This window comes from Micromonospora sp. NPDC049497 (assembly GCF_044465805.1).
Classification (GTDB): domain Bacteria; phylum Actinomycetota; class Actinomycetes; order Mycobacteriales; family Micromonosporaceae; genus Micromonospora.
Genome location: NZ_JBITMC010000014.1, coordinates 1 through 114,605 on the forward strand (window position 1 = coordinate 1; position 114,605 = coordinate 114,605).

Sequence of the window (114,605 nt, forward strand, 5' to 3'; positions counted from 1 at the left end):
TGGCTTATCAAGCACCCTGTTGAGTTCTCAAAGAACAACCACACACCATCCGGCATCCCACTCACGCAGAACCCATCCGGGGCATTTCGTCCGTCTCACACCCGCCGCTCTCGCGCCGGGCACTTTTACTACGTTACCCGGCGGTTTTCGCTGTGTCAAACCGTTGTTTCGCGGTTTGTCATGCTTCCAACCCTTTTCCGGGCACCACGAAGATAATGGCTTGCGCCGCTTCCCTCGTGGCTTTCGGCAGGCCGGCCGCTCGCGGTGTCCCGCTCGCTCGCCCGGTGCCCTGCCGGTCGACAACCTTACCCGGTCGGTCTCGCCTCACCAAATCCGCCTCGCGGCGAGTTCGGGGCACCGCCCGTACCGGCTCTGACAGGTGACAACCCGTCCGACCCGGAGGTCATTCCCGCGCTCCGGCCTTCAGGTCTTTCGCCTGTTTCGTCCGTTCCGCGCTGACAGAGAGAAAGTTACGCGCCCGGCGGAGTGATCGTCAAATCCGCCGGGCGCGTCCCGCGTCACACTGTCGTCGTACGGCTATCTCGCAGCTCAACGCCCGCGAAGGAGCGCTTGCCGCGGCGCAGGACCAGGTACCGGCCGTGCAGCAGGTCCTCCGGCGTCAGCTGCGCGTCGACCTCGGACACCCGGGTGTTGTTGACGTAGGCGCCACCCTCCGCGATGACCCGCCGGGCCTCCTTGAGGCTGGGCACCAGACCGGACTCGCGCAGCAGCCCGGCCACGTCGGGCAGCTCGGTGAGGTGGACCAGGCCGGCCTCGGTCAGCGCGGCGCGCAGGGTGGTCGGTGTCAGCTCCTCCAGGGAGCCGCGGCCGAAGAGCGCCTGGCTCGCCGCGACGACCTGCGCCATCTCCCGCTCACCGTGCACCAGCGTGGTCAGTTCCTCGGCGAGCGCGCGCTGGGCCGCACGGGCCGCCGGTCGCTCCGCCGTCTCCTTCTCCAGCGCCTCCAGCTCCTCGCGGGAGCGGAAGCTGAAGCACCGCAGGTAGCGCCCGACGTCGCGGTCGTCGACGTTGACCCAGAACTGGTAGAAGGCGTACGGGCTGGTCATCTCCGGGTCGAGCCAGATGGCGCCGCCCTCGGTCTTGCCGAACTTCGTCCCGTCGGACTTGGTGACCAGCGGCGTGGTGAACGCCTGGACCGGGCCCGCGCCGCGCCGGCGCACGTAGTCGACGCCGGCGGTGATGTTGCCCCACTGGTCCGAGCCGCCGAACTGGAGCTGGCAGCCGTGCCGGCGGTGCAGCTCGAAGAAGTCGTGGGCCTGGAGCAGCTGGTAGCTGAACTCGGTGAAGCTGATGCCGCTCTCCAGCCGGGCCTTCACCACCTCGCGGGCCAGCATCTTGTTGACCGGGAAGTGCTTGCCGACGTCGCGGAGGAACTCGATGACGGACATCTCGCCGGTCCAGTCGAGGTTGTTGACCAGCTGCGCGGCGTTGGCGCCCTCGTACGAGACGAAGGGGGCGAGCTGGTCACGGATCCGGGCGACCCAGCTCTCGACCACCTCCGGCGGGTTCAGGGTCCGCTCGGCGCTCTCCTTCGGGTCACCGATCTGGCCGGTCGCGCCACCGACGAGCAGCAACGGCCGGTGACCGGTGAGCTGGAGGCGGCGGGCCGTGGTGACCTGCATGAGGTGGCCGACGTGCAGGCTGGGCGCCGTCGGGTCGAAACCCACATAGAAGGCCGCCGCCCCGCCGTCGAGCAGCTCGCGCAGCTCGTCGAGGCCGGTGGAGTCCTGGATCAGGCCTCGCCACTGCAGGTCATCGGTCAGGGAGTCCCGCCGGGGCGGCGGGAGGCTGCTGTCGGTCACGGTCACCGATTCTCCCCCATGACCGGCGGCCGACCGTACCGGGTTTACCACTCCGGTCCCCCGCTACGCTGGCGGCGCCGTGATCGAGGAGGGGTTGACCGTGGAGATGCCGAACATGACGGGTGGTTTCGTGGCCCTGCTCGGCCTGGAGTTCGACGAGGTGAGCGGCGACCGCGTCGTCATCCGTTGGCGGGTCCGCCCGGATCTGCACCAGCCCTTCGGCATCCAGCACGGCGGCGTGTACTGCTCGGTGGTAGAGACGGCGGCCAGCGTCGGCGGGTCGCTCTGGCTGGGTGACCGCGGCCAGGTGGTCGGCGTGTCGAACCAGACCGACTTCCTGCGCGCGGTCCGCGAGGGCCAACTGACCGCCGTGGGCACGCCGGTGCACCGGGGCCGCAGCCAGCAGCTGTGGCAGGTCGAGATCACCGACGACACCGACCGCCTGGTGGCGCGCGGGCAGGTCCGGCTCCAGAACCTCTCCGCTTCCTGACGTCGCCGGGCCCGCGCCGCCGCCGTCGGGCACGGTCGGGGGCTGCGGGCCGTACGCGGGGCTGATCGGCGTTCGCCTTATCTGACCCGTTCTGCGCCGATATGGTCGCGTCGATGACGCCGCCCGCCGCGCCGCCCAGGTGAGGAGACTCCTCGCCGGGACGCTCGGCATCCTCTCCGCCGTCGGCGGCTTCGTGGACATCGGTGACCTGGTGGCGGCGAGCCAGGCGGGGGCGCGCTTCGGCATGGCGCATGCCTGGGTGCTGCTGCTGGGCGTGGTCGGGATCTGCGCGTACGCGGAGATGGCCGGACGGATCGCGGCGGTGAGCGGCCGGGCGGTGTTCGACCTGGTCCGGGAGCGCCTCGGGGCGCGGGTGGCGCTCGTCAACCTGATGGCGTCGTACCTGGTCACGGTCCTCACCCTGGCCGCCGAACTGGGTGGGGTGGCGCTGGCCCTGCGGCTGGCCACCGGGGTGCCGTACCTGGTGTGGGTGCCGGCGGCCGGGCTCGCCGTCTGGCTGGTGCTGTGGCGGATGCGGTTCCAGCTGATGGAGCGCGTGTTCGGACTGGCCGGGCTGGCGCTGGTGGTCTTCGCGGTGGCGCTGTTCTGGCTGCCGACGGACTGGGCGGCGTTGGGGCGCGGCGCGCTGCACCCGGGTGCGGCCGGCGAGGGGTGGGGCGCGTACTGGTTCGTGGCGGTGGCGCTCTTCGCCTCGACGGTCAGCCCGTACGAGGTGTTCTTCTTCTCCTCCGGCGGCGTGGAGGAGCGGTGGAGCGCGGCCGACCTGGCCGACGCCCGCTCGGGCGTGCTGATCGGGTTCCCGGTCGGCGGGTTCCTCGCGCTGTCGTTGATCGCCACGGCGACCGTGGTGCTGCACCCGGCCGGGGTGTCGGTCACGTCGCTGGACCAGGTGGCGGCCCCGGTGGTGCTCGCGTTCGGCGCGGCGGGGCTGGCGGTGGTGGCGGTGGGGTTCTTCGCGGTCACCTTCGGCGCCGCGCTGGAGACCGGGCTGTCCGCGGCGTACGCGGCGGCGCAGTACTTCGGGTGGCAGTGGGGCAAGCGGGTCCGGCCCCGGGAGGCGGCCCGCTTCCACACCGTGCTGCTGGTCAGCGTGCTGCTCGGGGTGCTCGTCCTGTTCACCAGGGTCGACCCGGTGACGCTGACCGAGTACATGCTGGTGGTCAGTGCGGTGGCGCTGCCGCTGACGTACCTGCCGATCCTGGTGGTGGCGAACGACCGCACCTACCTGGGCGACCGGGTCAACGGCCGCTGGCTCAACCTGCTCGGCGCGGTGTTCCTGGCGGTGGTCCTCGCCGCGTCGCTGGCCGCGGTGCCGCTGGCGATCGCCGCGGGGTGGGGCCGGTGAGGATCCAGCTCGTGCAGCACCTGCTGGACCGGCAGATGGTGGACTCCACCGGGCGGCCGGTCGGCAAGGTCGACGACGTGGAGTTCGCGGTCGGCGAGGACGGGGCGGCGTACGTGCACACGCTGCTCAGCGGGCCGGGTGTGCTCGGCGCGCGGGTCGGCGGCCGGGTCGGCCGCATGCTGGTGCTGGCCGCGGAGCGCTTCGTCACCGACCGGCCGATGGCCCCGGCGCGGATCCCGTTCCGGCTGGTGGAGCGGGTGGACAGCGCGGTGTGGCTGCGCGTACGGGCCGAGGACCTGCCCGGCTCACCGGTGGAGGAGTGGCTGCGCCGGCACCTGATCGAGCGGATACCGGGGGCGGGCCGTGCGAGCGGGTGAGCTGGTGGGACGGACGGCGTACGACCATCGGGGCCGGCGGCTCGGGCGGGTGGTGGACGTGGTGGTGCGCGGCGCGGTGCCGGACGGGCCGCTGCGGCTGACCGACCTGGTCGTCACCGCGCACTGGTACGGGCGGCTCGCCGGCCGGTTGATCGGGCCGGAGCGGCACCCGAGGGGGCCGTGGGCGATCCGGGCGGTGGCCCGGCTGCTCGGCCGCAGCACGGTGCAGGTGCCGGTGCACCGGGTGCGGTTGGACCCGCCGGTGCCCGGCTTCCCGGGCGGCGGGGCCGGCTGAGCGTCAGCTGCGGGCTTCGTCCAGCACCGGCGCGGCGTCCGGCTCCTCGTCCTCGGCGGTGTTCTCCCGGTGCAGCCGGACCTCGGTGATCGCGTGGTGGTCGATGCGGGTCACCGCCAGCGTCCACCGGTCGACGGTGACGCTCTCCCCCGCTGCCGTGGGTATGTGGCCCAGGCAGGCGAGGACCAGACCGGCGATGGTGGTGTAGTCGCCGCTGGGGCGGCCCGGCAGCTCCACGCCGAGGTCGATCAGGTCGTGTACCGGGAAGGTGCCGGGCAGCACCGTCGTGCCGTCCGGCTCGTGCCGCACCGAGTGCACGTCCCGGTCGGTCTCGTCGTAGATCTCCCCGACGATCTCCTCCAGGATGTCCTCCAGCGTGACGATCCCGTCGACCGCGCCGCGCTCGTCGACCACCAGGGCGATGTGCTGCCGCTCGGCCTTGAACTGGCGCAGCGCCTCCACGACCGGCAGCGAGTCGGGCAGCAGCATCGGCGGGCGGGCGCACTCGTCGACCGGCCGGTCGTCCGGCACGCCGACGAGGTCGCGCAGGTGGATCACGCCGATCGCGTCGTCCAGGCCGCCGTGGCGGACCACCGGCGCCCGGGAGTGCCCGGTGGCCGCGAGGACGAGCCGGGCGGCCTCGGCGGTGGTGCCGCTGTCGAGCGTGAAGACCTGGAGGCGGGGCACGAGGACAGCCTTGAGCTGCCGGTCGGCGATCTCCACCGCGCCGGCGATGATCGTCCGCTGCTCCTTGGTGAAGCCGTGGTTGCCCGCGACGATGTCGCGCAGCTCGTCCGGGCCGATCTCGTCGGGCTCGTGCTTCGGGTTCAGACCGACGAGCCGGACGACCAGGTCGCTGGTGGCCCCGAGGGCCCACACGGCCGGTCGGGTGAGGGTGGCCAGCACGTCCAGCGGCCGGGCCACGAGCAGGGCCCAGCGCTCGGCGGCCTGCATGGCGATCCGCTTGGGGGCCAGCTCGCCGAAGACCAGGGTGACGAACGTCAGTACGAGGGTGACCAGCACGATGGCGACCGTCTCGGCCGCGCCGCCGAACACGTCCAGCAGCGGCACCAGCGGCCGGGCCAGCGACACCGCGGCGGCGGCCGAGGCGAGGAAACCGGCCAGGGTGATGCCGATCTGGATCGTGGCGAGGAACCGGTTCGGGTCCTTCGCGAGCCGGGCCAGCACCCGGCCGGCGCGGCTGGTCCGTTCCAGCCGTTGGATCTGGCTGTCCCGCAGCGACACCAGGGCCATCTCGCTGCCCGCGAAGACCGCGTTGAGGATGACCAGGACTCCGACCAGGGCCAGTTGGCTCCAGTAGCTCTGCAACCCGGTTCTCCCTCACACGGACCGCGCCGCCGGGCGCTCCGGTGGCGCCGCCGGGCGGAGAGCCCGCCGGCGTACGCGCCATTGTGCCCACCGGTCGCGGTGCCGAACCCTCCCGGCGGGGTGACGCCGACGCGTCAGGCGGCGGCCGGCAGGTCCAGGACGTACGCGTCGCCCTCGGGGCGGAACCCGAGCCGGTGGTAGTAGGGGGCGACCATGCCGGGCGGGCTGACCACCCGACGGAAGCCCCGGTCGGTGAACAGCCGGCTGCTCCGGTAGACGAACTCGCCGGGGGTGAAGTCCCGGAACCGCCGGGTCACGTAGTCCAGGTCGACCTGCGCCACCCCGCCCGGCTCGGCGTGCGAGAGCACCACCCCGACCACCTCGTCGGCCTTCATGACCACGAACGCCGAGCGGTCCCCCGCCGGCTCCCACCTGAAGCCGGGGTTGAACCGCGCGATGTCGGCGGCGTGCACCCGCAGGGTGTGGGCCAGGAACTGGTCGTCGACGCCGACCTCCACCACCTGGTACGTCGCCTCGTCGTGGCGGGTGGCGAGCATCTTCCGCAGGTACCAGACGTTGATCACGGCGAGCACCACGTTCAGCCCGACCATCGGCCAGACCTCCACGGCGGCGTTGTAGCCGATGAGAATGAGGCAGCCGATCAGGTTGAGGGCGCGCAGCCGGAGGATGCGCGTCTGCAGCAGCGACCAGACCAGCAGCGCGGAGCCGGCCCAGCCGGTCAGTTCCAGCCAGTTCACCGGAGGGACAGTAGTCCCTGCCCAGGTCAGGCCGCCAATTCGAGGACCCACTCCGCGACGTCGTGACCCCGGCCCGGCGCGAAGCCGTGGTCCTCGCCGCGGACGACGAAACCGCACTTGCGCAGGACCGCCAGCGAGCCGTGGTTGTCCTTGGCCGCGCGGGCGTGCACCGGACGCTGCGGCAGCTCCCGCAGCAGCGCGCCGAGCGCCCGGGTCGCGTACCCCCGGCCCCAGTGCGCCCGGTCGATCCAGTAGCTGACCTCGGTGCGCTCACCCACCGGGAAGGCGAGCACGTAACCCACCACCGTGCCGTCGACGGTGACGGTCCAGGACCTGTTCGCCGGGCCGGTGCGGACCCGGTGCCAGTGCGCCGCGAACTCCGCCGGATCGTCCGGGTCGTCGGCGGTGAACGCCGCCATCCGCACCGCCTCCGGGTCCCGCTGGTACGAGTAGAAGTGCGGCAGGTCCTCGTCGCGCACCTCACGCAGGCGCAGGTCGGCGGTCACGGCACCGAGGATAGGGCCCGCCCCCGACATCCGGGACCTCTGGCCCGCTCCGGGTCCCGTCCGGCCCTGCCGGGGCCGGTCCACGCCTTGCTACCAACAAAGGGGGCGAGGTCGCCCCGGCGGTAGCGGAGGAGGCCGGCACCATGACGACGTACGTCTACGACTTCATCGAGGGCGATCGGAGCAGGGCGGACCTGCTCGGCGGCAAGGGCGCGAACCTGGCCGAGATGACCCGGCTGGGCCTGCCCGTGCCCCCCGGCTTCACGATCAGCACCGACGCCTGCCGGGCGTACCTCGCCGACGGTCGGCCACCGGTGGGGCTCTTCGACGAGGTCAACGACCACCTGCGGGAGATCGAGGTACGCCTCGACCGGCGCCTCGGCGACCCGCACGACCCGCTGCTGCTGGCGGTGCGCTCCGGCGGGCGGTTCTCGATGCCCGGGATGATGGAGACGATCCTGGACATCGGCCTGAACGACGCCACGGTCGCCGGACTGGCCGCGCACAGCGGCGACGAGCGCTTCGCGTGGGACTCCTACCGGCGGCTGATCCAGATGTTCGGCCGGACCGTGTACGGCGTCGGAGCCGAGGAGTTCGAGCGGGAGCTGGAGACCGTACGCGCGGCGGCGGGCCCCGACGGCCCGGACGCGGCGGCGCTGCGGGCGCTGGTCGAGACGTACAAGAAGGTGTTCGCCGCGCAGGTCGGGCACGACTTCCCGCAGGCCCCGCACGAGCAGCTCTACCTCGCGATCCGGGCGGTCTTCGAGTCCTGGAACGCGGAGCGGGCGGTCCTCTACCGCCGCCGTGAGCACATCCCCGGCGACCTGGGCACCGCGGTCAACGTGATGGCGATGGTGTTCGGCAACCTCGGGCCGGACTCCGGCACCGGGGTGGCGTTCACCCGCGACCCGGCCACCGGCGCGACCGGCGTGTACGGCGACTACCTCGCCGACGCGCAGGGCGAGGACGTGGTCGCCGGCATCCGCAACACCGTGCCGCTGGCCGAGCTGGAGCGGATCGACCCGGCCAGCTTCCGGGAGCTGACCCGGATCATGGGTGTGCTGGAGCGGCACTACCGGGACCTGTGCGACGTCGAGTTCACCGTCGAACGCGGCCGGCTGTGGATGCTCCAGACCCGGGTCGGCAAGCGCACCCCGGCGGCGGCGTTCACGATCGCCGCGCAGCTCGTCGACGAGGGGCTGATCACCCTCGACGAGGCGCTGCACCGGGTCGACGGGGCGCAGCTCGCCCAACTGATGTTCCCCGCCTTCGACCTGGCGGCCGCACCGCCGCCGCTGGCCACCGGGGTGGGCGCCTCGCCGGGCGCCGCCGTGGGGCGGATCGTCTTCGACTCGGCCGCCGCGGTGGCCGCCGACGGGCCGGTGATCCTGGTCCGCCGGGAAACCAACCCCGACGACCTGCCCGGCATGATCGCCGCGGAGGGTGTCCTCACCTCCCGGGGCGGCAAGACCTCCCACGCCGCCGTGGTGGCGCGCGGCATGGGGCGCACCTGCGTGTGCGGGGCCGAGGCGCTGCGCATCGACCCGGAGCGGGGCGAGGTCACCGTCGGCGACCGGGTGCTCCGGGCCGGCGACGTGGTCTCCATCGACGGCACGACCGGGCGGATCTACCCGGGCGCGGTGCCGGTGGCGCCGTCCCCGGTGGCCCGGTACCTCGCCGGCGAGCTGACCCCGGAGACCGACCGGCTGGTCGCCGCCGTGGACCGGCTGCTCACCCACGCCGACGCCGTACGCCGGCTGGGCGTCCGCGCCAACGCCGACACCCCGGCCGACGCCCGCCGGGCCCGGGAGTTCGGCGCCGCCGGGATCGGGCTGTGCCGCACCGAGCACATGTTCCTCGGCGAGCGCCGGGAGCTGGTGGAGCGGCTGATCCTCGCCGACGACCCGGCCGAGCTGACCGCCGCCCTGGACGCGCTGCTGCCGCTGCAGCGGGAGGACTTCGTGGAGATCCTCGCGGCGATGGACGGCCTGCCGGTGACGATCCGGCTGATCGACCCGCCGCTGCACGAGTTCCTGCCCCCGCTGCACGAGCTGACCGCGCGGGTGGCCCGCGCCGAGGCGCTCGGCGAGGACCCCGGACGGGACGCGGCCCTGCTGGCGGCCGTGCGCCGGTTGCACGAGGCCAACCCGATGCTCGGCCTGCGCGGCGTACGGCTCGGCCTCGTCGTGCCCGGCCTGTTCGCGATGCAGGTGCGGGCCGTCGCCGAGGCCGCCGCGCGGCGGGTCCGTGACGGCGGCGACCCGCGACCGGAGATCATGGTGCCCCTGGTCGGGGACGTCCGCGAGCTGCACGCGGTGCGCGTCGAGGCCGAGGCGGTGCTGGCCCGGGTGCCGGGCGTCCCGCCGATCCCGGTCGGCACGATGATCGAGACCCCGCGCGCGGCGCTGACCGCCGGCGAGATCGCCCGCGAGGCGCACTTCTTCTCCTTCGGCACCAACGACCTGACCCAGACCACCTGGGCGTTCTCCCGCGACGACGTGGAGGGCTCGTTCTTCGCCACCTACCTGGAGCGCGGCATCTTCGGCGTCTCCCCGTTCGAGACCATCGACGCCACCGGCGTCGGCCGGCTGGTCCGGCTGGCCGTGACCGAGGGACGCGCCACCCGGCCCGACCTGACCGTCGGCGTCTGCGGGGAGCACGGCGGGGACCCGGAGTCGGTGGCCTTCTTCGCCGACGCCGGCCTCGACTACGTCTCCTGCTCGCCGTACCGGGTGCCGGTCGCCCGGCTGGCCGCCGGGCGGGCCGCCGCCCGGCCCACCGGTGTCGTCTCCGACTCCCGTTAGGAGGTACCCGCCATGACCGCCATCCTCAATCCCACCGGTCCGGCGCCGTTCGCCCCGCCGGTCCGCCCGGTAGCCGCCCCGGCGGAGCGCCCGGCACCCGGCGTACCCCTGGTCGGTCCGGTCCTGGAACTGCCGGGTGAGCCGACGGCGGCGCTGGTGCCGGTCACCCACGCCGGCCGCCCGGTCGGGGCGTTCGTCCTGGCCGGCGGTCGGGTCCGGTACCGGCCGGTGTTCGACCCGGACCAGTTGCTCGCCGCCGCGGCCGGCGTGCTCGGGCTCGGCCTGCTCGCGGCCGGCGCGGCGGCGCTCGGCCGCCGCCGTCCACCGGCCATCGGCTCGGTCCAGATGGGCCCCGGCGGCTGGGTCAGCCTCAAGGGCCTGCCGCTGCCCGCCCCCCGCGCGCCCCGCCCGTGGTGGGCCCGCGCGCTGGGCGCCCGCCGCCTGGTCGTGCAGCGCTGAGCACCGCGACGGCAGTTTCACGGAAAGAGTGGCTGTTCCCGGCGGAATGGCCACTCTTTCCGTGAAAGTGCGCGACGGGGGCGCGGGGTTGGCGCGGGTGGGGCCGTGGCGGGGAGCGACAATGACGGCATGGCGATCGGGGTACGGCGCACGCGGGCCAATCCGGCCCGCACGGGCGGTGGGGCGGGGGCGGCCGGCTCGGCGGCCCTGGGCGCGCTGGCCGTGGGGGCGCTGGCCGGCGGTGCGGTCGCCCTGGGGGTGCTGGCGATCGGCCGGCTGGCCATCCGCCACGCGGTGATCCGGGAACTGCGCATCGGTCGTCTCGAGGTCGACGAGCTGGTGGTCCGCTCCCGCCCCGGATGACGGACAGCCGCCCGCAGGAGGCGACCCGCGTGCCGCCGCCGGTCACCCGGCCGTCCGCACCGGACGGTCAGCCGGCGGACGGCACCGTCGTCGGATAGCCGTACAGGTCGAGCAGGCGGCCCCGGGCGGCGTGCAGCCGGTCCACCACGACACTCATGAACCGGGTGGTGAGCTGCCGACCGAGCGCGTCGTCGGACTCCATCAGGCGGCGAACCCCGGCGGCGGTGAACTCCACCGCCGTGCTGCGCTGCGCCGCGACGGCACCGAACTGCCACCGGTACGGCGGGAAGAGCCAGGACCAGCCGAGCACCCCGCCCGGACCGATCATCTCGATCTCCACGTCGCCCCGGCCCGGCACCGCGAAGTCCAGCGCCACCTGCCCCTGCCGTACCAGCCAGAACCGCTCCGCCGGCTGGTCGGCACGGAACAGCCGGTGCCCGGGGTGCCACACCACCGGTCGGGCGTACCCGGCCAGGCGGGGCAGCCACGGTTCGGGCACCCCGTCCAGGAACGGGTGCGCGCGCAACACGTCGAGGGTGGTCATGGCGGCTCCTCCCGGTGGGCACGTCCCGCTCCATCCGACCGCCTCCGGCGGTTTTCCGGCAGGGCCGTTGGTCCCGCAACGTGCGGGCGCTCCGCCCCTGCCCGCCGGCGCCCGACCGGGCGAGGCTGGACTGGGACGGTGTGCCGGGGTGGCACGCCGCGGACGGGACGGAGGATCACCGGTGGGACGACCGGGTCAACTGGCGGCGGCGTACCGGACGACGGCCGGGACCACCACCGGAGCACCGGGGGCGCCGACCGGCCTGACCTCGGCGGAGGCCGCCGCCCGCCTGGGGTCGGACGGACCGAACGCGACGGTCGCGCCGCCCCGCCGGCACCTCGGCTCCCGGGTCCTGCGGCAGCTCACCGACCCGCTCGTCGCCCTGCTGCTGGCCGCCGCCGTGGTGACCACGGCGCTGCGGGACTACCCGGACACGGCCGTGATCCTGCTGGTCGTGCTCGTCAACACCGCCATCGGCGTCGTGCAGGAGGTCCGCGCCGACCGGGCGATCGCCGCGCTGGACCGGCTCGCCGCGCCCACCGCCCGCGTGGTGCGGGACGGGCACGACGTCGTCCTGCCCGCCGCCGAACTGGTCCGGGGCGACCTGGTCCGGATCGAGGCCGGCGACGTGGTGCCCGCGGACCTGCTGCTCACCGACACCGCCCGGCTGGCCGTCGACGAGTCGGCGCTGACCGGTGAGTCGGTGCCGGTGCGGCGGTCCACCGGCGAGGAGGCCGACGCCGGAACCGTGGTGACCACCGGGCGGGCCACCGGGACGGTCGTCCGGACCGGCGCGGCGAGCGCGCTGGGCCGGATCACCGCCCTGGTGACGGCGACCCGCCCCGCCGCCACCCCGCTGCAACGCCGCCTGACCGGCCTCGGCCGGATGCTCGGCCTGGCCGCCGTGGTGCTCTCCGGCCTGGTGTTCCTGATCGGGGTGCTGAGCGGGCGAGCGGTGGTGGACATGGCGGTCACCGCCGTCAGCCTGGTGGTGGCGGCCGTACCGGAGTCCCTGCCGGCGGTGGTCACGCTCGCCCTGGCGCTCGGGGCCCGCCGGATGGCCCGGGCCCGGGCCATCCCGCGCCGGCTGCACGCGGTGGAGACGCTGGGTTCGGTCACCGTGATCGCCTCGGACAAGACCGGGACGCTCACCGAGGGACGCATGGCGGTGCAGGCCGCGGTCACCGGCGGCGGCTCCCGGTACGCGGTCACCGGTACCGGCTACGCCCCGCACGGCGCCGTGCACCACGGCGGGGAGCGGGTGGACGTACCGGACGACCTGCGCCGGCTGGCCCGCGCGGGCCTGCTCTGCAACGACGCGACACTCGCGCCACCGACCGACGAACGACCCGAGTGGACGGCGGTCGGGGACCCTCTGGAGGCGGCCCTGGTCGCCTTCGCCGCCCGGTGCGGCCTCGACCCCGAGAACGCCCGCGCCGCCTGGCCCCGGATCGCCGAGCACCCGTTCGACGCCGACCTGCGCCGGATGACCACCGTGCACCGCTCCTGCGACCGCCGGTACCTGGTGGTGTGCAAGGGCGCGCCGGAGGCCGTCCTGGTTCCGCCCCTGGTCGACGCGACCGCCGGGGAGGTCGCGGAGCTGACCGCCGCCGCGCACCGGCTCGCCGCCGAGGGGCTGCGCGTCCTCGCCGTCGCCTCCGCCGTCCTGGACGCCCCACCGGCCGATCCCGCCCAGCCCGCCGGCCTGCGCCCGGTCGGCCTGGTCGCCGTCGGCGACCCGCTGCGCGCGGGCGCCACCGACATCGCCGACAGCTTCGACGCCGCCGGGGTCCGGCTGGTGCTGATCACCGGCGACCACCCCGCCACGGCCGCCGCGATCGGCGGCCGCCTCGGCCTGTGGTCGCCGGGCGACCCGGTCGTACGCGGCGACGACGGTGACCCGGCACGCGCGCACCCGGACACGCGGGTCTTCGCCCGGACGCAACCGGACCAGAAGCTCGACATCATCGCCGGGCTCCAGGCCCGGGGGCACGTGGTGGCGATGACCGGGGACGGGGTGAACGACGCGCCCGCACTGCGCCGCGCCGACATCGGTGTGGCGATGGGCGGCGGCACCGAGGTCGCCCGGCAGGCCGCCGACCTGGTGCTGGTCGACGACGACCTGTCCACGGTGGCCGCCGCCATCGGCGAGGGCCGCCGGATCTACGACAACATCCGTCGGTTCCTGCGGTACGCCCTGGCCGGTGGGACCGCCGAGATCGCCGTGATGCTCCTCGGGCCGCTGTTCGGCCTGGCCGTACCGCTGCTGCCGGCGCAGATCCTCTGGGTCAACCTGCTCACGCACGGGGTGCCGGGGGTGGCGCTGGGCGCCGAACCGGCCGAGCCGGGCACGTTGCGCCGGGCCCCGCGCTCCCCCTCGGAGTCGGTGCTCGGGGCCGGCCTCGGCCGGGACGTGCTGCTCACCGGCGGGCTCATCGCCGCCGTCGTGCTCGGTGCCGGGGTGGTCGCCATGTCCGCGGACCGGCCCTGGCAGTCGGTGGTCTTCGTGGTGCTCGGCCTGTCCCAGCTGGGCGTGGCGCTCGCGGTTCGCGCGCCGCGTGCCCGGGGCGCCCGGTACCGCAACCTCGCGCTGCCGGTGGCGGTGGCGGTCTCGGCGCTGCTCCAGGTCGCCGGAGTGCTGCTCGCGCCCCTGCGGGAGCTGCTCGGCACCGACCCGCTCACCCCCACGGAGCTGCTCGCCTGCGCCGCCGCCAGCGTCCTGCCGGGCCTGGTGCTGCGCCTGGCCAGCGGGTTCACCAGAGGACGTGTGGCGCGGGCGGCGGTTCGGGACCAACGGCCCACCGACCGGGTCGGCCGGCCCTGACCGGCGGGCGCTCGACGGAGCAGGCTGTGGGTGGACGAAGGAGGTTCTCATGACCATCGACACCGGTGCCCCCGTCGTGGTGGGCGTGGACGGTTCCGCCGCCGCACTGGACGCGGTCCGGGTGGCGGCCCGCGAGGCGGCGTACCGGCAGCGTCCGCTGCGGGTCGTGCACGCGTTCATCTGGCCGCTCACCGGCGCGCCGCTGACTCCGGTGCCCGGCGCGCCGGCCGACGCCGGCCTGCGCAACCAGGCCGAGCGGTACGTCGCCGAGGCCGTCGCCGAGGCGACCAAGGTCTCCCCCGAGGTGGCGGTCACCGGCGCGGTCGTCGACGGCGCCGCGACCCCGGTGCTGGTCACGGAGTCCCGGGAAGCCGCGCTGGTGGTGCTCGGCAGCCGTGGCCTGGGCGGCTTCGCCGGCCTGCTGATCGGCTCGGTCACCCTGCGGGTCTCCGCCCGCGCGGCGTGCCCGGTGCTGGTGGTACGCGGCGAGGCGCGTGCCGACGGGCCGGTGGTGGTCGGCGTCGACGGCTCCGAACTGTCCACCGAGGCCGTCGCGTTCGCCTTCGAGGAGGCGGCCCGGCGGGGTGCGCCGCTGGTCGCGGTGCACGCCTGGCTCTACCCGACGCCGGTGGGTCCCGGCGACATCCTGCCCCTGGTCTACGACCTGAACGATTTCGGCGAGCAGGAGGAGCGGGCGCTGGCCGAGTCGGTCACCGGCTTCGCCGAGCGCTACCCGGACGTGCCCGTGCGGCACCGGCTGGTGCGCGGCACCCCCGCCCGGGTGCTGGTCGAGGAGTCGGAGAAGGCACAGCTGGTGGTCGTCGGCGCGTCCGGTGTGGGCGCGCTGGGCGGGCTGCTGCTCGGCTCGGTCAGCCACGCGGTGCTGCACCACGCGCACTGCCCGCTGGCCATCGTGCGCCACCACCGGCGGACCGAACGGTCCTGACCCGGCCAGGTCCACCGTCGCGCCGGCCGAGGCCGGCGCGACGGCGTGTCCGTCCGGTGTTCCGGGCGGTGGTGTGTCGGGTAAAAGCCGGTGGGTCGGCGTGGCCGCACAGACAATGACCTGATCGACCCGGAGGGATCTCTGATGAATCGACCCGTCGTGGTGGGACTGGACGGATCACCGTCGAGCCTGGTGGCGGCCGAGCACGCCGCGCGGGCCGCCGTGCAGCGCTCGGCGCCCCTGCACCTGGTGCACGGCTACCTGCACCCGCTCGGCTACGGCGTGCCCCTCAACCCGTACGACGTGGGGATTCCGGCTCCCTCGGAGTCGGCACAGGAGATGCTGACCCGGACCGCGACGGAGCTGGCCGGGAGCTGGCCCGGCCTGGAGGTGGAGGTACGGCAGGTGGCCGGCGGGCCGGGCGCGACGCTCGTGGAGGAGTCCCGTCGGGCGGACCTCGTCGTGGTCGGCAGCCGGGGCCTGGGCGGGTTCGCGGGCCTGCTGCTCGGCTCGGTCGGTACGCAGGTCAGCGCGCACGCGCACTGCCCGGTGCTGGTGGTGCGCCCCACGGAGGAGCCGGTTCCGGTCGACGGTCCGGTGCTGGTCGGGGTGGACGGCTCGGAGTCCGCGGACCTGGCCGTCGGGTACGCCGCCGACGAGGCCACCCGACGTGCCGCCACCCTGGTTCTGGCGCACGTACGGGACCCGGACGCGAGCGCGCCGGAGGGCGGGCCGAAAGCGGGGGCGGGCGGGGACGCCCTGCTGGACGCTGCCGCCGCAGCGCTGCGGGCCGCCCGTCCCGACCTCGTCGTCGAGGAGCGGGTGCTGCGGTCGGCCCGGCCGGAGCAGGCGCTGGTCGAGGCGAGCGGGGACGCCGCACTGGTCGTGGTGGGTTCCCGGGGCCGCGGTGGGTTCACGGGGTTGCTGCTGGGCTCGGTCAGCCAGGCGCTCGTCCAGCACGCCCGGTGCCCGGTGCTGGTCGCCCGCCCGCACGGCCACGAAGCCTGACGCCGCGCCCGCGCCGCGGGGTGCACGCCAGGGCGATGGGCGCCAGGGCGATGCCACTCGAACAGGGAAATAGTGGCCTCCCGGGACGGGGAGGCCACTGTTTCCGTGAACGAGGGCGGTCGTGACGGGGTCGGGCGTCAGTGGTCGCGACCCTGGCCCAGGAGGTCCGCGAAGTCGGCGGTGAGGGCGAACGGGTCGGCCGGCCCGCTCGACGGCGGTCGCCGGTCCACCTGGTCGGCCAGCTCCGCGCCGCCCCGCAGGATGCGCCGGCGCAGCGCGTCGTCGGCCGCGCCACCGGACCAGTCCTCCGGCGCGGCGAAGACCGCGGTGGGTACGACCACCGCCCGCAGGTACGCGAACAGGGGCCGGACCGCGTGCTCCAGTGCCAGCGAGTGCCGGGCCGTGCCGCCGGTGGCGCCGATCAGCACCGGCCGGTCGACCAGTGCCCCGGCGTCGACCACGTCGAAGAAGGACTTGAAGAGCCCGTTGTACGAGGCGGTGAAGATCGGGGTGACGGCGATCAGACCGTCCGCCCCGGTCACCGTGTCGAGGGCCTGCCGCAGCGCGGGCGACGGAAAGCCGGTGAGCAGGTTGTTGACGATGTCGTGGGCGTGTTCCCGCAGGTCGACCGACCGGACCTCGACGGTGGCGCCCCGCCGGGCCAACTCGTCGCGGGAGGCCGCGGCGAGCTGGTCGGCGAGCAGGCGCGTGGAGGACGGCTGGGACAGCCCGGCCGAGACCACGGCGAGGGTACGGCGGCTCATCGACCCGCCTCGCTCCCCGCGCCGGCGAGGTCACCGGTGACGGCGTCGTCGCCGGACCGGGCGGCGACCTCGGCGGCGGCGACCAGGGAGGCGTGGGTCGGTGCGGCCGGCACGTGGGCCGGGCGCAGCGACTCGAACTCCTTGCGCAGCACCGGGACGACCTCCTCACCCAGGATGTCGAGCTGCTCCAGCACCGTCTTCAGCGGCAGGCCGGCGTGGTCGACGAGGAACAGTTGGCGCTGGTAGTCACCGACGTAGTCGCGGAAGCCCAGAGTGCGGTCGATGACCTGCTGCGGGCTGCCCACGGTCAGCGGGGTCTGGGAGGTGAACTCCTCCAGCGACGGCCCGTGGCCGTAGACGGGGGCGTTGTCGAAGTACGGGCGGAACTCCCGCACCGCGTCCTGCGAGTTGCGCCGCATGAACACCTGTCCGCCGAGCCCGACGATGGCCTGGTCCGGGGTGCCGTGGCCGTAGTGGGCGAAGCGCTGCCGGTAGAGACCCACCATCCGCTGGGTGTGCTCCTTCGGCCAGAAGATGTGGTTGGCGAAGAAGCCGTCGCCGTAGTACGCGGCCTGCTCGGCGATCTCCGGACTGCGGATCGAGCCGTGCCAGACGAACGGCGGCACCCCGTCGAGCGGGCGCGGCGTCGAGGTGAAGGACTGCAACGGCGTACGGAAGCGGCCGGACCAGTCGACCACGTCCTCGCGCCACAGCCGGCGCAGCAGGTCGTAGTTCTCGATCGTCAGCGGGATGCCGTTGCGGATGTCCTGCCCGAACCAGGGGTACACCGGCCCGGTGTTGCCCCGGCCCATCATCAGGTCCACCCGGCCGTCGGCCAGGTGCTGGAGCATCGCGTAGTCCTCGGCGATCTTCACCGGGTCGTTGGTGGTGATCAGCGTGGTGGAGGTGGAGAGCAACAGCCGGGACGTCCGCGCGGCGATGTAGCCCAGCATGGTGGTGGGCGACGAGGGCACGAACGGCGGGTTGTGGTGCTCGCCGGTGGCGAAGACGTCGAGGCCGACCTCCTCGGCCTTGAGCGCGATGGCGACCATCGCCTTGATCCGCTCACGCTCGGTCGGCTCCCGCCCGGTGGTCGGGTCGACCGTGACGTCGCCGACGGTGAAGACTCCGAACTGCATGACCGACTCCTCTGTCGTCCGACCGGGACCGGTGCGGCTCCCGGACCCCTGCGACAACATATTTGACGAGTCAACTATTCCGGTCCGCGGGGCCCCGGTGGAGTCGCGCCGGGGCCCCGACGGACGCCTCACCCCAGCTGGACGTTCCGCCAGGCGGTCGACTCCAGCGGCGGGTCACCCAACTCGAACTCGGCCCAGTTGTTCCAGTACGCCACCGCGTCCACATCGCCCTGCTGCCGCAGCCACGTGACGTGCTCCTGGAGGGCCCGCGCCCGGCCCGCGCCGGTGGTGTCGGCCGTGATCCGGCTCATCCCGTACTCCGGCACCAGCAGCCGGATCCCCGGGTACGCGGCGCGTACCTTCCCGAACGCCGCGCCGAACATCCGGGACACCGGCCAGTACGCGGCGGTGTCCCGGGAGTAGCAGTCGACCCCGTAGTGGGTCATGCCCGGGTAGCCCCAGTCGGTCGCGTTGCCGCGCCCCTCGTCGAGCCAGTACCGGGTGACGATCGGACCGTGGCCGAGCACCCAGCGGCGGTTGCGGTGCGCGGCGACGATCTGCGCCAGTCGCGTCGCGGCGGCCCGGTACGCCACCGGCGTGACGTCACCCATCGGTTCGTGGTACCAGGTCAGGTAGATCGGCCGGCCCAGCCCGTCCAGCCACCCGGCCAACTGCTCGACGTCGTCCTTCCAGGACACGTGCATGACCGCCGACGGGGCGTCGACGAACTTGCCGGCGTTCAGCGGGGGCAGTTCCGGCAGGTTGTCGGCGTCGCCGCCGTCCGTGCCGAAGTCGCGCATGTAGCGCAGGCCGGGGTATTCGGCCACCACACGTTGGGTGCGCGCCCCCTTCTCGGCGCTCATCCCGACCAGCAGCGGCACGGTCAGCGTGGCCGTGGCGGTGCCGGTCCGGCCGGCGGTGTCGCGGGCCGTGGCGGTCAGCGTGACCGTGCCCCGGCCGGCCAGCACCGTCACCGTGAAGCGGGTCGGATCGGTGGCGTTCGGGGTGACGGTCACGCCGGGTGCGGTGCTGGTGAGCTGGACGGTGAGCGGCACGCTCAGGTCCACCCGGACCGGGGTGTCCCAGGTGACGCCGGTGGGGTCGCTCACTCGACCGGAGAGGGTCAGCAACCGCGAGTCGGGATGGTAGGCGTCCACCCGTACGGAGGTGGACTGCCCGGGTAGCAGGACGGTCTGGTCGGGGGTGACGGAACGGACGACGGGTGCGGCCATGGGTGCCTCCGGGGCGTGGTGGTCGGCGCTCCGGCCGCACGTCCTAGGGCAGCCAGGACGGCTCTGAACTGCGCTTTTACCATTCTGCGTCGCGTCGGGGGCAGCGCCACCGGTGGCGGCAGATGGCGCAAAACCTGCTACGTCCCCGCGCTCGGAGGGCACGGCCGGCCGGCCGCACGGACGGGCCGACCGGGGTCAGCCGCCGGCGACCGACGGGAGCACCTGGACCTCGGCGTCGGCCGGGACCGGGGTGTCCAGGCCACCGAGGTGCCGGCAGTCCTCCCCGTCGACGTAGACGTTGACGTACCGGCGCAGCTCGCCCCGTTCGTCCCGGATCCGCCGGCCGAGCCGGGGCCACTCGCCGGCCACCTCGTCGAGGACGGCACGCAGCGTGCCGGCCGCGGTGACCGTCAGCCGGCTCGCTCCCCCGGCCTCGCCGCGCAGCGGACCGGGCAGCAGCACGGTGACCATGTCAGACCGTCGCGGCGCGGACGGAGAGGACGTCCGGCAGGTGGGCGGCCACCAGCGACCAGGAGTCGCCCTCGTCGCGGCTGGCGTAGACCTCCCCGGAGCGGGTGCCGAAGTAGACGCCGCCGGGCTCGCCGTCGTCGGCGCACATCGCGTCCCGCAGGACGGCCGGGTAGAACGGCCCCTCCGGCAGGCCGGCGTCGACCGGCTCCCAACTGCCGCCCGCGTCGGCGGAGCGCCAGACGCGGCAGCGCTGGCCGGCCGGGAAGCGCTCGCTGTCGGCGGCCAGCGGGAAGGTGAAGACCGTGCCGGGCCGGCCCGGCAGCGACACGATCGGGAACCCGAAGTCGCTCGGCAGCCCCTCGGCGATCGAGGACCACGTGTGCCCGTCGTCGTCGGAGCGGTAGACGCCGTGGTGGTTCTGCGCGTAGAGCCGGTCGGGGTCGCCCGCGTCCCGGGCCACCTTGTGCACGCACTGCCCGAACTCGGGCCACTCGTCGGGCAGGAAGTAGGCCCGGATGCCGGTGTTGCCCGGCGCCCAGCTCGCGCCCGCGTCCGTCGAGTGGTAGACCCCACCGGTGGACATGGCCACCGCGACCCGGTCGGGGTGGCGGGGGTGCGGCAGCACCGTGTGCACCGCCTGGCCGCCGAAGCCCGCGCCCCACTGCTCGCGGTGCGGGTGGTCCCAGAGCGCGCGGACCAGCTCGTAGGTCACGCCGCCGTCGTCGGAGCGGAACAGCGCCGACGGCTGGGTGCCGGCCCACACGACGTCCGGCTGGTCCGGCCCGGCCGGGGTGAGCTGCCAGACCCGGCCGAGCGTCGCGCCGGTGTCGGCGGGGAAGGCGACCGGGGCGTGGTCGGGCTCGTGCCACGAGGCGCCGAGGTCGTCGGAGGTGGCGACGCTCGGCCCGAAGTGCGAGCTGTCGGTGCCGGCCAGCAGTCGCGGCGTGGCACGGCGGGTGTCCACGGCCACCGCGTACACCCCGGTCATCGGGAAGTGCGGCCCGGACACCTCCCAACCGCGTCGTCCGTCCGTGCTGGTGGCCAGGAAGAGCCCCTTGGCCGTCCCGATCGCGAGCAGTGTGGCCATCGACCGTCTCCGTCCCCTCGGCGAGTGCTGCCGTGATTATGGCCACACCCCCCGACAACGTCACCGACCCCGCGCCGCGCGGGGTCGGGGCGGCCGTGGCAGACATACGATGTCGGTTCCGGCCCGGACTCGCTTGGAGGACGACAATGGTCCGCACGTTCACTGCGGCGGTGCATCAGGAGGAAGACTGCTACGTGGCCCGCTGTCTGGAGCTTGAGGTCGCCAGCCAGGGGGGCACGGTCGACGAGGCCCTGGCGAACCTGCGGGAGGCCGTGGAGGCCTACCTGGAAGAGGTGGCCCAGCCCGCCATCGAGGCGACTCCTCTCGTCACGTCCTTCCAGGTGGGCCGGGCGGCGTGAGTCCGGCACTTGCTGACCTTCCGCTGCGGAAGGTGCTGGCAGCGCTGACCAAGGCCGGCTTCGTGCACGTCCGGACCAAGGGAAGCCATGCGGTCTACCGGAACTCGGCCGGACTGGTCGTGGTGGTTCCGCAGCACAGCACCATCAAGCGCGGAACGTTGGCCTCCATTCTTCGACAGGCCGACCTGACACCGGCCGAGTTCCTTCGACTGCTCACCTGAGTGCTCGTGACCATCCGGGAGCGCCTACCGGACGACCTAGACGGGTGTGTGACGCTGCTCCGCGCCGTACACGAGGCGGACCGGTACCCGTTGAACTGGCCCGACGACCCGCGCCGCTGGCTGACGCCTGACGGGATACGCGCGGCGTGGGTGGCCGAGGGTCCGCATGCTCGGATCGTGGGCCACGTCCTGGTGGTCGGCGGCGTGGCGGGTGCCGAGGTCGCCGTTAGCCGACTCTTCGTGGTATCCGAGTTCCGCCGCCAGGCGATCGGTCGACGGCTCATCGACCGCGCCCGGGAATGGGCACGATCGCACCGACTGCCCATCGTCCTGGAGGTTGTCGAGCGCATCGACGGCGCCGCGCCTGCGCTCTACGAGGCGGCAGGCTGGCAGCTAGTGCGGTGACCACAAAGGTTCACCGGGTTGGTGGGCGTCGGAAAGTGTCGTACGGGTGGTGTTGGGTTCGGTTCGTGCCTCGTCGTCGGGATCCTGCCGCGCCCCGGGTCGTGCATCGCACGGCCCGGGTGGCGGTGCGAGTGACGGCGGGGCAGCGTCAGCGGTGTTTCGGGCTGCTGCGCTCGGCGGGTGACGTGTGGGCGTGTGTGCTGGAGGTCAACGCGTGGCGTCGCCGCCGCCACGACGCGCCCCGGGTGGGCTATCAGGAGTTGTGCCGGGAGTTGTCGGGGTCGGGGCCGGGGACGTTCGGTGAGCTGGACTCGGTGGGTGCCCGGTCGGTGTTGCGCCGGTTCTCGGATGCCTGGTTCGCGGCGGCGAAACGCCGCACGACGGGTGACGTGTCGGCGCGGTTCCCGCGCCGGCGGCGGGGGTTGGTGCCGGTGCGCTGGTATCACGGCACGTTCACCCTCGACGGGCGTCGGGTGCGGATACCCACTGCCAAAGGCGGGCTGCCGTTGTGGGTGCGTCTGGCGCGGGAGGTGCCGTATCCGGTCGAGCAGGTCCGGTCGATCACGCTGCTGTGTGAGGGTGGCCGGCTGTTCCTGGACGTGACCGCGGAAGTCCCGATCGCGGCCTACCCGGCGGGTGACGGGCCGGATCCTGCCCGGGTGGCCGGGGTGGACCTCGGTGTGATTCACCCGTATGCGGTGGCCGGCCCGGACGGCGAGGGCCTGTTGGTGTCGGGGCGGGCGATCCGCGCCGAGCACCGCATGCACCTGGCCGACAGCAAAGGCCGCCACCGCGCCGTGGCCCGCCGGGCACCCAAGCCGGGGGAAAAGGGTTCGCGGCGCTGGCGGCAGTACCGCCGCCGCGCGCGCCAGGTCGAGGGTCGGCACCGGCGGCGGATCCGCCAAGCCCAGCACGAAGCCGCCCGCACGGTCGTGTCCTGGGCGGTGCGGCAGCGGATCGGTGTGCTGCACGTCGGTGACCCACGTGGGGTGTTGAACCTCGACGCGGGGCGGCGGCACAACCTGCGGCTGCGGCAGTGGCAGATCGGCCGGCTCCTGCAGGTCCTCACCGACAAGGCCACCCTGGCCGGCATCACCGTCCGCCTCGTCGACGAGCGCGGCACCTCCTCCACCTGCCCGGCCTGCCGACGGCGGGTGCCGAAACCCCGCGGGCGGACCCTGTCCTGCCCACACTGCGCTTTTTTCGGGCACCGCGACCTGGTCGCGGCCGCCAGCATCGCCACCCGCACCCCGGGCGGCGGACCCACCACCCCCACAGCCATGCCAGTGCTGCCCAGGGTGGTCACGCACCGTCGAGCCGGCCGGCACCTCCCCGGTGCCGGACAGTCCCGACGTGACCCCCGCCGCCCACCACAAGCGGCGCGAGGATCAGTTGGCCCGCGGAGGCCCGCCCCACCACCCGGCGGGGAGTCGCTCGCCCACCCGGCGAGGATCCACAACAACCACCGGACACCCGGTGAACGTTGGTGGACACCGCACTAGAGGGCACGGGCACCGCCACCTGGACCGGCCCGTCGGGTGAGCCGGTGGTCCTGCGCCGCTACCGCGGCCCCGACTGAACCCGACTCCGTGGAACGTGGCGTCGGTAGGCGCTGACCGTCGGGTGGCCGTCGATCCAGAACCTCCACGGCACGTCGTGCGCGCCGGTCACGCCGACCCGGGGCCCGGCGGCCACCGCGTCGTCCGGCACCGGCCCGAGCGCCGGTCGCAGCCGCACCGGCCCGTCGCCGAGCAGGTCCACGCCGTAGGCGGCCCGGTCGATGGCGAGGGCCGCGCAGAGCCGGGCGGGTCCGCGCGCGAGATCGACGTCCCGGCGTACGGCGGGTCGCCGTTCCCGGGCCACGTCGAGGCCGTCGACCACCTCGCCGGCGCGCAGCAGCACCGCCGACGCCTCGCCGTCCGGGCCGGTCACCACGTTCACGCACCAGTGCATCCCGTACGTGAAGTACACGTACGCGTGTCCGGACGGGCCGAACATCACCGCGTTGCGCGGGGTACGGCCGCGGTGGGCGTGTGAGGCGGGGTCGCCCGCGGTGCCCGCGTACGCCTCGACCTCGGTGATCCGCACGGTCACTCCCCCGGCGGAGAGCCGGCAGCCGAGCAGGCCGCGGGCCGCCGGCACGACCGGGCCGGCGAGCAGATCGGCCAGGGTCGCGAGGTCGGCGGGTCGCCGGTCGGAGTACGTCACCACGGTCACCGACCCTATCCGGCCGTGACGCGGGTCGCCCGGCACTACTGATAAGGCGAGGCTTACCTTAGAGTGGGTGCCCGTGACACCCCTGTCCTCCCTGCTCCCGGCCCTCGGGGCGGTGCCGTTCGTCCGCGAACTGGCCGCCCACGGGGATCGTCCCGCCGTCATCACCCGGGACGGGGAGACCACGTACGCCGAACTCGCCGACCGGGTCGCGCGGACCGCCGCCCGGCTGGGTACGGGGCGCCGGCTGGTCCTGGTGGTCGGCGCGAACACGCTCGACTCGCTGGTGGCGTACCTGGCGGCGCTGCACGCCGGCCACCCCGTCCTGCTGGTGCCGGGCGGGCACGACGCGGCGGTGGCCTCGCTGGTGGCGGCGTACGACCCGGACGTGGTCGTCGGCCCGGCCGACGGCGGCTGGCGGATCGTGCAGCGGCGGGCCGCCTCCGCCCACGACCTGCACCCGGACCTGGCGCTGCTGCTCAGCACGTCCGGCTCGACCGGCTCGCCGAAGCTGGTGCGGCTGTCGCACGCCAACCTCCAGGCCAACGCCGAGTCGATCGCCGGGTACCTGGGCATCCGGGACACCGACCGGGCGGCCACCACGCTGCCGCTGCACTACTGCTACGGCCTGTCGGTGGTCAACAGCCACCTCGCCCGGGGCGCGGCGCTGGTGCTGACCGACCTGTCGGTGGCCGACGGCTGCTTCTGGGAGCTGTTCCGGGCCACCCGGGCCACCACGTTCGCGGGCGTGCCGTACACCTTCGACCTGCTGGACCGGGTCGGCTTCGCCGGGATGGACCTGCCGCACCTGCGCTACGTCACCCAGGCCGGCGGCCGGCTCGCGCCGGAGCGGGTGGTGCGCTACGCCGAGCTGGGGCGGCGGGCCGGCTGGGACCTCTTCGTCATGTACGGCCAGACCGAGGCGACCGCGCGGATGGCGTACCTCCCTCCGGACCTGGCGCTCGACCGCCCGGCGGCGATCGGCGTGCCGGTGCCCGGCGGCGCCTTCCGGCTCGCGCCGGTCGCGGACCACGCGGACCCGGCGGTCGGTGAGCTGGTCTACGCCGGCCCGAACGTCATGCTGGGCTACGCCGAGTCCCCCGCCGACCTGGCGCTGGGCCGGACGATCGACGAGCTGCACACCGGCGACCTGGCCCGGCGCGGCGCGGACGGCCTGTGGGAGATCGTCGGCCGGCGCAGCCGGTTCGCCAAGATCCTCGGCCTGCGGATCGACCCGCAGCAGGTTGAGGCGCTGCTGGCCGCGCACGACGTCGCGGCGACCTGCGTGGGCGGCGACGACGAGCTCGTCGTCGCGGTGGCCGGTCCCGGCGACCCGCGCCGGATCCGCCGGCTCGTCGCCGACGAGGTGGGGCTGCCGCCGCGCGCGGTCCGCGTTCTGGCGCTGGCCGAGGTGCCCCGGCTGGCCAGCGGCAAACCGGACCTGGTCGCGCTGCGCGCGCTCGCGGACGCCGCCGACACTCCGGCCCCGACACCGGCGGCGTCGTCGTCCGGCGACCTCTGCCGGCTGTACGCGGAGGTGCTCGACCGCACCGACGTCACGCCCGACCTGAGCTTCGTCGACCTCGGCGGCGACTCCCTGTCGTACGTCGAGATGTCGGTGCGCCTGGAGCGGGAGCTGGGCCACCTGCCGGCGAACTGGCACACCCTGCCGATCGCGGCGCTGCGCGCCCCCGCCCGCAAGCCGGGCCGGCGGCGGTCGCTGGAGACCAGCGTCGCGCTGCGCGCCACGGCGATCCTGCTGATCGTCGGCTCGCACATCCCGCTGTTCACGATCACCGGCGGCGCGCACCTGCTGCTCGCGGTCGCCGGCTTCAACTTCGCGCGGTTCCAGCTGACCGGGGCGGACCGCCGGGACCGGCTGCGGCAGATCCGGTCCAGCGTGCTGCGGATCGTCCTGCCGACCGCGGCGTGGATCGGCGCGGTGATGCTGGTGAGCGACCAGTACCGGTGGAGCACCCTCCTGCTGCTGCACGGCGCGCTCCGGCCGGACGACGTACCGGACGGGTGGCACTTCTGGTTCATCGAGGCGGTGGTCTACCTGCTGATCGCGACGGCCGCCCTGCTCGGCCTGCGCCGGGTGGACCGGTGGGAGCGACGGCGACCCTTCGCCCTGCCCCTCGCCCTGACCGGGGTCGCGCTTCTCGGCCGGTACGACGTCTTCGGCCTGGACGCCCGCCACGACCTGCCGTCGGCGCTGGTCGCGGGTTGGCTGTTCACCCTCGGTTGGGCCGCCGCGCGGGCCGACGGCGTACGGCAGCGGCTGCTGGTCACCGTGGCCGCGGCGGCGACCGTGCCGGGCTTCTTCGGCCAGCCGGCGCGCGAGGCGCTGATCGTGGCCGGGTTCGCCCTGCTGGTGTGGCTGCCCACGGTGCCCAGCCTCGGTGTGGTGAACAAGGTGGCCGGGGTGCTCGCCGCCAGCTCGCTCTACATCTACCTGACCCACTGGCAGGTGTACCCGCACCTGCGGGACCTGCCGCTGGTGGCGCTGGCCGCCTCGGTGGCGCTGGGCATCGCGTACGCGGCCCTGGTCAACCGGGCCTGGCGCTGGGCGAGCCTGCTCACCACCGGCCACGAGCGCCGGTCCGCCCGCACCACCGCCGACTGACGGCCGGCGCGCTCCCCCGGCCGATCACGCCGTGGGACGGCAGACTGACGGCAGGACCGACGGCGGGAGAGATGCCGATGGAGCGCGAGACGATGCGGGCGTACTGCCTGGCGAAGCCGGGCGCCTGGCTGGACCGACCGTGGGAGGGCGACGAGGTGGTGAAGGTCGGCAGCCGGATCTTCGCGTTCCTCGGCGGGGCCGGCACCGAGCCCCGGATCGGGGTGAAGTGCGGGCCGGACCGCACCGTCGCCGACGAGTGGATCCACCGGTTCCCCGCCGACGCGCGACCCTCGCCGTACATCGGCCGGTCCGGCTGGAACACCCTGCGCCTAAACGGCGACATCCCCAACGACGACCTGACCGAGGCCGTAGACGCCTCCTACGAGGCGGTAGTGGCCAAGCTGCCCAGGCGGGAACGCCCGCCGACGTGAGCAACTTCGGGGAAAGTGCTGCCTCAGGTGGCCGGGAGGGCGCATTTTCCCCGAAGTTGCGCACCGCAAGCCGGCGGCCCCGGCGGCCCCGGCGGGCTCAGCGGGGGACGACGTGTTCGGACGCCCACTCTCGCCAGCCGGCTAGCTTGTCCGCTGCCGCGGCCAACTGGTCGGAGACCGGGCCGGGGCCGGTGGAGCCGGGCGTGATCCGGGCGGCGAGGGCCGAGGAGACCGACAGGACGTCCCGGACGCTCGGGTCGAGGTGCTCGCTGACCGCGGTCAGGTCGTCGTCGGAGACCTCGTCGAGCGCGCAGTCCCGGGCCACGCACAGCGCCACCAGCTTGCCGGTGATCTCGTGCGCGTCGCGGAACGGCACGCCCTTGCGGACCAGCCAGTCGGCGACCTCGGTGGCCAGGGAGAAGCCGACCGGGGCGGCGGCGACCAGCCGGTCGACCCGTACGGTCATCGTGGAGATCATCCCCGCGAGGGCCGGCAGCAGCAGTTCCAGGGTGTCGACCGCGTCGAAGGCCGGCTCCTTGTCCTCCTGCATGTCACGGTCGTACGTCATCGGCAGGCCCTTGAGCATGGTCAGCACGCTCATCAGGCCGCCGACGAGCCGGCCGGACTTGCCCCGGGCCAGCTCGGCGATGTCCGCGTTCTTCTTCTGCGGCATGATCGACGAGCCGGTGGCGAAGGCGTCGTCCAGCTCGACCCAGCCGAACTCGTGCGACGTCCACAGCACCACCTCCTCGCCGAGGCGGGACAGGTGCACACCCACCAGCGCGGTGACGAAGAGGAACTCGGCGACGAAGTCCCGGTCGGCGACCGCGTCCATCGAGTTGGCGAAGGACGTCCGGAAGCCCAGCTCCTTGGAGACGGCCACCGGGTCCAGCGGCAGGCCGGAGCCGGCGAGGGCGCCGGCGCCGAGCGGGCTGATCGCCGTCCGGTGGTCCCAGTCGCGCAGCCGCTCCAGGTCACGCAGCAGCGGCTGCACGTGCGCGAGGAGCCAGTGCCCGAACGTGACCGGCTGGGCGTGCTGGAGGTGCGTCATGCCCGGCGCGGCCGTGCTCACGTGCCGCTCGGCCTGCTCCACCAGTGCCTCGGCCAGCTCCACCAGCCGACCCGCCACACCCCGGGCGTGGTCGCGCAGGTAGAGACGCAGGTCGGTGGCGACCTGGTCGTTGCGGGACCGGCCGGCGCGCAGCTTGCCGCCCAGGCTGCCGAGGCGCTCCAGCAGACCGCGCTCCAGGGCGGTGTGCACGTCCTCGTCGTCGATGGTCGGGCGGAACTGCCCGGAGGCGCAGGCCGCCTCCAGGTCGTCCAGCGCGGCCAGGATCCGACCCAGTTCCTCCGGGTCGAGCAGCCCGGCGCCGGCCAGGACCCGGGCGTGCGCCCGGGAGGCCGCGATGTCGTACGGGGCCAGCCGCCAGTCGAACTGCACGCTCACCGACAGGCGAGCCAGGGCCTCGGCGGGGCCGCCGGCGAACCGGCCGCCCCACAGGCTCGTACGGTTCGTGGCGGCACTGTTCTCGGTCAGGCTCTTGTCGTCCACGCCGCCCATTGTGGTGCCCACGATCAGGAACCACCCAACCGGGCGTGCCGGGCGGCGGCCATCCTGCTGGGCAGGCCCCACAGCTGCACGAAGCCCTTCGCCAGCGACTGGTCGAACGTGTCGCCCGTGTCGTAGGTGGCCATGCCGAAGTCGTACAGGCTGGCCTCGGAGCGCCGGCCGGTGACGGTGGCCCGGCCTCCGTGCAGGGTCATCCGCACCTCGCCGGACACGTGCTGCTGCGCGTCGGCGATGAAGGCGTCCAGCGAGTCCTTCAGCGGCGAGAACCACAGGCCGTCGTAGACCAGCTCGCCCCAGCGCTGGTCCACACTCTTCTTGAACCGGGCGAGGTCCCGCTCGACGGTGACCGCCTCCAGCTCCTGGTGGGCGGTGATGAGGGCGATCGCACCCGGCGCCTCGTACACCTCGCGGCTCTTGATGCCGACCAGGCGGTCCTCGACCATGTCGAGCCGGCCCACACCCTGCGCGCCCGCGCGCCGGTTCAGCTCCAGGATCGCCTGGTACGGGGTGACGGTCTCGCCGTCGATCGCCACCGGGTCGCCGGCGTCGAAGGTGATGACCACCTCGTCGGCGTCACGCTCCTGCGCCGGGTCCGACGTGTACGCGTACACGTCCTCGACCGGTGAGTTCCAGATGTCCTCCAGGAAGCCGGTCTCCACCGCACGGCCCCACAGGTTCTGGTCGATGGAGTACGGCGACTTCGCCGACACGTCGATCGGCAGCCCCTTCTCCTCGGCGAAGGCGATGGCCTTGTCCCGCGTCCAGGCGAAGTCCCGGGCCGGCGCCACGATCTTCAGGTCGGGGGCGAGCGCGCCCAGGCCGACCTCAAAGCGGACCTGGTCGTTGCCCTTGCCGGTGCAGCCGTGCGACACGATCGTGCCGCCGTGCTTGCGGGCCGCGGCGACCAGGTGCTTGACGATCAGCGGCCGGCTCAGCGCGGAGACCAACGGGTAGCGGTCCATGTAGAGAGCGTTGGCCCGGATCGCCGGCAGGCAGTACCCGGCGGCGAACTCGTCGCGCGCGTCGACCACCTCGGACTCCACGGCTCCGCAGTCCAGGGCGCGCTGCCGGATGGCGTTCAGGTCCTCGCCGCCCTGCCCGACGTCGACCGCCACCGCGATCACCTCGGCGCCGGTCCGTTCGGCCAGGTAGGGAATGGCGACGGAGGTGTCGAGACCCCCCGAGTACGCCAGGACGACCCGCTCGGTCACGGTGTGGTGCTCCCTTCGACGGTCTCTTCGCGGCGGGCCCACCCGGCGAGCTTGTCGCCGAGCGCGGCCCCGCCGTCGGCCTCGCGGGCCACGACGAGGATGGTGTCGTCGCCGGCGATGGTGCCGACGATCTCGGTGAGGCCCGCCCGGTCCAACGCGCTGGCCAGGTACTGGGCTGCGCCCGGCGGGGTACGCAACACCGCGATGTTGCCGCTGGAGTCGACCCCGTTGAGCAGTTCGCGCAGCAGCCGGACCAGCCGGGCCGGCGCGGTCTCGGCGTCCCGCAGCGGCCGGTGGCCGTCTTCGGGGATCACGTAGACGCCCCGGCCGTCGCCGGCGCGCGCGGTGACCGCGCCCAGTTCCTTCAGGTCCCGGGACAGGGTGGCCTGGGTGACCTGGATGCCGTCACCGGCGAGCAGGTCGGCCAGTTCGGGCTGCGAGTGGATTTCCTTGTCCCGGATCAGCTCGACGATGCGGGCGTGCCGGGCGGCGCGGGTCAGCGGGGCGGTCATGGGGTGGCCTCCAGGAGAAACGTCAGCAGCGCCTTCTGGGCGTGCAGCCGATTCTCCGCCTGGTCGAACACCGCGCTGCGCGGGCCGTCGAGCACCTCGTCGGTGATCTCCTCGCCCCGGTGCGCCGGCAGGCAGTGCAGCACGATCACCGTGGGCCGGGCGTGGGCGAGCAGCGCGTCGTTGACCTGGTACGGCAGGAACGGCGTGATCCGGTCCAGCCCGTCGTCCTCCTGGCCCATCGAGGTCCAGGTGTCGGTGGCGACCACGTCGACGCCGGCCACCGCCGCGACCGGGTCGGTCAGCACGCGTACCGACCCGCCGGTGGCGGCGGCGATCTTCTCCGCGCGGGCCACGATCTCCTCCTCCGGCGCGAAGCCGGCCGGACCGGCCACCCGGACGTGCATCCCGGCGGTCGCCCCGGCCAGCAGGTACGAGTGCGCCATGTTGTTCGCCGCGTCCCCCACGTACGCGAGGGTCCGCCCCCGCGTGCCGCCGCAGTGCTCGCGGACGGTGAGCAGGTCGGCCAGGAGCTGACACGGGTGGTAGGTGTCGGTGAGTGCGTTGACCACCGGCACGGTGGCGCCCTCGGCCACCTCGGCGATCCGGTCGTCGCCGTAGGTGCGCAGCACGATCGCCGCGACGTAGCGGGAGAGCACCCGGCCGGCGTCGGCGAGGGTCTCGCCCCGCCCGAAGTGGGTGACCTGGGTGTCCACCACGAGCGGGTGACCGCCCAGCTCGGCGATGCCGGCGTCGAAGGAGATCCGGGTACGCAGGCTCTGCTTGTCGAAGAGCACCGCCACCGACCGCGGCCCCGCCAGAGGCTTGTACGCGAACCGGTCGGCCTTCATCCGCGCGGCGAGGTCGAGCACGGCCGACTGCTCGGCGGGAGACAGGTCGTCGTCGGCCAGGAAGTGCCGGGTCACGCGCGGGCCTCCGTGCTGGTCGGGGTCATCGGGGCTGATGGGGCCGCGAGCGGGTCGACGGCCGGCGCGGCGGCGGGGACCGTCGCGTCGAGGGCGGCCGGGAGGGCCGCCAGGAAGGCGTCGGCCTGGGCGGCGGTGAGCACGAGCGGCGGGGCGAGCCGCAGCACGCCGGGCTGCACCGGGTTGACCAGGAAGCCGGCCTCCCGCAGCGCCTCGGCGGCCACCGCCGCGACCGGCGCGGTCAGCACCACGCCGAGCAGCAGGCCGGCGCCCCGCACCTCACCGACCAACGGGTGACCGAGCGCCTCGACGCCCCGGCGCAGCCGCTCGCCGACCCGCTTGACGTGGTCCAGCAGGCCCTCGTTGGCGATCGTCGCCACCACCGCGAGGGCGGCGGCGCAGCTGACCGGGTTGCCGCCGAAGGTGGTGCCGTGCGACCCGGGACCGAGCAGCTCGGCGGCCCGGCCGAAGGCCAGGGCGGCACCGATCGGCAGGCCACCGCCGAGCCCCTTGGCCAGGGTGACCACGTCCGGCTCGACGCCGTCGGCCTGGTGGGCGAACCAGTGCCCGGTACGACCGACGCCCGTCTGCACCTCGTCCAGCACCAGCAGCGCGCCGTGCCGGGCGGTGATCCGGCGGGCGGCGGCCAGGTAGCCGGGTGGCGGCACGACGACGCCGTTCTCCCCCTGGACCGGCTCCAGGATCACCATCGCCGTGGCGTCGGTGACCGCCGCCTCCAGGGCGGCCACGTCGCCGTAGTCGACGTGGGTCACCTCACCGGGCAGGGGGCGGAACGGGTCGGCCTTGGCCGGCTGCCCGGTCAGGGCGAGGGCACCCATGGTCCGGCCGTGGAAGCCGCCCCGGGCGGCGACCACGTGCGACCGGCCGGTGAGCCGGGACAGTTTGAAGGCCGCCTCGTTCGCCTCGGCGCCGGAGTTGGCGAGGAACACCCGGCCGGGGCGCCCGGCGAGGGCGAGCAGCAGCTCGGCCAGGGCCACCGGCGGCTCGGCGACGTACAGGTTGGAGACGTGCCCGAGGGTGGCGACCTGCTTCGACACGGCGGCCACCACGGCCGGGTGGGCGTGCCCGAGGGCGTTGACCGCGATGCCCCCGACCAGGTCGACGTACTCCCGGCCGGCCTCGTCGACCACGACGGCGCCGGAACCGGCGACCAGCGCCAGCGACGGGGTGCCGTAGTTGTCCATCATCGACTGCCGCCAGCGGTTCACGAGCGCACTCATGACGGGATCACCATCGTTCCGAAGCCTTCCGACGTGAACACTTCCAGCAGTGTGGAGTGGGCGACCCGGCCGTCCACGACGTGCGCGGCGGGCACACCCTGGCGCACCGCCCGCAGGCAGGCCTCCATCTTCGGCACCATTCCCGACTCCAGCGACGGCAGCAGCTTCGCCAGGTCGTCGGCGGTGATCTCGCTGACCAGGCTGGTGGTGTCGGGCCACTGGGCGTACAGGCCGGGGACGTCGGTGAGGACGACCAGCTTGCGCGCGCCCAGGGCGACCGCGAGAGCGGCCGCGGCGGTGTCGGCGTTGAGGTTGTGCAGCACCCCGTCGGTGTCCGGGGCCACGGTGGAGATCACCGGGATCCGGCCGGCGGCGATCAGGTCGGTCACCGCCGAGATGTCCACCGACTCCACGTCACCGACCTGACCCACGTCGACCGGTTCCCCGTCCACGTAAGCCGGCCGCCGCACCGCGGTGAACAGCCCGCCGTCCTCGCCGGAGAGGCCGACGGCGAACGGGCCGTGACTGTTGATCAGCCCGACCAGCTCCCGGCCGACCTGGCCGACGAGCACCATCCGGACCACGTCCATCGCCTCCGGGGTGGTGACCCGCAGACCGCCCCGGAACTCGCTGGGGATGCCGAGCCGGCCGAGCATCGCCGAGATCTGCGGGCCGCCGCCGTGCACCACGACGGGCTTCAGGCCCGCGTACCGCAGGAAGACCATGTCGGCGGCGAAGGCCCGCTGCAGCTCGGGGTCGACCATGGCGTTGCCGCCGTACTTGACCACGACTATCGAGCCGGAGAAGCGCTCCAGCCAGGGCAGCGCCTCGATCAGCGTGGCGGCCTTCGCCTGGGCGCGGGTGAGGTCGGTGGAGAGGTTCATGTCCGAGCCTGCCATTCGTTCGCGACTGCGGGACTCCGCTTCGCTGCGTTCCTCGCGCTCACGTCGAATACGCCGAGTTCTCGTGCACGTACGCGTGGGACAGGTCGTTGGTCCAGATCGTCGCGGCGGCCGCGCCGGCGTGCAGGTCGATGCGGATCGTGACGTCCCGGCCGGTCAGGTCGACCTTCGAACGGTCCTCGGCGGCGGCGCCGGACCGGCACACCCAGACCCCGTTCACCGCGACGTCCACGCCGTCCGGCTCGAACACGGCGGCGGTGGTGCCGACGGCGGCGAGGATGCGGCCCCAGTTGGGGTCGTTACCGAACAGCGCGGTCTTGACCAGGTTGTTGCGGGCCACCGACCGGCCCACCTCGACCGCGTCGTCCTCGCTCGCGGCGCCGAGCACCTCGATGGCGATCTGCTTGGTGGCGCCCTCGGCGTCGGCGATCAACTGCTGGGCCAGGTCGTGCGTGGCGGCGGTGACCGCGGCGGTCAGCTCCTCCTCGGTCGGTGCGATGCCACTCGCGCCGCTGGCCAGCAGCAGGACGGTGTCGTTGGTGGACATGCAGCCGTCGGAGTCGATCCGGTCGAAGGTGACCCGGCAGGCCGCCCGCAGCGCCGCGTCGAGGGTGTCCGGGCCCGCCACCGCGTCGGTGGTGAGCACGCAGAGCATCGTGGCCATCGCGGGGGCGAGCATGCCGGCGCCCTTGGCCATCCCGCCGACCGTCCAGCCGCTGCCCTGCGCGACGGCGGTCTTCGGCCGGGTGTCGGTGGTCATGATCGCCTGGGCGGCCGGCATCCCGCCGTCGCGGGACAGTCCCCGGACGGCGGTGCGGACGCCGGACAGCAGCGCCGGCATCGGCAGCCGCTCACCGATCAGGCCGGTGGAGCAGACCGCCACCTCGCCCGCGCCGAGCAGCAGGCGGGCGCTGGCCGAGCTGAGCGCGGCGGCGGTGTGCTCGGCGGTGGCGTGGGTGTCCTGGAAGCCGGCCGGGCCGGTGCAGGCGTTGGCGCCGCCGGAGTTGAGCACCACGGCCCGGACGACGCCGCCCCGGACGACCTGCTGGGTCCAGAGCACCGGTGCGGCCTTGACGCGGTTGGCGGTGAACACGCCGGCGACACCGGCGTCGGGCCCGTCGTTGACGACGAGGGCGACGTCGGCGTTGCCGCTGGCCTTGAGCCCGGCGGCCACGCCGGCCGCCCGGAAGCCCCGGGGAGCGGTGACGCTCACGGTGCCGGCCTTTCGTTCGCGACTGCGGGGCTGTGGTGCGCCGCGCTCACGGCGCCACGCCCCAGATGGACAGGCCCGTCGTCTCCGGCAGGCCGAGCATGAGGTTGGCGTTCTGCACGGCCTGGCCGGCGGCGCCCTTGCCGAGGTTGTCCAGTGCGCTGAGCACGATCATCCGGCGGGAGTCGACGTCGACCGTGGCCTGCAGGTGGCAGGAGTTGGAGCCGAGGGTGGCGGCGGTGTGCGGCCAGGCGCCCTCGGGGAGGACGTGCACGAACGGCGTGTCCGCGTACGCCTCGGCGAGCACCGCCCGGGGGTCGACGCCGCGCGCCGGGACGGCGGTGACCGTGGCGAGGATGCCGCGCGGCATCGGCGCGAGCAGCGGGGTGAACGACAGGCCGGTCGCGCCGGTGGCCTGCTTGATCTCGGGCACGTGCTGGTGGGTGCCGACCCGGTAGGGCGACAGGTCCCCCATGACCTCGCTGCCGAGCAGGTGCGGCTTGGCGGCCCGGCCGGCGCCGGAGGTGCCGGAGGCGGCGACGACCACCACGTCGGCGGGGTCGGCGGCGCCCGCGGCGACCAGCGGGGCGAGCGCCAGGGAGATGGCGGCGGCGTAGCAGCCGGTGTTCGCCACCCGGGTCGACGTGGCGATCAGCTCCCGCTGGCCGGGCAGCTCCGGCAGGCCGTAGGTCCACTGCCCGGCGTGCGTGCCACCGTAGTAGTGGGCCCAGTCCCACGGGCTGGCCAGCCGGTGGTCCGCGCCGAGGTCGACGATCCGGACCTCCGGCGGAAGCTGGGCGGCGAGGGCCGCCGACTCACCGTGCGGCAGGGCGAGGAAGACCAGGTCCGCGTCGCCCAGGGTCGCCGCGTCCGTCTCGCCGAGCACCAGGTCCAGGCCCGTGAGCTGCGGGTGTACGGCGTCCAGGCGGTGACCGGCCTGGCTGTGCGCGGTGGCGGCGACCAGGTCGAACTCCGGGTGCCCGGCGACCAGGCGGATCAGCTCGCCCCCGGCGTAGCCGCTCGCTCCGGCGACCGCGACTCGGATTCCCATACTCACCTCCGCATGACTATGCAGCAGAGGCTAACAGCTCAGTGCATGGTCATGCAATGTATTGCATGGAGATGAGGTGTGGTGGCGGCCACCCGCCTTTCCCCGAGAAGGCCGGGCCCGTGCCGCAGGACGCGGCACGGGCCCGGAACGGACAGCGGGGCCGATCAGAGGCGGCCCTCCTCGACCGCCCGCGTCACCCACGGGATGACCTCGTCGAGCATCTCGTCCAGGCCGGTGGTGGCGGTGAAGCCAAGCACCTCGCGGGCCTTCGTCACGTCCGGCACCCGCTTCTGGACGTCGTACCGGAACGGCTCGTCGGACACGTGGCGGAACGGCACGTCCGGTCCCTTGATCTTGCGCCAGATCAGTCCGGCCAGGTCGAGGACGCTGGTCGACTCGGCCGTGGAGAGGTTGAAGTCCTCGTTGCGCGCCGCCGGGTGCTCGATCGCGGTGGCGATGCCCCGGGCCAGGTCGCCCCCGTAGGTGTAGTGCCGCACCTGGCTGCCGTCACCGAGGACGTGCAGCGGGTCCTGCCCCTTGACGATCTTCTGCACCAGGTCGGGCACGACGTGCGACATGGCCAGCTTCACGTTGCCGGAGAGCACCTCGGCCTGACCGAGCGCCCGCCCCTCGCCCACGCCGACGCAGTTGAACGGCCGCACGATCGTGTACGGCAGCGCGTACTGCTCCCAGGCCGCCCGCGCGTAGTACTCCACCGCCAGCTTCTGGAAGCCGTACGAGGACAGCGGCGGCGGGATGCGCCGTTCGTCGCCCTCCCGGCTCGGCCACTGCTCGGTCGACTCGTAGACCATCGAGGACGACAGGTAGGTGACCTTCGCCAGCCGCCCGTCGCGGTGCGCCCGGATCGCCGCGTCGCAGGTCGACGCCATGATCCGCTCGTTGGTGGCGAGCAGGTCGTAGGCGTACGCGTGGAAGTAGGAGATGCCGCCGATCATCGCCGCGCCGGCGACCAGGTGGTCGCAGCCGTCCAGCAGCTCGGTCAGCAGGTCCGCGTCCCGGGCGTCGCCCTCGACGAACCGGTAGCGGGGGTGGTCGTCGTAGCTGTGGCTCACCGGCCCGTACTTCGAGAAGTTGTCGATGCCGACCACCTCGTGGCCCCGGCCCAACAGCTCCTCGACGAGATAGCCGCCGATGAAGCCGGCCGAACCAGTAACCAGGACCTTCGCCACGTGCGCTCCTATGCGGTCTTCTCGAACTCGGTGCTGTCGCGGGGTTGGGCCGGCACGGCGGCGGGCCGTGCCGGCGTGGCCAGTTTCCCGGCGCTCAGCCGTCGACCGTAGGCGAAGAAGTACCAGCGCAGGTAGCCGGGGAGGAACCGGCCCAGGTCGAAGTGCGACTCGCCGAGCGGCCGGTCCAGCCAGATGGTCGGGATCTCGGCGACCGGCAACCGCAGGCGGGTGGCCTTGGCGGTCAGTTCCAGGCCGATCTCGAAACCGGTCCGCGACTCGATCCCCACCTGGCGGACGAAGGCCGTGTCGTACGCCTTGAAGCTGTTGGTGGCGTCCCGCGTGCCGACCCGGGCGAGGGTGTAGAGGCTGCGGCCCGCCCAGCGCGACATCATCCGCTTCAACCGGGGCCCGCCGACCTGCTGGCCGCCCGGCATGTACCGGGACGCGGCGGCGACCACCACGCCCCGGTCGACCAGCCGGGCCAGCTCGTCGATCTGCCGCGGATCGTCGCAACCGTCGGCCATGGTGACCACCGCGACCGGGGCCGTGGCCGCGTCGATGCCGAAGCGGATCGCGTTCGCCGGACCGCGCCCGTACGTGTTGAGCACCGCCCGGACGCGCGGATCGGTACGGGCGACCTGCTCGACGTACGGGACCGTGGTGTCCTCCGGCATGTCGTGCACGATGAGGACCTCGGCGGGCAGCAGCAGCTCCCGGAGCATGCGCTCCAGACAGCGCAGGATCGCCTCGCCCTCGTTGTAGACCGGCACGATCACCGAGACCCGGGGCTTCACACCCGCACCCCCGTCCCGGTCAGGCCCCACATGTCGATCACCGGTTTGTCGGTGTCGAGGCGCGCGTACTGCTCGTGCGGGGCCGCGATGACCAGCAGGTCGGCCCGCTCCAGCACCTCGTCGAGGTCGACGAGGCGCTCGTCGGCCACGTACGGGTCGGTGCAGAGGGTCTCCCGGGTCTTCAGGGCGAGGATCTTGCGCAGCTTGTAGGCCAGGCTCTCCCGCGGGTCGTCGCTGCCGCCCTTGAACGCCATGCCGAGGATGCCGACCGTCGACTCGGCCAGGTCGAACCGGTCCTCCAGCCGCGACACCAGGTACAGCGGGAGCCCCTCGTTGATGAGCATCGCGGAGTGGCCGAGCACGAAGTTGTTCCGGTTGAAGGCGGCCAGCTGCATGGTGTCCTTGAACAGGCACGGCCCGGCGGCGAAACCGGGCATCGGCAGGTCCGCCGCACGCGGGTAGTCGAACGCCACCGCGTGCCGGATCCGGGCGAAGTCCAGGCCGAAGTCGTTGGCCATCATCCAGAACTGGTTGGCGGTGGCGAACTTGATGTACCGCCAGGTGTTCGTGAACAGCTTCGCCAGCTCCGCCTCCTCCGGTTCGAGGGGCACGATCTGCTCGGTCAGGTGCCGGAACAGCTTCTCGGCCCGGGCCAGCGCGTCCGGCGTACGGGCGGCGACGATCTGCGGCAGCGTGAACAGCTCGGTCATCGCCCGTCCCTCGGCGATGCGCTCCGGGCAGAACGCCACGTCGGCGCGGATGCCCTTGCCGACCAGGAGCTTCTCGGTCAGGGCCGTGACGCCGGGGTAGACGGTGCTGCGCAGCACGATCAACTGCCCGTCGCGCAGGTGCTCCGCGCAGCGCTCCAACGCCCGGGGCACCGCGCCCAGGTCCGGGTTGAGGTGCTCGTCGACGGGCGTGCCGACGACCACGACCAGGTGCTCGGAGACGCCGACGCTGGCCGGGTCGGTGGTGGCCCGCAGCCGGCCGGCGGCGACCGCCTCGGCCAGCGGTCCGGCCGCGTCCGGCTCCGCGAACGGCAGCGTCGCCGCGTTCACCGTCGCCACGGCGTCGGCGTTGATGTCGTACAGCACGACGGAGAGCCCGCGCGAGGCGAAGGCGATGCCCAGCGGCAGGCCGACCCGGCCACAGCCACCGACGATGCAGACGTCCACCGTGGTGGGCGACTCGGGCGGTTCCTCGGACATCGGTGGACTCCCGTGGGGGTGGCGGGGGGTGCGATCCCGGCGTCAGCCGGAATCACAGCAGGCTAACCGCTCGGACGTGACTCATGGGTAACCGAACGATCCTTCGCCTCTGACCATTCGGCCGATCATCTACCGTCGGTGACGACTCCCTCACCGACGAACGTGAGGAAGGGCCCCTTCTTAACGCCTGGCGTTAAGAAGGGGCCCTTCCTTGCACGTCAGGCGCCGCGGAGCACCGCTCCGAAGCGCTCGGCGGCGCGGGCGACCGCCGCGTCGCGGGCGGCCACCGCCTCCTCCACCGTCAGCGTCCGGTCCGGGGCGCGGAAGGTGAGCTTGTACGCCAGCGACCGGCGGCCCGCCCCGAGCTGCTCGGAGGCGTACACGTCGAACAGCCGCACCGACTCCAGCAGCTCACCCGCACCCTCGACCAGCGCCTCCTGCACCTGCGCGGCCGGTACCGAGGCGTCCAGGACCAGCGCCACGTCGATCAGCGCGGGCGGGAACCCGGACACCGCCGGCCCGGGCGCCATCGGCGCCGCCGGCACCGCGTCCAGGTCCAGCTCCATGGCACACGTACGCCGGGGCAGCTCCAGCCCGGCGAGGACCGCCGGGTGCAGCTCGCCCGCGTACCCGACGACGGTGTCGTCCACCAGCAGCTGCGCGCACCGCCCCGGGTGCCAGGGCGCGTACTCGCCGGCCCGGACCGTGACCCGCTCGGCGGGGATCCCGGCGACCGCGAGGACCTCCCGGCCGGCCTGGACGGCGTCCGCCCAGCCGGCGGTGCGGCCCGCGCCCCACCAACCGGTCTGTTCGATCTCCCCGGCGAGGACCACGCCCACGTGCCGGGGCTGGTCGGGCAGCACCGCGTCGGCGGCCGCGAACTCCGCGTCCGACGGCCGGCGCTCCACGCCCATGTGCGGCGGGGTGCCGGCGCCGGAACGCGGGTGGAACACCGTGCCGATTTCGTACAGCGCCAGGTCCCGCAACCCCCGGCCGAGGTTGCGCCTGAGCGCCCCGAGCAGCGGGCCGAGCAGGCTGGTGCGCAGCAGCGGCTCCTCCTCGGACAGCGGGTTGGCCACCCGCACCGCCCGCCGCCGCGCGTCGTCGGCGGGCAGGCCGAGCCGGTCCGCCAGCTCCGTGGACACGAACGGCTGCGTGAGCACCTCGACGTACCCCTGGTCGGCGAGCGCCCGGGCCACGGCCCGCCGACGCCGCTGCTGCCAGGTCAGGCCCCGGCCGGCGGGCGCCACCGGCAGCACCGACGGCACGCGGTCGTACCCGTCGAAGCGGACCACCTCCTCGACCAGGTCGGCCGGGTCGGTGAGGTCGGGCCGCCAGCTCGGCGGGGTGACGGTGAGCGCGACGGCGCCACCGGCGGCGACACCGACCGTGCCCGGGTCCTCGCCGAGCCGGTCGGCGCCGGCGGCAACGGTGCAGCCGACCTGCTCGAGCAGGGCGACCACCCGGGCCGGCGGGTACTCCACCCCGACCCGGCGGGTGGGCAGGTCGGCCGGCAGGACGACCGGCGTACGCGGCCGGACGTGGTCGATGTCGAGGACCTCCTCGCCGGCGGCGCCGCCGCCGTGCGTGACCAGCAGCCCCACCGCGAGGTCCAGCGCGACCAGCGGCAGCGCGGGGTCGACGCCCCGCTCCCACCGCTTGGCGGCCTCGCTGAACAGCTTGTGCCGGCGGGCGGTCCGCCCGACCATCACCGGGTCCCAGTGCGCGGCCTCGAACAGCACGTTCACCGTGCTGTCGACGACCTCGCTGGTCTGCCCGCCCATCACGGCGGCGAGCGAGATCGGGCCGGTGTCGTCGCAGATCACCATGTCCTCGGCGGCGAGCGTGCGGGTCACACCGTCCAGGGTGGTCAGCTTCTCCCCCGCCTCGGCGCGCCGGACCACCAACGGGCCGGCGATCCGGTCGGCGTCGAAGGCGTGCATCGGCTGGCCGAGCGCGAGCATCACGTAGTTGGTGATGTCGACCGGCAGCGAGATGCTGCGGATGCCGGCGGTGGTGAGCCGGCGCGCCATCCAGTCCGGGGTGGGTGCGGCCGGGTCGACGCCGCGCACCATGCGGGCGGCGAACCGGTCGCAGCCGACGGTGTCCCGGACCTCGACCGGGTACGCGGGCCGCTCGGTGGCCCCGGGCGCCGGCGTGAGACCGGGATCCTGGAAACCCACCCCGAGGGCGTGGGCCAGCTCGCGGGCGATGCCCCGCACCGACATCTGATAGCCGCGGTCCGGGGTCACCTCGACCTCCACCACCACGTCGTCCAGCCCGACCAGCGGGCGCGCGTCGTCGCCCGGCTTGCCGGGGACCTGCTCCGGCAGCACGATGATGCCGGAGTGGTCGTCGCCGAGGCCCAGCTCCTTCGCCGAGCAGATCATGCCGTTGGAGTTGCGCCCGTACGTCTTGCGGGAACCGATGGCGAAGTTTCCGGGCAGGACACCGCCGGGGAGGATCACCACCACCCGGTCGCCGACGGCGAAGTTGCGCGCCCCGCAGACGATCTCCTGCGGCTCACCGGTGCCGTTGGCGGCGCCGACGTCGACCCGGCAGAACCGGATCGGCTTCTTGAAGCCGGTGAGCTCCTCGATCTCGCGGACCTCACCGACCACCAGCGACCCGGTGACCGTCTCACCCAGGTCCAAGATGGAATCGACCTCGATGCCGAGGTCGACCAGGGCCTGCTCCAGGTCGCCCGGGGCCAGGTCGGCGGGCAGGTCCACGTACTCCCGCAGCCAGCTGACAGAAACTCGCATGACTCAGACCACCGTCTCCGTAACTCGTACCCGCACGCCGCTCACGCCGTCCCGACCGCTCATGACCCGTGGCCGAACGCCCGGGTGAACCGGACGTCGCCCTCGACCATGTCCCGCATGTCGCCCACTCCGTGGCGGAACATGACGGTCCGGTCGATGCCCATGCCGAAGGCGAATCCGGAGTAGACGTCCGGGTCGATGCCGCAGGCCCGCAACACCCGCGGGTTGACCATGCCGCAGCCGCCCCACTCGACCCACTGCGGGCCCTTGCGGTGCTCCGGGAACCACACGTCGAACTCGGCCGACGGCTCGGTGAACGGGAAGTAGTGCGGCCGCCACCGCGTCTTCGCATCCGGCCCGAACATGGCCCGGGCGAAGTGGTCCAGTGTGCCCCGCAGGTGCGCCATCGTGATGCCCTTGTCGACGACCAGGCCCTCCACCTGGTGGAAGACCGGCGCGTGGGTGGCGTCCAGCTCGTCGGTGCGGTAGACCCGGCCGGGGCAGATCACGTAGATCGGCGGCTTCCGGCTCAGCATCGTCCGCGCCTGCACCGGCGAGGTGTGGGTCCGCAGCACCATCCCGGAGTTCTCCGGCGCGACGTGGAAGGTGTCCATCAGGCCGCGGGCCGGGTGGTCCGGCGGGATGTTCAGCGCGTCGAAGTTGGTCCACTCCAGCTCGACCTCGGGGCCCTCGGCCACCTCGTAGCCCATCCCGACGAAGAAGTCGCTGACCTGTTCCATCAGGGTGCTGACCGGGTGCCGGGCACCGGACGGGCGCCGGTCGTACGGCAACGTGACGTCCACCCGCTCCTCGGCCAGCATCCGCTCGGCCTGCTCGCGGTCGAGGATCTCGGCGCGGGCGGCGTAGGCGGCCTCGATCGCCCGGCGGGCCTCGTTGACCCGCTTGCCGGCGTCGGACTTCGCCGCCGGCGGCAGCGCGCCGATCTCCCGACGGGCCAGGGACACCGGCGAGCGGTCGCCGAGGTGCGCGGGGCGCAGCGCGGTCAGCGCGTCCGGATTACCGGCGGCCGCGAACGCCTTCTCGGCGTCGGTGACGGCGTCGGCCAGGGCGGCCGGGTCGAGCAGGGCGACCTGCTTCGGGTCGTACGGATCGTTGCGGTAGCTCATGGCGAACGGGCACTCCCTCACGGCGGCGCCGGCCCTCACGGGCGGCTAGGCGAGTCTACGGACGCGCGGCTGTGCCGCAGCCCGCCGGTGGGAGTTGTGCGGAAAGCAGGTCAGGCCCGCCGCCCGCCGACACCGGCGGGCTGGCTAAACGAACGCCGTGGCGCGTTCATGGGCGGACGTTCTCCCCTGCTGTCTGTCCCGCGCGACCGGTCGACGGTCGACGCTGTGCTCTCGCTGAAGCGTACAGGCAGACGGCGGCGGCCGCAGCCAGGTTCAGGCTCTCGGCGCGCCCGTACAGGGGCACCCGGACGCGGGCGTCGGCGGCGCCGGTGAGCTCCTCGGGCAGGCCGTGCGCCTCGGAGCCGAACAGCCACGCCGTGGGCGCGGCCAGGCGGCCGTCGTCGGCCAGGTCGTCCAGGTCGTCGTCGCCGTACCCGGTGGTGGCGAGGATCGACAGCCCCGCCTCGCGGAGCGCCTCGACCGCGTCGCGGGGGTCGGGCGCGCGGACCACGTCGAGGTGGAAGAGGCTGCCGGCCGACGCCCGCACGGCCTTGCCGTTGTACGGGTCGACGGCCTCCCCGGCGAACACCACCACCTGGGCTCCCGCGGCGTCGGCGGTGCGGAGCACGGTGCCGGCGTTGCCCGGGTCCCGGATGTCGGCGAGCACCGCCACCAGGCGGGGCGCGCCGGACAGGGCCCGTTCCAACGGCACGTCGACGTGCCGGCACACGGCCACCAGGCCCTGCGGTGCGACGGTCTCGGCGAGGGCGGCGACCGCCTCGTCGGTCACCTCGGAGACCGGCACGTCGGCGCCGGCCGCGCGGGCGGCCAGGTCGGCGTACCGGTCGAGGGCGGTCGGCGTACCGAACAGCTCCGTGACCACCCCCGCACGGGCCAGGGCCTCGCGGACCGCCTGCGGCCCCTCGGCCAGGAAGCGGCCGGTCGCCTCGCGGTCCCGGCGGCGCTGCAACCGGCGGGCGGCGACCACCCGGGGCGTACGCGGAGTGAAGGGCATGGGTTCCTCAGACGTGGGCGAGGCGCCCCTCGCAGGTGACGGGGGGCGCCTCGCGGGCGTTGCTGGCGGGGATCAGGCGGCCTGGGCCGCCGCGCCACCGGTGCCCTCGGCCGCGACCGCGGCCCGGGCCAGCTCGACGATCGCCGCGAAGGCGGCGGCGTCGTTGACGGCCATGTCGGCCAGGATCTTGCGGTCGACCTCGATACCGGCCAGGCGCAGGCCCTGGATCAGCCGGTTGTAGGTCATCCCGTTGGCCCGGGCGCCCGCGTTGATCCGCTGGATCCACAGCTGCCGGAAGTCGCCCTTGCGGTCACGACGGTCCCGGTACGCGTACTGCATCGAGTGCAGCACCTGCTCCTTGGCCTTGCGGTACAGGCGGGAGCGCTGACCGCGGTAGCCGCTCGCGGTCTCCAGCAGGGTACGACGCTTCTTCTGGGCGTTCACAGCCCGCTTGACGCGTGCCATCTCAACTCCTTCTTACGTAAAGGTGGCGCGCGTCAGCGGCCGAGCAGCTTCTTGATGCGCTTGACGTCGGCCTTGGCCAGCACGACCGTGCCGGTCAGGCGCCGGGTCTGGGTGGAGGGCTTCTTCTCCAGGTTGTGGCGAAGCCCGGCCTGCTGGGCAACGATCTTGCCCTTGCCGGTCACCTTGACCCGCTTGCCCATACCCGTGTGCGACTTCATCTTCGGCATGTGGAACGTCTCTCCCCTGTTACTCGCCGCCGGTGCCGGCGACGGTGCCGGTGTCACCGGCTGCTGCGGTCTCGCCGGCTGCCGCGGTCTCCCCGGCTTCCGGAGCGGCGGACTCGTCCGCGTTCCGGTCACGGGGTCCACCGCGGGACGCCGTCGCGGCGACCGCGGAGGCCTTGACGGCCCGGTGCGGCGCGAGAACCATGATCATGTTTCGGCCGTCCTGCTTCGGAGCGGCCTCGACGTATCCCAGCTCCGTGATCTCGGACTCGAGCCGGCGCAGGAGCCGGTAGCCCAGCTCCGGGCGGCTCTGCTCGCGACCGCGGAACATGATCGTCACCTTGACCTTGTCGCCGGCCTTGAGGAACCGCACCACGTGACCCTTCTTGGTCTCGTAGTCGTGCGGGTCGATCTTGGGCCGGAGCTTCATCTCCTTGATGACGGTCTGCTGCTGGTTACGCCGCGCTTCGCGCGCCTTCAGTGCGCTCTCGTACTTGAACTTGCCGAAGTCCATGAGCTTGCACACCGGCGGGCGCGCCATCGGCGCAACCTCGACCAGGTCCAGGTCGACGTCCGCGGCCAGCTGCAGGGCGCGCTCCAGCGGGACGATGCCCACCTGCTCACCCTCAGGGCCGACCAGTCGGACCTCACGTGCCCGGATCTGCTCGTTCACGCGTGGTTCGACGCTGATGGGGCCTCCTCGAGTCGGATCTGCTGCGTGGCCGACCCCGCGGTTCCCGGATGGGAACCGACCCGGAAAGCAGAGGGCCCCGGCGTATGCCAGGGCCCGCTCGACCGGTCGGCACGATCACATGATCGCGCATCCGGGACCGGGACGTGCCCGGAACCGGTGACCGGACCCGGCCACCGTGGCGGCGACTCGGGTGGGAGCGGGAGCTCCTCTTTCATGGCTGTCTGCTCGCGTGCGGAGACAGCCTGGTCGACTCCACGACATTACACCCTCGGCCGCCGGCGTCCCAACCCGGGCCCCTCCACCGGTCGAACCCGTCCCGGCGCACGGTCAGCGCCCGGTGGCACCCTCGGCGAGGCGGGCCTGGTGGGCCTGGTGCAGCCGGCGCAGCGCGCGCACCCCGTCGACCGCCAGCTCCTTGTCGGCGGCCTGGAGGGCCACCATCGGCAGCAGGTCGTCGTCGTGCAGCTCCAGGCTCGCCCAGGGCGCGCCCCGGTCGAAGCGGACGCTCCGGACGACCTCCCAGGGCAGGTCGTACGATCCGACGACGTTGCGCACCCGCACGCCGCGCGCGTCGGCCTCGACCCGGGGGCGGGTGAAGAGCAGGAAGCCCAGGGCGCCGAAGACGCCGAGACCGATCATGGCGAACTGGTCGCCGCGCTGGAAGGTGCCGTAGCCGTCACCCGTGGCGCCGCTCAGCGAGGTGGCCACCAGGCTGAACACCACCACCAACGCGATCGCGGCGGCCCAGCAGACCACCCGGATCCGGCGGGGACGGAGGCGGACCGACTCGGTTTCACTCACCCCACCAGTCTGCCACCCGCCGCCGGCGCACCCGCCGCCGCCACACGCGTGGTGCGGGCGCCGCGGCCGGCGACGAGCGCCGCGAGCAGCGTGAGCAGCGCGCCGGCGACCACCGGCAGGCGTACGCCGGCGCCACCCGGCAGCAGCGCGTCCAGCAGCAGCGCACCGCCGAGCTGGCCGGCGACCGCGACCAGGCCGGTACGCAGCACGCCGACCACCCGGACGCCCACCACCAGCGAGGCCACGATCCCGACCCCGAGCAGACCGCCGGTGTAGAGGTACCAGGCGTCGGGCCAGGTCGGGGCGGGCCCGGTGAAGGCACCGGCCAGGGCCGCGACGAGCAGGACGACCGGCGTACCGACGGCGAAGTTGACCGCGACCCCGGCGGCGGGCGAGCTGGCGGCGGAGACACGGCCGTTGAGTGCCGACTGGAGCGCGATCCCCACCCCGCCGGCGACCGTGAGCGCGACGAGCCCGAGCGCGAGGTCACCGACGGGCTGGCCGAGCTGGGCCAGCCCCACCGCGAGGACGCCGAGCAGCGCGCCGACCAGGCGTGGTCCGGTCAGCGCCAGCCGGCCCACCGGGGCGAGGCCGGCCCGGTCCACGGCCAACCCGCCCACACTGCTGCCGGCCACCCCGGCGATCGTGAAGAGGGCCACCCCGAGCACCGGCACGACGTACGCCCCGAGCAGGACGATCGTCGCCCCGCCCAACCCGCCCAGGTAGGCCCACCAGGGCAGCCGGGCGTGCCGTAACGCGGCCAGTCCGGCCCGTACCGACGGCAGGGCGAGCACGGCGAGCCCGATCAGCAGGCTCCCGCCGACGTTGTTGACGGCGGCGGCGATGGTGGGATCCCCGGCGCGCTCGCCCAGCTCGGCGTTGGCCGCGCCCTGCACCGCGGCGGCGGCACCGCCGAGCCCGACGAACAGCAGCGCCAGCCAGGCCGGCAGGAGCCGCCGGACCCGCTGCGGTGCACCGGTCGCCGACGGCGCCGGGTCAGCCGGCGAGGGCCGGGGTGCGGCCGGGGCGGGCGGCCGGCTCACAGCCGGCAGGCGTGGATGTTGGTGACCAGGATGGCCCGGGCTCCCAGCTCGTAGAGCTCGTCCATGATGCGGTGCACGTCGTCGCTGAGCACCATGGCCTGCACGGCCACCCAGCCCTCGCGGTGCAGCGGCGAGACCGTCGGCGACTCGATGCCCGGGGTCAACGAGCTGGCCCGGTCGAGCAGGCCGGCCGGGACGTCGTAGGCGAGCATCACGTAGCGGCGGGCGACGAGCACCCCGTGCAGGCGGCGCAGCAGCTGCTCGGCCTGCGGCCGGGTCGGTGCCCCGGTGCGCCGGACCAGCACGGCCGACGAGCGCAGCAGCGGATCACCGAAGACGACCAGGCCGGCCTGGCGCAGCGTGGTGCCCGTCTCCACCACGTCGGCGACGACGTCGGCGACGCCGAGCCGGATGGCGTTCTCCACCGCGCCGTCGAGACGGATCACGTCGGCCTTGACGTCCAGCTCGGCGAGGCGCCGCTCGACGAGGCCCGGGTACGCGGTGGCGATCCGGTGCCCGCCCAGCTCCTGCACCGAGGCGATGTCCTCGGGGCGGGCGGCGAAGCGGAAGGTGGCCCGGCCGAAGTCGAGGTCCACCACCTCCTCGGCCGGCGCGCCCGAGTCGATCAGCAGGTCCCGGCCGGTGATGCCGACGTCGAGGTCACCGGAACCGACGTAGGTGGCGATGTCCTTCGGACGCAGGTAGAAGAACTCGATGTCGTTGGGCTCGTCCCGGCAGACCAGGTCCTTCGGGTCGGTGCGCTGGCGGTAGCCCGCCTCGCGCAGCATCTGGGCGGCCTTCTCGGCGAGGGCGCCCTTGTTGGGTACGGCGACACGCAGCATGACGGAGTGCTCCTTAACGATCGGGGAGGATCAACGCGGGGGCGCACTCACAGATGTCGGTAGACGTCCTTCAGCTCCAGACCACTGGCGAGCATCAGCACCTGGACCTGGTAGAGCAGCTGGGAGATCTCCTCGGCGGTGCGCTCCGGCCCCTCGTGCTCGGCGGCCATCCACGACTCGGCCGCCTCCTCGACGACCTTCTTGCCGATGAAGTGCACCCCTTTCTCCAGGGCCGCGACCGTGCCCGAGCCCGGGGTGCCGGCGGCGGCCTTGGCCTGCAGCTCGGCGAACAACTCCTCGAACGTCTTCACCCGGTGATTCTCTCAACTGTCCCCCGGCCAGGGCAGCCCCGGGGTCCGGCGCGCGCGGTGGGTGCGGTCGGTGGGTGCGCGTGACGACCGCAGTCACGGAGGGCAACCGGACCGGCGTCGTCACTCGGAGCGACGTGGCGGCGGGAACACCTGCTCGTGCGGCACGCGACGCACGAGCCACGCGGCGGCAGGAGCGCCCACGACCCCGACCGCCCCACGGGCGCCGGGTCGCCGCGACCGGATCGGGCGCCGGGGATCAGCCGGCGAAGCCGACCCGCTGACCGATGCCGGCGAGCGTCCGGACCGCCAGGGCGGCGTCGAGCGCCGCGACCGTGGCGGCCCAGCCCTTGTCCTCGGCGGAGCCCGGCAGGCCGGCCCGGTCGCGGGCCTGCTCGATGGTCTCCACGGTGAGCACACCGTGGGCGACCGGCTTGCCCTCGTCGAGGGCGACCCGGGTGAGCCCGTCGGTCACCGAGCGGCAGACGTAGTCGAAGTGCGCCGTCGCGCCGCGTACCACCACACCGAGAGCGACGACCACGTCGCAGCGGCGGGCCAGGGCCTGGGCCACCACCGGCAGCTCCACCGAACCGGCCACCCGGGCGACGACCGCCCGCGCCCCGCACGCCTCGGCGGCGGCCACCGCCCGCTGCAGCATGTGGTCGGTCAGCTCGCCGTGCCACCGGGCGGCGACCACACCCACGGTCATCCCGGCCGCGTCCACCGCCTCCACGCCCGGTTCACCGAAACCCGCCATCCCTACGCTCCGATCTCGTCGCCGGCGACCGGGCGGCCCATCGGGGCCTCGGTCACCTCGTCCAACTCGTCCAACAGGTGCCCCATCCGGTCCCGCTTCGTCCGCAGGTAGCGCACGTTCTCCGGGTGCGGCCGGACGGGCAGCCCCTCCCGGCCGGTGATGGTCAGGCCGTACCCCTCCAGCCCGGCCCGCTTCGCCGGGTTGTTGGTGAGCAGCCGCATCGTGCGTACGCCGAGGTCGTAGAGGATCTGGGCGCCGGTGCCGTAGTCCCGCGCGTCGGCCGGCAGGCCCAGGTCGAGGTTGGCGTCCACGGTGTCCCGGCCGAGGTCCTGGAGCTGGTACGCCTGGAGCTTGTGCAGAAGGCCGATGCCCCGCCCCTCGTGACCACGCACGTAGAGCACCACGCCCCGGCCCTCCCGGGCGACCCGTTCCAGGGCGGCGTTCAGCTGCGGGCCGCAGTCGCAGCGCACCGAGCCGAACACGTCCCCGGTGAGGCACTCGGAGTGCACCCGGACCAGGACGTCGCGCCCGTCGCCGATGTCGCCCATGACCAGTGCCACGTGCTCGGCCGAGTCGTGCTCGCTGCGGTAGCCCAGCGCCCGGAACACCCCGTGCCGCGTGGGCATCCGGGCGTCCGCGACCAGCTCGACCTGCTTCTCGGTCCGCCGCCGGTACGCGACCAGGTCGGCGATCGTGACCAGGGTCAGTGCATGCTCGGCGCAGAACTTCTCCAGGTCCGGCAGCCGCATCATGGTGCCGTCGTCGTTGACCAGCTCACAGAGCACGCCGGCGGGGCGCAGCCCGGCCAGCCGGGTCAGGTCGACGGCGGCCTCGGTGTGGCCGGGCCGGCGCAGGACACCACCCTCGCGGGCCCGCAGCGGCACGACGTGGCCGGGGCGGGCCAGGTCGGCCGGGCCGGTCCCGGCGTCGGCGAGCAGCCGGATGGTGTGCGCGCGGTCGGCGGCGGAGATGCCGGTGGTGACGCCCTCGCGGGCGTCCACCGTGACCGTGTACGCGGTGCCGCGCTTGTCCTGGTTGGTGTGGTGCATCGGCGGCAGGTCCAACCGGTCGCACTCGCTCTCGGTGAGCGGTACGCAGACGTAGCCGGACGTGTACCGCACCATGAAGGCGAGCAGCTCCGGCGTCGCCAGTTCGGCGGCGAAGATCAGGTCGCCCTCGTTCTCCCGGTCCTCGTCGTCGACCACGACGACCGGTCGTCCGGCGGCGATGTCCGCCACCGCCTGCTCGATACTCGCGAACCTGGTCATGCGACGGCCTCCGAATAGGTCGACGGGATCGGTGCGGGTGCCGGTCGGGCGGCCCGCGAGGTGCGCCACCAGGCGGCGAGGCCGGCGACGCAGAGCGCGCCGTAGAACAGGTACATCGCCGCCGACGGGTAGAAGCCGCCCCGCAGCAGCAGCGGTACGCCGACCGCGTCCACGGCTATCCAGATCAGCCAGAAGTCCACCCAGCCGCGCGCCATGCCGTACGTGGCGAGGAGGCTTCCGGTGAGGATCCACGCGTCCGGCAGCGGCCCCCACGAGCCGAGGGCGGCCAGCACCGGGTACGCGGCGGCGGTGCCGACGACCGCGGCGAGCAGCAGGCCCGCCCGCTCCCGGGCGGTGGCCCAGCGCGGCGTGACGGCGGCGCCGTCGGCGTCCAGCCCCAGACGGCGGGTACGCGACCAGCGCCACCAGCCGTAGAGGCTGACGGCGAAGAAGAAGACCTGACGGCCGGCCTGCCCGTAGAGGTCGTGCGCCTGCGGGGTGGCGAAGACGCCGCCGAGGAAGACGGTGAGCAGCAGCGCGTTGCCGATCATGCCGACCGGCCAGGCCCAGACCACCCGACGCAGGCCGAGCAGCGCCGAGGCCAGCCCGAAACCGTTGCCGACGATCTCCCGGACCAGCACCGGCGAACCGGCGATCTCCACCTGCGCGTGCAGCAACCAGCCGAGGGGACCCATCAGGCCACCTGCCCCGTACCGCCGGCGCCGAGCAGCCGCTCGACGTACTTGGCGAGGACGTCGACCTCCAGGTTCACCGGGTCACCGACCTGTCGGGCGCCGAGGGTGGTCAGCTTCAGGGTGGTCGGGATCAGCCCGACGGCGAACCAGTCCGGGCCGACCTCGGCGACGGTCAGCGACACGCCGTCGACGGTGACCGAGCCCTTCTCCACCACGTACCGGGCCAGGGCGGCGGGCAGCCGGAAACGCACCGTCTCCCACTGCGCGGCCGGCTCCCGGGCGGTCACCTCGCCGACGCCGTCCACGTGCCCCTGCACGATGTGCCCGCCCAGCCGGCTGCCGAGGGCGGCGGCGCGCTCCAGGTTGACCGGGTCCCCCGGGCGCAGCGCGCCCAGGGCCGAGCGGCGCAGCGTCTCACCCATCACGTCGGCGGTGAAGACGCCGTCGGCGGCGTCGACCACCGTCAGGCAGACCCCGTTGACCGCGATGGAGTCGCCGTGCCGGGCGTCCGAGGTGACCAGCGGGCCACGGACCGCGACCAGCGCCGAGTCCCCCGCCGTCGGAGTGATCCGGACGACCTCGCCCAACTCCTCGACGATGCCGGTGAACATGTCAGGCCTCCCTCTTCCGGGGCAGCGCGGTGATCCGCAGGTCGGGGCCGACCTGCGTAACGTCGACGAAGTCCACGTCGATGGCCTCGGCGATGGTCGTCACACCCGCGTCGACCAGCGCGGTGGGACCGGCGCCGAGCAGGCGCGGCGCGACGTAGGCGACGATCTTGTCGACCAGGCCGGCGGCGAGGAACGCCCCGGCCAGCTTCGGGCCGCCCTCCAGCAGCACTGCGCGGATCCCGCGCCCGTGCAGCGCGGCGAGCAGCGCCGGCAGGTCGACCCGGCCGTCCGGGCCGGCACCGACCTCCGCGGCGGTGGCGATCCACGTCCGGGCGGCGCCGTCGCGGACCCGGGCGTCGGCGGGCGTACGACCGGCCGAGTCCACCACCACCCGCAGCGGCTGCCGGATGGCCAGCGAGCCGTCGCGCAGGTTCCGGGCGGTGAGCCGGGGGTCGTCGGCGAGCACCGTCCCCACCCCGGCGACGACCGCGTCGACGGTGCCGCGCAACGCGTGCACGTCCATCCGGGCCGCCTCGGAGGTGATCCACATGCTGGTGCCGTCGGCCGCCGCGGATCGGCCGTCGAGCGTCGCGGCGTACTTCCAGATGACGTACGGCCAGCCCCGGCGCATCGAGGTGAGCCACGCGACGTTGCCGGTCTCCGCCTCCGCCCGGCGTACGCCCAGGTCGACCTGGACCCCGGAGGCGCGCAACGTGGCGGCGCCCCCGGCCGCGACCGGGTTGGGGTCGGGCACGGCGATGACGACGCGGGCCACCCCGGCCTGGACCAGCGCGAGGCTGCAGGGGCCGGTGCGGCCCGTGTGGTCGCAGGGCTCCAGGGTGACCACGGCGGTGCCGCCGCGGGCCCGCTCGCCGGCCTGGGCGAGCGCGACGATCTCGGCGTGCGGCCCGCCGGCGTAGGCGTGGAAGCCCTCCCCGACGACCTGGCCGTCGGCGTCGAGCAGCACGCAGCCCACCACCGGGTTGGGGCTGGTCGTGCCGAGGCCGCGCGCGGCCAGTTCGACCGCACGGCGCATCGCCTCGTCCACGGAGACCCCGGCCATGCCCTGCCCTCTCACTCGGTCGGCGCGCGGGCGGCGACGGGAGCGGCGGCATGGGGCCGCGGGCGTGCGGCGGCGGAGGGCACGGGTACGGCAGAGCCGACCCGGGGGGCGGTCACGGCACGCCGAACCTCGGCGGCCGGGCACGCCCGTCCGTCCCGCGCGCTGTCTCCCATCCGGACTGTCTGGGAGCGGGCATGCCCGCACCCAACCGTCGGCCCCGGATTCTCACCAGGTCCACCGGGCGGCACGAGGCCGACCGGGTCGCGGGCTTACCACGGTCGGACCGTGGATCACCGCCGGTTCGGAATTTCACCGAGTCCCGCCAGCGCGTGGTGGGTACCCCGAAAGTCTTACACGCCCGACGGGGCGTGTCTCCCCACAGGCGAGCTACTTCACATGGCGGTGGTGCGGGTCACCCACGCTGCGGCGACGGTCCACCGCCACGTACGACCCGGGCTGGCTCTTGGCCACCGTCTTCATCTCCGAGGCGAGGTTCATGGCCTGGAGCGGGTTGGTGAGGCGTTTGCCGGCGTCGGAGACGGACACACCGATCGAGAGGGTGACCAGGTGGGCGCGGTGCAGGTTGCCCCGCCGGTCCTTCACCTCGACGTAACCCCGAGCCGCGTCGGACGGGTCGTAGAGGGCGTCAGCGGCCTTCTCGAAGTCGGCCGAGACCCTCGCGGTGAGCGGCAGCACCTGCGCCGGCGTGCAGACGAAGACGAAGTCGTCGCCGCCGACGTGGCCGAGGAAGGCAGGCGGGAGGCCGACCGAGATCACCGCCCGGTGCAGGCTGCGCGCCAGCGCGGTGATGAAGTCGTCGCCGCGGGAGAAGCCGTACACGTCGTTGACGCTCTTGAAGCGGTCGATGTCGATGTAGCCGACCGCGTAGTCCGACCCGCCACGGATCCGGTCGGCGATCTCCCGCCGGATGCGGCTGTTGCCCGGCAGGCCGGTCAGTGGGGAGACCTCACGGAACTCCTTGTTGCGGCGGAGCGTGGAACTGACCCGGGCCACCAGCTCGGCGGTGTCGAACGGTTTGACCAGGTAGTCGTCCGCACCGGCGCTGAGCCCGTGCACCTTGTCGACGGTCAGGCCCTTGGCGGTCAGCATGATCACCGGCAGGGCCGCGGTCATCGGGTCGGCCCGCAGCCGGCGGGTCAGCTCCAGACCGTCGATGCGGGGCATCATGAGGTCGACCACCGCCAGGTCCGGGCGTTGCCGCTCGATGACCTCCAGCGCCTCCTGGCCGTCGCCGGCGTGGACCACGTCGAACCCGTGCAACCGCAGGTTGAACTCCACGAAGCGGGCGATGTCCTCGTCGTCGTCGACGACGAGGATCAGGTCCCTGCGGTCGTCGGCCGGGTCCACGTCAGGCCCCGGCCACCGCGCGTTCGGCGAGGGAGCGGAGGCGGCGGACCGCTTCCGCCGGATCATCCGCGCCGTAGACGGCGGTGCCCGCCACGAACGCGTCCGCGCCGGCCTCGGCGGCCTGCTCGATGGTGTCGGCGGCGATCCCGCCGTCGACCTCGATGCGCAGCTCCAGGTGGCCGGCGTCGACGTGCCGGCGGGCCGCGCGGACCTTGTCGAGCAGGTGCGGCAGGAACCGCTGCCCGCCGAAGCCCGCCTTGATCGTCATGATCAGCAGCGTGTCGAAGCTCGGCAGCAGCTCCAGGTACGGCTCGATCGGCGTGTCCCGGTCGATCGCCAGCCCCGCCTTCGCACCCGCCGAACGGAGGTCCTTGGCCAGGGCCACCGGATCGTCGCAGGCCTCCGCGTGGAAGGTGACGTTGTACGCCCCCGCGTCGGCGTACCCGGGCGCCCAGCGCCGCGGGTCGGTGATCATCAGGTGCACGTCGAAGGGCAGCTCGGTGGCGGCCCGGAGGCTCTGCACCACGGGCAGCCCGATGGTCAGGTTCGGCACGAAGTGGTTGTCCATGACGTCGACGTGCAACCAGTCCGCGGCGTTCTCGACGGCACGGACCTCTCGGGCGAGGTGGGCGAAATCGGCGGCCAGGATGCTCGGCGCGACGATCGGCGGCGGTACGGTCACCGGGCCAGTGTACGAACGCGGCCACCCGCCGCCAGCGGCGCGGCACCAACCGGGACGCCCTGTGACCCAGCGGTGACCAGTGGTGCAGAATAGGCCGTTCCGGCCCGGCCAAACCGGACGAACAGCCATCGGTGACTGGCCGGACGACGGAAACGCGGCAACACTCCATCGGGGACGGTGACGTGGGTCGTACGACGTCGGCGGGCACCCCCGCCCGGCGACAGGTCGACCGGCCGTCAGCTCCCGGAAAGGGCGGATGATGCGACGGTTGCTGGGGCGTGTCCCCGAGGTGCTGACGGCGCTGGCGCTGGCGGGCGCGGGCGCGGCCCTGCTGGCCGGCTGCGTACGACCGGGCGGCTCGGACGGCGACCTCGTCGACGACTGGCCCGTGCTGTCGGCGCCACTGCCGTTCACACCGGCCTCCGGGGTCTGCATGCCCCGGATCACGTCCGTCGTGCAGGCGGCCACGTACGAGACGGTGGACTGCGCCCGCAACCACCTCGCCGAGGCGGTGCACGTCGGCACCTTCACCGGCGCCGCGGCCCGCCAGCGCGAGCGGCCGGAGCCCGGCTCCCCCGCGCTGCGTACCGCTCGCGCCGAGTGCGACCAGCGGGCGCGGGAGGTGCTCGGCGGCGACTGGCACTCCGCCCGGCTCACCCTGAACATCGCCCTGCCGACGGTCCCCGCCTGGCGGGGCGGCTCGCGCTGGTTCCGGTGCGACCTCAGCGAGACCGACAGCATCGACAACACACGGCCGATCAACCGCACCGGCAGCCTGCGGGGCGCGATGATCGGCGACTCGGGCCTGGTGCACGGCTGCTTCGACCCGAAGCTCATCGGTGACAACCTCAACTACATGGCCCCGGTGCTGTGCACCGAGCCGCACCGCGCCGAGTTCGTCGGCGTCTACGTCGAGCGCGACATGAGCTGGGACGAGTTCGTCAAGGCCGACCAGCAGGCGCACAAGCGGTGCATGGCGCTGATCGCCGCGTTCGCCGCCGTGCCCAACAACAGCGACCTGCCGTACCGGGCGGGGTCCATCTTCTACCCGCCGTCGCAGCGGGAGTGGGAGGAGGGCGACCGGGGCGTGCGCTGTTTCCTGTGGAGCGACGACCGCAAGCTGACCCGGTCCATGCGGGGCGCCGGCCCGCAGGGACTACCCGCCATCTGAGCACGGTGCCGTATGCTCCCGCACCGTGGCGCGCACCGGTCGACGGGCCGGCGCCGACCACCGGACGACGGGAGGTCGACGGCGATGCGACGGTGGCTCATCGGGGTCGCGCTCGGCGCCGTGGCGGCGGTGACGCTGACCGGCTGCGGTACGCCGCCGGCCGGCATCGACGGTGACCTGACCGACGACTGGACCACGATCGCCGCCCCCGCGGCATTCACCCCCGAGCCGGGCACCTGCCACTCCCACGTCCAGGAGGTCGGCTACCTCAGCTCGTACGGGCCGGTGGGCTGCGATCGTCCGCACCGCGTGGAGACCCTGCACGTCGGCACCCTCACCGGCGCCGCCGCGACGGGCGCCCAGCCGCCCGCCCCCGGGTCCGCCGGTACCCGCGCCGCGCACGCCACCTGCCACAAGGAGACGACGAAGGCGCTGGGCGCGGACTGGCGTACCGGCCGGGTCGGCGTCTCCGTGGTGTACCCCTCGCCCGCGGCCTGGACCGGGGGGTCCCGCTGGTTCCGCTGCGACGCCACCGAGGTGCGCGGTGTGGACGACCCGAGCGTGGTGCTGCGCACGGGCAGCCTGAAGGGCGCGCTGACCGGCGCCGCGCCGCTGCGTCACGGGTGCTTCGACCCGGTCATGAAGGGCGACGACGTCACCGAGATGAAGGCGGTCGCCTGCACGAGGAAGCACCGGGCCGAGTTCGTCGGCGTCTGGGTCGCCCCGGACACCAGCTACGCGGAGTTCGACAAGGCCGAACGCAAGGCACACGAGGCGTGCCTGGCCCTCGTCGCGTCGTACGCGAAGGTGCCGCGCGGCGACGTCGAGTTCCGCGCCGGGTCGATCTACTTCCAGCCGTACGAGCAGGACTGGCGCAACGGTGACCGAGGCGTGCAGTGCTTCCTCTGGGCCGACGACCGCACCCTGACCCGCTCGGTCAAGAACGCCGGCACCAAAGCCCTCCCCCGCACCTGACCCACCCCACCCACCCACCCACCCTGCGCCCCCGCCCCCCCGCTCCCCGCTCCCCGCGATCTTGCACTTTGTGCCGGGGCATAAGGGACAGGACACCCCATAGCGGGGGCCGAAAGTGCAAGATCGCGGGGGGCGGGGGGCGGGGAGCGGGGAGCGGGGAGCGAGGGGCGGGGGGCGGGGGCGGGGGCGGGGTGAGCGGGGTGGTCAGGTGCGGCGGAGGACCGCCAGGAACATGGCGTCGGTGCCGTGCCGGTGCGGCCAGAGCTGCACCGTCGGCCCGTCACCGAGGCCGGGCATTCCGGCGGGCAGCAGGGGCCGGGCGTCGACGAAGTCGACCGGCACGCCCGAGCGGCGGGCCGACTCGGTCACCGTCACGTGCGTCTCCACGGTGTGCGGGGAGCAGGTCACGTACGCCACCAGGCCGCCGGGGCGGACCGCCCGCAGCGCCGCGGCCAGCAGTTCCCGCTGCAACCGGGTCAGCGGCGGCAGATCCGACGGCTGGCGTCGCCAGCGCGACTCCGGTCGTCGGCGCAGCGAGCCCAGCCCGGTGCACGGCGCGTCGACCAGCACCCGGTCGAAATGCTCCTCGGGCAGCTCCGGGTCGGCGCCGACCGTCCGGCCGTCGACGTTGAGCACCGTGACCGGCAGGTCCCGGGTGGCCTGGGAGACCAGTCGGGCCCGGTGCTCGGACACCTCCACCGCCGTGAGCCGCGCCCCGCGCTGCGCCGCCAGGGCGCCGAGCAGGCCGGACTTTCCGCCCGGGCCGGCGCACAGGTCCAGCCAGCGGCCGTCCGGCCCGTCCAGCGGGGCCACCGCGAGAGCGTTGGCCACCAGCTGGGAACCCTCGTCCTGCACGTGCGCGCGCCCCTGGGCCAACGCCGGCAGGTCGCCGGGAGCGCCGCCGCCGAGATAGACCGCGTACGGGGAGAACGCGCCGGGTGCGCCGCCGACCTCGTCGGCCAACTCCACCGGGTCGGCGAGGCCGGGCCGGGCGCACAGGTGCACCGGTGGACGCTCGTTGTCCTCGATGAGCAGCCGGGCGGTCTCCGCCAGGTCGCCGCCGAGCGCCTCGGCGAAGGCCCGCACGATCCACTGCGGATGGCTGTACGCGAGGGCCAGGTGCCCGACCGGGTCGGTCTCCATCGGCGGGGCCAGCTTCGCCACCCACGCGTCGGAGTCCCGGCCGGCCACCTCGCGCATCACGGCGTTGGCGAACCCGGTCGCGCCCGGGCCCACCGACTTCACCAGGTCCACCGTGGACGACACCGCGGCGTGCGCCGGCACCCGGGTGTGCAGCAGCTGGTACGCCCCGATCCGCAGCGCGTCCCGGACCGGCGGGTCGATGCGCTGCACGTCCCGGCCGGCGGCGTCGGACAGGATCGCGTCCAGCGTGCCGAGGTGCCGCAGCGTGCCGTAGGTCAGCTCGGTGGCGAACGCGGCGTCCCGGCCGTAGAGTCCGGCGTCCCGCAGGATCGCCGGGAGCACCAGGTTGGCGTACGCGTCGTCCCGGTGCACGGCCGCGATCGCCTCGTACGCGACGTGGCGGGGCAGGTCCACGGCGGGCCGCACCGGCCGCCGGGCGCCGTCACGCCGGTCCGCGCCGCGCGGGCCGCCGCGCGCGCCGCCCGAGGGACGTCCGCGATCCGACGCGGCCTCGCCGCGCCCACCGGAACCGGAGAAGCCACGCCCACCCGAGCCGGAGAAGCCACGCCCACCCGAGCCGGAGGAACCGCGCCCGCCCTCGGCGGAGTGGCGCTCCTCCCGGTCCTGCGACGGCCCGGTCACGCGAGGTCCTCGCCAGCGGTGACCCGGGCGCCGCGCGCCCAGTCGGTCGCCGGCATGGCCCGCTTGCCGGCCGCGCGCACCTCGCCGAGGCGCACGGGGGTGGTGGCCGTGCCGACCAGCACCCGGGCCTTCTCCACCAGCAGCTCACCGGGCTTCAGCTCCGGGCCGTCCGGCACCGGGTCGACGGGGCCCAGCTTGACCCGCTCCCCCCGGAACGTCGTCCACGGGCCGGGCGCGGGGGTGCAGGCGCGGACCCGGCGGTCCACCGCGAAGGCCGGGTCGGTCCATCGGACCCGGGCGTCCTCGACGGTCAGCTTCGGCGCCAGGGACACACCGTCGGCGGGCTGCGGCTCGGCGCGGGCGGTGCCGGCCTCGATCGCGTCGAGGACGGCGACCAGCAGGCCGGCACCGGACTCGGCCAGCCGGTCCAGCAGGTCACCGGAGGTGTCGCCGGGGCGGATCTCGTCTGTCAGGGTGCCGAAGACCGGGCCGGTGTCCAGCCCCTCCTCCAGCTGGAAGACACTGGCGCCGGTCACCTCGTCGCCGTGCAGCACCGCGTGCTGCACCGGGGCGGCACCGCGCCAGGCCGGCAGCAGCGAGAAGTGCAAATTGATCCACCCGTGTCGGGGGATCTCCAGCGCGGCGGGCGGCACCAGGGCGCCGTACGCGACCACCGGCACGCAGTCCGGTGCCAGCTCCCGCAGGCGGGCCAGGAACTCCGGCTCCCGGGGCCGGGCCGGGGTGAGCACCTCGACCCCGTGCTCGTCGGCCCACGCACCGACCGGGGAGCGGGACAGGCCACGGCCACGGCCGGCCGGGGCGTCGGGGCGGGTCACCACGGCCAGCAGCTCGTGCCCGGAGGCGGCGACGGCGGCCAGGGCGGGGACGGCGACGGCCGGGGTGCCGGCGAAGATCACGCGCACCGCTTCACCGACCCAGACCGAAGGGACTGCTGGAGGCGTGCGGGTTGAGCTTGACCGTCGGCGGGGCGGCCGGGTCGTACCAGTCCGCCTGGCGGATCGCCTTCATCGCCTCCTTGCGGCCGGCCGGGTCGAGCCGGTCGACGAAGAGCACGCCGTCGAGGTGGTCCGTCTCGTGCTGCACGCAGCGCGCCATCAGGCCGGTGCCGACGATCTGCAGCGGGTCGCCGTAGCCGTTGTAGCCCTTGGCGATCACGTTCTGGCGGCGCTTGGTGTCGAAGTAGAGCCCGGGGATGGACAGGCACCCCTCGGGGCCGTCCTGCTCCTCGGAGTCGGGAAACTCCAGCACCGGGTTGACCAGGTGGCCGAGCACGTCGTCGACGTCGAAGGCGAACACGCGCAGGCCCACTCCGAGCTGCGGCGCCGCGAGACCGGCCCCGTTCTGCTCGCGCATCGTGTCGGTGAGGTCGGCGATGAGCCGGCGCAGCTCGGCGTCGAAGTCGACCACCGGATCGGCCGGCGTGCGCAGCACCGGATCCCCGAACAGACGGATGGGCTGGACGGTCACTCGGGGTGGCTCCTTCGTGGGCGGGACGAGCTGGGCCGTACCAGTCTACGGAGTGTGCCGGGCCGCTCCGGCCGGCGTACCACGATGGGGGGCCGCCGCCTCCGCGTCGATGGTCACCGGGAGGGTGTCGTAGCCGCGCAGAGTGAGACGGGTCCGGTGCCGGGGCGTGCCGGCCAGCGCCAGGCCGGGCAGCCGGCGCAGCAGCAGCGGGAAGGCGACCTGGGCCTCCAGCCGGGCCAGGCCGGCGCCGAGGCAGTAGTGCGGGCCGGCACCGAACGACAGCGGGTGGACCTGCGGTCGCCACGGGTCGAAACGCTCCGGCTCGGGGTAGCGCCGGGCGTCCCGGTTGGCCGCGCCCAGCAGCAGCAGCGCCCAGCTCCCGGCGGGCACGTCGACGTCGCCGTACCGGGTGGCGACGCCGCTGACCCGGGTCGTCAGCTGCACCGGGGAGTCGAAGCGGAGCAGTTCGTCGACGTACGCCGGGGCGAGGTCCGGCCGGTCGCGCAGCGTGGCGGCCTCGCGGGGGTGGTCGAGCAGCACGACGAGGCCGTTGCCGAGCAGGTTGGTGGTGGTCTCGAAGCCGGCGACCAGCAGCACCACCAGGTTGGCCAGCAGCTCGTCGCCGGAGAGCCGGTCCCCGTCGGTGTCGTGCACCTGCACCAGGGCGGTGGTCAGGTCGTCGGCGGGTGCCCGGCGGCGGGCGGCGATCAGCTCGCCGAAGTAGTCACGCAGCTCGGTGGCACCCCGGTCGGCGACGGCCAGCTCCTCGGCGGTGATCTCCGGCTCCAGCACACCGGTGAGGTCGCCGGCCCAGCGCCGGAACAGCGGCCGGTCCTCCGCCGGGACGCCGAGCAGCGCACAGATCACTCCCACCGGCAGCGGATACGCGAACTCGGACATGAAGTCGACCGGCTCGCCGGCGGCGGCGCGCGCGACCATCGCGTCGACGAGGTCGCCGGCCTGCGCCTCCACCACGTCCCGCATCGCCCCGATCCGGCGCGGGGTGAACGCCCCGGAGGCCAGCCGACGCATCCGGCTGTGGTCGGGCGGGTTGGTGCGCAGCATCGACCGGGAGATCGACGCCACCGCCGGGCTCTCCCGCCAACCGGGCAGGAACTGGTCGCGCAGCGCGTCGTCGAGCACCCCGAACCCCGGGTCCCGGAGGATCGCGTCGGCCTCGGCGTGGCCGGTGACCACGTAGAAGACCGGCCCGGCCTGCACCACCGGCCCGTACGCGCGCAGCCGCTCGTACGTCGGATAGGGGTCGACCCGTCCCTCGGGCGACATGAGCAGCGTCAGTGCCTCGGCGGCGTCCATGAGCGGCCTCCCGCGTCGATCGGGTCGGGAGGCTCCATCATGCGCGCCGACCGCACGCCGTGCGACCCCGCGCGGCGAGAGCGTGCGCGGGTCGGACCGGCGCCCCGGAGGGTGGACCGGGCTGGCCGGAGGGCGGTGCGGACGGACGGCTCAGACGCCGGCGCCCGGCTCCCCGGCCAGAACCGCGTCGCCGGCGGCGAGCAGGGCGTGCTCGGGCAGCGGCAGCGTGATGGAGTGGGCGGCCTCCCAGTCGTGGATGAGGCCGGGGCGGACCTGGGCGGCGAAGTAGTCCACCGCGCTCATCCCGCCGACCACCGGCTCATCCACCTCGGCGACCAGCAGGGCGGGCACCAGGTGGAACCCGCTCTGGAGCGCGGCGCTGAGCCGGCGGTGGCCGTCCACCACGAAGAAGTACTCACCGGTGTAGCCGATCTTCAACGGCTTCAGCGCCTCGTCGCCGGCGGTGGCCACCTCGCCGACGAAGCCGGTGTCCCACAGGTCGCGCAGGGCCGAGACGTCCTCGGTCGGGTACACCCGGGCCGGGTCGAGCAGCAGCAGCGGCGGGCTGTCGCGCAGCACGTCCGCGCCGAGCCGACCCTCGTACGCGTCGATGATGTGCGTGATCACCTCGGCGGGGGTGGCGCGGGTGCTGTCGCAGACCAGGTCGTAGTTGCGCAGCCGGGCCTTGTCCACCCCGTACCGGAGGATGAACCGGTTGCGCTCGCTGTCACTGCGCTCCCGGAGCTTGGCCTTCGCCTCCTCCAGCGAGGTGTAGCTCTCGGCCGGCCCGGAGGGGCGCAGCAGCGCCCGTCGGGCCGCCTCGCCCGGCTCGGTGATCATGTGCACCTTGAGCGCGTCGGTGAAGAAGTGCCAGGCCAGGCGGGAGTCCATGACCAGCGACTCGCCGGACGCGGCGATGTCCCGCTGGAGCTGGTCGACGTACCCGTCGACGGCCTGGTCCAGCTCGGCGTGCAGGTTGAGCTGGAGAGCGGTCATCTGCCGCTCCTGCGCCATCTGGCGGTAGAGGTCGCCGACGCTCACGCGGCGCAGGCCCAGCCGCTTGGCGATCTCCATGGAAACGGTGCTCTTGCCGCTGCCGAGGTCGCCGTTGAAGACGATCGATTGACGAACGGTCACGACTGGTCCACCCCTGATCACCGGCTGTTTCGGTCGTACGCCCCGGGCATGACGGGCGATGCTACCACCCGGGGAGGAGCGTCCTCCCGCACACGGGGTGCGACGGTCACGCACCGCGACACCGGCCGCCCGGTTCCGGCCCGCCTGTCCTGCCCTACCCCGGCGGCGGGCCGCCGACACCGCTCAGAACAGGGTGAGCGGGTCCACCTGGAGGCGGACCGGGTCGGCGGCCTTGCGCGCGGTGCGTACCCCGGCGGCCGTGTGCAGCGCCCCGGCCAGCGCGGCGGCCCGCGCACGGGGCACCCGGACGAGCATGCGCTCCCGTTCGCCGTCGGCCGGTACCGGGCCGAGCAACTCCGCCTCCTCGGGCAGGCGGGCCTCGGCGAGCAGGTCGGCGACCGCCGCCGCCGGCCCGGTGACGCTCGCCATCCGCACCGCAGGCGGGAAGCCCAGCTCCCGCCGCTCCGCCAGCTCCCGCGCGGCGAACCAGGCGGCGTCCCAGCGCAGCAGCGCCTGGACGGGCGCGAGGGCCCCGTCGGCGACGACCACCACCCGACCGCCGGCCTCGGCGGGGCGGGCCAGCGCCGCGGCGGCGAGCCACCGGCGCAGCGCCTCCTCCCCCGCCCGCAGGTCGGCGCGGGTGAGCAGCGCCCACGAGTCGAGCAGCAGCACCGCGCCGTAGCCGCCCTCGGTGACCGGTTCCGCGCCGGGCGTGGCGATCACCAGGCCCGCGCCGCCGGGGACGACCGCGAGGACCTCCTCCCGCCCGGAGGTCCGCACGGGCACGCCGGGGAAGGCGCGGCCCAGTTCCTCCGCCGTGCGCCGGGCGCCGGTCACCGAGGCGCGCAGCCGCCGTCCACCGCACTCCGGGCAGGCGTACGCGGCGGCGACGCGCCCGCACCACCGGCACGCCGGAATGCCCTCGGCCGAGGGCAGCGCGAGCGGACCGGAACAGTGCGGGCAGCGGGCCGGGGTGCGGCAGTCGGCGCACGCGACCGAGGGCAGGTAGCCACGGCGGGGCACCTGCACGAGCACCGGCAGGTCGCCGCGCAGCGCGTCCCGGGCGGTGGTCCAGGCCAGGCTGGGCAGGCGGGCGGTGGCCGCGCCCGGGTCCCGGGCCAGCTGCGGGTCGTCGCCGGTGGGGGCGATCGCCGGCATCCGGGACCGCACGGTGGCCCGGTCGGCCACCACCTCCCGGGCCCAGCCGGTCTCCACCAGCAGGTGCGCCTCGGCGGTACGGGCGAACCCGCCGACCAGGGCGGCGGCGTCGCTGAGCTGCGCACGGGTCAGCAACACGTCGCGGGCGTGCGGGTAGGGCGCCCGGGGTTCGGCGTGCAGGTCGTCACCGTCGTCCCAGACGGCCACCAGGCCGAGCCGGTGCACCGGGGCGAACATGGCGGCCCGGGTGCCGATCACCACCGGCACGTCACCCCGGCGGGCGGCCAGGAACGCCCGGTAGCGGCGGGCGGGGCCGAGCGCCGCCGAGAGCGTGACGTGCCGTCCGGGGCCGAGCGCGGCCGTCAGGGCGGCGTCGAGGCGGTCAAGGTCCCGGTTGTCGGCGACCACCACCACCGCGCCCCGGCCACCGGCGACGGTGGCGGCGACGGCCTCGGCGTACCGGGCGGGCCAGTCCTCGCCGGGCAGGGCGGACCAGACGGCGCGGGGAGCCCGGCCGTCGGCGAGCGCGCGCAGCAGGGCCGGCCCGGCCGGGTAGTCCCGCCACGCTCCCGGATCCACCTCGGGCGCGGGCTCGCCCGCCGGGCCGGCCGGCGGCGTGACTCCGCCGTCCGGGCGGGGCTCCTTCTCCACCCGGGCGTGCCGGGGCGGCACGGCGAGGCGGAGCACGTCGGCGAGGCTGCCGGCGTACCGGTCGGCGACCGCGCGGGCCAGGGCCGCGACCTCCGGCGCGAGCACCGGCTCCGGCGAGACGACCTTCTCCAGGTACGCGAGCCGCCCGGTGTGCCCCGAGTCGTCGGCCCGTTCCAGCAGCCACCCGTCCACGAGCTGTCCCGCGAAGCGGACCTTCACCCGGGTGCCCGGCACCGCCTCGGCGTCCAGTTCGGCGGGCACCAGGTAGTCGAACGGCCGGTCCAGGTGGGCCAGGGGCACGTCGACGCAGACACGAGCGACCGGCGACCCGTCCGCGGGTTGCCGGTCGCTGCGCCTGGTGCCGGTCAGGCTCCCGCGGCCGACTTGAGGTCGGCGGCCCGGTCGGTGCTCTCCCACGTCAGGTCTGGCAGCTCCCGGCCGAAGTGCCCGTACGCGGCGGTCTGGGCGTAGATCGGCCGGAGCAGGTTCAGGTCCCGGATGATGGCGGCGGGACGCAGGTCGAACACCTCCGTCACGGCCTTCTCGATGGACGACACCGGCACGGTCTCCGTGCCGAAGGTCTCGATGAACAAACTCACCGGGTGCGCCTTGCCGATCGCGTACGCGACCTGCGCCTCGCACCGCTCCGCCAAGCCGGCGGCGACGACGTTCTTCGCCACCCACCGCATCGCGTACGCGGCCGAACGGTCCACCTTCGACGGGTCCTTGCCCGAGAAGGCGCCACCACCGTGCCGCGCGTACCCGCCGTAGGTGTCGACGATGATCTTCCGGCCGGTCAGGCCGGCGTCACCCATCGGACCACCGATCTCGAAGCGGCCGGTCGGGTTCACCAGCAGCCGGTAGCCCTCGGTGTCCAGGCCCAGGCTCTCCAGCTCCGGGGCGATGACGTGCTCGCGCACGTCCGGCGTGAGCAGCGAGTCCAGGGAGATGTCCGCGGCGTGCTGGCTGGAGACCACGACGGTGTTGAGGCGGACCGGGCGCAGGCCCTCGTACTCGATGGTGACCTGCGTCTTGCCGTCCGGCCGCAGGTACGGGATCGTCCCGTCCTTGCGCACCGCGGACAGCCGGCGGGCCAGCCGGTGGGCCAGGGCGATCGGCAACGGCATCAGCTCGGGAGTCTCCGAGCAGGCGAACCCGAACATCATGCCCTGGTCGCCCGCACCCTGTGCGTCCAACGCGCTCTCCGACGCGCCGGTGCGCAGCTCGAAGGCGTTGTCGACCCCCTGCGCGATGTCCGGCGACTGCGCTCCGATCGAGACGCTGACACCGCAGGACGCCCCGTCGAAGCCCTTCTTCGACGAGTCGTACCCGATGCCGAGGATGGTCTCCCGGACGATGGTGGGGATGTCGGCGTACGCCTTGGTGGTGACCTCGCCGGCGACGTGCACCTGGCCGGTGGTGATGAGGGTTTCCACCGCCACCCGGCTGTGCGGGTCCTGCGCGAGCAGGGCGTCGAGGATGCCGTCGCTGATCTGGTCGGCGATCTTGTCCGGGTGGCCTTCCGTGACCGATTCGGACGTGAAGAGGCGGCGTGTCACGGCACTCCTAGGGTATGGAAAAGTCGTTCCGCGGAAGTGTAGTCACCGCGCTGCGGAGAGCGGGGGCTGGTCGTGTCGAAGTCCAACGGTCAGGAACGACCGGCCAACCGCGTCACGACCAGGTCCCAGACGCCGTCGGCGAGGTCCTCCTTGGACTGCTCGGGCATCCGGCTGACCGAGCCGTCCGCGCCGATGACGGTCGCCGCGTTGGTCTCGGCGCCGAAGACCTTGTCCGGGCCGACCTCGTTGATGACGATGAGGTCCGCCCGCTTGCGGGCGAGCTTGGCCCGGCCGTTGGCCTCCGCGTCGCCGGTCTCGGCGGCGAACACCACCAGCACCTGCTCCGGTCGACGACGCTGGCCCAGCTCGGCGGCGATGTCCGGGTTGGTGACGAGCTCGATGGTGGGCGTGCTGCCGTCGTCCGACTTCTTGATTTTGCCAGGCGCGTAGGTCGCCGGACGGAAATCGGCGGGAGCGGCCGCCATCACCACGACGTCGGCGCGCTCGGCGGCGGCGAGGGTGGCGTCGCGCAGCTCGGCGGTGGTGCCCACGCGCACCAGGTCCACGCCGGCCGGGTCGCGCAGCGCGACGTTGGCGGAGATCAGGGTGACGCGGGCGCCGCGGGCGACGGCGGAGCGGGCGAACGCGTAGCCCTGCTTGCCCGACGAGCGGTTGCCGAGGAAGCGCACCGGGTCCAGCGGCTCCCGGGTGCCGCCGGCGGTGACGACCACGTGCCGGCCGGCGAGGTCCGCGGGAGCGTGGACGCCCCGGGCCAGGGCCCGCCGGGCGACGGCGAAGATCTCCGCCGGGTCGGGCAGCCGGCCCTTGCCCGTGTCGGCCCCGGTGAGCCGGCCCACGGCGGGCTCGACGACGCGGACCCCACGCGACCGCAGGGTCGCGACGTTGGCCGCCGTGGCGGGGTGCTCCCACATCTCGGTGTGCATGGCCGGGGCGAGCACCACGGGACACCGCGCGGTGAGCAGCGTGTTGGTGAGCAGGTCGTCGGCGAGGCCGTGCGCGGCCTTCGCGAGCAGGTCCGCGGTGGTCGGCGCGACCACGACCAGGTCGGCCTGCTGGCCGAGGCGGACGTGCGGCACCTCGTGCACGTCGGCCCAGACGTCGTCGGCGACCGGCTGCCCAGACAGGGCCGCCCAGGTCGGCGCCCCGACGAAGCGGAGCGCCGACGCCGTCGGCACGACCCGGACCTGGTGACCCGACTCGGTGAAGAGCCGCAGCAGCTCGCACGCCTTGTAGGCGGCGATGCCGCCACCGACCCCGAGGACGATCCGGGGGGACATCGGTGCCGGGCGGATTACGGCTGGTCGGTCGGCTCGGCGGTGAGCAGGCCCGCGTTGATCTCGCGCATGGCGATGGAGAGCGGCTTCTCCTGCGGGGTCGTCTCGACCAGCGGACCGACGTACTCCAGCAGGCCCTCACCGAGCTGGCTGTAGTAGGCGTTGACCTGGCGCGCGCGCTTGGCCGCGAAGATGACCAGCGCGTACTTCGACGTCGTCTTCTCGAGGAGCTCGTCGATCGGCGGGTTGGTGATGCCTTCGGGGTTGGCGATGGATCCCACGAATTAACCTCTGCGTCTTTCGCACCGCGCGCGGTGCTGGCGGTCAACCGCGCACGCGCGGTCGCGCCGGAGCCAGAAAGGAAGAACCGAACAAGCCTACCAGCTCGTCGACGACCCGCTCGGTCAGGTCGTGCGCGACGGTGAGTTCCGCGACCGCGTGGAGGGCCGGGTCGGGGGCGGTCCCGGGCAGGTGGAGCAGCACCAGCCGGACGTTCGGCAGCGCCGACCGGACCAGGAGCGCGCCGCGCGGGTCCAGGGGCAGCAGCACCGACCGGCCGGCGTCCAGCCAGGCCCGCAGCGGCTCGTACGGCGTGCCGCGCCGGTGCGGACCGAACCGGCTCCACTCCAGCAGCTCGCCCGCGGCGAGCCGGCGGTCGAACTCCGCCGGGGTCAGGAAAAGCCGGTCGACCCCGTCCACCTCGTGCGGCCGACGGGGCCGGGTGGTGGCCGGGACCGGAACCCACACGGACGGGGAACGCGCCCGGACCGACTCGACGACACTCTCCCTGCCGGAACCCGAAGGTCCGGTGAGGACAGTGAGCCGAGCCGCCGGGCGCGCCCTGTCATCCGTGCTCACTGCTTGTTTCTACACGCTGCCGGCCTCAGTTGGCGGCGAACTCTCCAAGCAGTGCCTTGCGCTGCTGCTCGCCGAGGCCACGCAGGCGACGGCTGTCAGCGATCTTGAGCTTCTCCATGATCTGGGTAGCCCGGATCTTGCCGATGCCCGGCATCGCCTGGAGGACGGCGGACACCTTGAGCTTGCCGACGACATCGTCGGACTCGGCACGCTCGAGGACAGCTCCGAGGGTGGTCTTGCCCTGCTTGAGCTGCTCCTTCAGCTCAGCACGGGCCTTGCGGATCTCCGCGGCCTTCTCCAGCGCGGCTGCGCGCTGCTCAGGGGTCAGTGACGGGAGCGGCACCAGTTCTCCTCAGGTCCCTATCGCGGCGGGCGGGGCGCACCGCCGCACTGTGATACGTGGTGTCGCTGTGAACCAAGGGGTCAATGGTTCCCAGCGCGGGGAAAACTAGCGGTCAACGGAGCTTTCGGCAACGTGGGCGCGCGTCGATCAACAGAAAGTGACCGAGTCATCAGTCAGTCAACGGCAGCCAGGGCGGCCCGGCACTCGGTCAGCACGCGGTCCGCGGCGGCCCGCAGGGCGGCCGGATCCGGACCCGCGCCGAGCACCTCGCGCGAGTACGACGGCAGCACCGCGGGCAGGCTCGACCCGAACACGACGCGCAGGTCCGCGGCCGTGGCGCCCTGCGCACCGAGGCCCGGTGCCAGCAGCGGGCCGTTCACGCCGGCCAGGTCGTGGCCGGTGTCGCCGACCGTCGCCCCGACCACGAGACCCATGCTTCCCAGCGGCTCCGCACCCGCGTTGAGCTGGGAAATCTCGTCGATGACGGTCTGCGCGACGGTGCGCCCGTCGGCCGTCCGCGCACGTTGGACGGCGGCGCCCTCCGGGTTCGACGTCAACGCCAGCACGAAGACGCCGCCGCCGTGCCGGGCCGCCAGTTCGAACATCGGGGCGAGCGAACCGACGCCCAGGTACGGGCTGGCGGTCATCGCGTCGACATACAGCGGACTCGATGGATCAAGGTAGGCCGAGGCGTAGGCGGCGACGGTCGAGCCGATGTCCCCGCGCTTGACGTCGGCGACAACGAGCGAGCCAGTGTTACGTAACTGTCGGATAGTTGACTCAAGGATGGCCACACCTCGGGACCCGAACCGTTCGAAAAAGGCCGACTGGGGCTTGATCACCGCGACCCGGTCACCGAGGGCTTCCACGACTGTTCCGGCGAACCGGTCGAGCCCGCGTACGTCGTCGTCGAGGCCCCACCGGGCCAGCAGACCGGGGTGCGGGTCGATGCCGACGCAGAGCGGCCCCCGCTCGCTCATGGCCCGGTGCAGCCGGGCGCCGAAGGTCTCCATCGCAGTGCCTCCCTCTCCGCGTACCCCGGCGCAGGCCCGCCCGGGCACGTTCCTCGCGCGGGCGACGCGCGCCGCCCGCGTACGGCCGCTCAGCCCGCCCTGACGGCGGCCGCGACCCCGGCGGTGATCCTCGCCAGGTCGGCGTCGTCGGTGACGTACGGCGGCATGGTGTAGACCAGGTCCCGGAACGGCCGCAGCCAGACGCCCTCGCCCACGGCGGCGGCGGTGGCCGCCGCGATGTCCACCTCGTGGTCCAGCTGCACGACGCCGATGCCGCCGAGCACGCGTACGTCGATCACGCCGGGCGCACCGCGCAGGGGCCCCAGACCGGCCCGCAGCCCGTTCTCCAGTCGTGTCACCTGCGCCGACCAGTCCCCCGCCCGCAGCAGGCCGAGGGAGGCGTTGGCGACCGCGCAGGCCAGCGGGTTGCCCATGAAGGTGGGGCCATGCGCCAGCACACCGGCCGCGGAGATGCCCCGGGCGACCTCCGGTGTGCAGAGCGCGGCGGCCAGGGTCAGGTAGCCGCCGGTCAGCGCCTTGCCGACGCAGAGCACGTCCGGCGTGACCCCGGCGTGCTCGGCGGCGAACATCCGGCCGGTCCGGCCGAAGCCGGTGGCGATCTCGTCGAAGATCAGCAGTACGCCGTGGGCGGCCGTCACCTCCCGCAGCACCCGCAGGTAGTGCGGGTGGTGGAACCGCATCCCGCCGGCGCCCTGCACCACCGGCTCGACGATCACCGCCGCCAGCTCGTGCGCGTGGCGCTCGACCGCCTCCACGAGCGCCGCGCAGTAGGACTCGTCCGGCTCCGCGTCGAAGCCGGCCGGCGGCACCGGGGCGAAGACCTGCCGGGGCAGCACGTCCCCCCAGAGGTGGTGCATCCCGCCCTCGGGGTCGCAGACGCTCATCGGGTGGAAGGTGTCGCCGTGGTAGCCGCCGCGCCACGTGCCCAGCCGACGGCGTTCCGGGCGGCCGGTGGCCCGCTGGTACTGCAGGCACATCTTCACCGCCACCTCGACGGACACCGACCCGGAGTCGGCCAGGAACACGTGCTCCAGGCCGTCCGGGGCCAGCTCGACCAGCGTGCGCGCCAGCGTGACCGCCGGGGCGTGGGTCAGCCCGCCGAACATCACGTGGCTCATCCGGCCGAGCTGGTCGGTCACCGCCGCGTCCAGCACCGGGTGCCGGTAGCCGTGGATCGCCGCCCACCAGGACGACATCCCGTCGACCAGCTCCCGGCCGTCGCCCAGTCGCAGCCGTACGCCCTGCGCGCCGTCCACCACGTACGGCGGCGACGCCGGTGGCAGCGCCGCGTACGGGTGCCACACGTGCGCCCGGTCCCCCGCCAGGACCTCCTCGGGTGTCATCCGCGCCACGCCCTAGATCGACGCCGGGGTGGCCGGCGAGGGGCGGGAGGTGGCCGCCGCGCGGGCGGCGGCGCGGACCAGCGCCGGGCCCCGGTAGATGAAGCCGGTGTAGAGCTGGACGAGGGCCGCTCCGGCGTCGAGCATCCGGGCCGCGTCGTCCGGGTCGAGGATCCCGCCCACGCCGATCACCGGCAGCCGGCCCGCGGTCTCGCGGTGCACGAAGGACACCACCTCCCGGGCGCGGGCGGCCAACGGCCGGCCGGACAGGCCGCCGGTCTCCGCGCCGCGCTCCCGGTCGGCCGGGGCGAGCCCGTCGCGGGCCAGCGTCGTGTTGGTCGCGATCACCCCGGCCGCGCCCCGCGCCAGGCAGACCTCCAGCAGCTCGGCGATGGCCGGCTCGGTCAGGTCCGGAGCGATCTTCACCAGCACCGGCTTCTCCCCCACCAGGGCGGCGAGCAGCGCGTCCAGGTGGGCCCGGTCCTGCAACGCGCGCAGGCCCGGGGTGTTCGGCGAGGAGACGTTGACGGCGAAGTAGTCGCCGTGGTCCCGCAGCGCCCGGTACGAGGCCAGGTAGTCGGAGACCGCGTCCTCCAGCGGGGTCACCTTGGACTTGCCCAGCGAGATGCCCAGCGGCACCCCGATCGGGCGGGGCAGCGCCGCCAGGCGCGCGGCCAGGGCCTGCGCGCCGGCGTTGTTGAAGCCCATCCGGTTGACCACGGCCTCGCTGCCGCGCAGCCGGAACAGCCGGGGCCGGGGGTTGCCCGGCTGGGCGTGTGCGGTGACCGTGCCGACCTCGACGAACCCGAAGCCCAGCGCCGGCCAGGCCGGCAGCGCCGCGCCGTCCTTGTCCATCCCGGCGGCGAGCCCCACCGGGTTCGGGAACTCCACCCCGAACACGGTGCGCGGGGCCCGTACCAGGTACCGGGCCCGCAGCGCCGTGAGCGCCGCCGGCCGCCGGGACAGCGCTGCGAGCCGGTGCAGCGTCCACTCGTGCGCCGCCTCGGCGTCCCCACCGCCGATCCGGAACAACCCCGGCCGTACGAGCTTCTCGAAGAGCACGCCCGTCACTTCGCGGCCCGCAGGGCGGCGTGCAGGTCCTGGAGCGGGCGGACCTGCATGTCACCCCGGATGCGCGCCTCGATGCCCATCACCGCCGCCGCCGCGCCGGGAACCGTGGTGATGCACGGGATGTCGGCCGTCACGGCGGCGCTGCGGATCTCGTAGCCGTCCGAGCGGGCGCTCGCCCCGGAACCCTGCGGGGTGTTCACCACCAGGGCGACATCGCCGCCGAGGATCAGCGACACCGCGTCCTCGCCCGCGCCGGACTCGTAGTGCTTGCGGATCTGCTCGCAGGCGATGCCGTGCCGGCGCAGCACCTCGGCCGTGCCCGTGGTGGCCACGATCTCGAAGCCCAGGTCGGCCAGCCGCTTGATCGGGAAGATCATGCCGCGCTTGTCCCGGTTGGCCACCGACACGAAGATCTTCCCGCCGGTCGGCAGCGAGCCGTACGCGGCGGACTGCGACTTGGCGAACGCGTGCCCGAAGGAGGTGTCGATGCCCATCACCTCGCCGGTCGACTTCATCTCCGGACCGAGCAGCGAGTCGATGCCCTTGCCCGAGCGGGTACGGAACCGCTTGAACGGCAGCACCGCCTCCTTGACCGCGATCGGGGCGCTGTCCGGCAGCGAGCCGCCGTCCCCGGTGGCCGGGAGCAGCCCCTCGGCGCGCAGCTCGGCGATCGTGGCCCCCAGCGCGATCCGGGCCGCCGCCTTCGCCAGCGGCACCGCCGTGGCCTTGGAGACGAACGGGACCGTACGCGAGGCGCGCGGGTTGGCCTCCAGCACGTACAGCATGTCGTCTTTGAGGGCGTACTGGACGTTGAGCAGGCCCTTCACGCCCACCCCCCGCGCGATCGCCTCGGTGTAGCGGCGTACCTGGGCCACGTGCGACCCGGCCAGGGTGATCGGCGGCAGGGCGCACGACGAGTCGCCGGAGTGGATGCCGGCCTCCTCGATGTGCTCCATCACGCCACCGAGGTAGACCTCACCGTCGGCGTCGCAGAGCGCGTCCACGTCGATCTCGATGGCGTCGTCGAGGAAACGGTCCACCAGCACCGGGTGGTCCGGGCTGATGTCGGTGGCCCGGCCGATGTAGTCGCGCAGGGTGGCGTCGTCGTAGACGATCTCCATGCCCCGCCCGCCGAGCACGTACGACGGCCGGACCAGCACCGGGTAGCCGATCTCGTCGGCGATCGCCTTCGCGTCGTCGTACGAGGTGGCGGTGCCGTGCGCCGGGGCCCGCAGGCCGGCCCGCGCCAGGACCGCGCCGAACGCGCCGCGCTCCTCGGCCAGGTGGATCGACTCCGGGGTGGTGCCGACGACCGGCACGCCGGCGTTCTTGAGCCGCTGGGCGAGGCCGAGCGGCGTCTGCCCGCCGAGCTGCACGACCACACCGACGACGCCGGGACCGCCGGCCGCCCGGCCGGAGGTGTCCTCGGCGTGCCAGACCTCCAGCACGTCCTCGAAGGTCAGTGGCTCGAAGTAGAGCCGGTCGGCGGTGTCGTAGTCGGTGGACACCGTCTCCGGGTTGCAGTTGACCATGACGGTCTCGAAGCCGACGTCCCGCAGCGCCATGACGGCGTGCACGCAGGAGTAGTCGAACTCGATGCCCTGCCCGATCCGGTTCGGTCCGGAGCCGAGGATCAGCACCTTCGGCCGGTCCGATCCGGCGACCTCGGTCTCGGCGTCGTACGACGAGTAGTGGTACGGCGTGGACGCCTCGAACTCGGCGGCGCAGGTGTCCACCGTCTTGTAGATCGGCCGGATGTCCAGCCGGTGCCGCAGCGTACGGACGCCGTCCTCGGCGGCCAGTTCCGGGCGCAGCGCGGCGAGCTGCCGGTCGGACAGGCCGGCCCGCTTCGCCCGGCGCAGCAGCTCCGCGTCGAGCACCGGGGCGTCCACGATCTCCGCACGCAGCTCGACCAGGGCGGCGATCTGGTCCAGGAACCATGGGTCGATGCCGCCGGAGGCCGCGGTGACCTCGGCGATCGACGCGCCCAGCCGCAGCGCCCGCTCCACCGCGTAGAGCCGGCCGTCATGCGGCATCCGCAGCGCGGCGAGGGTGTTCTCCTTCGTCGCGTCGGCCGGGTCCGGAGTGGTCCAGAAGCCGGCGGCCTTCGTCTCCATCGAGCGCATCGCCTTGTTCAGCGCCTCGGTGAAGTTGCGGCCCAGGCTCATCGCCTCGCCGACCGACTTCATGGTGGTGGTCAGCTCCGGGTCCGCGCCGGGGAACTTCTCGAACGCGAACCGGGGGATCTTCACCACCACGTAGTCCAGCGTCGGCTCGAACGCCGCCGGGGTCTTCAGGGTGATGTCGTTGGGGATCTCGTCCAGGGTGTAGCCGATGGCGAGCTTGGCGGCGATCTTCGCGATCGGGAAGCCGGTCGCCTTCGACGCCAGGGCGGAGGAGCGGGACACCCGGGGGTTCATCTCGATCACGACGATCCGGCCGTCGGCCGGGTTGACGGCGAACTGGATGTTGCAGCCGCCGGTGTCCACACCGACCTCGCGCAGCACCGCGATGCCCAAGTCGCGCAGGCGCTGGTACTCCCGGTCGGTCAGGGTCATGGCCGGCGCCACGGTGACGCTGTCGCCGGTGTGCACGCCCATCGGGTCGACGTTCTCGATCGAGCAGACCACCACGACGTTGTCGTGCCGGTCGCGCATCAGTTCGAGCTCGTACTCCTTCCAGCCGAGCACGCTCTCCTCGATGAGCACCTCGTGCACCGGGCTGGCGGCCAGGCCGTCGCCGGCGATGCGGGCCAGCTCCTCGGGGGTGTGCGCCATGCCGGAGCCGAGACCGCCCATGGTGAACGACGGCCGGATCACCACCGGCAGGCCCAGCTCCGCGACGGTCGCCTCGACCTCCTCCATGGAGTGGCACACGCGCGAGCGGGGCACCAGGCCGGTCGGGTCCTCGACGCCCAGGCGTACGCCGGCCTTGGCGACGATGTCCTTGAACAGCTGCCGGTCCTCGCCGCGCCGGATCGCGTCGATGTTCGCGCCGATCAGCTCGACGCCGTACTTCTCCAGGACGCCCGCCTCGTGCAGGGCGACCGCCGTGTTCAGCGCGGTCTGCCCGCCGAGGGTGGGCAGCACGGCGTCCGGCCGCTCCTTGGCGATGACCAGCTCGACGAACTCCGGGGTGATCGGCTCGACGTACGTGGCGTCGGCGAACTCCGGGTCGGTCATGATCGTCGCCGGGTTGGAGTTGACCAGGCTGACCCGGATGCCCTCGCTGCGCAGCACGCGGCAGGCCTGGGTGCCGGAGTAGTCGAACTCGCAGGCCTGACCGATGACGATCGGCCCGGAGCCGATGACGAGGATGTGCTTGAGGTCTGTGCGCTTAGGCATTCTTTCCGCCCTCGATGAGCTCGGCGAAGCGGTCGAAGAGGTAGTCCGCGTCGTGCGGGCCGGCCGCCGCCTCCGGGTGGTACTGGACGGTGAAGGCGGGCACGTCCTTCGCCCGCAGCCCCTCGACCACGTTGTCATTGAGGCAGACGTGCGACACCTGGACGCCGCCGAATTCGGTCTCGATCACCTGGTCGGGGACGACCACGCCGGGCCTCCGGCCCGGCGCCTGCACCGCGCTGAGCTCCTGTTCGCGGCCCGACACGTCGACCGCGAAGCCGTGGTTGTGGCTGGTCACCTCGACCTTGCCGGTGGCCCGGTCCAGCACCGGCTGGTTGATGCCCCGGTGGCCGTAGCCGAGCTTGTACGTGCCGAAGCCCAGCGCCCGGCCGAGGATCTGGCTGCCGAAGCAGATGCCGAACAGCGGCACCTTCCGGCTGAGCACCTCGCGGGCCAGCGCCACCGGGCCGTCGGCGGTGGCCGGGTCGCCCGGGCCGGGCGAGAGGAACACCGCGTCCGCGCCCGTGGCCAGCAGGTCGTCGATGGTGGAGTGGGCGGGCAGCACGTGGGTGGTGACCCCGCGCGCGGCGAGCCGGCGCGGCACGTTGCGCTTGATGCCCAGGTCCAGGGCGGCGACGGTGAACCGGTGCGCACCCTGCGCCTGCACGACGTACGGCTCCGCGGTCGTCACCTCGGCGGACAGGTCGGCGCCGACCATCTCCGGCGACTGGCGGACCCGGGCCAGCAGCGCGCGGGGGTCGGTCTCGACGCTGGAGATCCCGACCCGCATCGCGCCGCGCTCGCGCAGGTGCCGGGTCAGCGCCCGGGTGTCCACGCCGCTGATGCCGACCACGCCCTCGGCGGCGAGCCGGTCCTCCAGCCCGCCGGTGGCGCGCCAGTTGGAGCCGATCCGGGCCGGGTCGCGCACCACGTACCCGGCGACCCAGATCCGGCCGGACTCGTCGTCCTCGCCGTTGACGCCGGTGTTGCCGATGTGCGGCGCGGTCTGCACCACCACCTGGCGGTGGTAGGAGGGGTCGGTGAGGGTCTCCTGGTAGCCGGTCATGCCGGTGTTGAAGACGGCCTCACCGAGGGTCTCCCCGACGCTGCCGTACGCCTCGCCGTGGAACGTGCGCCCGTCCTCCAGGACGAGGACTGCCGGCCTGCGCTTCACCATGCTGTGCCTCCTTCGATCCGGACTGCGGGGCTCCGCTCCGCTGCACTCCTCGCTCGGATCACTTGACAGCCTTTCCGTCCAGGACCGTCGGCTCGCCACGCAGGAAGGTCGCCACGATGCGACCCGGCAGCGTCATGCGGGCGTACGGGGTGTTGCGACTGCGGCTGGCCAGCTCCGCCGGCTCGATCACCCGGCGGGCGGCAGGGTCGACCAGGGTGAGGTTGGCCGGCACGCCGGGCGCCGGGTCGACGCCGTGACCGTCGAGGCCGGCGATCCGGGCCGGGGTGCGGGACATCCGCTCGGCGATCAGGTCCCACTCCGGACCGAGCACGTCCAGGGCGATCGACAGCGCCGTCTCCAGGCCGAGCATGCCCGGCCGGGCGTACGCCCACTCGCACTCCTTGTCCTCCACGGCGTGCGGGGCGTGGTCGGTGGCGATGATGTCGATGACGCCGTCGGCGACCGCGGCGCGCAGCGCGGCGATGTCGGTGGCGGTGCGCAGCGGCGGGTTGACCTTGAAGACGGGGTTGTAGGCGCCCGCTGGGCTCCAGTTGTTCGCGAGTGCGGGGCTCGCAAGCTCACTCCTCCCGCTCACGACCTCGTCGGTCAGCAGCAGGTGGTGCGGTGTCACCTCGGCGGTGACCCGGACGCCGCGGGCCTTGGCCTGGCGCAGCACCTCGACGCTGCCGGCGGTGGAGACGTGACAGACGTGCAGGCGGCTGCCGACGTGCTCGGCGAGCAGCACGTCCCGGGCGATGATCGCCTCCTCGGCGACCGCCGGCCAGCCGGTCAGCCCGAGCCGGGTCGACACCTCGCCCTCGTGCATCTGGGCGCCCTCGGTGAGGCGGGGCTCCTCGGCGTGCTGGGCGATGACCCCGTCGAACGCCTTGACGTACTCCAGGGCCCGGCGCATCAGCTTCGGGTCGGCGACGCAGTGCCCGTCGTCGGAGAAGATCCGCACCCGGGCGGCCGAGTCGGCCATCGCGCCCAGTTCCGCCAGCCGCTCGCCGGCCAGGCCGACGGTGACCGCGCCGATGGGCTGCACGTCGACCAGCCCGGCCTCCCGGCCCAGCCGCCAGACCTGCTCGACCACGCCGGCGGTGTCGGCGACCGGCGAGGTGTTGGCCATCGCGCAGACCGCGGTGTAGCCGCCGAGCGCCGCCGCCCGCGACCCGGTCTCCACCGTCTCGGCGTCCTCCCGGCCCGGCTCGCGCAGGTGGGTGTGCAGGTCGACCAGGCCGGGCAGGGCGACCAGCCCGGTGGCGTCGACCACGGTGGCGTCCGGCGCGGTCAGGCCCGCGCCGGTCTCGGCGACGACGCCGTCGCGGATCAGCAGGTCGGTCGGCGCGGCGCCGACGACGCTCACGTTCTTGATCAGGTACGCGGTCACCGGTTGTTCCCTCCGAGCAGCAGGTAGAGGACGGCCATCCGCACGGAAACCCCGTTGGCGACCTGTTCGACGATGGTGGAGCGGGGTGAGTCGGCGACCTCGGGCGTGATCTCCATGCCCCGGTTCATCGGGCCGGGATGCATGACGATCGCGTGCTCGGGCAGCCGGCGCATGCGCGAGCCGTCCAACCCGTAGCGGCGCGCGTACTCGCGGGCGGACGGGAAGTAGGAGTCGTTCATCCGCTCCCGCTGCACCCGCAGCATCATCACCACGTCCGACTGCGGCAGCACCGCGTCCAGGTCGTAGGAGACGTCGGTGCCGGGCGCGAGCGCCCCCGCGATGTCCACCGGGATCAGCGTCGGCGGGCCGACGAGGGTGACCTTCGCGCCGAGGGTGGACAGCAGCAGGACGTTGGACCGGGCCACCCGGCTGTGCAGCACGTCGCCGACCACCGCGACCGACAGGCCGGCCAGTCGCCCCAGCCGGGAGCGCATCGTGTACGCGTCGAGCAGCGCCTGGGTCGGGTGCTCGTGGGTGCCGTCGCCGGCGTTGACCACCGACCCGTCGACCCAGTCGGCGAGCCGGTGCGGAGCGCCGGAGGCGGGGTGCCGGACGACAACCGCGTCGGCGCCCATGGCCTGGAGGGTGAGCGCGGTGTCCTTGAGGCTCTCGCCCTTGGTGACGCTGGAGCCCTTGGCGGAGAAGTTGATGACGTCGGCGGACAGCCGCTTCGCCGCCGCCTCGAACGAGATCCGGGTGCGGGTGGAGTCCTCGTAGAAGAGGTTCACCACGGTCCGCCCGCGCAGCGCGGGCAGCTTCTTGACCTCGCGGCCGGCGACGGTGGCCATCTCGGCGGCGGTGTCGAGGATCTCGGTGGCGGTCGCGGCGTCCAGGTCGGCGCCGGAGAGCAGGTGGCGGATCATGAGCGTCGCCGCCTTTCGTTCGCGACTGCGGGGCTCCGCTTCGCTACACTCCTCGCGCTCACTGCGTCCCTCCGTACAGCTTGACCTCGTCGGCGTCGTCGGTCTCGGCGAGGGTGACCTTCACGCTCTCCGCGAGCGAGGTCGGGATGTTCTTGCCGACGTAGTCGGCGCGGATCGGCAGCTCCCGGTGGCCGCGGTCGACCAGGACGGCGAGCTGCACGGACGCGGGGCGGCCGACGTCGTTGAGGGCGTCGAGGGCGGCCCGGACGGTACGGCCGGAGAAGAGCACGTCGTCGACGAGGATGACCCGCTTGCCGTCGATGCCGCCCGGGGGAAGCTGCGTCGGACCGACCGCGCGGGTGGCGTGCCGGCGCAGGTCGTCGCGGTAGAGGGTGATGTCGAGCACGCCGACCGGTACGGCGACGTCCTCGAAGGCGCTGATCCGGGCGGCGAGGCGCCTCGCGAGCGGCGCGCCCCGGGTCGGTATGCCGAGCAGCACGGTCTGCTGGGCGCCCTGGGTCTTCTCCAGGATCTGGTGGGCGATGCGGTCGACCACGCGCTGGACGTCGGCGCTGGCGAGGATCACCTTCACCGAGGGTTGTCGCGCGGGCGGCGACTGGGCAGCCGGTGGGTAGGCCACGGCGGACCTCCTTCCCCGCCTCACGGGACGGGTCGTTAAAGGACGTCGGATGACCGGTGGCGGGCCGCGAGCGGCCCGCACCGGGGCTTCACGCCACGTTACCAGTGGTCACCGGGCCGGCCGTCGCCGGCCACTGATCCCCTGGTCAGCGCCACGAAGACGGGACGAACGGCCCCGTGCCGCCCAACGGGAAGGTCACGACCACTTGACCGCGTGTCGCAATCCCCGTACCGTCACGCTCCGTAGCGATCGACGGGAGAACCCCGAGCAGCACTGGGAGTGTCCGAATGCCCTCTGAATACGCCAAGTCTCTGGGCGCCCGCCTGCGCTCCATCCGCCAGCAGCAGGGCCTGTCCCTGCAGGGCGTGGAGGAGAAGTCGAACGGCCGCTGGAAGGCGGTGGTGGTCGGCTCGTACGAGCGCGGCGACCGGGCCGTCACCGTGTCCCGCCTGGCCGAGCTGGCCGACTTCTACCGCGTTCCCGTCTCGGAGCTGCTGCCCGACGGCAGCGGCGTCCGCCACGAGCCCACCAGCAAGATCGTGCTGGACCTGGAGCGGCTCTACGACGAGGCGTCCGAGGACCTGGCCTACGTGGCCCGGTACGCGCGCGCCATCCAGCAGCAGCGCGGCGACTACAACGGCCGGGTGCTCTCCATCCGCGCCGACGACCTGCGGGCCCTCGCGATCGTCTACGACGCCTCGCCGTCGGGCCTCATCGAGCGGCTGACCGAGCACGGCGTGCTGGTCGCCGACCCGCGGGCGTTCTTCGCCTCCTGATCCACCTGACGAGAAGGGCCCGTGCCGTCCGGCACGGGCCCTTCTCGTTGTTCCGGTCGCGTCGACCCGGTCAGCGGGTGGCGTACTCGGCGATGCGGCCGAGGATGCCGTTGAGGAAGCGCGGCGAGTCGTCGGTCGACATCTGCCGGGCCAGCTCCACGGCCTCGCTGATCGCCACCGCGTCGTCGATCTCGTCGACGTAGAGCAACTCGTAGACGGCGATCCGGGCGAGGTTGCGGTCGACCGCCGGCATCCGGTCCAGCGTCCAGCCCTCGGCGTAGCTGGCGATCAGCTCGTCGATCCGGTCGAGGTGGCCGGCGACCCCCTCGACCAGGCTGACCGTGTAACCCAGGTGCTCCGGGCGGGGCTTCTCGATGCGCTCGATGTACCCGGCGAGCACCTCGACGGGCGGACGGTCCCGAAGATCGGCCTCGAAGAGCACGTCCAGCGCCCGCTTGCGCGCCTTGCGGCGCGCCGGCATCTGCTGCTTGGGACCCTCGGCCATCAGGCGCGGCCGAGGTAACGGCCGTCGCGGGTGTCGACCTTGATCTTCTCGCCGGTGGTGATGAAGAGCGGCACCGGCACGGTGGCGCCGGTCTCGACGGTGGCCGGCTTGGTGCCGCCGGTCGACCGGTCGCCCTGCAGACCCGGCTCGGTGTAGGTGACCTCGAGCACGACGGAGGTCGGCAGCTCGATGTAGAGGGGGACGCCCTCGTGGGTGGCGACGGTGGCCTCGGCCTCGGGCAGCAGGTAGTTGGCGGCCTCGCCGACCGTGCCGCCGGGCACGGTGATCTGGTCGAACGTCTCCAGGTCCATGAAGACGTAGTCCTCGCCGTCGGCGTACAGGTACTGCATCGTGCGCTTGTCCACGGTCGCGGTCTCGACCTTGGTGCCCGCGTTGAAGGTCTTGTCGACCACCTTGCCGGACAGCACGTTCTTCAGCGTGGTACGCACGAACGCACCACCCTTACCGGGCTTGACGTGCTGGAACTCGACGACGGCCCACAGCTCTCCGTCGAGGTTGAGTACCAGGCCGTTCTTCAGGTCGTTGGTGGTGGCCATTTCCTGCCTTGATCATCAATTGGCGGACAGACTGAGCAAGTCTACTAGCTGCGACCGGGTCCGCCGCCCGCCGGAGTCTTTCCGGTACCCACCGCCACATCCGGGGCCGCCGTGACTGTGACGCAGGGTGACACCAGGTGACCGTGAGCAGCGCAACGGGCCGCCGGGTCAGGAGAAGCGGGTGGCCAGGTGGTGCAGGGCCAGGCGGTAACCGTCGACGCCCAGCCCGCAGATCACACCCGTGGCCACCGCCGAGACCACCGAGTGGTGCCGGAACTCCTCCCGGGCGTGGATGTTCGAGATGTGCACCTCGACCAGGGGGGCGCGCAGCAGCGCACAGGCGTCCCGGACGGCGACCGAGTAGTGCGACCAGGCGGCCGGGTTGAGCACCACCGCGGCCTCCTCGTCGGCCGCGGCGTGCAACCAACCGAGCAGTTCGTGCTCGGCGTCGGTCTGCCGCACCGTCACGTCCAGGCCCAGCTCCCGCCCGGTCGCCTCGCAGAGCGCCACCAGGTCGGCGTACGTGGTGGCGCCGTACACCTCGGGCTGCCGGGTGCCCAGCCGGCCGAGGTTGGGACCGTTCAGCACGTACACCCGGCGGGGCCGGACCGGCGCGGTGCCGGCGCTCACGCCGCCACCTGCCGGTAGGCGGCGTGGAGCAGCTCGTCGTCGGGGCCTTCCAGCATCGCCGGACGGGCCAGCCCGTCGAGCACCACGAAGCGCAGCCGGCTGCCCCGGGCCTTCTTGTCCACCCGCATGGCGGCGAGCAGCTGCGGCCAGGCGCCGGCCGGGTAGCTGGTCGGCAGCCCCAGTGCGGCGACGGCGGCCCGGTGCCGCGCGGCGGTGGCCTCGTCGAGCCGGCCGGCGAGGCGGGCCAGAGCCGCCGCGTACACCAGACCGACGGCGACCGCGTGGCCGTGCCGCCAGCGGTAACCCTCCACCTTCTCGATCGCGTGGGCGAGAGTGTGGCCGTAGTTGAGGACCTCCCGGACGCCCGACTCCCGCAGGTCGCCCGAGACGACGTCGGCCTTGACCCGGATGGCCCGCTCGATCAACTCCCGCGCCACCGGGCCGGTCGGGTCGGTGGCGGCGGCCGGGTCCCGCTCGACCAGGTCGAGGATCACCGGGTCGGCGATGAAGCCGCACTTGACCACCTCGGCCAGGCCGGCGGCCAAATCCGCCGGGGGCAGGCTGTCGAGCGTGGCGAGGTCGGCGAGCACGCCGACCGGCGGGTGGAACGCGCCGACCAGGTTCTTACCGGCACCCGTGTTGACGCCGGTCTTACCGCCGACCGCGGCGTCGACCATGCCCAGCAGCGAGGTCGCCACCGGCACCCACCGCACGCCGCGCAACCAGCAGGCCGCCACGAAGCCGGCCAGGTCGGTGACCGCGCCGCCGCCGACCCCGACCACCGCGTCGGTACGCGTGAAGCCCGCCTCGCCCAGCCGGTCCCAGCAGGCGGCGGCGACCTCGATCTGCTTGCCCGCCTCGGCGTCCGGCACCTCGATCGGCAGCGGGGCGACGCCGGCGGCGCGCAGCCGGTCACCGAGTGCGTCGGCCAGGGCCTTGAGCGGGGGCGCGTACAGCACCGCGACGCGGTCCGCGCCGGGCAGCAGGCCGGGCAGCCGGTCCAGCAGGTCACGTCCCACCAGCACGTCGTACGGCCGTTCGCCGCCGACCGGGATCCGGGTCACGTCGTCCATCGCCGGCAGCCTAGTCCAGCGCCGGGCCACGACGTGGCAACCGTCCACGGACAGGGACACCTCAGCGTCGCGCCCATGCGGCGAGCCGCGCGGCGTGGGCGGCCACCTCGTCGCGCAGCGCGTCCGGCGCGACCACCGTGAACGGCCACCCCAGCCCGGCCAGCAGCGCGGCCATGCCGTCCAGCCGCTCGACGCGGGCACGCAGCAGCACCCCCTCGGCGGTGGCGGTCAGCTCGGCCACGCTGGGCGGGACCCGTCGCCGGACGGTGGCCAGGTCGGTCTCCAGGAGCACCTCGACCTCGTGCGCCCACGGGACGGCGGCCAGGGAGCGGGTCACCTGCGCCACCGGGTCGAAGCCGTCGGGCGTCGTGAAGGTCCCCTCCCCCGCCGTCACCTCGGCGATCCGGTCCAGCCGGAACGTGCGGACCTCGCCACTGTGGTGGTCGTGGCCACTCACGTACCAGCGTCCGACGTGGAAGACCAGACCGTACGGGTCCAGCTCCCGGTCGGAGGGTGCACCGGAACGGGAGCGGTACGCCATCCGCACGCGCCGCCCCTCACGGGCCGCCGTGGCCAGCACCAGCAGCGTGCCGGTGGCCGGGCGGGCGTCCGGCTCGACCCGGCGCAGGGTGAAGGCGAGGTGCTCGCGGACGGCGGCCAGCCGGTCGGCCAGCGCGGCCGGCAGCACCCGACGGATCTTGGCGGCGGCGGTGGCGGTGGCCGGCTGCTCGGTGCCCAGGCCGAGCCGTTCGGCGGCGACCAGGCCGAGCAGGACGGCCACCGCCTCGTCGTCGGTCAGCATCAGCGGAGGCAGCTTGTACCCGGGGAGCAGCCGGTACCCGCCGTAGCGGCCCCGGTCGGCGGTGACCGGGATGCCCAGGTCGACGAGGGTGGCGGCGTAGCGGCGCACGGTGCGCTCGTCGACGCCGAGCCGGTTGGCCAGGTCGCCACCGGTGAGCCGGTGGTGGCTCTGCAGCAACTCCAGCAGCCCGAGAACCCGTCCGGCCGGATGCGACACGCGAAACTCCTCGGAAAGCGGGCGGAACCTGTCCGGATTCGATCGTACGGTCGTGGTGACGACGACACGTGAGGGGATCGCAGATGGCGACGTTCGTACTGGTGCCGGGCTTCTGGCTGGGTGGTTGGGCGTGGCGCGAGGTCACGGCGGACCTGCGCGGGCGGGGGCACGAGGTGTACCCGCTGACGCTGACCGGGGTGGCGGAGCGGGACCACCTCGCCGGCCCGGAGGTCGGGCTGGAGACGCACACCCGGGACATCCTCCGGCTGCTGGAGGTGGAGGACCTGCGCGACGTGCTGCTGGTCGGCCACTCCGGAGGCGGGCTACCGGTGGCGCAGGCGGCGGACCGGTCCCCGGACCGGATCGGCCGTGTGGTCTACGTGGAGAGTGGGCCGATGCCCGACGGCATGTCGCAGTTCGACAGCAACGAGCCGGAGGAACAGGAACGGCTGCGCGAGAAGATCGGTGCCGGGCACCTGCTCCCCCCGCCCGACTGGGATCCGGCGTCGGACCCGCGGAACCTGGCCGGGCTGGACGACGCCACGCTGGCCCTCCTGCGGGCACGCGCCACCCCGCATCCGCTGCGCGCCGCCACCGACCCGGTCCGGCGTACCGGCGGGCGGGCCGTGCCGACCGCCCTGGTCGCCAGCACGTTCCCGCTCGACGTGGTGGAGCAGATGATCGCGCAGGGGCACCCGTTCTTCGCCGGCCTGGCCGGCGGCCAGGTGCACGCGCTCCCCACCGGGCACTGGCCGATGCTCAGCGAGCCGAAGGCGCTGGCCGACGTCCTCGACCGGATCGCCCGGGGCTGACCGGCCTCACCGCTTCAGCAGGGACGCGACCTCGGCGACGATCGAGTCGAGGTCGCGCCCGTCGGTGACCACGGTCGCGGTGGCCACCTCGGCGTAGAGCGGGCGGCGCTGCTCCATCAGGTGCTTCAGCGTGGCGCGCGGGTTGATCGCCAGCAACGGGCGACCGGCGCCGAGACCGACGCGCTTGACCGCGTCGGGCAGCTCGACGGAGAGGTGCACGACCCGGTGCCCGACCAGCGCGGCGCGGTTCTCCTCGGCGAGGACCGCGCCGCCGCCGAGGGCGAGCACACCGGGGCAGGAGGCCAGGGCCGCCGCCACCGCCGCCCGTTCCAGCGTACGGAAGTGCTCTTCCCCCTCGTCGATGAAGATCTCCGGGATCGGCTTGCCGGCCATCCGCTCGATGTCGAGGTCGGTGTCCCGGAACTCCACGCCGAGCACGTCGGCGAGCGCCTGCCCGACCGTGGTCTTGCCGGAGCCCGGCGCACCGACCAGGACGCACACCGGCGCCATCAGCGGATCACCAGGGCGTCGAGGTAGCCGGCGAGGTTGCGGCGCATCTCGTCGACCGAGTCACCGCCGAACTTCTCCACCGCGGCCTCGGCGAGCACCAGCGCCACCATCGCCTCGGCGACCACGGCGGCGGCGGGCACCGCGCAGACGTCGGAGCGCTGGTTGATGGCGGTGGCCGGCTCCCCGGTGGTCACATCCACGGTGGCGAGGGCCCGGTTCAGCGAGGAGATCGGCTTCATCGCGGCCTTCACCCGCAGCGGCTCGCCGGTGGTGATGCCGCCCTCCAGGCCGCCGGCCCGGTCGGTGACCCGCCGGACGCCGGTGGCGGTGGGCAGGATCTCGTCGTGCGCCTCGGAGCCGCGCGAGCGCGCCTGCTGCCAGCCGTCGCCGATCTCCACGCCCTTGATGGCCTGGATCGACATCAGCGCGGTGGCGAGCCGGGCGTCGAGCTTGCGGTCCCACTGGACGTGGCTGCCCAGGCCCGGCGGCACCCCGTACGCCAGCACCTCGACCACACCGCCCAGCGTGTCGGCGGCCTTCTTCGCGGCGTCGACCTCGGCGACCATCCGCGCGCTGGCCTCGGGGTCGAGGCAGCGCAGCGGGTCGGCGTCGATCCGCTGCGCGTCCTCCGGCCGGGGCCGCAGACCCGGCTTCGCGGCGACCGGTCCCAGCTCGACCACGTGCGAGACGATCTCGATGCCCAGCGCCTGCTGGACGAGGGCCTTGGCGACCGTGCCGACGGCGACCCGGGCGGCGGTCTCCCGGGCGCTGGCCCGCTCCAGGATCGGACGGGCGTCGGTGTGGCCGTACTTCTGCATGCCGGCGAGGTCGGCGTGACCGGGCCGGGGTCGGGTCAGCGGGGCGTTGCGGGCCTGGCCGGCCAGCTCGTCGGGGTCGACCGGGTCGGCGGCCATCACGGTCTGCCACTTGGGCCACTCCGAGTTGCCGACGCGGATGGCGACCGGGCTGCCGATGGTGCGGCCGTGCCGGAGCCCGCCGATGATCTCGACCTCGTCCTGCTCGAAGGCCATCCGGGCACCCCGGCCGTAGCCGAGCCGGCGCCGGGACAGCTCGCCGGCGATCTCGGTGGTGGTCACCTCGATCCCGGCGGGCACCCCCTCCAGGAGCGCGACGAGGGCGGGGCCGTGCGATTCACCTGCAGTCAACCAGCGCAACACAGCGGTCAGTCTGTCACGGCGGGTGGCCGGGCCGGAGCGGTGCCCGTGCTGTCCCGCCCTGCGGACGCGCTCCTCGCCAATCGGCCACCGATTCTTGCGGGAACGCGGGGAACCCGTACGATCATGGCGGCGCGCCGGGAAGTCTGGTCGGCAACTCCTTCGTCGACCCGTCGGGAGCTTCCGGTGCTGCTCTTCGCGTTCGCGGCCGTCCTGCTGCTGGCCGTCCTGCTCTCCAGCCTGGCCCACCGCACGATCCTGTCCACGGCGGTGCTCTTCCTGGCGGCCGGCTTCATCCTCGGTCCGGAAACCACCGGGGTCCTGAACATCACGGCGGACAGCCCGATCGTCGCCACGCTGGCGGAGCTGGCGCTGTTCACCGTGCTCTTCACCGACGGCATGCGGGTCGGTTGGGCGGACCTCCGCTCGGCCTGGCGGCTACCCGGCCGGGCGCTCGGCTGGGGCCTGCCGCTGACCCTGGCGATCACCGCGCTGCTCGCCCACTACGTGGTCGGACTGGACTGGCCGGAGGCACTGCTGCTCGGGGCGATCCTCGCCCCCACCGACCCGGTCTTCGCCGCCGCGCTGGTCGGCAACGAACGGGTACCCGGGCGGCTGCGGCACCTGCTCAACGTCGAGTCCGGCATCAACGACGGCCTGGCACTACCGTTCGTCATCCTCTTCCTGGCGGTCGCGGCCGGCTCCGACGACCTGCACCTGGACGAGCTGGGCACCGAGCTGCTGCTGGGGCTGGTGATCGGCGTCGCGGTGCCGTGGCTGGCGCTGCGGCTGGAGCGCAGCCGGTTCTTCTCCGCCTCCACCCAGTACGAACCGCTCAACGGGGTGGCGATCGGCCTGCTGGTGCTGGCGCTGGGCCAGGTCACCCACGCCAACCTCTTCCTCGCCGCGTTCGCGGCCGGCGTCACCGTGGCCACCTTCGGCGAGCGGCAGCGGGAGAGCTTCGAGCACTTCGGGGAGCTGATCGCGGAGCTGTTCAAGCTGGGCGCGTTGCTGGTCTTCGGAGCCTTGATCTCGATCGAGTTCCTCGGCGAGATCTCCTGGCCCGGCTGGGTGTTCGCCGCGCTGGCCATCCTGGTGGCCCGTCCGCTCGCACTGGCCGTGTCGTTCCTCGGCTCGCACCTGACCCGCACGGAGCAGTTCGCCGCGATGTGGTTCGGTCCGAAGGGCTTCGCGTCGGTCGTCTACGGGCTGCTGGTGCTCCAGGCCGGCATCCCCGCCGGCGACGAGATCTTCCACCTGGTGGCGCTGACCATCGTGCTGTCGATCCTCGCCCACTCGTCCACCGACATCGTGATCGCCCGGATCTTCGACCCGGCCACCACTCCCCACTGGTACGAGAAGCTGCGCCAGGCGTCCAAGGAACGACGGGCCCGCCAGCGCGACCGCGGACTCGTCGAGCCCGAAAGGAGCGCCCCCCACGGCGACGACGACTGAACTCCGCCCTGTCAGAGGGGCTCGGAACCTCTGCCGTCGTAGACCGTCGGCTGAATGGCGTCCCCGCCAGTCGGGGCCTCGGATGGCGCGAGACGGTACAGCGGTGCACCATCCACGGCGCGGAACGGTGTCGGGCCACACCGCAGCGCCTCCGCCGGGCGGCGCGGCCAGCCCCGATAGGGCAACAGGGTCGATCGCCACACCAGACCAACGCCGTCGGCGAACCCATCGTGGTCGTCCTCCACGTCATCATCACGTCCGGTAGTAGCGGACGACCCGGCCCGAGGGCGTCATAGCCTTCGACGGTCCCCCGGCCGGTGGTGCTTCTGCAAGGCAAGCGTGGCCGGTACGTCACAGGACGCACCGGCCACACTCACTATCTGTCAGCCGATCCGGTCAGGATGGCTTCGCGCCAGCCTGATCCAGTTGAGCACGAGCAGCAGAACCACCACCGTCAGCACGCCGACTGCCAGCCAGATCTGCTGATCACGGTGAAACAGAATGAGATGCATCACCAGGCTGAACGACAGGCCCAAGGTTCCGAAGAGAGCGGCGAAACTCCGACGGGACAACTGCCTCGCCGCTCCCCACCATCGGCCGCTGCGTGGCGGCTGTCCCTTGAGCCAGACAACGACGACGGCGTAGGCAGCCAGCACAATGCCAGCGAGTTCCAACAGGTACAGAACGCCGTTCGCCAACTTCATTTCCGCCTTCTCGAAGATGGTTAGGTCCACACGTACGAACACCTCAGCTGCAACGCGGGCCCAACGAGTAACCCCACCAGCTGTACCGGGTCCTACCGAGGAGCTTGTACTTCCGCCACTTGTAGGTGCCTCGCAGCTTCGCTCCATCATTGTTGTTGCAATAGGTGGAGTACCACCACTGCAGCCCACCACCGATGATGGCGCCGATGATCGCCCCCGGCACGTTGCCGAAGTATGCTCCGATCGCGGCACCGGCAATCGCCAACACCCATCCGCCGGAGGTGAACCAGGCGTGGCCCAGCCGGCAGCGAATGTTGAGGTTGAAGCCAGAGTAGTTCCACCCAGCAATCCTACCGACCACCGTGGTTTTCCACGATTCTCGGCAGCTGAAGTGCCACTTGGAGTACAGGCCGGAAGTGTCGGAGCAGTTGACGCCGTCACCTGAGCAATAGTCGTAGGCATTGGCGTTGCCGCCGTACACCGGATCGGACGAGAGGAACCGGCCCGTCACCGAGTTGTAGAGTCGCGCACCCATGAGCATCATCCCGATGGGGGTATCCGCCGCCCGCTGCTCCGAACCCAGCCAACCGTATCGGCGGGAGCCCACGTCGACGGTGTTGCGGGGTTGCCCGGACTCGTTCTGTTCACTGGTGTATGCCAGTCCGAACGCGGACTCCGTCATGCCAGCAACGTGGTCGCCGTGCAGGTTGGTGATGACCCACGACAGCCCGGTGCTCCGGAACGTCCCGAGCATCTTCGTGAGCCCGGCAATCGGACGGCTGAATGCCGAGTTGCCCTCGTCGGTCCAGACCGGAGTGTCCTCATCATCACCGTAGTGGTGGCGCAGTGTCACGGCCGACCCGGAGGCATTGTCGGTCCAGGAACGGATCCGGTTGGCAATGACGTCCAAGGTATAGCTCGCCGTCCGGGTTCCCTGGGTGATCGATCGAACCATGTCGTTGACGTGATAAGTCAGCGCGGGGACCGCCGCCGTACCGGTTGGCGCATCGCCGCTCGGCAAAGCGGTGGTCCGACCCAAGGCGTCGAGGACGTACCCGGTGGCTGTGGACCGATCGGCGCTGTCGTAGTCCCAGACCCGGTTGCTGGCGGCGATCCCCGTCTGACACCCGCCACCCGTTGCCGGACCGTACGACGTGAGAGCGGTTCGGTTGCTGCTCTCGCCGAGGTCGTACACCCGAGTGGTGCACTGGCCGCCCACCGTGTCCTGGACTGACGTCAACCGACCGGACCGATCGTAGCTGAACGACTGGCTGGACAGGTTGGACTGCCTGCTCCGCTTCTGACCATGGGCGCTCGATTTCACCGTCTCGGTGTACACGGTGCAATCGGCCTGGCCGCAGCCAGCCTGGACGTACGTCACCTGTACGACGTTGCCCGTCTCGTCGTGTACCGGCGTGACGGTCACGCCGTTCGGCCACGTCTCGGTCGAGAGCGCCCCGTCGGCGTCGTACTGGCCGGTGATGGTACCGGCCTGGGAGTCAACGACCTGGGACGCCAGTCCCCGCCGCTCACTACCCCCGTCGTAGCTGTACGTCTGGGTGCCCTTCCCATCGCTTCTCGTCGCTGGCCGGGACAGCAGGTCGTACGTGGTGCTCGTCACATTACCGTCGGCATCGGTGTACGAGGTTTGGCGACCCAGACTGTCGTACGCTCGCACGATCTCTGCTGTGACCGCGTTGCTCGCGTTCAAGGTCTGGCTGCGAAGGAGCAGTCCCGTCGCCTGTTCGTAGACGTTACGGCGCTTTTCCAGCGGCTCGCCGAGACCGGTCGCGCTGATCGTCGTCTCCCACTCCCGGCCTGCGGCGTCGTACGACACCTGAACCCGACGCACCTCCGTCGCGCCAGACTTCTCCGACTTCACACGGACCTGGCCGTACATGTCGTAGGTCGTCACCTCGGCCGTCAGCGGATGCCCCACCTCGGGCTGGCCACCCGCCTGAGTACGGCACACCCGGCCAGCCCATTCGGCGTGTCCACCGCATTCGGGGTGCACCGAGTTCGCCGCCGCCGTGTAGTAGACAGTGATCCGGGTCGCGGGCGTGTTATCCACGCTGCCGCCGCCGGGCGTGGTGTTGGCGATGACGCGACCGCTCGAGTCGTATGTCGTTCGCGTTACCAGGTTCAGCTCGTCCGGGTCGACGGTGACCTGGATCGGCTGCCGCAGCGTCCAATCATACTTGGTGGTCGTGGTCCGCGTGTCGGCGTCGACGGTCTGTCCGGCGGCTACGTAGCTGACGGAGACCTGCATCGTCGTCACGAGGTTGAACGGCCCGCCGCTGGCGGGTGCGTCCTCGTCATAGGTGTTCCGAGTATGCGTCCGCCCGCGTACCACCGTGCCCGCGGGCAGCAGCACGTCATGCTCGGGTCCGAACGTCTCGAGCAGCTGCTGTCCGTCGGCCGAGTAGACCGTGTTCTCAGTGAGCTTGGCCGCGAGTTGCGCTTCGGCAGCGGCGTCGTCGCTGGCCGACGCGTCAAGCGCCCGCTTTCGGTTACCCGCGGTGAGTTCACCGACCACGTTGCCGAAGCCGTCGTACCAAGTGGTGCTGATGTTCCCGCCCGGCTTGGCGCTGTTGACCGTCCGCGCGTTGGCGTCCAGGTAGGTCACCGTCGCCCGCTCGTAGGAGTTGGGAAGCGTCCCGGTGGCAGGATCACCGGTCGGCACCTGGGTGGCGGGGAACACCGCCGTGACGTCGGTCGGCGGTTCCGTCTGCCCCCACCGCGCGGTCTGCCCGGCGGACAGGTCGTACGGAGCGCCGGTGCCCGAGGTGGGCACCTGGTAGACCACCGTTTCCACCGCGGTGCCTGCGGTGAGCGCGGAGCGGGTGACCTTGTGCAGCCGGCCCGTGCCCGGGTCGTTCGGCACGGTGGTGTAGGAGAACTGCCACGGCTGCTGAGCGGGCGGGGTCAATGAGGTGATGATGCCGTCGCCGTTGTAGTAGTAGACGGTCCGCACCTGTTGACCCGAGTAGTCCAGGCGGGGGTCGGAGGCGGTGCGCAGTCGACCGGTGTTGTCGTAGGTGTAGCGGGCCAGCACGACCGTGCGCATCGCCGGGGTCGACAGATCCGGGTCCCAGGCGGTGTAGGAGATCTGCTTCACCCGGCCGACGTAGTCACCCCAGGTGCCGTCGGCGAGGCCGGTGGCGGTCGTGGCGGTGGCGTAGGTGAAGGTCAGGGCGCGGCATCCCTTGACCAGGGTGGTGCACGTGACGCCGGCCGGAACCGGGGCCAACATCCGGGTGGGCCGCATGATGTCCGTCGAGCCGACCGTGACCTTCTCCCAGGAGTACGTCGTGGTGTCGCCGGAACCGGGTGCCGTGGCCGAGGTCGGTGTGTAGACACCGGCCGGGTCGGTCGACGTCCGACTGAAGGTGACCACGTTGCCTTGGCCGTCGGTCAAAGTGAAGGTGCTGGCGGCCGAGTTGAACGTCAGCTTGTAGGACTCCGCGCCGACCTGCGGCTCGTAGTTCACTCCGGCACTGTCGACCTTGGTGAAACCGATGGTCGAGTCGTCCGGCAGCTTGACCTGTACCAGGCTGCCGTAGGTGGTCAGCCTGGTGTAGGGAGCGTCCGCGTCCGAGACGACCAGGCCGGAGACCCAGCCGGGACCGAAGAGTGGGTCGAGGCCGAGCGGCTGACGGCTGTTGAGGGTCCGTGAGATGCCGAGCCCGGAGACCGAGACGTCGGCTTCCGAGATCCGATAGTTGCCGGTGATCAGGTTGACCGAACCGGGGCCGACCTGGGCGGTGTCCGCCGAGGCGAGGTTGCGGTCGAACCGGAACTTCACCGGGTCCGCCGGCGCGCCGTAGTTGCTCAGGTTGAAGTAGGCACGGACCTGGACCGGGCCGTCCCGCGAAATGCTCGCCGCGTCGACCGAGGCCAGGGTGGCCGCGACGTCCCAGTTCAGCTTCGGCGCGGTGCCGTTGGAGAGCGCCACGGGCCAGGTGACGGCACCGCCCCCGACGGCCTGGGTGACGTGCGCGGCGGGGATGGCGACCCAACTGTCCGAGCCGCCGCGCCGCCACTGGTAGGTGACGTCGACGAACGACGGGGCGGCGGTGGAGCCGAGCGGCACCTTCGCGCCGCTGACGTCGCCGGCCCGCGGCGAGGTGACCGCACCGTTGCCGACCTTAAACGGGTAGCTGCGCAGCGCGGTGACGTTGCCCGCCGAGTCGCGGGTGCGCGCCCAGATGTTGTGCCAGCCCGGAGTCAGCGGCGTGATGTTCACCGTCGCCGGGGCACCGGGGGAGGGAGCGTTGACCACCCGGTTCGGCGGCTGGACGTCGAGGCTGTACTCGTACGCCGCCGCGTCGGCGATGCCGTTGGGGTCGAAGGTAAAGGCACCGGCGACGTTGGCGTCACCGCCCCACTGGTTCTCGGGGTAGGTGGTCGAGCTGACGATCGGCGGACTGCCGATCGAGGTGTCCACGGTGAACTCGCAGAACGACGACCAGGTGCCGTTCACCGTGCCGTCGTTGCCGCGCACCCGCCACTTGTAGGAGATGCCGTGCGCCATGACGCCGGTCGGCACCGGTGCGCTGAACGTCGACCCCGAGGCGGCGGTACCGGTGATAGAGCTGCCCAGCTTGGCCGTGCCGCTGAGCGTCCACCACTCGAACTCGGCCTTGACCGAGGATCCCTCGGCGTCGGAGATGACCGACTTCAGCTGCGGGGTCGCCGTGTTGACCTTCGGCCGGGAGGAGCCGGTCACGCAGTCGGTCGCCGGAACGGTCGAGCGGGTCCCGACGGTCGGGTACGAGTTGTAGTTCACCACCGCGTACGGCACCTGGCTGTTGTCGGCGGCGTTGCGGGAGCGGAACTGCTTGAAGCTGTTGACGGTCGTCTCGTCGGTACCCCGCACCCCCATGTAGGCGGTGGACTGGTTGGCGGTGGCGGCGCGCTGGAAGAACGTCGTGCCGCTGATGCTCACCCAACCGTCGGTGCAGGCCGAGCCGCCCTTGGTCTGGGTGGAGGTCGCTTCCTTCTGCACCCAGCTGGGCTGGCTACCCCACCGGGTGGCCGACGACGCCGCACCGGTGCTCCAGATCTCCCAGGAGGTCGCGGTACAGGTATGCGACCAGAAGTTCCAGAAGTTGACCGTCGCCGAGGTGATCTGCTTGCCCTTGAGCGCCGAGACGCCCCAGTGGACGAACGCCCGGGCCTTCACGTTCGGCGTGCCGACCAGCAGACCGAGCTGGAGGTCGTTCGCACCGCCCCGGTCGACGGTGTCGCCCTCCTTCACGTAGGTGTCGAAGGTGGTGTACAGCGGGTTGATCTGCGGGTCGATGGTCACCGGGTACTGGGTCGCCGGGTCCTTGAGCCACGTCCGGTCGGGGTTCAGCCGCATGGTGAGGCCACCGGCCTCCCGCCCGAGCCGCGTGGTGGGCAGCTCGGCCTTGGCCGAGACGACGGCCCGCCGGGTCGGCTCCTCGGTGCCCGCGGCCCGCTGGGCGTCCCACATTTCCGGCGCCGGCACGGCCGCGACCGGCCGGCCCTTGGCGTCCTTGAGGACCAGCCCGCCGGAGCTGTCCTGGGTGAACGAGGAGAGTCCCTTGCCGGTCAGCGGGAACGTCAGCGCCGGCAGTCGGTCCACGGCCTCCCGGTTTTTCAGGGTGAGGAACTGCGCGAAGCCGGTTCGGGTGGCCTCGACCACCAGGTCGATACCGGCGGCCACCTCCGGGTAGGTCGCCCGGTTGCCGTCGAGCACAGGTGTCGGCAGCGCACCGGCCCAGCCCATGCTCAGCCGGCCGTCCCCCACCCCGACCGCGGCGAGTTCGCCGCCACCCTGACGGGCTCCGGAGATGCGCAGGTCGAGCGGGTGGGCCCGGGCGCGGACGGAGCCGTCCGCCGCCGGCTGGAGGGTGAGGTCGATCGGGACCCAGGTGTCGTTCTGCCACATCCGCACCGGACCGGCGTGGACCTTCGCCTCCACCTGCCCGTTCGGGTGAGCGACGTACTCGGCGGTCTCGGTGGTCATGCCGGTGATGCGAACCTGTTGGCCCGTCATCCGAGCGGTGATCAGAGCGGCCATCTCGTCCGGCCGTTCCAGCACCTTGGCTGGCGCCTCCGGCAGCGGAGCCGCCTCGGCTCTCCTGACCGGAATCTCGCTCATGGTGATCGCCAGGACCGCCGCCAGAGCCAAGGTCGTCAGCTGGCCCCATCGGGACCTTCTCAGTCTGGCGCAGTCCATGACTGAACCGATTTTGGGTACGCGCGCAGGAGCCACTACTGGCCCTCCCCCGTGTGAGATGGCGTTTGGAAGGCGAACGCTACGGCGCATGTTAAATTGACGTCAATCAAAACTTTGGGTCACGGCAAGGAAGGAGGGACAGCGTCACTGACCTGCGTTTCCTCGTCGAACCCCGATCGCGTGAACACTTTGAGCAACGGCTCTCCCACGCCTATTCGCCACCTAGGACACCGGCCACGCATCTTCCAGGCGGACACCCATGCCAAGCACCTTTTTTCGCCAGCAAGCGGGCACCCGTACGCATTCACGTGCGTGAGTGTCGGGTTTCGGACAGCGGGATCTTGCCGGACGGTCTAGTCGGATCCACGTCAGCGGCGGGCCGCCGCCAGGGCCTCGCGCATCGCGCCGACCGGGGCGGTCACCCCGGTGAAGTGGACGAACTGCCCGAGGGCCTGGGCGAGGAGCAGGTCGAGGCCGGAGACGACCGTGCAGCCGGCCGCCTCGGCGGAGGCGGCCAGCGGCGTCGGCCACGGATCGTAGACGGCGTCGAAGTAGACCGTGCCCGGCCGCCAGTCGACCTCGCCGGCCAGGGGGTCGGCGACACCCTTCGGGACGGTCGACACCACCACGTCGGCCCGCATCCGCCCCGCCGCATCCGACCAGTCGGCGCCGGTCAGCGTGATCCCCAGCGCCTCCGCCACGGCCGCCAGCTCGTCGGCCGCCGTCGCCCGACGGGCGACGGCGACGACGGAGGAGCAGCCGAGCCGGGCCGCCGCCGCGACCGCCGCCCGAGCGGTACCGCCGGCACCGAGCACGGTCACCGTCGCACCGGGGCGTACGCTCGCGCCGGTCAGCACGTCGACCATGCCCGCGACGTCGGTGTTGTCCGCGTACCAGGAGCCGTCCGGCCGGCGTACCAGCGTGTTGGCCGCGCCGACGGCCGCGGCGACCGGCGAGGCCTCCGCGGCCACCCCGAGCGCCGCCTCCTTGCACGGCATGGTCACCGACAGCCCGGCCCACTCCGGGCCCAGGCCCGCGACGAGGTCCGGCAGCTCCGAGGCCGCGCACTCGATCCGGGCGTACGACCAGCCGACGAGCCCCGCCGCCGCGTAACCGGCGTTGTGGATCACCGGGGAGAGGGAGTGCGCGATCGGCTTCCCGAGCACCGCCGCCCTGTGCGCCGCCATCAGATGATCCCGGCCTCCCGGGCCTTGGCCTCGTTGCGCTGGTGCTGCTCGTAGGTGTCGGCGAAGGCGGAGTTACCCTCCCGGTCCACCGCCACGAAGAAGAGCCAGTTGCCCTTCGGCGGAGCCATCGCGCCGGCCAACGCGTCCTTGCCCGGGTTGTTGATCGGCGTGGGAACCAGGCCCTGCAGCTTCCGGTTGTACGGGTTCTTCGGGTTGTCCAGGTCTGACTGGGTCATCTGGGCGGACGTCTTGGTCTTCTGACCGGTCAGCTCCAGGTAGTAGTTGACCGTGACGTCCATCTCCAGACAGCCGCAGTCGAAGTTGCCCTTGTACACCCGGTTGTAGGCGACCCGGGCGACCTTGCCGAGGTCCTTCTTGGTGCCGGCCTCGGCCTGGGCGAGCGACGCCACGATCAGCGCCTCGTACGGGCTGACGCCCCCCAGGTCCTTCTGCACCTTGTCGGCGAACTGCAGCTCGCTGGTGACGGTGAGGAAGTTCTCCACCATCTGCTTGAGGACCGTCTCGGCGGTCGCCTTCGGCGGGATCTCGTACGTGTCCGGGTAGAGGAAGCCCTCGATCGACGGCTTGACCGTCTTGCCGTCCTCCCGCTTGAACCACCAGTCCGGCACGCCCAGCTCGAGCGGGTCCTTGGCCGCGGCCTCGAAGTCCTTGACCGGGATCTTGGTCTTCTCGCTGAGCACCTTGTAGATGTTCTTCGCGGTGCGCCCCTCGGGGATGGTCACCCCGTTGACGATCTTGTTCTTCGGGTCCAGCATCGCGGTGATGGCGTTCGCGGCGCTCATCTGCTTACGCAGCTTGTAGGTGCCGGGCTGGATGTTCTTGCTGCGCGAGTTCTCGTCGGCCGCCTCGATGAACGCCTTGGTGCTCTTCACCACACCCGAGTCGTAGAGCGTGACGGCCATGTCGGCGAGCAGCGCGCCGGCCTTGATCTCGACCTGCACCTCCTCGGTGCCGGTGCCGTCGTAGTCCGGGGTGACGAAGTAGCTCTGCACCCGGTCGAAGCCGTAGAAGGCTCCGCCCCCGATGCCGCCCAGCAGGACGAAGGCGAGAAGGAGAGCCAGGACGGTCTTGCCCCGCCCGCCGCCGGAGCCGCCGTTGCGCTTACGCACGTAACCGCGCCGGTGCCGGCCCTTCTCACCCCGATCCTGCTCGTCAAACCCCAGGTCGAGATCGTCGATCATCGTGTCCGCCTCCGCTGCGCGTCCAGCCAGCTCTGCAGAATCTCCACCGCGGCGGCCTGGTCGACCACCGCCCGTTGTCGTCGTCCTCGAACGCCGCGCTCGGCAAGCCTACGAGAAGCCACGACGGTGGACATCCTCTCGTCGGTGAGCGTTACCGGAACGGGCGCTATTACATCGGCCAGTTGGTCAGCGTACGCCTTCACGTGGAGGGCGGCCGGGCCGTGCTTGCCGGCGAGGTTGACCGGAAGGCCGACGACGACCTCGACCGCCTCGTGCTCCGCCACGAGGGCCGCGAGCTGGGTGAAGTCACTCGGCACCGTGTCCGGCGCCGCCGTCAGGTCCCGGGCCAGGGTGACCAGCGGGGTGGCGAGCACCCCGTGCGGATCGGACCGGGACACCCCGACCCGCACCTGGCCGACGTCGACGCCGAGGCGGACGCCACGAGGCAACTCAGTCACCCAGCGTCACTCCCCCCTGATGACGAACCAGGGCGGACCGTGCGGTCCGCCCTGGTCGCGTCGAGTCGTCCATCACGCCTCGGCGATCGCCTTCTCGACCGTCAGCAGGAGCGTGGGCGCTTCCGCCGCGGGCAGGCCACCGCCCTGGGCGAGGTCTGCACTGCCGCCGCCGCGCCCGGAGAAGGCGGCCTTCACCAGGTCCGACGCGGCCAGACCGCGCGCACGGGCCGCCTGGTTGACGGCCACCACCAGCGACGCCTTGCCGTTGGCCCGCGCCGCCACCGCGACCACCGCCGGCCGCGCCGGGTCGATCCGGCCACGGATCTCCTGGGCGAGGGTCCGCACGTCGTTGCCGGCCGCGCCCTCCGGTGCCTCGGTGCCGACGTACGCGACCCCGCGTACGTCCTTGGCCTGCGCCGCGAGGGCCGCCGCGCCGCCGAGGACGAGCTGCGCGCGCAGCTTCTCCAGTTCCTTCTCCGCGTCCCGCAGCTGCGTCACGGTCTGCTCGACCCGGTCGGCGACCTGCTCGCTGGGCACCCGGTACAGCTCGGCGAGCCGGGAGACCAGCAGGTGCTCGCGGGCCAGGAAGTTGAACGCGTCCATGCCGACCAGCGCCTCGACCCGGCGGACGCCGGAGCCGATCGACGCCTCGGAGAGGATCTTGACGAGGCCGAGCTGACCGGAGCGGGCCACATGGGTGCCGCCGCACAGCTCCCGGGCGTAGTCGCCGACCTCGACGACCCGCACCTCCTCGCCGTACTTCTCCCCGAAGAGCGCCATCGCGCCGATCCGCCGCGCCTCCTCCAGCGACGTGATGAAGGCGTGCACCTCCAGGTCCGCGAGGAGCACCTCGTTGACCTGCTGCTCCACGTCGCGCAGCACGCTCGGCGACACCCCGGTCGGGGTGTTGAAGTCGAACCGCAGCCGGCCGGGCGCGTTCAGCGAACCGGCCTGGGTGGCGGACTCGCCGAGGAAGTTGCGCATCGTCTGGTGCACCAGGTGGGTCGCGGTGTGCGACCGGGAGATCGCCCGCCGGCGACTGGTGTCGATCTCGGCGTACCCGGTCTCACCGGCACGCACCTCGCCCCGGACCACCCGGGCCCGGTGCACGATCAGCCCGGGAACCGGCTGCTGCACGTCGAGGACCTCGACCTGGCCGCCGCCCACCGTGATCATGCCCTGGTCGGGCTGCTGCCCACCGCCCTCGGCGTAGAACGGGGTGGCGTCGAGCACCAGCTCGATCGTGTCGCCCTCGACCGCCGCCTGCCGGGGGCCGTCGACGCCGAGCACCGCCCGGACGGTCGACTCCCGGGACACCTCGCCGTAGCCGGTGAAGGTGACCGGGCCGCCGGCGTCCAGCACCGACCGGTACGCCGACAGGTCGGTGTGCCCGGTCTTGCGCGCCTGCGCGTCGGCCTTCGCCCGCGACCGCTGGTCGGCCATCAGCCGCCGGAAGCCCTCGGCGTCGACCGTCAGGCCCTGCTCGGCCGCGATCTCCAGGGTCAGGTCGATCGGGAAGCCGTACGTGTCGTGCAGCTGGAACGCCTTCTCCCCGGACAGCGCCTTACCCCCGGCGGTCCGGGTCTCGGTGATCGCGGTGTCCAGGATCGTGGTGCCCGCACGCAGGGTGGAGAGGAACGCCTCCTCCTCCGCGTACGCGTAGTCGGCGATCCGGTCGAAGTCGGTGGCCAGCTCCGGGTACGACGGGGCCATGCAGTCCCGGGCCACCGGCAGCAGCTCGGGCAGCGCCCGCTCCTGCCAGCCGAGCAGCCGGACGGCACGGATCGCCCGGCGCATGATCCGGCGCAGCACGTAGCCCCGACCCTCGTTGCTCGGGGTCACGCCGTCGCCGATGAGCATCAGGGCGGTGCGGACGTGGTCGGCGACCACCCGCAGGCGGACGTCGTCCGGGTGCGACTCGCTGGCCACGTGGCCGGACTGGGCGCCGTAACGCTTGCCGGTCAGCTCCGCCGCCCGGTCCAGGATCGGCCGGACCTCGTCGATCTCGTACAGGTTGTCGACACCCTGCAGGATCGACGCCATGCGCTCCAGGCCCATGCCGGTGTCGATGTTCTTCGCCGGCAGGTCCCCCAGGATCGGGTAGTCCTGCTTCCCGGTGCCCGGACCGCGTTCGAACTGCATGAAGACGAGGTTCCAGAACTCCATGTAGCGGTCCTCGTCGACCGCCGGGCCGCCCTCGCTGCCGTACTCCGGGCCCCGGTCGTAGAACAGCTCGGAGCAGGGACCGCACGGGCCGGGGATGCCCATCGACCAGAAGTTGTCGGCCTTGCCCCGGCGGACGATCCGCTCGGCCGGCACGCCGACCGAGCGCCAGATCTCGAACGCCTCGTCGTCGTCCAGGTAGACGGTGGGCCAGACCCGCTCCGGGTCCAGGCCGAAACCACCTTGCTCCTGGGACCTGGTCACCAGATCCCAGGCGAGCGGGATCGCCCCGTCCTTGAAGTAGTCACCGAAGGAGAAGTTGCCGTTCATCTGGAAGAACGTGCCGTGCCGGCTGGTCTTGCCGACCTCGTCGATGTCCGGGGTGCGGATGCACTTCTGCACACTGACGGCCCGGCGGTACGGCGGCGTCTGCTGCCCCAGGAAGTAGGGGACGAACTGCACCATGCCGGCGTTGACGAACAGCAGGTTCGGGTCGCTGATGGCGGGCAGCGGAGCGGACGGCACCACGGCGTGGCCGTTCGCCTCGAAGTGCGCGAGGTACCGCCGCTTGATCTCCGCCGTCTTCATCGCTGGTGTTCCTCCGGAAAGATTTCTCGGTCGCCGATGCGCGGGTCCTCCCGCAACTCGGCGAACTGGTCGTCGAACGCCTCGCCCCGGGCGAACGCGGCGTGGATCTCCTGCTCGCGTTCGGCCATCCCGATCCGGACGTCCTCCACGAAGCTACGCAGCTCCTCCACCAGCCCGCCAGCGGATTGCGACAGGGTGCTGGCGATGCCGGCCGGGGTGTACGACTGGGCGGTGCGGGTCGCCTTGCGGACCACCACCACGCCGACCGCCAGGCCGATGCCCAGCCAGAACAGACGTCTCATGCTCGTGCCTCCTGTTCCGGCGGGTCAGCGGTTGACGCGCCGGGCGGCGCGCCGCTGCTGCTTGATCACGTCGCGCACCTCGCGCTCGGTCTCCGCGTGCCGGCGGGTGGCGGCGGCACGGCGGACGCCGTAGCCGAACGCCGCCACCTTCACCAGCGGGTTCGCGGCAGCGGCGGACACGACGGTGGCCAGGTTCGCGATATTGGCGGTCACGTTCTGCGCGTGGCTGGTCATGGTGTCGACCTTGGCCAGCTGGAGATTCACACCGTCCAGCGACGTCTGCACCTGCTCCAGTGCGACGTTGACGTTCTTCACCGTGGTGTTGACGTCGCCGAGCAGCGGGGCGCTGCGGTCGTTGAGGTCGTTGATCATCCGGGTGGCGGCGTCCACGGTGTGCCGCAGCCGCAGGATGGGCAGCGTCAGGATCAACACCAGCATCGCGAACGCGATCGCCGCGATCAGGGCCGCGACCTCTCCAAACTCCACGCCTGTCCTCCTCAAACAGAGTTACGCGGCAACCGGTCTCGCCGGTTCACGCGATCGTCTCGTCCACTGGCACCGCTCGGCGACCCGTGCCGGGTCAGCGGGAGCAGGCGGGCCTGCCAGCCCCAGACCCTACCGTCCGTGAGGGAAACCGGCTCAGGACGGTGAGGGTGTCAGCTCGCCGAGCGGATCCTCGCTGAGCGTCGGGAAAGGATCCTCGCCGGTGAGTGACGGGTCGGTGCTCGGTTGGGGCCGGGTCCGCTCGTCGTCGATCGCGTTGCGTACCTTCACCGACACCAACGAGCCAGCGCACTCCTGCGCTGCGGCCGACGGGGCGGGCGCCGGTACGGCAGCCGGTTCGCCCTCGACCGGCGGCGGAACGCAGGTCGGCTCGCGTACCCAGAGGTCGAGGGTCAGCTCGTCCCGCCGCCAGCAGGTGTAGCTGCCCTTCTCCTCCTTCTCGGGGCACCGGGCCACCTGCCACCGCTGCCAGCCGTCCCGGGACAGCGCCGCCTCGTACGCCTGGGCAGTCTCCTCCGGCGGGCGCTCCGAGGTGACCGTGCGCTCGCGCAGCCGACAGTCCAGCAGGCACCAGCGGCTGCCGCTGACGTCGTCGACCGTCCGGACCGTCGCCCAGCTCGGCACGTCCAGCTCGTCGAGGGAGTCGAAGACGGGGTCGCGGCTGAGCGTACGCAGACCGAAGAAGAGCGGGATCGCGCCCAGCAGCACCACGCTGACCAGGACGAGCACGCCCAGCCGCAGCCGCTTCTTCTCCCGCATCTGCCGGCGCAGCTCCGACCGGGCGCCGCCCAGCCCACCACCCTCGGCGGGCGCGTCGTCGTCGACACCGCCCGGGCCGGCGGCCCGTCGCACCGCGGGTGCGTCCCCGCCATCCGGAGCGGGCCGGACCGGGCCGGTGGGGTGTGGCACGACGGCGGCACGCGCCACCGCCGGCTCGGCGGGACGGGCCGGAGGTGGCGGGACCGGGGAGACGCCGGACGGCTCGGGACGGCCGGGCTCGCGGTGCGGTGGTGCGGCGCGTCCCGTCGACCGGTCGTCCGGACGCGGGCCCGGCGCGGGTACGCGGGCCACTCCCGGTTGGCCGGGCGGCACCGGGTGGAGACTGGCGCCGGAGGTCGGCTCGGGCCGACCGGTCTGGTCCACGGGTGGCCGGGCGGGGCCGGGGCGCGGGCCGCGGGGGCGCGGTTCGACCGGCCGCGCGGTTCCGGCGGGCGGTCCGGCCGGCGCGCCGTCGGGACGGGGAGCTCCGGGGGCTGCGCCGTCGGGACGGGAACCTCCGGGGGGCGCCGCGGCGGCACGGATCGGGCCGGTGCCGGGGCGCGCGGCACCCCGCGCCGCCCCCTCGGGCGGGCCGTCGGGTCGGGCCCGGCCGGCCGGCCGCGGGTCGGGAGCCGGGCCACCGGCGCCCACCGGCCGGGCCGCACCGCGCGGGCCCCCGGGTCCGGGCGGGGGCCCGTCGGTGGGCCGGGGTGGTTCGGCGCCGGGACGGGGACGGTCGGCGGGCACCCGGCCGCCGCCGGGGCCCGCACCCGGGCGCGGCGGGCGTACGCCCGGATCGGCCGGGGCGGCGCCCGTCCGGCGCGCGGCGGCGGGAGCGTCGGGGTGACCCGGGGACCGCTCGGCCGCCGACGGCGGGCCACTTGTCGGGGTGGACGCCGCCGGTCGGGTCACCGTGGGCAGCTTGGGATCGGTGTGGGTGCTCCGGCCGGCCTGGCGCAGCCAGTCGGCGGGCCGTTCCGGCCGGTCACGCCGGGCCGCGCCCGCAGCGCCGGGGGGCGCCGGGTGGCGCTGCGGACCGGAGTCCGCGCCGTCGGTGGACGCACGTCGACCCCGGCCGGTGCCGTCCCCGTCGTCGGGAAGGGCCCGCCGGCCGCGCGCCGGAGCGTCCGCCTCGCCGGGCTCGGGGCGGGCGCGACGGCCACGCCCGCCGGTGTCGGTGTCGTCGGGAAGGGCACGCCGTCCGCGCGTGCCCGGGTCCGTGTGGTCGGGGGCGGCCCGCCGGCCGCGCGCGGGCGCATCGTCGTCCGGGGCCGCACGGCGGCCCCGGCCCGGCCCGCCGCCGCCGGTGCGGGGCTCCGCGCCGGGCGCACCGGGGAGCGGGGGCGGATTGCCGCTGCGGGGTACCACTGGCGGTTCGGTCTCCGGCACCCGACGCCGACCGGAGCCGTTCACCGGCTCCACACCGGACCCGGCCGGCGCACCGCCGCCGCCTGGTGCGGGCGGCGTGTTGCCGCTACGCGGCGCAACCGGCGCGTTGCCGCCGCGCGGCGCGGGCGGCTCGCCGGCGGGTGCCGCGCGACGCCGGCCGGAGGCGGTGTCCGAGTGGGCGCCGGGGCCGGCAGAACCGTCGAGGGTACGGCCACGGCCGGTCGTGTCGTCGACGCTGCCGGGCGGACCGGGACGGTTGCCGGAGGCACGCCGACCGGGCGCCGCGCCGTGCGGCGACGGCACGTCGGCGGGTACGCCAGGGTTGGCCGGGCCGCGCCGGGCCCGACCCGACGGGTCTTGGTGGGCGGGACCCGGTCCGGCCGGGACACCGGCGGACGGCTGCGCTCCCGGTGGCGGCGGCTGCGCTCCCGGTCGGGGCACGCGGACCCGTCCCGCGGCACCGGTCAGGTCACCCGATCGGCTCAGATCGGGGTTCTCCCGATCGGCCGGGCGCACGTCCCGGCGCCCCGGGGGCGACGCGGGCGGCGGGCCAGCCGGTCCGCCGCGCGGCGGACCGGCGGGTGCGCCCGGTACGGGACCGGGGGGCGGACCCCCCGCAGGACCGGGCTGCGGCCGGGCGGCCGGCGGCAGGTGCGGGGTCGGCGGACCCGAAACGGGTCGTGTTCGGCGGTCGGGGCCGTCCGGGCCGGGCTGCGACCAGCCGCCGGGCGGGCGGGCGTCGACGCGGCCGATCGGGCCGGACGGCTCCGGGGCACCGGGCCAGGGCCCGTCGACCGGGCGCGCGCGCGGCGGCTCCGCCTCGCCCCGTCGTACGGGTGGTGTCGCGGCGGGACCGGGGCCCCGCCGGCCGGGCGCGTCCGGCCCGGGCCGCTCGGCCGCGGGCCGTCCGCCGGGCGCCGGTGCGCCGCCGGGCCCCAGTTCGCTCCGGTCCTGCTTGGCCGTCCGCAGGTCGTCGATCCAGCCGAACTCCTCGCCGCTGACCGCCTCCTCCGGCTCGGGCTCGGCCTTGCCCCGCCCCCACCGGCGGCCCTTGGGGCGGGAGTCACCCCGCTCGTCGGGACCGTCCCCGGGTCGATCCCCACCACGTGGTCTCACTGCTGACCCTCCCCGGCGGCGTCCATGCCGCTCTCGCGCACCCCGTTGTCGCCCGTACCCCCCGGGCGGTCGCCCTCGTCGGCGCTCCCGTTCCCGGCCGCCGGCCCCGAGGGGCGCGGAGCCGGGGCGGGGAGCCCTCGCACGATGCGGCGCAGCAGCGGCAGCCGAGTGGCGACCGAGCGTTCGGCCCCGTGCTGGCTGGGCCGGTAGTAGTCGGTGCCGACGAGATCGTCGGGCACGTACTGCTGGGTCACCACGCCCCGCTGGTCGTCGTGCGGATAGCGGTAGCCGGTGCCGTGGCCGAGCCCCTTGGCGCCGGCGTAGTGCGCGTCGCGCAGCCCGCGCGGCACGGACCCGCCCCGGCCGGCCCGGACGTCGGCGATGGCCGCGCCGATGGCCGTGGTGGCCGAGTTGGACTTGGGCGCGGTGGCCAGGTGGATGACCGCCTGGGCGAGGTTGAGCTGGGCCTCGGGCAGCCCGACGTACTCCACGGCGTGGGCGGCGGCGGTGGCCACGCCGAGCGCGGCCGGATCGGCCATGCCGACGTCCTCGCTGGCGAAGATGACCAGGCGCCGGGCGATGAACCGGGCGTCCTCTCCGGCCACCAGCATCCGGGCCAGCCAGTGCAGGGCCGCGTCCACGTCCGATCCGCGCATGCTCTTGATGAACGCGCTGGTCACGTCGTAGTGGGCGTCGCCGTCGCGGTCGTACCGGACCGCCGCCGTGTCGACCGCCTGCTCGGCGGTGGCGAGGTCGATCCGGCCGGCGCCGAGTGCGGTGGCCGAGGCCGAGGCCGCCTCCAGCGCGGTGAGCGCCTTGCGGACGTCGCCGGCCGCGAGGCGGACGAGGTGGTCCTCCGCCGCCGGGTCGAGGGTGAGGACGCCGGCCAGGCCGCGCCGGTCGGCGACCGCGCGCCGCAGCAGGCCGCGGACCGCCTCGTCGTCCAGCGGCTGGAGGGTGAGCAGCACGCACCGCGACAGCAGCGGCGAGATGACCGAGAAGTACGGGTTCTCGGTGGTCGCCGCGAGCAGCGTGACCGTACGGTCCTCGACGGCGGCGAGCAGCGAGTCCTGCTGGGTCTTGCTGAACCGGTGGACCTCGTCGATGAAGAGCACGGTCTGCGGGCCGCCCGAACGGCGCTGGCGGCGGGCGGTCTCGATCACCGCGCGGACGTCCTTGACCCCGGCGGAGAGCGCCGACATGGCGACGAACCGGCGGTCGGTGGCGCGGGCCACCAGGTGCGCGATCGTGGTCTTGCCGCTGCCCGGCGGCCCCCAGAGGATGACCGACATCGGCGCGGCGCCGGAGACGAGTTGCCGCAGGGGTGCGCCCGGCGCGAGGAGATGATCCTGACCGACCAGCTCGTCGAGGCTCGCCGGACGCATCCGGACCGGAAGCGGGGAATCCTCGCTGATCGGGTTGAAGCCGTCCACACCGGCGGAGCCCGTGGGCGCGGCGGGCGCACCGGCGGGTTCACCGAGGGTGAAGAGGGCGTCGGACTCCATCACGGGAACAGTACCGGGCCCGGCCGGTGGCGCCGGAACCAGCGCCGCCGACCGGGCCGTCGGTGATCGGATCCGGTCAGCCCCGGCCCGGGCGCCGACCGCGGTACCAGCGACCGCCACCGCCGCCGCGCGGGCCGTTGCCGACGCCGGCGAGGTAGAGGGAGAGCAGCAGCAGGCCGATCATCAGGAGGGTCTGGAAGTTGAACAGGTCCGGCGCGCCGAAGTTGGTGTTGAGCAGATCGATGAGCAGGGCGAAACCGAATACGATCGCCGCGAGAATGGCGAGCATGTCGTTCCTCCGGTCGGGGGGTCCCAGTAGGTCGGCCGGGATGTACCCAATCGGTCCGCGCGCCAATCTCCACCGTGGATCGGGTGCCACCGGTCCGGCGTCCCACACCGCCGGGTCCTAGGCTGGCGGCATGATCATCGCGGCTGAGGCCCTGGAGGGGCGGGACGCCATCCTGGCGGCGACCGGTCACCACCCGTACGTGCGGTTCGACCTCTCGCGCGGCGGCCAACCGCGCGGCTGGCGCCGGGGCGACGCGGTCGGCTGGCTGCTGTCGGAGGGGCACGGCCCGGCGGGTGGCGCGGTCGGCGCGCCGGAGCCGGCGGTCGAGGTCGTCGCTAACCTCGTCGCCGAGGGCGAGCTCGGCCCGGGCCAGTGGCTGCACCTGCCCCAACTGGACCCGGCGTCGTTGGCCGGCCGGCTCTCGGTGGCCCAGCACCACGAGTGGGACTTCCTCTGGACCACCGCTCCCCCGCCCCATCAGCCGGAGGAGGAGCGGGTGGTCCGCCTCACCGACGCGGACCACCCGGCGCTGACCGCGCTCATCGACTCCTCCTTCCCGAGCACCACGTCACGTCCCGGCGATCCGCGGATCGTCGACTGGTACGGCATCCGCGACGGCGACCGGCTCGTGGCCTGCGGCGCCGACCGCAGCCGGGGCGACATCGGCTTCCTCGCCGGGCTGACCGTCGCGCCGGACCGCCGGGGCCGTGGTCTGGGGGCCGCCCTGACCGCGGGCATGACGCGCGCCCTGTTCGCCCGGCACGACACGGTCGCGCTCGGCGTCTACACCGACAACGTGGACGCGATCCGCCTCTACCGCCGCCTCGGCTACACCGGCACTCTCGGCCGCACCTCCGTGCACCTGGCGTGACCGGCGGGCGGCCGTCCACCCCTCCCCAGCCGCAACTTCGGGGAAAGAGTGGCTACTAGGCACGGAACAGCGACTCTTTCCCCGAAACTGCGCGGCCCAGGGGGTTGGGGTGGGGGTGGTTCGTCACTCGCGTAGGGCCGGGGGCATGCTGGCCCCACGTGGTCCGGGTACGACGGTCGCGGCGTCGGTCCCCGACGCGTCGGCGCCCGGGCCCGCCGGCGCGGTGGTGCGCCGGGCGGCCCGCCAGGCGGGCAGGTAGCCCACGGCGGCGAGCGCCAGGGCGACCGCACCGGCCAGCATCGCGGTGCTCACGCTCGCCCGGTCGGCCACCGCGCCGAGCAGTACGCCGCCGGCCGCGGCGGAGGGCATGGCCACCATCGAGGTGAGCGAGAGGACGCTGGTGCGGTGCGGGCCGTCGACCTGCCGGTGCACCAGCCCCTTGTAAACGGGGTTGGCCGCCCCGTGCACGGCGTAGCAGAGGAAGTAGGCGACCAGCACCCCGACCGGGCCGGCGAGCAGGGCCATGCCGACCACGGTGACGCCCTGCACGACGTGCAGCAGCACGGCACCGGCCGGTGCGCCGAGCCGGCGGGTCAGCAGCGGGACGAGCGCCGCCGCACCGGCCGAGGCGAGCCAGGCGACCGTGCTGGCCGGTCCGAGCAGCGCCGCCGCCCGGTCGGCGTCGCCGACGACCTCGGCGAGCCGGACCGGCAGCATGGTCTCGAAGGTGACCATGCCGAAGCCCCAGAACAGCTCGACCGCCACCAGGGCGGCCAGCACCCGGGAGCGGCGGAGCAGCCCGAACGCCTGACCCACCATCCGGGGCACCTCGGCCACCGAGGAGCGCAGCGCGCCGCTCCCGGCGGCAGGACGGGTCTCGACCAGCAGCGCGACCAGCGCGACCAGGGACACCAGTTGAAGTGCCACCGCCACGACGACCGGGGTGGTGAGGGCGCTGACCGGCCCGAGCGGTCCGAGCGCGACCAGGCCGCCGCTGAGCAGGGCGCCCGCGGCGATGCACAGGCCGAGGACCGTCCCGCCCTGGGCGAGCCCCTTCTCGTACGCGGCGTCGGGGTCGGCGGCGAGGGTGGCGTCGACGTACCAGGCTTCGAGGGGGCCGCTGTCCAGCGCCCGGTAGACGCCCTGCAACGCCCAGACGGCGACCAGCAGCGCGAAGGTGTCCGCCACCACCAGCAGGCCGGTGGAGGCGAGATTGACCACGGCGGCGACCACCAGCACGGGCCGCCGGCCGAGGGCGTCGGCGAGGCCGCCGGTGGGCAGCTCCAGGGCGAGGACCAGCAGGCCCTGCGCGGCGGCGGCCAGGCCGATCTGGGTCAGCGACAGGCCGCGCTCCTGCATCAGCAGGATGATGACCGGGATGACCAGCCCGACCGGCAGCCAGCGCAGGCCGTGCAGGACCAGGTAGCGCCGCCGGACCTGGTGGACGGTCAGGGTGCTCATCGCTCCTCCACCCGGGGGAAGGCGGACAGGAAGACGAACACGTCGCGCGCGTTCGCCGGGTCCGGTACGGGTTCGTCGCGGTAGCGCATGACGACCTCGTGGAGTTCGTCGTTGAGCGCCCGCAGGCGGGTGGGGTCGAGGCGCAGCATCATGTCCCCGATGGCGGCGGCCTCCCGCCACGCACGGTCGGCGTTCCGGGAGGCAGCCATCCACCGCTCGGCCTGCTCGGCCATCCAGCGGATCCAGTCGGACTCGAGCCACTCCACCGCCGCCCGGGCGTCCGGGTCGTCGTCGAAGTCGGTCGGCTCGAAGTGGGTGATGTCGTGCGCCGCCCGCCACCACCGCTGCCGGCCGCTGGCCCGGTCCGGGTCCTCGACCACCAGGCCCACGTCGGCCAACTGCCGCAGGTGGTAGCTGGTGGCGCCGGTGTTCGTGCGCAGCTTGTCGGCGAGGGTCGTGGCGGTCGCCGGCCCGTCCATCCGGAGCGCCCCGAGCAGCCGCAGCCGCAGCGGGTGAGCCAGTGTACGGATCTGGCGACCGTCGAGATGGACGGTCCGTACGGGCCCACGCCCGGAAGATTCCTCTGCCATGGATGCACAGTAACCGCGCACAGTTTCTATGCACAAGAGTTGTGCATAGAAATTGTGCCTGTGCGCCGCCAGGTCAGGCGGTGTCAGGCGAGGAGTTCGGCGACGCCGCGCAGGCGGGTCCGGAGCAGCCCGGTGGCGCGGGCGGAGTCGAGGCGTACCTCGGTGGGACGGTGCAGACCCGACGCCGCACCGGTGGTGGTCTTCAGGCCGGCCGGGTCGAGGCCCTCTCGGCGCGCCACCAGCAGACCCAGCTCGGCGCGGCTCACCGCGTCCGGCCCGGCCACGTTGAGCGGGCCGGCGTAGTCACCGTCGACGAGTTCGAGGACGGCGGCGGCCAGGTCGGTCACGTCGATCGGACAGCGGAGCTCGTCGGTGAACAGGGCGGCCCGGCCGGCGAGGCCGTCCCGGCAGAGCTGGATCTGCTTGCTGCCCTCCCCCACGATCAACGAGGTGCGCACCAGCGCCGCGCCCGGGTCGGCCGCCCGCACCGCGGTCTCCGCCGCCGCCTTCGCCGCCCCGTACGGGAAGATCGGCGTGGGCGGGTCGTCGTCCCGGTACGGAGACGGGCGGCCGGCGTGCAGCGCGTCGCTGGACAGGTGCACCAGCCGGGCCCCCACCTCGGCGGCGGCGAACGCGACGTGGGCCGCCCCGTCGGCGGTGACGGCCCAGTCGTCGTACCGGTAGGGGGTGGCGACGACGGCGTCGGGGCGTACCTCCGCCAGGAGCGCGCGCACGGCGGCCCGGTCGGTCACGTCAAGCCGTCGCACGACGACGCCCGGCACCCCGACGGACCCGCCGCAACACGTCCCCACCACCGCACGCCCGTCGCCAACGGCCCGCCGACAGACCTCCCCACCCAGAAACCCACTGGCCCCCACCACGAGCAGCGTCATCCCCGCCCCACCCTGTCGATCAAGAGGTTTGCGTCAACCGAAGGCCCGATCATGACGCAAACCTCTTGATCAACGTGGACCGGCCGAAGGCGAGGGAGCCCGGGGGGTGGGGGGTCAGGTGGGGTCGGCTACCGGGGCGGCGGGGCCGGCGGTGCCGGTGTGGGGGGTGGCCTGGGGCTTGGGCTTGGCGTCGATGCCGGCCTCGGTGCGCTGCTGGGCCGTGATCGGGGTGGGCGCGCCGGTCAGCGGGTCGAAGCCACCCCGGGTCTTCGGGAAGGCGATCACCTCGCGAATCGAGTCCGCGCCGGCCAGCAGCATGCAGACCCGGTCCCAGCCGAACGCGATGCCGCCGTGCGGCGGGGCGCCGTACTTGAACGCCTCCAGCAGGAAGCCGAACTTGTCCTGCGCCTCCTCCGGCGTGATACCGAGCAGGTCGAAGACCCGCTTCTGCACGTCGCCCCGGTGGATACGGATGGAGCCGCCGCCGATCTCGTTGCCGTTGCAGACGATGTCGTACGCGTACGCGAGCGCGCGGTCCGGCGCCTCCTCGAAACGGCCCACCCAGTCCGCGTTCGGCGAGGTGAACGGGTGGTGCACGGCCGTCCAGCCACCCGCCCCGCCATTCTCGTCCGACGTCCGTTCGAACATCGGCGCGTCGACCACCCAACAGAACGCCCAGGCGCTCTCGTCGACCAGGCCGGCCCGCTTGGCGATCTCGATGCGGGCCGCGCCGAGCAGTTCCTGCGCCTCCCGCGTGTCGGTGCTCGCGGCGAAGAAGACCGCGTCGCCCGGCTTGGCGCCGACCGCGTCGGCCAGCCCGGCCAGGTGCGCCTCGGAGAGGTTCTTCGCCACCGGGCCGCGCGGGGCACCGGTCTCGGCGTCGAGCACCACGTACGCGAGGCCCTTCGCGCCGCGCGCCTTCGCCCAGTCCTGCCAGCCGTCCAGCTCCTTGCGGGTCTGCGACGCGCCGCCCGGCATCACCACCGCGCCGACGTAGCCGCCCGCGTCGATCGCCCCGGCGAACACCCGGAACTCCGTGCCGCGCAGGTAGTCGGTCAGCTCGGTCAGCTCGACGCCGTAGCGCAGGTCCGGCTTGTCGGAGCCGTACCGGGCCATCGCGTCGTGCCAGGTGATGCGCGGGATCGGCCGGGAGATCTCGTGGCCGGCCAGGTCCTTCCACAGCGCCGAGACGATCGCCTCACCGAGGTCGATCACGTCGTCCTCGGTGACGAAGGACATCTCGATGTCGAGCTGGGTGAACTCCGGCTGCCGGTCGGCGCGGAAGTCCTCGTCCCGGTAGCAGCGGGCGATCTGGTAGTACCGCTCCATGCCGCCGACCATGAGCAGCTGCTTGAACAGCTGCGGCGACTGCGGCAGCGCGTACCAGCTGCCGGGCTGGAGCCGCACCGGCACCAGGAAGTCCCGGGCGCCCTCGGGCGTCGACCGGGTCAGGGTCGGGGTCTCGATCTCCAGGAAGTCCCGCTCGTGCAGCACCGTGCGGGCGAGCTGGTTGGCGCGCGAGCGCAGCCGCATCGCCCTCGCCGGGCCGCTGCGGCGCAGGTCCAGGTAGCGGTAGCGCAGGCGGATGTCGTCGCCGGCCTCGACCTGGTCGTCGACCGGCAGCGGCAGCGGCGCCGCCTCGGAGAGCACCTCCAGCGCGGTCGCGGTCACCTCGATCTCGCCGGTCGGCAGCTCCGGGTTCTCGTTACCCTCGGGACGGCGGGTCACCTCGCCGGTGACCTTCACGCAGAACTCGTTGCGCAGCGCGTGGGCGTCCTCCTCGCGGAAGACGACCTGGACGACACCGGAGCCGTCGCGCAGGTCGACGAAGATGACACCGCCGTGGTCGCGCCGGCGGGCCACCCACCCGGCGAGCGTCACCGTGGTGCCGGCGTCCGTCGCGCGCAGGCTGCCGGCGTCATGGGTACGGATCACGACTTGCGTCTCCTCATCTGCGGTCCACGTCTGATGCCCGCATTCTGTCAGTCCGACGGAGCACACCTGCCGTCACCCGCCGACCTGGGGACGGCGGGTGACGGGTCGCAAGGACCGGGAAGACGGATCGGGGAAAGTCAGTCGGGGATGTCCCAGGCGTACACCTCGACCGTCGTCGCCCCGTCGTTTGCCACCCCGACGACGTACAGCAGGATCATCCGCCACTCGTCACCGCGTGCCCGGGCCTCCTGGTAATTGGTGGTGACGCAGATGGCCGCGTCCTTGCGGACCGGTATCGCGGCGTCCTTGCCGACCGGCGCGCTGCGGATCTTCTCGGCGCAATCCTTGGGCGTCATGCCGGGTCGGGCCGCCTCGCTGCCCTGGACCCCGTCGAGCAGTCGGAAGTTCGTCGGCTGGTTGCCGCAGCCCGCGATGAACCTCAGGTCGGCGTCGTCCTGCTCGTTCTTGGCCCGGGGTTCGTCGAGGTCCGCGTACATCGAGTAGCCGCACCGCGCCTTCAGGATCAGCGTCTGCTTGTCGTACTTCGGCTCGTACACGGTCTGTTCGGTCAGCTCCGGCTCCTCACCGGGCGAGCGCGGCACGTCCTGGACCGACGACGGTGAAGAATCCACCGGCGACTCCGCGGCACTCGTCGCGGCGCTGGGCGGAGCCTGCGACGGGGTGCCGGCCGGGCGGCCGCTCAGCGCGATCGACTTCGCGTCCTTGGCCTGGTCCACGGCGCGCCACGCGAACAGGGCGGAGCCGGACGCCAGCAGCAGCGCCAGGACAGCGGCCACGAGCGCCACCAGGGCGAACCGGGTGCCGGTCGAGGACGCCCGGCCGGCCAGGGCGGGACGGCCTTCGGAGGGAGCGCCGGCCGAACCGGCCGCCGAGGGGGGAACGCTCGGACCGGGCGACGGGTCACTGCCGTGCGGCTGACTCACGCCGAGCACCTCCTGCTTGAACGGGTTGACGTCGAGGACAGGTGGCGTTTATCGCAGAAAAGACGGTGGATGACTATCACATAGGCGACAGCGGATCAGCGGAGGAGCCCTGCGAGGGCACGCCGGATGATAGAAACGGTCTTCATCCGATCCGGCACCGACATTCGGGAGAGACGTGGCCACCGTCGAAGAGGCACCCTCGGAAGGGAGCGCAGGAAAGCAACCGGAAGGACGCCCCGGACGCGGGCGGCCCGTGGTCGCCGCGCTGGCGCTGCTCGGAGTCCTGATCGCTGCCGCCGCCCTGGCCCGTGACTACTTCGACGTCACCCACGACCCGGGTGGGCCGGGCGAGTTGGCCGGCACCGCGTCGACCGTCGCGGCCCGGCCAGCCGGCACACCCGAGGTGAAGGGCACGACCAGCGGCGCGACCGCGGCGGCGGGCGTCCACCTCGACGCCCTGCCGGTGCAGGGCGGGGGCGCGAACCTGGTACCGCTGCCCCGGGCGCTGCAGGGTCGGACAGGCTACGACCGCGCCGTCACGATTTCCTGCCCCCGGAACACGAATGCGGACAAGAATCGGGAGGTCGTCTATCCGTTGCTCCGGCGCTACGTCGACGTGACGACCTCCGTCCGGCCCTATTTCCCGGACGACCCGCAGGCGAAGGCGTACGTCTCGGCCACCATTTCCGTCCGACAGGCCGACGGTACGGTCAATCGCCTGGACCGGGGTGGGCAGGAGGCTCGACAGAACGCCTCGGCCGTGCTGTCCGCCGACGTGGAGGGCGCCGACGAACTGACTCTGCGGGTACGGTGCGAATCGCCCACCGGACTTGTGGTACTCACCGACGCCTGGCTCACCGCAGGGTGATCCATCCCCGTCGCGGTGCCGGGACGGCATCCGTCGGGACTGCGCGTACGGTGTGCCGGTGCGTGTCGTACCCCCTTGGGCTCTGTTCTCCGCCGCGCTCGCCCCCGTGCTGCTGATCGGTGGCTGGACCCTCGCCGATGCCCGGCAGCCCGGCGGTTTCGACCAGGTCACCGGGACGATCAGTGCGCTCGCGGCGAGGGACGCCGCCGACCGCTGGATCATGACGGTCGCGCTGCTGTGTCTCGGCCTGTGCCACTGCGTCACGGCCGCCGGGCTGCGACCGCTGCGCCCGGCCGGCCGGCTGATGCTGGCCCTCGGCGGTGTCGCCACCGTGGCGGTGGCCGCCTTTCCGTTGCCGGCCGAGCGCGGATCCTCCACCGCACACGGGCTTGCCGCCGCCGTGGCGTTCGGCGCGCTGGCGCTGTGGCCGGCGCTCGCCGCCGGTGGCCACGCCACCGGCCTCTCCGTCGTCGCAGGTACGGCCTGCGCCGCGCTGCTGCTGGCGTTGGTCGGCTGGTTCGGAGGGGAACTGGTCGCGGGCGGGCCGCGGATCGGGCTGTCCGAGCGGTTCGCCGCCGGGGCGCAGGCGCTCTGCCCGCTGCTGGTGGCGGTGGTGCTCGGTGGTGGTCGGAGGGCTGCGGCTGGTTCGTCCGGACCGGACCGGGGGTGAGCGCCCGGGGGCCCTCGGCGGTGTCGGCGCGCCGCGGACGCCCGTGGACGGCACCGGAGTGCGACGCCGGCTCGAGCCGGCACGCCGGGCCGGAAGGAGACGGTCTCGGCACGCGGAGCGGGCCGCCGGTTTCCCGACGGCCCGCCGTGTGGTGCGTGTGGATCAGTAGACGGCCACGCCGTAGCGGCTCAGCACCTCACCGACCGGCTGGAAGTACGTGGTGCCGCCGGAGGAGCAGTTGCCGCTGCCGCCGGAGGTGAGGCCCAGGGCGGTGCCGCCGCTGAACAGCGAGCCGCCGCTGTCGCCCGGCTCGGCGCAGACGTTGGTGCGGATCAGGCCGTAGACCGAACCCTCGGCGTAGTTGACCGTGGCGTTCAACGCGCTGACCGAGCCGCTGCGCAGGCCGGTGGTGCTACCGGAGCGCTGCACCGACTGACCGACGTACGCATTGCCG

At 73.4% G+C, this 114,605-nt stretch carries 106 protein-coding genes (1 of these 106 running past the window's edge); 24 read left to right on the plus strand and 82 right to left on the minus strand.

Annotated features, from left to right (window positions below):
• Positions 1–518: 518 nt before the first annotated feature.
• Positions 519–1,823 (minus strand): tyrosine--tRNA ligase, encoded by a 1,305-nt coding sequence (gene tyrS / locus ACIBR0_RS19465; protein ID WP_396717725.1) that lies wholly within the window; start codon positions 1,821–1,823, stop codon positions 519–521.
• A gap of 106 nt (positions 1,824–1,929) precedes the next feature.
• Between tyrS and ACIBR0_RS19470 the strand changes: the two genes are divergently transcribed.
• The 4 genes from ACIBR0_RS19470 (at position 1,930) to ACIBR0_RS19485 (ending at position 4,351) form a co-directional block, all read left to right on the plus strand.
• Entirely contained in the window at positions 1,930–2,313 is a 384-nt protein-coding gene (locus tag ACIBR0_RS19470; protein WP_396717728.1) for a PaaI family thioesterase, read from the plus strand.
• Positions 2,314–2,452: 139 nt separating this feature from the next.
• A complete protein-coding gene (locus ACIBR0_RS19475) occupies positions 2,453–3,679 on the plus strand; it encodes an NRAMP family divalent metal transporter (RefSeq protein ID WP_396717417.1) in 1,227 nt (408 codons plus the stop codon).
• Positions 3,676–4,056 (plus strand): hypothetical protein, encoded by a 381-nt coding sequence (locus ACIBR0_RS19480; protein ID WP_396717419.1) that lies wholly within the window; start codon positions 3,676–3,678, stop codon positions 4,054–4,056. The genes ACIBR0_RS19475 and ACIBR0_RS19480 overlap by 4 nt, the downstream gene beginning before the upstream one ends.
• Positions 4,057–4,060: 4 nt before the next feature.
• Complete coding sequence (locus ACIBR0_RS19485; protein ID WP_396717421.1) at positions 4,061–4,351, plus strand: PRC-barrel domain containing protein; 291 nt, start codon at positions 4,061–4,063, stop codon at positions 4,349–4,351.
• Positions 4,352–4,354: 3 nt separating this feature from the next.
• On the opposite strand, the gene ACIBR0_RS19490 is transcribed toward ACIBR0_RS19485, so the two are convergent.
• The 3 genes from ACIBR0_RS19490 to ACIBR0_RS19500 form a co-directional block, all read right to left on the minus strand.
• The gene (locus ACIBR0_RS19490) at positions 4,355–5,680 is read right to left on the minus strand and encodes a hemolysin family protein (protein ID WP_357035258.1); all 1,326 of its coding nucleotides are present in this window, start codon (positions 5,678–5,680) and stop codon (positions 4,355–4,357) included.
• A gap of 134 nt (positions 5,681–5,814) precedes the next feature.
• Positions 5,815–6,438: a hypothetical protein gene (locus ACIBR0_RS19495; protein ID WP_357035255.1), complete on the minus strand. Its 624-nt coding sequence runs from the start codon at positions 6,436–6,438 to the stop codon at positions 5,815–5,817.
• A 26-nt stretch (positions 6,439–6,464) separates the two neighbouring features.
• Positions 6,465–6,944, minus strand: a complete 480-nt coding sequence (locus ACIBR0_RS19500; RefSeq protein ID WP_396717425.1) for a GNAT family N-acetyltransferase — start codon at positions 6,942–6,944, stop codon at positions 6,465–6,467.
• A 143-nt stretch (positions 6,945–7,087) separates the two neighbouring features.
• Here ACIBR0_RS19500 and ppdK point away from each other — a divergent pair, with 143 nt between their 5' ends.
• From ppdK to ACIBR0_RS19515, 3 genes are all read left to right on the plus strand, one after another.
• A complete protein-coding gene (ppdK, locus tag ACIBR0_RS19505; RefSeq protein ID WP_396717427.1) occupies positions 7,088–9,748 on the plus strand; it encodes a pyruvate, phosphate dikinase in 2,661 nt (886 codons plus the stop codon).
• A 12-nt stretch (positions 9,749–9,760) separates the two neighbouring features.
• Positions 9,761–10,207, plus strand: a complete 447-nt coding sequence (locus ACIBR0_RS19510) for a hypothetical protein (protein ID WP_396717430.1) — start codon at positions 9,761–9,763, stop codon at positions 10,205–10,207.
• Between the two features lie 129 nt (positions 10,208–10,336).
• Positions 10,337–10,570: a hypothetical protein gene (locus tag ACIBR0_RS19515; RefSeq protein WP_396717432.1), complete on the plus strand. Its 234-nt coding sequence runs from the start codon at positions 10,337–10,339 to the stop codon at positions 10,568–10,570.
• A 67-nt stretch (positions 10,571–10,637) separates the two neighbouring features.
• Here ACIBR0_RS19515 and ACIBR0_RS19520 read toward each other — a convergent pair whose 3' ends face one another.
• Positions 10,638–11,114, minus strand: a complete 477-nt coding sequence (locus tag ACIBR0_RS19520; protein ID WP_396717434.1) for a cyclic nucleotide-binding domain-containing protein — start codon at positions 11,112–11,114, stop codon at positions 10,638–10,640.
• Positions 11,115–11,295: 181 nt separating this feature from the next.
• Here ACIBR0_RS19520 and ACIBR0_RS19525 point away from each other — a divergent pair, with 181 nt between their 5' ends.
• The 3 genes from ACIBR0_RS19525 (at position 11,296) to ACIBR0_RS19535 (ending at position 15,892) form a co-directional block, all read left to right on the plus strand.
• Positions 11,296–13,938: a cation-translocating P-type ATPase gene (locus ACIBR0_RS19525; RefSeq protein WP_396717437.1), complete on the plus strand. Its 2,643-nt coding sequence runs from the start codon at positions 11,296–11,298 to the stop codon at positions 13,936–13,938.
• Positions 13,939–13,987: 49 nt separating this feature from the next.
• Entirely contained in the window at positions 13,988–14,884 is an 897-nt protein-coding gene (locus ACIBR0_RS19530) for a universal stress protein (protein ID WP_396717439.1), read from the plus strand.
• 144 nt (positions 14,885–15,028) lie between these two features.
• Positions 15,029–15,892 (plus strand): universal stress protein, encoded by an 864-nt coding sequence (locus ACIBR0_RS19535; RefSeq protein WP_396717442.1) that lies wholly within the window; start codon positions 15,029–15,031, stop codon positions 15,890–15,892.
• A gap of 137 nt (positions 15,893–16,029) precedes the next feature.
• Here the strand turns inward: ACIBR0_RS19535 and ACIBR0_RS19540 are convergent, their stop codons facing one another.
• The 5 genes from ACIBR0_RS19540 to ACIBR0_RS19560 all read right to left on the minus strand — a co-directional run bounded on the left by ACIBR0_RS19540 (position 16,030) and on the right by ACIBR0_RS19560 (position 20,585).
• Entirely contained in the window at positions 16,030–16,656 is a 627-nt protein-coding gene (locus ACIBR0_RS19540) for an FMN reductase (protein WP_396717445.1), read from the minus strand.
• Positions 16,653–17,795, minus strand: coding sequence for an LLM class flavin-dependent oxidoreductase (locus ACIBR0_RS19545; protein WP_357038844.1), 1,143 nt, complete (start codon positions 17,793–17,795; stop codon positions 16,653–16,655). Before ACIBR0_RS19545 ends, ACIBR0_RS19540 begins: the two co-directional genes overlap by 4 nt.
• Before the next feature lie 128 nt (positions 17,796–17,923).
• Positions 17,924–19,027 (minus strand): hypothetical protein, encoded by a 1,104-nt coding sequence (locus ACIBR0_RS19550; protein WP_396717448.1) that lies wholly within the window; start codon positions 19,025–19,027, stop codon positions 17,924–17,926.
• A 195-nt stretch (positions 19,028–19,222) separates the two neighbouring features.
• Positions 19,223–19,498, minus strand: a complete 276-nt coding sequence (locus ACIBR0_RS19555; protein ID WP_357038838.1) for a MoaD/ThiS family protein — start codon at positions 19,496–19,498, stop codon at positions 19,223–19,225.
• A 1-nt stretch (position 19,499) separates the two neighbouring features.
• A complete protein-coding gene (locus ACIBR0_RS19560) occupies positions 19,500–20,585 on the minus strand; it encodes a WD40/YVTN/BNR-like repeat-containing protein (protein WP_396717451.1) in 1,086 nt (361 codons plus the stop codon).
• Between the two features lie 170 nt (positions 20,586–20,755).
• On the opposite strand from ACIBR0_RS19560, the gene ACIBR0_RS19565 reads away from it, so the two are divergent.
• The 4 genes from ACIBR0_RS19565 (at position 20,756) to ACIBR0_RS19580 (ending at position 23,072) form a co-directional block, all read left to right on the plus strand.
• Complete coding sequence (locus ACIBR0_RS19565; protein WP_396717453.1) at positions 20,756–20,944, plus strand: type II toxin-antitoxin system HicB family antitoxin; 189 nt, start codon at positions 20,756–20,758, stop codon at positions 20,942–20,944.
• Positions 20,941–21,165: a type II toxin-antitoxin system HicA family toxin gene (locus tag ACIBR0_RS19570; RefSeq protein WP_396717456.1), complete on the plus strand. Its 225-nt coding sequence runs from the start codon at positions 20,941–20,943 to the stop codon at positions 21,163–21,165. The genes ACIBR0_RS19565 and ACIBR0_RS19570 overlap by 4 nt, the downstream gene beginning before the upstream one ends.
• 6 nt (positions 21,166–21,171) lie before the next feature.
• Positions 21,172–21,570, plus strand: coding sequence for a GNAT family N-acetyltransferase (locus tag ACIBR0_RS19575; RefSeq protein WP_396717459.1), 399 nt, complete (start codon positions 21,172–21,174; stop codon positions 21,568–21,570).
• 119 nt (positions 21,571–21,689) lie between these two features.
• Positions 21,690–23,072, plus strand: a complete 1,383-nt coding sequence (locus ACIBR0_RS19580) for an RNA-guided endonuclease InsQ/TnpB family protein (RefSeq protein ID WP_396717462.1) — start codon at positions 21,690–21,692, stop codon at positions 23,070–23,072.
• Positions 23,073–23,130: 58 nt separating this feature from the next.
• On the opposite strand, the gene ACIBR0_RS19585 is transcribed toward ACIBR0_RS19580, so the two are convergent.
• Entirely contained in the window at positions 23,131–23,778 is a 648-nt protein-coding gene (locus ACIBR0_RS19585) for a DNA-3-methyladenine glycosylase (RefSeq protein WP_396717730.1), read from the minus strand.
• A gap of 76 nt (positions 23,779–23,854) precedes the next feature.
• On the opposite strand from ACIBR0_RS19585, the gene ACIBR0_RS19590 reads away from it, so the two are divergent.
• Both ACIBR0_RS19590 and ACIBR0_RS19595 read left to right on the plus strand, forming a co-directional pair.
• On the plus strand, positions 23,855–26,410 hold the full coding sequence (locus ACIBR0_RS19590; RefSeq protein ID WP_396717464.1) for an AMP-binding protein: 2,556 nt from the start codon (positions 23,855–23,857) through the stop codon (positions 26,408–26,410).
• A 77-nt stretch (positions 26,411–26,487) separates the two neighbouring features.
• Complete coding sequence (locus ACIBR0_RS19595; RefSeq protein WP_396717467.1) at positions 26,488–26,841, plus strand: MmcQ/YjbR family DNA-binding protein; 354 nt, start codon at positions 26,488–26,490, stop codon at positions 26,839–26,841.
• A 97-nt stretch (positions 26,842–26,938) separates the two neighbouring features.
• On the opposite strand, the gene argH is transcribed toward ACIBR0_RS19595, so the two are convergent.
• The 28 genes from argH to rpe form a co-directional block, all read right to left on the minus strand.
• The gene (gene argH / locus ACIBR0_RS19600; RefSeq protein WP_396717733.1) at positions 26,939–28,402 is read right to left on the minus strand and encodes an argininosuccinate lyase; all 1,464 of its coding nucleotides are present in this window, start codon (positions 28,400–28,402) and stop codon (positions 26,939–26,941) included.
• A gap of 14 nt (positions 28,403–28,416) precedes the next feature.
• Positions 28,417–29,622: an argininosuccinate synthase gene (locus ACIBR0_RS19605; RefSeq protein WP_396717469.1), complete on the minus strand. Its 1,206-nt coding sequence runs from the start codon at positions 29,620–29,622 to the stop codon at positions 28,417–28,419.
• Positions 29,619–30,134 (minus strand): arginine repressor, encoded by a 516-nt coding sequence (locus ACIBR0_RS19610; RefSeq protein WP_357037506.1) that lies wholly within the window; start codon positions 30,132–30,134, stop codon positions 29,619–29,621. The genes ACIBR0_RS19605 and ACIBR0_RS19610 overlap by 4 nt, the downstream gene beginning before the upstream one ends.
• Positions 30,131–31,057, minus strand: a complete 927-nt coding sequence (gene argF, locus ACIBR0_RS19615) for an ornithine carbamoyltransferase (protein WP_396717472.1) — start codon at positions 31,055–31,057, stop codon at positions 30,131–30,133. The genes ACIBR0_RS19610 and argF overlap by 4 nt, the downstream gene beginning before the upstream one ends.
• Positions 31,054–32,298, minus strand: a complete 1,245-nt coding sequence (locus ACIBR0_RS19620) for an acetylornithine transaminase (protein ID WP_396717474.1) — start codon at positions 32,296–32,298, stop codon at positions 31,054–31,056. Before ACIBR0_RS19620 ends, argF begins: the two co-directional genes overlap by 4 nt.
• A complete protein-coding gene (argB, locus tag ACIBR0_RS19625; protein WP_396717477.1) occupies positions 32,295–33,182 on the minus strand; it encodes an acetylglutamate kinase in 888 nt (295 codons plus the stop codon). Before argB ends, ACIBR0_RS19620 begins: the two co-directional genes overlap by 4 nt.
• Positions 33,183–33,240: 58 nt before the next feature.
• Positions 33,241–34,413, minus strand: coding sequence for a bifunctional glutamate N-acetyltransferase/amino-acid acetyltransferase ArgJ (gene argJ / locus ACIBR0_RS19630; RefSeq protein ID WP_396717480.1), 1,173 nt, complete (start codon positions 34,411–34,413; stop codon positions 33,241–33,243).
• Between the two features lie 46 nt (positions 34,414–34,459).
• A complete protein-coding gene (gene argC / locus ACIBR0_RS19635) occupies positions 34,460–35,461 on the minus strand; it encodes an N-acetyl-gamma-glutamyl-phosphate reductase (protein WP_396717481.1) in 1,002 nt (333 codons plus the stop codon).
• A gap of 164 nt (positions 35,462–35,625) precedes the next feature.
• Positions 35,626–36,651, minus strand: coding sequence for an NAD-dependent epimerase/dehydratase family protein (locus ACIBR0_RS19640; protein WP_396717484.1), 1,026 nt, complete (start codon positions 36,649–36,651; stop codon positions 35,626–35,628).
• Between the two features lie 8 nt (positions 36,652–36,659).
• A complete protein-coding gene (locus ACIBR0_RS19645) occupies positions 36,660–37,445 on the minus strand; it encodes a glycosyltransferase family 2 protein (RefSeq protein ID WP_357035794.1) in 786 nt (261 codons plus the stop codon).
• A complete protein-coding gene (locus tag ACIBR0_RS19650; RefSeq protein ID WP_396717487.1) occupies positions 37,442–38,653 on the minus strand; it encodes a nucleotide sugar dehydrogenase in 1,212 nt (403 codons plus the stop codon). Before ACIBR0_RS19650 ends, ACIBR0_RS19645 begins: the two co-directional genes overlap by 4 nt.
• Before the next feature lie 218 nt (positions 38,654–38,871).
• Complete coding sequence (gene pheT / locus ACIBR0_RS19655) at positions 38,872–41,418, minus strand: phenylalanine--tRNA ligase subunit beta (protein WP_396717489.1); 2,547 nt, start codon at positions 41,416–41,418, stop codon at positions 38,872–38,874.
• Between the two features lie 59 nt (positions 41,419–41,477).
• Positions 41,478–42,545 (minus strand): phenylalanine--tRNA ligase subunit alpha, encoded by a 1,068-nt coding sequence (pheS, locus tag ACIBR0_RS19660; protein ID WP_396717492.1) that lies wholly within the window; start codon positions 42,543–42,545, stop codon positions 41,478–41,480.
• Between the two features lie 166 nt (positions 42,546–42,711).
• Positions 42,712–43,560 carry a TrmH family RNA methyltransferase gene (locus ACIBR0_RS19665; RefSeq protein ID WP_396717494.1) on the minus strand — a complete coding sequence of 283 codons (849 nt, stop codon included), beginning with the start codon at positions 43,558–43,560 and terminating at the stop codon, positions 42,712–42,714.
• A gap of 72 nt (positions 43,561–43,632) precedes the next feature.
• The gene (gene rplT, locus ACIBR0_RS19670; protein ID WP_109944367.1) at positions 43,633–44,025 is read right to left on the minus strand and encodes a 50S ribosomal protein L20; all 393 of its coding nucleotides are present in this window, start codon (positions 44,023–44,025) and stop codon (positions 43,633–43,635) included.
• A 32-nt stretch (positions 44,026–44,057) separates the two neighbouring features.
• Positions 44,058–44,252: a 50S ribosomal protein L35 gene (rpmI, locus tag ACIBR0_RS19675; RefSeq protein ID WP_007458415.1), complete on the minus strand. Its 195-nt coding sequence runs from the start codon at positions 44,250–44,252 to the stop codon at positions 44,058–44,060.
• 19 nt (positions 44,253–44,271) lie between these two features.
• On the minus strand, positions 44,272–44,922 hold the full coding sequence (infC, locus tag ACIBR0_RS19680; protein WP_396717496.1) for a translation initiation factor IF-3: 651 nt from the start codon (positions 44,920–44,922) through the stop codon (positions 44,272–44,274).
• Between the two features lie 348 nt (positions 44,923–45,270).
• Complete coding sequence (locus tag ACIBR0_RS19685) at positions 45,271–45,744, minus strand: PH domain-containing protein (RefSeq protein ID WP_357041493.1); 474 nt, start codon at positions 45,742–45,744, stop codon at positions 45,271–45,273.
• The gene (locus ACIBR0_RS19690) at positions 45,741–46,787 is read right to left on the minus strand and encodes a DMT family transporter (RefSeq protein WP_396717499.1); all 1,047 of its coding nucleotides are present in this window, start codon (positions 46,785–46,787) and stop codon (positions 45,741–45,743) included. Before ACIBR0_RS19690 ends, ACIBR0_RS19685 begins: the two co-directional genes overlap by 4 nt.
• The gene (gene hisG, locus ACIBR0_RS19695; RefSeq protein WP_396717502.1) at positions 46,784–47,629 is read right to left on the minus strand and encodes an ATP phosphoribosyltransferase; all 846 of its coding nucleotides are present in this window, start codon (positions 47,627–47,629) and stop codon (positions 46,784–46,786) included. Before hisG ends, ACIBR0_RS19690 begins: the two co-directional genes overlap by 4 nt.
• 47 nt (positions 47,630–47,676) lie before the next feature.
• The gene (locus ACIBR0_RS19700) at positions 47,677–47,940 is read right to left on the minus strand and encodes a phosphoribosyl-ATP diphosphatase (RefSeq protein WP_013732805.1); all 264 of its coding nucleotides are present in this window, start codon (positions 47,938–47,940) and stop codon (positions 47,677–47,679) included.
• Between the two features lie 256 nt (positions 47,941–48,196).
• Positions 48,197–48,694: a 6,7-dimethyl-8-ribityllumazine synthase gene (gene ribH / locus ACIBR0_RS19705; protein ID WP_396717504.1), complete on the minus strand. Its 498-nt coding sequence runs from the start codon at positions 48,692–48,694 to the stop codon at positions 48,197–48,199.
• A 2-nt stretch (positions 48,695–48,696) separates the two neighbouring features.
• Positions 48,697–49,962, minus strand: a complete 1,266-nt coding sequence (locus ACIBR0_RS19710; RefSeq protein ID WP_396717506.1) for a bifunctional 3,4-dihydroxy-2-butanone-4-phosphate synthase/GTP cyclohydrolase II — start codon at positions 49,960–49,962, stop codon at positions 48,697–48,699.
• On the minus strand, positions 49,959–50,657 hold the full coding sequence (gene pnuC / locus ACIBR0_RS19715; protein WP_396717509.1) for a nicotinamide riboside transporter PnuC: 699 nt from the start codon (positions 50,655–50,657) through the stop codon (positions 49,959–49,961). Before pnuC ends, ACIBR0_RS19710 begins: the two co-directional genes overlap by 4 nt.
• A complete protein-coding gene (locus ACIBR0_RS19720) occupies positions 50,657–51,268 on the minus strand; it encodes a riboflavin synthase (RefSeq protein ID WP_357041968.1) in 612 nt (203 codons plus the stop codon). The genes pnuC and ACIBR0_RS19720 overlap by 1 nt, the downstream gene beginning before the upstream one ends.
• Position 51,269: 1 nt before the next feature.
• A complete protein-coding gene (ribD, locus tag ACIBR0_RS19725) occupies positions 51,270–52,331 on the minus strand; it encodes a bifunctional diaminohydroxyphosphoribosylaminopyrimidine deaminase/5-amino-6-(5-phosphoribosylamino)uracil reductase RibD (RefSeq protein WP_396717511.1) in 1,062 nt (353 codons plus the stop codon).
• A gap of 387 nt (positions 52,332–52,718) precedes the next feature.
• Complete coding sequence (locus tag ACIBR0_RS19730; protein ID WP_357039087.1) at positions 52,719–53,699, minus strand: response regulator; 981 nt, start codon at positions 53,697–53,699, stop codon at positions 52,719–52,721.
• A gap of 1 nt (position 53,700) precedes the next feature.
• A complete protein-coding gene (gene rpe / locus ACIBR0_RS19735; protein ID WP_357039090.1) occupies positions 53,701–54,381 on the minus strand; it encodes a ribulose-phosphate 3-epimerase in 681 nt (226 codons plus the stop codon).
• Positions 54,382–54,640: 259 nt separating this feature from the next.
• Here rpe and ACIBR0_RS19740 point away from each other — a divergent pair, with 259 nt between their 5' ends.
• Together ACIBR0_RS19740 and ACIBR0_RS19745 are read left to right on the plus strand one after the other, a co-directional pair.
• Positions 54,641–55,552, plus strand: coding sequence for a septum formation family protein (locus tag ACIBR0_RS19740; RefSeq protein ID WP_396717515.1), 912 nt, complete (start codon positions 54,641–54,643; stop codon positions 55,550–55,552).
• An 84-nt stretch (positions 55,553–55,636) separates the two neighbouring features.
• Positions 55,637–56,527, plus strand: a complete 891-nt coding sequence (locus ACIBR0_RS19745) for a septum formation family protein (protein ID WP_396717517.1) — start codon at positions 55,637–55,639, stop codon at positions 56,525–56,527.
• Between the two features lie 204 nt (positions 56,528–56,731).
• Here ACIBR0_RS19745 and ACIBR0_RS19750 read toward each other — a convergent pair whose 3' ends face one another.
• From ACIBR0_RS19750 to pyrR, 19 genes are all read right to left on the minus strand, one after another.
• On the minus strand, positions 56,732–58,312 hold the full coding sequence (locus ACIBR0_RS19750) for an RsmB/NOP family class I SAM-dependent RNA methyltransferase (protein ID WP_396717518.1): 1,581 nt from the start codon (positions 58,310–58,312) through the stop codon (positions 56,732–56,734).
• The gene (fmt, locus tag ACIBR0_RS19755) at positions 58,309–59,235 is read right to left on the minus strand and encodes a methionyl-tRNA formyltransferase (protein WP_396717521.1); all 927 of its coding nucleotides are present in this window, start codon (positions 59,233–59,235) and stop codon (positions 58,309–58,311) included. Before fmt ends, ACIBR0_RS19750 begins: the two co-directional genes overlap by 4 nt.
• Before the next feature lie 4 nt (positions 59,236–59,239).
• Entirely contained in the window at positions 59,240–59,800 is a 561-nt protein-coding gene (def, locus tag ACIBR0_RS19760; RefSeq protein WP_396717524.1) for a peptide deformylase, read from the minus strand.
• Positions 59,801–59,845: 45 nt separating this feature from the next.
• Entirely contained in the window at positions 59,846–61,117 is a 1,272-nt protein-coding gene (locus ACIBR0_RS19765; RefSeq protein ID WP_396717527.1) for a cytochrome P450, read from the minus strand.
• A gap of 150 nt (positions 61,118–61,267) precedes the next feature.
• Positions 61,268–62,254: an AAA family ATPase gene (locus ACIBR0_RS19770; protein WP_396717530.1), complete on the minus strand. Its 987-nt coding sequence runs from the start codon at positions 62,252–62,254 to the stop codon at positions 61,268–61,270.
• A gap of 183 nt (positions 62,255–62,437) precedes the next feature.
• Positions 62,438–64,363, minus strand: a complete 1,926-nt coding sequence (locus ACIBR0_RS19775) for a primosomal protein N' (protein WP_396717532.1) — start codon at positions 64,361–64,363, stop codon at positions 62,438–62,440.
• A gap of 65 nt (positions 64,364–64,428) precedes the next feature.
• On the minus strand, positions 64,429–65,622 hold the full coding sequence (gene metK, locus ACIBR0_RS19780) for a methionine adenosyltransferase (protein WP_357041446.1): 1,194 nt from the start codon (positions 65,620–65,622) through the stop codon (positions 64,429–64,431).
• A gap of 89 nt (positions 65,623–65,711) precedes the next feature.
• Positions 65,712–66,920: a bifunctional phosphopantothenoylcysteine decarboxylase/phosphopantothenate--cysteine ligase CoaBC gene (gene coaBC / locus ACIBR0_RS19785; protein WP_396717535.1), complete on the minus strand. Its 1,209-nt coding sequence runs from the start codon at positions 66,918–66,920 to the stop codon at positions 65,712–65,714.
• A gap of 14 nt (positions 66,921–66,934) precedes the next feature.
• Entirely contained in the window at positions 66,935–67,198 is a 264-nt protein-coding gene (rpoZ, locus tag ACIBR0_RS19790) for a DNA-directed RNA polymerase subunit omega (protein WP_007075826.1), read from the minus strand.
• 43 nt (positions 67,199–67,241) lie between these two features.
• On the minus strand, positions 67,242–67,775 hold the full coding sequence (locus ACIBR0_RS19795) for a guanylate kinase (RefSeq protein ID WP_396717537.1): 534 nt from the start codon (positions 67,773–67,775) through the stop codon (positions 67,242–67,244).
• A 25-nt stretch (positions 67,776–67,800) separates the two neighbouring features.
• The gene (mihF, locus tag ACIBR0_RS19800; RefSeq protein WP_007458370.1) at positions 67,801–68,118 is read right to left on the minus strand and encodes an integration host factor, actinobacterial type; all 318 of its coding nucleotides are present in this window, start codon (positions 68,116–68,118) and stop codon (positions 67,801–67,803) included.
• Between the two features lie 173 nt (positions 68,119–68,291).
• Positions 68,292–69,131 (minus strand): orotidine-5'-phosphate decarboxylase, encoded by an 840-nt coding sequence (gene pyrF, locus ACIBR0_RS19805; RefSeq protein WP_396717540.1) that lies wholly within the window; start codon positions 69,129–69,131, stop codon positions 68,292–68,294.
• A gap of 89 nt (positions 69,132–69,220) precedes the next feature.
• Positions 69,221–70,495 carry an adenosylmethionine--8-amino-7-oxononanoate transaminase gene (locus ACIBR0_RS19810; protein WP_396717542.1) on the minus strand — a complete coding sequence of 425 codons (1,275 nt, stop codon included), beginning with the start codon at positions 70,493–70,495 and terminating at the stop codon, positions 69,221–69,223.
• 12 nt (positions 70,496–70,507) lie between these two features.
• On the minus strand, positions 70,508–71,554 hold the full coding sequence (locus ACIBR0_RS19815) for a quinone-dependent dihydroorotate dehydrogenase (protein WP_396717544.1): 1,047 nt from the start codon (positions 71,552–71,554) through the stop codon (positions 70,508–70,510).
• 5 nt (positions 71,555–71,559) lie between these two features.
• A complete protein-coding gene (gene carB, locus ACIBR0_RS19820; RefSeq protein WP_396717545.1) occupies positions 71,560–74,907 on the minus strand; it encodes a carbamoyl-phosphate synthase large subunit in 3,348 nt (1,115 codons plus the stop codon).
• Complete coding sequence (gene carA / locus ACIBR0_RS19825) at positions 74,900–76,078, minus strand: glutamine-hydrolyzing carbamoyl-phosphate synthase small subunit (RefSeq protein WP_396717736.1); 1,179 nt, start codon at positions 76,076–76,078, stop codon at positions 74,900–74,902. Before carA ends, carB begins: the two co-directional genes overlap by 8 nt.
• A 61-nt stretch (positions 76,079–76,139) precedes the next feature.
• The gene (locus tag ACIBR0_RS19830; protein ID WP_396717547.1) at positions 76,140–77,471 is read right to left on the minus strand and encodes a dihydroorotase; all 1,332 of its coding nucleotides are present in this window, start codon (positions 77,469–77,471) and stop codon (positions 76,140–76,142) included.
• Complete coding sequence (locus ACIBR0_RS19835) at positions 77,468–78,394, minus strand: aspartate carbamoyltransferase catalytic subunit (protein WP_357034374.1); 927 nt, start codon at positions 78,392–78,394, stop codon at positions 77,468–77,470. The genes ACIBR0_RS19830 and ACIBR0_RS19835 overlap by 4 nt, the downstream gene beginning before the upstream one ends.
• 58 nt (positions 78,395–78,452) lie before the next feature.
• Positions 78,453–79,034 carry a bifunctional pyr operon transcriptional regulator/uracil phosphoribosyltransferase PyrR gene (gene pyrR / locus ACIBR0_RS19840; RefSeq protein ID WP_396717548.1) on the minus strand — a complete coding sequence of 194 codons (582 nt, stop codon included), beginning with the start codon at positions 79,032–79,034 and terminating at the stop codon, positions 78,453–78,455.
• Positions 79,035–79,321: 287 nt separating this feature from the next.
• On the opposite strand from pyrR, the gene ACIBR0_RS19845 reads away from it, so the two are divergent.
• Positions 79,322–79,810: a transcriptional regulator gene (locus ACIBR0_RS19845; RefSeq protein ID WP_013285505.1), complete on the plus strand. Its 489-nt coding sequence runs from the start codon at positions 79,322–79,324 to the stop codon at positions 79,808–79,810.
• A 70-nt stretch (positions 79,811–79,880) separates the two neighbouring features.
• Here the strand turns inward: ACIBR0_RS19845 and nusB are convergent, their stop codons facing one another.
• The 5 genes from nusB to ACIBR0_RS19870 all read right to left on the minus strand — a co-directional run bounded on the left by nusB (position 79,881) and on the right by ACIBR0_RS19870 (position 83,593).
• Complete coding sequence (gene nusB, locus ACIBR0_RS19850; protein ID WP_396717739.1) at positions 79,881–80,291, minus strand: transcription antitermination factor NusB; 411 nt, start codon at positions 80,289–80,291, stop codon at positions 79,881–79,883.
• 23 nt (positions 80,292–80,314) lie between these two features.
• Entirely contained in the window at positions 80,315–80,872 is a 558-nt protein-coding gene (efp, locus tag ACIBR0_RS19855; RefSeq protein WP_357034378.1) for an elongation factor P, read from the minus strand.
• A 168-nt stretch (positions 80,873–81,040) separates the two neighbouring features.
• Positions 81,041–81,502: a type II 3-dehydroquinate dehydratase gene (aroQ, locus tag ACIBR0_RS19860; RefSeq protein WP_357034380.1), complete on the minus strand. Its 462-nt coding sequence runs from the start codon at positions 81,500–81,502 to the stop codon at positions 81,041–81,043.
• Positions 81,499–82,575: a 3-dehydroquinate synthase gene (gene aroB / locus ACIBR0_RS19865; RefSeq protein WP_396717552.1), complete on the minus strand. Its 1,077-nt coding sequence runs from the start codon at positions 82,573–82,575 to the stop codon at positions 81,499–81,501. Before aroB ends, aroQ begins: the two co-directional genes overlap by 4 nt.
• A gap of 61 nt (positions 82,576–82,636) precedes the next feature.
• Positions 82,637–83,593 (minus strand): helix-turn-helix transcriptional regulator, encoded by a 957-nt coding sequence (locus ACIBR0_RS19870; protein WP_396717554.1) that lies wholly within the window; start codon positions 83,591–83,593, stop codon positions 82,637–82,639.
• An 83-nt stretch (positions 83,594–83,676) separates the two neighbouring features.
• On the opposite strand from ACIBR0_RS19870, the gene ACIBR0_RS19875 reads away from it, so the two are divergent.
• Positions 83,677–84,405 carry an alpha/beta fold hydrolase gene (locus ACIBR0_RS19875; RefSeq protein ID WP_396717556.1) on the plus strand — a complete coding sequence of 243 codons (729 nt, stop codon included), beginning with the start codon at positions 83,677–83,679 and terminating at the stop codon, positions 84,403–84,405.
• A gap of 6 nt (positions 84,406–84,411) precedes the next feature.
• Here ACIBR0_RS19875 and ACIBR0_RS19880 read toward each other — a convergent pair whose 3' ends face one another.
• A complete protein-coding gene (locus ACIBR0_RS19880) occupies positions 84,412–84,915 on the minus strand; it encodes a shikimate kinase (RefSeq protein ID WP_396717557.1) in 504 nt (167 codons plus the stop codon).
• The gene (gene aroC, locus ACIBR0_RS19885) at positions 84,915–86,093 is read right to left on the minus strand and encodes a chorismate synthase (RefSeq protein WP_396717559.1); all 1,179 of its coding nucleotides are present in this window, start codon (positions 86,091–86,093) and stop codon (positions 84,915–84,917) included. Before aroC ends, ACIBR0_RS19880 begins: the two co-directional genes overlap by 1 nt.
• A 123-nt stretch (positions 86,094–86,216) precedes the next feature.
• Here aroC and ACIBR0_RS19890 point away from each other — a divergent pair, with 123 nt between their 5' ends.
• Positions 86,217–87,545: a cation:proton antiporter gene (locus tag ACIBR0_RS19890; protein WP_396717561.1), complete on the plus strand. Its 1,329-nt coding sequence runs from the start codon at positions 86,217–86,219 to the stop codon at positions 87,543–87,545.
• Positions 87,546–87,928: 383 nt separating this feature from the next.
• On the opposite strand, the gene ACIBR0_RS19895 is transcribed toward ACIBR0_RS19890, so the two are convergent.
• From ACIBR0_RS19895 to ACIBR0_RS19945, 11 genes are all read right to left on the minus strand, one after another.
• Positions 87,929–88,279 carry a hypothetical protein gene (locus ACIBR0_RS19895; protein WP_396717564.1) on the minus strand — a complete coding sequence of 117 codons (351 nt, stop codon included), beginning with the start codon at positions 88,277–88,279 and terminating at the stop codon, positions 87,929–87,931.
• Between the two features lie 13 nt (positions 88,280–88,292).
• Positions 88,293–94,379, minus strand: a complete 6,087-nt coding sequence (locus ACIBR0_RS19900) for an RHS repeat-associated core domain-containing protein (protein WP_396717565.1) — start codon at positions 94,377–94,379, stop codon at positions 88,293–88,295.
• Between the two features lie 446 nt (positions 94,380–94,825).
• Positions 94,826–95,644 (minus strand): shikimate dehydrogenase, encoded by an 819-nt coding sequence (locus tag ACIBR0_RS19905; protein ID WP_396717567.1) that lies wholly within the window; start codon positions 95,642–95,644, stop codon positions 94,826–94,828.
• Positions 95,644–96,846 carry an endolytic transglycosylase MltG gene (gene mltG / locus ACIBR0_RS19910; RefSeq protein ID WP_396717569.1) on the minus strand — a complete coding sequence of 401 codons (1,203 nt, stop codon included), beginning with the start codon at positions 96,844–96,846 and terminating at the stop codon, positions 95,644–95,646. Before mltG ends, ACIBR0_RS19905 begins: the two co-directional genes overlap by 1 nt.
• Entirely contained in the window at positions 96,843–97,304 is a 462-nt protein-coding gene (gene ruvX, locus ACIBR0_RS19915; RefSeq protein ID WP_357041577.1) for a Holliday junction resolvase RuvX, read from the minus strand. The genes mltG and ruvX overlap by 4 nt, the downstream gene beginning before the upstream one ends.
• Positions 97,305–97,376: 72 nt before the next feature.
• Positions 97,377–100,055 carry an alanine--tRNA ligase gene (gene alaS / locus ACIBR0_RS19920; protein WP_396717571.1) on the minus strand — a complete coding sequence of 893 codons (2,679 nt, stop codon included), beginning with the start codon at positions 100,053–100,055 and terminating at the stop codon, positions 97,377–97,379.
• Positions 100,052–100,357, minus strand: coding sequence for a hypothetical protein (locus ACIBR0_RS19925; RefSeq protein ID WP_396717574.1), 306 nt, complete (start codon positions 100,355–100,357; stop codon positions 100,052–100,054). The genes alaS and ACIBR0_RS19925 overlap by 4 nt, the downstream gene beginning before the upstream one ends.
• 24 nt (positions 100,358–100,381) lie before the next feature.
• Positions 100,382–100,843, minus strand: a complete 462-nt coding sequence (locus ACIBR0_RS19930) for a DUF948 domain-containing protein (protein WP_396717577.1) — start codon at positions 100,841–100,843, stop codon at positions 100,382–100,384.
• Positions 100,844–100,996: 153 nt separating this feature from the next.
• Complete coding sequence (locus ACIBR0_RS19935; RefSeq protein ID WP_396717741.1) at positions 100,997–101,620, minus strand: hypothetical protein; 624 nt, start codon at positions 101,618–101,620, stop codon at positions 100,997–100,999.
• Positions 101,621–104,121: 2,501 nt separating this feature from the next.
• Entirely contained in the window at positions 104,122–105,630 is a 1,509-nt protein-coding gene (locus tag ACIBR0_RS19940) for a replication-associated recombination protein A (protein ID WP_396717579.1), read from the minus strand.
• A 76-nt stretch (positions 105,631–105,706) separates the two neighbouring features.
• Positions 105,707–105,919, minus strand: a complete 213-nt coding sequence (locus ACIBR0_RS19945) for a hypothetical protein (RefSeq protein WP_396717582.1) — start codon at positions 105,917–105,919, stop codon at positions 105,707–105,709.
• 130 nt (positions 105,920–106,049) lie between these two features.
• On the opposite strand from ACIBR0_RS19945, the gene ACIBR0_RS19950 reads away from it, so the two are divergent.
• Positions 106,050–106,790 (plus strand): GNAT family N-acetyltransferase, encoded by a 741-nt coding sequence (locus ACIBR0_RS19950; protein WP_396717584.1) that lies wholly within the window; start codon positions 106,050–106,052, stop codon positions 106,788–106,790.
• A gap of 123 nt (positions 106,791–106,913) precedes the next feature.
• Here ACIBR0_RS19950 and ACIBR0_RS19955 read toward each other — a convergent pair whose 3' ends face one another.
• The 5 genes from ACIBR0_RS19955 to ACIBR0_RS19975 all read right to left on the minus strand — a co-directional run bounded on the left by ACIBR0_RS19955 (position 106,914) and on the right by ACIBR0_RS19975 (position 112,613).
• Positions 106,914–108,251, minus strand: coding sequence for an MFS transporter (locus ACIBR0_RS19955; protein ID WP_396717586.1), 1,338 nt, complete (start codon positions 108,249–108,251; stop codon positions 106,914–106,916).
• Complete coding sequence (locus ACIBR0_RS19960) at positions 108,248–108,841, minus strand: ArsR/SmtB family transcription factor (RefSeq protein ID WP_396717588.1); 594 nt, start codon at positions 108,839–108,841, stop codon at positions 108,248–108,250. Before ACIBR0_RS19960 ends, ACIBR0_RS19955 begins: the two co-directional genes overlap by 4 nt.
• Before the next feature lie 83 nt (positions 108,842–108,924).
• The gene (locus ACIBR0_RS19965) at positions 108,925–109,734 is read right to left on the minus strand and encodes a sugar nucleotide-binding protein (protein ID WP_396717590.1); all 810 of its coding nucleotides are present in this window, start codon (positions 109,732–109,734) and stop codon (positions 108,925–108,927) included.
• A gap of 114 nt (positions 109,735–109,848) precedes the next feature.
• Complete coding sequence (gene aspS / locus ACIBR0_RS19970; protein WP_396717592.1) at positions 109,849–111,669, minus strand: aspartate--tRNA ligase; 1,821 nt, start codon at positions 111,667–111,669, stop codon at positions 109,849–109,851.
• Positions 111,670–111,806: 137 nt separating this feature from the next.
• Positions 111,807–112,613, minus strand: a complete 807-nt coding sequence (locus ACIBR0_RS19975) for a hypothetical protein (protein ID WP_396717594.1) — start codon at positions 112,611–112,613, stop codon at positions 111,807–111,809.
• Between the two features lie 253 nt (positions 112,614–112,866).
• Here ACIBR0_RS19975 and ACIBR0_RS19980 point away from each other — a divergent pair, with 253 nt between their 5' ends.
• Positions 112,867–113,481 (plus strand): hypothetical protein, encoded by a 615-nt coding sequence (locus ACIBR0_RS19980; RefSeq protein ID WP_396717596.1) that lies wholly within the window; start codon positions 112,867–112,869, stop codon positions 113,479–113,481.
• Positions 113,482–113,539: 58 nt separating this feature from the next.
• Complete coding sequence (locus ACIBR0_RS19985) at positions 113,540–114,151, plus strand: DUF998 domain-containing protein (protein ID WP_396717598.1); 612 nt, start codon at positions 113,540–113,542, stop codon at positions 114,149–114,151.
• A 162-nt stretch (positions 114,152–114,313) separates the two neighbouring features.
• Here ACIBR0_RS19985 and ACIBR0_RS19990 read toward each other — a convergent pair whose 3' ends face one another.
• A protein-coding gene (locus ACIBR0_RS19990) for a S1 family peptidase (RefSeq protein ID WP_396717600.1) crosses the window boundary here: on the minus strand, positions 114,314–114,605 show its 3' portion. Its footprint extends 761 nt past the window's final position; 292 of the gene's 1,053 nt are visible here — the last part of the coding sequence; its start codon lies beyond the right edge, outside the window; it ends in the stop codon at positions 114,314–114,316.

Excerpts from the sequence above, each read along its gene's own strand:
- ACIBR0_RS19470 (WP_396717728.1), top strand. The coding sequence starts at position 1,930 with ATGCCGAACATGACGGGTGGTTTCGTGGCCCTGCTCGGCCTGGAGTTC.
- ACIBR0_RS19960 (WP_396717588.1), bottom strand. The coding sequence starts at position 108,841 with ATGGCAGAGGAATCTTCCGGGCGTGGGCCCGTACGGACCGTCCATCTC.
- mltG (WP_396717569.1), bottom strand. The coding sequence starts at position 96,846 with ATGATCGACGATCTCGACCTGGGGTTTGACGAGCAGGATCGGGGTGAG.
- ACIBR0_RS19925 (WP_396717574.1), bottom strand. The coding sequence starts at position 100,357 with ATGAGACGTCTGTTCTGGCTGGGCATCGGCCTGGCGGTCGGCGTGGTG.
- efp (WP_357034378.1), bottom strand. The coding sequence starts at position 80,872 with ATGGCCACCACCAACGACCTGAAGAACGGCCTGGTACTCAACCTCGAC.
- ACIBR0_RS19720 (WP_357041968.1), bottom strand. The coding sequence starts at position 51,268 with ATGTTCACCGGCATCGTCGAGGAGTTGGGCGAGGTCGTCCGGATCACT.
- ACIBR0_RS19940 (WP_396717579.1), bottom strand. The coding sequence starts at position 105,630 with ATGGAGTCCGACGCCCTCTTCACCCTCGGTGAACCCGCCGGTGCGCCC.
- ACIBR0_RS19560 (WP_396717451.1), bottom strand. The coding sequence starts at position 20,585 with ATGGCCACACTGCTCGCGATCGGGACGGCCAAGGGGCTCTTCCTGGCC.
- ACIBR0_RS19515 (WP_396717432.1), top strand. The coding sequence starts at position 10,337 with ATGGCGATCGGGGTACGGCGCACGCGGGCCAATCCGGCCCGCACGGGC.
- ACIBR0_RS19620 (WP_396717474.1), bottom strand. The coding sequence starts at position 32,298 with ATGAGTGCGCTCGTGAACCGCTGGCGGCAGTCGATGATGGACAACTAC.
- argB (WP_396717477.1), bottom strand. The coding sequence starts at position 33,182 with ATGAACCTCTCCACCGACCTCACCCGCGCCCAGGCGAAGGCCGCCACG.
- ACIBR0_RS19665 (WP_396717494.1), bottom strand. The coding sequence starts at position 43,560 with ATGCCCTTCACTCCGCGTACGCCCCGGGTGGTCGCCGCCCGCCGGTTG.
- carB (WP_396717545.1), bottom strand. The coding sequence starts at position 74,907 with ATGCCTAAGCGCACAGACCTCAAGCACATCCTCGTCATCGGCTCCGGG.
- ACIBR0_RS19950 (WP_396717584.1), top strand. The coding sequence starts at position 106,050 with ATGATCATCGCGGCTGAGGCCCTGGAGGGGCGGGACGCCATCCTGGCG.
- ACIBR0_RS19955 (WP_396717586.1), bottom strand. The coding sequence starts at position 108,251 with ATGAGCACCCTGACCGTCCACCAGGTCCGGCGGCGCTACCTGGTCCTG.
- ribH (WP_396717504.1), bottom strand. The coding sequence starts at position 48,694 with ATGGCGGGTTTCGGTGAACCGGGCGTGGAGGCGGTGGACGCGGCCGGG.
- ACIBR0_RS19900 (WP_396717565.1), bottom strand. The coding sequence starts at position 94,379 with ATGAGCGAGATTCCGGTCAGGAGAGCCGAGGCGGCTCCGCTGCCGGAG.
- ACIBR0_RS19965 (WP_396717590.1), bottom strand. The coding sequence starts at position 109,734 with ATGACGCTGCTCGTGGTGGGGGCCAGTGGGTTTCTGGGTGGGGAGGTC.
- ACIBR0_RS19740 (WP_396717515.1), top strand. The coding sequence starts at position 54,641 with ATGCGACGGTTGCTGGGGCGTGTCCCCGAGGTGCTGACGGCGCTGGCG.
- ACIBR0_RS19880 (WP_396717557.1), bottom strand. The coding sequence starts at position 84,915 with ATGGCGCCGGTGTGCGTCCTGGTCGGTGCGCCGGGCTCCGGCAAGACC.
- pheS (WP_396717492.1), bottom strand. The coding sequence starts at position 42,545 with ATGAGCTACCGCAACGATCCGTACGACCCGAAGCAGGTCGCCCTGCTC.
- ACIBR0_RS19890 (WP_396717561.1), top strand. The coding sequence starts at position 86,217 with ATGGCGGCGCGCCGGGAAGTCTGGTCGGCAACTCCTTCGTCGACCCGT.
- coaBC (WP_396717535.1), bottom strand. The coding sequence starts at position 66,920 with ATGTCCCCCCGGATCGTCCTCGGGGTCGGTGGCGGCATCGCCGCCTAC.
- ACIBR0_RS19945 (WP_396717582.1), bottom strand. The coding sequence starts at position 105,919 with ATGCTCGCCATTCTCGCGGCGATCGTATTCGGTTTCGCCCTGCTCATC.
- ACIBR0_RS19810 (WP_396717542.1), bottom strand. The coding sequence starts at position 70,495 with ATGACACCCGAGGAGGTCCTGGCGGGGGACCGGGCGCACGTGTGGCAC.
- argH (WP_396717733.1), bottom strand. The coding sequence starts at position 28,402 with ATGGGCGGCGTGGACGACAAGAGCCTGACCGAGAACAGTGCCGCCACG.
- alaS (WP_396717571.1), bottom strand. The coding sequence starts at position 100,055 with ATGAAGACGGCGGAGATCAAGCGGCGGTACCTCGCGCACTTCGAGGCG.
- ACIBR0_RS19650 (WP_396717487.1), bottom strand. The coding sequence starts at position 38,653 with ATGTCCGAGGAACCGCCCGAGTCGCCCACCACGGTGGACGTCTGCATC.
- ACIBR0_RS19535 (WP_396717442.1), top strand. The coding sequence starts at position 15,029 with ATGAATCGACCCGTCGTGGTGGGACTGGACGGATCACCGTCGAGCCTG.
- ppdK (WP_396717427.1), top strand. The coding sequence starts at position 7,088 with ATGACGACGTACGTCTACGACTTCATCGAGGGCGATCGGAGCAGGGCG.
- ACIBR0_RS19745 (WP_396717517.1), top strand. The coding sequence starts at position 55,637 with ATGCGACGGTGGCTCATCGGGGTCGCGCTCGGCGCCGTGGCGGCGGTG.
- nusB (WP_396717739.1), bottom strand. The coding sequence starts at position 80,291 with ATGCCGGCGCGCCGCAAGGCGCGCAAGCGGGCGCTGGACGTGCTCTTC.
- ACIBR0_RS19510 (WP_396717430.1), top strand. The coding sequence starts at position 9,761 with ATGACCGCCATCCTCAATCCCACCGGTCCGGCGCCGTTCGCCCCGCCG.
- ACIBR0_RS19520 (WP_396717434.1), bottom strand. The coding sequence starts at position 11,114 with ATGACCACCCTCGACGTGTTGCGCGCGCACCCGTTCCTGGACGGGGTG.
- ACIBR0_RS19845 (WP_013285505.1), top strand. The coding sequence starts at position 79,322 with ATGCCCTCTGAATACGCCAAGTCTCTGGGCGCCCGCCTGCGCTCCATC.
- pheT (WP_396717489.1), bottom strand. The coding sequence starts at position 41,418 with ATGCGAGTTTCTGTCAGCTGGCTGCGGGAGTACGTGGACCTGCCCGCC.
- ACIBR0_RS19710 (WP_396717506.1), bottom strand. The coding sequence starts at position 49,962 with ATGACCAGGTTCGCGAGTATCGAGCAGGCGGTGGCGGACATCGCCGCC.
- ACIBR0_RS19550 (WP_396717448.1), bottom strand. The coding sequence starts at position 19,027 with ATGGCCGCACCCGTCGTCCGTTCCGTCACCCCCGACCAGACCGTCCTG.
- ACIBR0_RS19595 (WP_396717467.1), top strand. The coding sequence starts at position 26,488 with ATGGAGCGCGAGACGATGCGGGCGTACTGCCTGGCGAAGCCGGGCGCC.
- ACIBR0_RS19545 (WP_357038844.1), bottom strand. The coding sequence starts at position 17,795 with ATGCAGTTCGGAGTCTTCACCGTCGGCGACGTCACGGTCGACCCGACC.
- ACIBR0_RS19905 (WP_396717567.1), bottom strand. The coding sequence starts at position 95,644 with ATGGCGGCGCACAGGGCGGCGGTGCTCGGGAAGCCGATCGCGCACTCC.
- pyrF (WP_396717540.1), bottom strand. The coding sequence starts at position 69,131 with ATGGAGACCTTCGGCGCCCGGCTGCACCGGGCCATGAGCGAGCGGGGG.
- ACIBR0_RS19540 (WP_396717445.1), bottom strand. The coding sequence starts at position 16,656 with ATGAGCCGCCGTACCCTCGCCGTGGTCTCGGCCGGGCTGTCCCAGCCG.
- ACIBR0_RS19555 (WP_357038838.1), bottom strand. The coding sequence starts at position 19,498 with ATGGTCACCGTGCTGCTGCCCGGTCCGCTGCGCGGCGAGGCCGGGGGA.
- ACIBR0_RS19765 (WP_396717527.1), bottom strand. The coding sequence starts at position 61,117 with ATGGACGCCGCCGAGGCACTGACGCTGCTCATGTCGCCCGAGGGACGG.
- ribD (WP_396717511.1), bottom strand. The coding sequence starts at position 52,331 with ATGGCCGGGGTCTCCGTGGACGAGGCGATGCGCCGTGCGGTCGAACTG.
- ACIBR0_RS19530 (WP_396717439.1), top strand. The coding sequence starts at position 13,988 with ATGACCATCGACACCGGTGCCCCCGTCGTGGTGGGCGTGGACGGTTCC.
- argC (WP_396717481.1), bottom strand. The coding sequence starts at position 35,461 with ATGGGAATCCGAGTCGCGGTCGCCGGAGCGAGCGGCTACGCCGGGGGC.
- ACIBR0_RS19835 (WP_357034374.1), bottom strand. The coding sequence starts at position 78,394 with ATGATCCGCCACCTGCTCTCCGGCGCCGACCTGGACGCCGCGACCGCC.
- aroB (WP_396717552.1), bottom strand. The coding sequence starts at position 82,575 with ATGGACGACGTGACCCGGATCCCGGTCGGCGGCGAACGGCCGTACGAC.
- pnuC (WP_396717509.1), bottom strand. The coding sequence starts at position 50,657 with ATGGGTCCCCTCGGCTGGTTGCTGCACGCGCAGGTGGAGATCGCCGGT.
- ACIBR0_RS19935 (WP_396717741.1), bottom strand. The coding sequence starts at position 101,620 with ATGCGGGAGAAGAAGCGGCTGCGGCTGGGCGTGCTCGTCCTGGTCAGC.
- rpmI (WP_007458415.1), bottom strand. The coding sequence starts at position 44,252 with ATGCCGAAGATGAAGTCGCACACGGGTATGGGCAAGCGGGTCAAGGTG.
- rplT (WP_109944367.1), bottom strand. The coding sequence starts at position 44,025 with ATGGCACGCGTCAAGCGGGCTGTGAACGCCCAGAAGAAGCGTCGTACC.
- ACIBR0_RS19875 (WP_396717556.1), top strand. The coding sequence starts at position 83,677 with ATGGCGACGTTCGTACTGGTGCCGGGCTTCTGGCTGGGTGGTTGGGCG.
- ACIBR0_RS19610 (WP_357037506.1), bottom strand. The coding sequence starts at position 30,134 with ATGACCGCCCCGCTGACCCGCGCCGCCCGGCACGCCCGCATCGTCGAG.
- hisG (WP_396717502.1), bottom strand. The coding sequence starts at position 47,629 with ATGCTGCGTGTCGCCGTACCCAACAAGGGCGCCCTCGCCGAGAAGGCC.